The organism is Pedobacter nutrimenti (assembly GCF_003208655.1).
GTDB classification, from domain to species: Bacteria; Bacteroidota; Bacteroidia; order Sphingobacteriales; family Sphingobacteriaceae; genus Pedobacter; species Pedobacter nutrimenti.
This window is the reverse complement of sequence record NZ_QKLU01000001.1, coordinates 346,030-461,372: the sequence shown is the minus strand read 5'-3', so window position 1 is coordinate 461,372 and position 115,343 is coordinate 346,030. Positions and strand designations below refer to the sequence as shown.

Annotated in this window: 93 protein-coding genes and 1 riboswitch (2 of these 94 only partly in view); of the genes, 32 read left to right on the top strand and 61 right to left on the bottom strand. The window is 40.2% G+C overall.

Features of this window, described 5'->3' with window-relative positions; translation table 11 throughout:
• A protein-coding gene (locus B0O44_RS01865; RefSeq protein WP_110826997.1) for a nucleoside permease crosses the window boundary here: on the top strand, positions 1-999 show its 3' portion. It extends 378 nt beyond the left edge of the window; only the last 999 of its 1,377 coding nucleotides appear in the window; its start codon lies off the left edge, out of view; the stop codon is at positions 997-999.
• Positions 1,000-1,095: 96 nt separating this feature from the next.
• Positions 1,096-2,229, top strand: a complete 1,134-nt coding sequence (locus tag B0O44_RS01860; protein ID WP_110826996.1) for a DUF3667 domain-containing protein — start codon at positions 1,096-1,098, stop codon at positions 2,227-2,229.
• 70 nt (positions 2,230-2,299) lie between these two features.
• Here B0O44_RS01860 and B0O44_RS01855 read toward each other — a convergent pair whose 3' ends face one another.
• From B0O44_RS01855 to B0O44_RS01800, 12 genes are all read right to left on the bottom strand, one after another.
• Positions 2,300-3,586 (bottom strand): citrate synthase, encoded by a 1,287-nt coding sequence (locus B0O44_RS01855; protein ID WP_110826995.1) that lies wholly within the window; start codon positions 3,584-3,586, stop codon positions 2,300-2,302.
• Between the two features lie 116 nt (positions 3,587-3,702).
• Positions 3,703-4,230 carry a DUF3347 domain-containing protein gene (locus tag B0O44_RS01850; RefSeq protein WP_110827513.1) on the bottom strand — a complete coding sequence of 176 codons (528 nt, stop codon included), beginning with the start codon at positions 4,228-4,230 and terminating at the stop codon, positions 3,703-3,705.
• Between the two features lie 199 nt (positions 4,231-4,429).
• Positions 4,430-4,960, bottom strand: coding sequence for a hypothetical protein (locus tag B0O44_RS01845; RefSeq protein WP_110826994.1), 531 nt, complete (start codon positions 4,958-4,960; stop codon positions 4,430-4,432).
• Positions 4,961-5,301: 341 nt separating this feature from the next.
• On the bottom strand, positions 5,302-6,240 hold the full coding sequence (miaA, locus tag B0O44_RS01840; protein WP_110826993.1) for a tRNA (adenosine(37)-N6)-dimethylallyltransferase MiaA: 939 nt from the start codon (positions 6,238-6,240) through the stop codon (positions 5,302-5,304).
• Positions 6,240-6,923 (bottom strand): hypothetical protein, encoded by a 684-nt coding sequence (locus B0O44_RS01835; protein ID WP_146229754.1) that lies wholly within the window; start codon positions 6,921-6,923, stop codon positions 6,240-6,242. The genes miaA and B0O44_RS01835 overlap by 1 nt, the downstream gene beginning before the upstream one ends.
• Before the next feature lie 113 nt (positions 6,924-7,036).
• The gene (locus B0O44_RS01830; RefSeq protein ID WP_110826991.1) at positions 7,037-7,357 is read right to left on the bottom strand and encodes a hypothetical protein; all 321 of its coding nucleotides are present in this window, start codon (positions 7,355-7,357) and stop codon (positions 7,037-7,039) included.
• 165 nt (positions 7,358-7,522) lie between these two features.
• Entirely contained in the window at positions 7,523-7,888 is a 366-nt protein-coding gene (locus B0O44_RS01825) for a response regulator (RefSeq protein ID WP_110826990.1), read from the bottom strand.
• Between the two features lie 148 nt (positions 7,889-8,036).
• Entirely contained in the window at positions 8,037-9,893 is a 1,857-nt protein-coding gene (locus B0O44_RS01820; protein ID WP_110826989.1) for a DNA topoisomerase 3, read from the bottom strand.
• Between the two features lie 91 nt (positions 9,894-9,984).
• Complete coding sequence (locus B0O44_RS01815) at positions 9,985-10,887, bottom strand: histone deacetylase family protein (RefSeq protein WP_110826988.1); 903 nt, start codon at positions 10,885-10,887, stop codon at positions 9,985-9,987.
• Positions 10,888-11,748 carry a bestrophin family protein gene (locus tag B0O44_RS01810; protein ID WP_110826987.1) on the bottom strand — a complete coding sequence of 287 codons (861 nt, stop codon included), beginning with the start codon at positions 11,746-11,748 and terminating at the stop codon, positions 10,888-10,890.
• Between the two features lie 30 nt (positions 11,749-11,778).
• Complete coding sequence (locus tag B0O44_RS01805) at positions 11,779-12,384, bottom strand: DNA-3-methyladenine glycosylase (protein WP_110826986.1); 606 nt, start codon at positions 12,382-12,384, stop codon at positions 11,779-11,781.
• Positions 12,377-12,853 carry a GAF domain-containing protein gene (locus tag B0O44_RS01800; protein ID WP_110826985.1) on the bottom strand — a complete coding sequence of 159 codons (477 nt, stop codon included), beginning with the start codon at positions 12,851-12,853 and terminating at the stop codon, positions 12,377-12,379. The genes B0O44_RS01805 and B0O44_RS01800 overlap by 8 nt, the downstream gene beginning before the upstream one ends.
• A gap of 119 nt (positions 12,854-12,972) precedes the next feature.
• On the opposite strand from B0O44_RS01800, the gene B0O44_RS01795 reads away from it, so the two are divergent.
• From B0O44_RS01795 to B0O44_RS01765, 7 genes are all read left to right on the top strand, one after another.
• Positions 12,973-15,141 carry a S46 family peptidase gene (locus B0O44_RS01795; protein WP_110826984.1) on the top strand — a complete coding sequence of 723 codons (2,169 nt, stop codon included), beginning with the start codon at positions 12,973-12,975 and terminating at the stop codon, positions 15,139-15,141.
• Positions 15,142-15,198: 57 nt separating this feature from the next.
• Complete coding sequence (locus B0O44_RS01790) at positions 15,199-15,447, top strand: hypothetical protein (RefSeq protein WP_110826983.1); 249 nt, start codon at positions 15,199-15,201, stop codon at positions 15,445-15,447.
• A 356-nt stretch (positions 15,448-15,803) separates the two neighbouring features.
• On the top strand, positions 15,804-16,370 hold the full coding sequence (locus B0O44_RS01785) for a hypothetical protein (RefSeq protein ID WP_110826982.1): 567 nt from the start codon (positions 15,804-15,806) through the stop codon (positions 16,368-16,370).
• A 252-nt stretch (positions 16,371-16,622) separates the two neighbouring features.
• Positions 16,623-16,808 (top strand): hypothetical protein, encoded by a 186-nt coding sequence (locus tag B0O44_RS01780; RefSeq protein WP_110826981.1) that lies wholly within the window; start codon positions 16,623-16,625, stop codon positions 16,806-16,808.
• A gap of 374 nt (positions 16,809-17,182) precedes the next feature.
• Positions 17,183-23,722, top strand: a complete 6,540-nt coding sequence (locus B0O44_RS01775) for a polyketide synthase (RefSeq protein WP_110826980.1) — start codon at positions 17,183-17,185, stop codon at positions 23,720-23,722.
• A gap of 11 nt (positions 23,723-23,733) precedes the next feature.
• Positions 23,734-28,962, top strand: coding sequence for a non-ribosomal peptide synthetase (locus B0O44_RS01770; protein ID WP_110826979.1), 5,229 nt, complete (start codon positions 23,734-23,736; stop codon positions 28,960-28,962).
• Between the two features lie 2 nt (positions 28,963-28,964).
• A complete protein-coding gene (locus B0O44_RS01765; RefSeq protein WP_110826978.1) occupies positions 28,965-29,666 on the top strand; it encodes a 4'-phosphopantetheinyl transferase family protein in 702 nt (233 codons plus the stop codon).
• Between the two features lies 1 nt (position 29,667).
• On the opposite strand, the gene B0O44_RS01760 is transcribed toward B0O44_RS01765, so the two are convergent.
• The 3 genes from B0O44_RS01760 to B0O44_RS01750 are packed head-to-tail and all read right to left on the bottom strand — an operon-like array spanning position 29,668 to position 33,409.
• Positions 29,668-30,840: a glycosyltransferase family 2 protein gene (locus B0O44_RS01760; protein ID WP_110826977.1), complete on the bottom strand. Its 1,173-nt coding sequence runs from the start codon at positions 30,838-30,840 to the stop codon at positions 29,668-29,670.
• Positions 30,837-31,757: a glycosyltransferase family 2 protein gene (locus B0O44_RS01755; protein WP_110826976.1), complete on the bottom strand. Its 921-nt coding sequence runs from the start codon at positions 31,755-31,757 to the stop codon at positions 30,837-30,839. The genes B0O44_RS01760 and B0O44_RS01755 overlap by 4 nt, the downstream gene beginning before the upstream one ends.
• Before the next feature lie 59 nt (positions 31,758-31,816).
• Positions 31,817-33,409 carry a hypothetical protein gene (locus B0O44_RS01750; RefSeq protein ID WP_110826975.1) on the bottom strand — a complete coding sequence of 531 codons (1,593 nt, stop codon included), beginning with the start codon at positions 33,407-33,409 and terminating at the stop codon, positions 31,817-31,819.
• 459 nt (positions 33,410-33,868) lie between these two features.
• Between B0O44_RS01750 and B0O44_RS01745 the strand changes: the two genes are divergently transcribed.
• Entirely contained in the window at positions 33,869-35,251 is a 1,383-nt protein-coding gene (locus B0O44_RS01745) for a hypothetical protein (protein WP_110826974.1), read from the top strand.
• Positions 35,252-35,398: 147 nt separating this feature from the next.
• Complete coding sequence (locus B0O44_RS01740) at positions 35,399-36,739, top strand: lipopolysaccharide biosynthesis protein (RefSeq protein ID WP_110826973.1); 1,341 nt, start codon at positions 35,399-35,401, stop codon at positions 36,737-36,739.
• Between the two features lie 11 nt (positions 36,740-36,750).
• Here the strand turns inward: B0O44_RS01740 and B0O44_RS01735 are convergent, their stop codons facing one another.
• From B0O44_RS01735 to B0O44_RS01680, 12 genes are all read right to left on the bottom strand, one after another.
• Positions 36,751-38,445 carry a GMC oxidoreductase gene (locus tag B0O44_RS01735; protein ID WP_110826972.1) on the bottom strand — a complete coding sequence of 565 codons (1,695 nt, stop codon included), beginning with the start codon at positions 38,443-38,445 and terminating at the stop codon, positions 36,751-36,753.
• 6 nt (positions 38,446-38,451) lie between these two features.
• Positions 38,452-39,018 carry a gluconate 2-dehydrogenase subunit 3 family protein gene (locus tag B0O44_RS01730; RefSeq protein WP_110826971.1) on the bottom strand — a complete coding sequence of 189 codons (567 nt, stop codon included), beginning with the start codon at positions 39,016-39,018 and terminating at the stop codon, positions 38,452-38,454.
• Between the two features lie 10 nt (positions 39,019-39,028).
• On the bottom strand, positions 39,029-40,045 hold the full coding sequence (locus B0O44_RS01725; RefSeq protein ID WP_110826970.1) for an acyltransferase family protein: 1,017 nt from the start codon (positions 40,043-40,045) through the stop codon (positions 39,029-39,031).
• A 9-nt stretch (positions 40,046-40,054) separates the two neighbouring features.
• Positions 40,055-41,161, bottom strand: coding sequence for a glycosyltransferase (locus B0O44_RS01720; RefSeq protein WP_110826969.1), 1,107 nt, complete (start codon positions 41,159-41,161; stop codon positions 40,055-40,057).
• Between the two features lie 77 nt (positions 41,162-41,238).
• Positions 41,239-42,405: a glycosyltransferase gene (locus tag B0O44_RS01715; RefSeq protein ID WP_110826968.1), complete on the bottom strand. Its 1,167-nt coding sequence runs from the start codon at positions 42,403-42,405 to the stop codon at positions 41,239-41,241.
• Positions 42,406-42,427: 22 nt separating this feature from the next.
• Complete coding sequence (locus tag B0O44_RS01710) at positions 42,428-43,621, bottom strand: glycosyltransferase (RefSeq protein ID WP_110827512.1); 1,194 nt, start codon at positions 43,619-43,621, stop codon at positions 42,428-42,430.
• A gap of 163 nt (positions 43,622-43,784) precedes the next feature.
• Complete coding sequence (locus tag B0O44_RS01705; protein ID WP_110826967.1) at positions 43,785-45,227, bottom strand: O-antigen ligase family protein; 1,443 nt, start codon at positions 45,225-45,227, stop codon at positions 43,785-43,787.
• A gap of 141 nt (positions 45,228-45,368) precedes the next feature.
• Positions 45,369-47,405 carry an exopolysaccharide transport family protein gene (locus B0O44_RS01700; RefSeq protein ID WP_245943520.1) on the bottom strand — a complete coding sequence of 679 codons (2,037 nt, stop codon included), beginning with the start codon at positions 47,403-47,405 and terminating at the stop codon, positions 45,369-45,371.
• Between the two features lie 153 nt (positions 47,406-47,558).
• Entirely contained in the window at positions 47,559-48,239 is a 681-nt protein-coding gene (locus B0O44_RS01695; protein ID WP_110826965.1) for a TolC family protein, read from the bottom strand.
• A 25-nt stretch (positions 48,240-48,264) separates the two neighbouring features.
• Complete coding sequence (locus B0O44_RS01690; RefSeq protein ID WP_110826964.1) at positions 48,265-49,341, bottom strand: sugar transferase; 1,077 nt, start codon at positions 49,339-49,341, stop codon at positions 48,265-48,267.
• A complete protein-coding gene (locus B0O44_RS01685) occupies positions 49,341-49,841 on the bottom strand; it encodes a response regulator (protein WP_245943518.1) in 501 nt (166 codons plus the stop codon). The genes B0O44_RS01690 and B0O44_RS01685 overlap by 1 nt, the downstream gene beginning before the upstream one ends.
• Positions 49,842-49,910: 69 nt before the next feature.
• Positions 49,911-50,294 (bottom strand): hypothetical protein, encoded by a 384-nt coding sequence (locus B0O44_RS01680; RefSeq protein ID WP_245943516.1) that lies wholly within the window; start codon positions 50,292-50,294, stop codon positions 49,911-49,913.
• Between the two features lie 321 nt (positions 50,295-50,615).
• Here B0O44_RS01680 and B0O44_RS01675 point away from each other — a divergent pair, with 321 nt between their 5' ends.
• Positions 50,616-51,035 (top strand): GNAT family N-acetyltransferase, encoded by a 420-nt coding sequence (locus tag B0O44_RS01675; RefSeq protein WP_110827509.1) that lies wholly within the window; start codon positions 50,616-50,618, stop codon positions 51,033-51,035.
• Positions 51,036-51,100: 65 nt separating this feature from the next.
• On the opposite strand, the gene B0O44_RS01670 is transcribed toward B0O44_RS01675, so the two are convergent.
• Positions 51,101-51,568, bottom strand: a complete 468-nt coding sequence (locus tag B0O44_RS01670) for a YMGG-like glycine zipper-containing protein (protein WP_110826963.1) — start codon at positions 51,566-51,568, stop codon at positions 51,101-51,103.
• Positions 51,569-52,038: 470 nt separating this feature from the next.
• On the opposite strand from B0O44_RS01670, the gene B0O44_RS01665 reads away from it, so the two are divergent.
• The 4 genes from B0O44_RS01665 (at position 52,039) to B0O44_RS01650 (ending at position 56,168) form a co-directional block, all read left to right on the top strand.
• Positions 52,039-52,245 carry a cold-shock protein gene (locus B0O44_RS01665; protein ID WP_110826962.1) on the top strand — a complete coding sequence of 69 codons (207 nt, stop codon included), beginning with the start codon at positions 52,039-52,041 and terminating at the stop codon, positions 52,243-52,245.
• An 83-nt stretch (positions 52,246-52,328) separates the two neighbouring features.
• Positions 52,329-53,216 (top strand): Rossmann-fold NAD(P)-binding domain-containing protein, encoded by an 888-nt coding sequence (locus B0O44_RS01660; protein ID WP_110826961.1) that lies wholly within the window; start codon positions 52,329-52,331, stop codon positions 53,214-53,216.
• A complete protein-coding gene (locus tag B0O44_RS01655; RefSeq protein ID WP_110826960.1) occupies positions 53,213-54,604 on the top strand; it encodes an MBL fold metallo-hydrolase in 1,392 nt (463 codons plus the stop codon). Before B0O44_RS01660 ends, B0O44_RS01655 begins: the two co-directional genes overlap by 4 nt.
• A 223-nt stretch (positions 54,605-54,827) precedes the next feature.
• Positions 54,828-56,168 carry an OmpA family protein gene (locus B0O44_RS01650; protein ID WP_110826959.1) on the top strand — a complete coding sequence of 447 codons (1,341 nt, stop codon included), beginning with the start codon at positions 54,828-54,830 and terminating at the stop codon, positions 56,166-56,168.
• A gap of 148 nt (positions 56,169-56,316) precedes the next feature.
• On the opposite strand, the gene B0O44_RS01645 is transcribed toward B0O44_RS01650, so the two are convergent.
• The 9 genes from B0O44_RS01645 to B0O44_RS01605 all read right to left on the bottom strand — a co-directional run bounded on the left by B0O44_RS01645 (position 56,317) and on the right by B0O44_RS01605 (position 66,253).
• Positions 56,317-56,763 (bottom strand): response regulator, encoded by a 447-nt coding sequence (locus tag B0O44_RS01645; RefSeq protein ID WP_110826958.1) that lies wholly within the window; start codon positions 56,761-56,763, stop codon positions 56,317-56,319.
• Between the two features lie 83 nt (positions 56,764-56,846).
• A complete protein-coding gene (locus tag B0O44_RS01640; RefSeq protein ID WP_110827508.1) occupies positions 56,847-57,902 on the bottom strand; it encodes a sensor histidine kinase in 1,056 nt (351 codons plus the stop codon).
• Positions 57,903-58,080: 178 nt separating this feature from the next.
• A complete protein-coding gene (locus tag B0O44_RS01635) occupies positions 58,081-59,031 on the bottom strand; it encodes an L-histidine N(alpha)-methyltransferase (protein WP_110826957.1) in 951 nt (316 codons plus the stop codon).
• Positions 59,031-60,188 (bottom strand): ergothioneine biosynthesis protein EgtB, encoded by a 1,158-nt coding sequence (gene egtB, locus B0O44_RS01630; protein WP_110826956.1) that lies wholly within the window; start codon positions 60,186-60,188, stop codon positions 59,031-59,033. The genes B0O44_RS01635 and egtB overlap by 1 nt, the downstream gene beginning before the upstream one ends.
• A gap of 2 nt (positions 60,189-60,190) precedes the next feature.
• Positions 60,191-61,759, bottom strand: coding sequence for an ABC transporter permease/substrate-binding protein (locus tag B0O44_RS01625; protein WP_110826955.1), 1,569 nt, complete (start codon positions 61,757-61,759; stop codon positions 60,191-60,193).
• Between the two features lies 1 nt (position 61,760).
• Positions 61,761-62,588 (bottom strand): ABC transporter ATP-binding protein, encoded by an 828-nt coding sequence (locus tag B0O44_RS01620; RefSeq protein ID WP_110826954.1) that lies wholly within the window; start codon positions 62,586-62,588, stop codon positions 61,761-61,763.
• Positions 62,581-63,966 (bottom strand): mercuric reductase, encoded by a 1,386-nt coding sequence (locus tag B0O44_RS01615; protein WP_110826953.1) that lies wholly within the window; start codon positions 63,964-63,966, stop codon positions 62,581-62,583. Before B0O44_RS01615 ends, B0O44_RS01620 begins: the two co-directional genes overlap by 8 nt.
• A gap of 46 nt (positions 63,967-64,012) precedes the next feature.
• Positions 64,013-64,669, bottom strand: coding sequence for an HAD family hydrolase (locus B0O44_RS01610; RefSeq protein ID WP_110826952.1), 657 nt, complete (start codon positions 64,667-64,669; stop codon positions 64,013-64,015).
• A 30-nt stretch (positions 64,670-64,699) separates the two neighbouring features.
• On the bottom strand, positions 64,700-66,253 hold the full coding sequence (locus B0O44_RS01605) for a sensor histidine kinase (protein ID WP_110826951.1): 1,554 nt from the start codon (positions 66,251-66,253) through the stop codon (positions 64,700-64,702).
• Positions 66,254-66,431: 178 nt separating this feature from the next.
• Between B0O44_RS01605 and B0O44_RS01600 the strand changes: the two genes are divergently transcribed.
• Positions 66,432-67,709, top strand: a complete 1,278-nt coding sequence (locus B0O44_RS01600; RefSeq protein ID WP_110826950.1) for an acetyl-CoA hydrolase/transferase family protein — start codon at positions 66,432-66,434, stop codon at positions 67,707-67,709.
• On the opposite strand, the gene B0O44_RS01595 is transcribed toward B0O44_RS01600, so the two are convergent.
• The 5 genes from B0O44_RS01595 to B0O44_RS01575 form a co-directional block, all read right to left on the bottom strand.
• Complete coding sequence (locus tag B0O44_RS01595) at positions 67,702-68,268, bottom strand: AraC family transcriptional regulator (RefSeq protein ID WP_110826949.1); 567 nt, start codon at positions 68,266-68,268, stop codon at positions 67,702-67,704. The two genes, B0O44_RS01600 and B0O44_RS01595, sit on opposite strands and share 8 nt — an antisense overlap.
• Before the next feature lies 1 nt (position 68,269).
• A complete protein-coding gene (locus tag B0O44_RS01590) occupies positions 68,270-68,476 on the bottom strand; it encodes a heavy-metal-associated domain-containing protein (protein WP_110826948.1) in 207 nt (68 codons plus the stop codon).
• 30 nt (positions 68,477-68,506) lie between these two features.
• Entirely contained in the window at positions 68,507-70,729 is a 2,223-nt protein-coding gene (locus B0O44_RS01585; RefSeq protein WP_110826947.1) for a heavy metal translocating P-type ATPase, read from the bottom strand.
• 322 nt (positions 70,730-71,051) lie between these two features.
• Entirely contained in the window at positions 71,052-71,993 is a 942-nt protein-coding gene (locus B0O44_RS01580) for a YeiH family protein (RefSeq protein WP_110826946.1), read from the bottom strand.
• A gap of 70 nt (positions 71,994-72,063) precedes the next feature.
• Positions 72,064-72,960, bottom strand: a complete 897-nt coding sequence (locus tag B0O44_RS01575; protein ID WP_110826945.1) for a LysR family transcriptional regulator — start codon at positions 72,958-72,960, stop codon at positions 72,064-72,066.
• A gap of 103 nt (positions 72,961-73,063) precedes the next feature.
• Here B0O44_RS01575 and B0O44_RS01570 point away from each other — a divergent pair, with 103 nt between their 5' ends.
• The 6 genes from B0O44_RS01570 to B0O44_RS01545 all read left to right on the top strand — a co-directional run bounded on the left by B0O44_RS01570 (position 73,064) and on the right by B0O44_RS01545 (position 79,393).
• The gene (locus B0O44_RS01570) at positions 73,064-74,188 is read left to right on the top strand and encodes a hypothetical protein (protein WP_110826944.1); all 1,125 of its coding nucleotides are present in this window, start codon (positions 73,064-73,066) and stop codon (positions 74,186-74,188) included.
• 25 nt (positions 74,189-74,213) lie between these two features.
• Entirely contained in the window at positions 74,214-74,459 is a 246-nt protein-coding gene (locus B0O44_RS01565) for a hypothetical protein (RefSeq protein WP_110826943.1), read from the top strand.
• A gap of 11 nt (positions 74,460-74,470) precedes the next feature.
• Positions 74,471-75,961 (top strand): DUF4833 domain-containing protein, encoded by a 1,491-nt coding sequence (locus tag B0O44_RS25055; protein WP_110826942.1) that lies wholly within the window; start codon positions 74,471-74,473, stop codon positions 75,959-75,961.
• Between the two features lie 114 nt (positions 75,962-76,075).
• Positions 76,076-76,660 (top strand): RNA polymerase sigma-70 factor, encoded by a 585-nt coding sequence (locus B0O44_RS01555; RefSeq protein ID WP_110826941.1) that lies wholly within the window; start codon positions 76,076-76,078, stop codon positions 76,658-76,660.
• A 1-nt stretch (position 76,661) separates the two neighbouring features.
• Positions 76,662-77,636 (top strand): FecR family protein, encoded by a 975-nt coding sequence (locus B0O44_RS01550; RefSeq protein ID WP_110826940.1) that lies wholly within the window; start codon positions 76,662-76,664, stop codon positions 77,634-77,636.
• Complete coding sequence (locus tag B0O44_RS01545; RefSeq protein WP_110826939.1) at positions 77,633-79,393, top strand: carboxypeptidase-like regulatory domain-containing protein; 1,761 nt, start codon at positions 77,633-77,635, stop codon at positions 79,391-79,393. Before B0O44_RS01550 ends, B0O44_RS01545 begins: the two co-directional genes overlap by 4 nt.
• Here B0O44_RS01545 and B0O44_RS01540 read toward each other — a convergent pair.
• The 8 genes from B0O44_RS01540 to B0O44_RS01505 form a co-directional block, all read right to left on the bottom strand.
• The gene (locus B0O44_RS01540; protein WP_110826938.1) at positions 79,383-80,327 is read right to left on the bottom strand and encodes an ABC transporter substrate-binding protein; all 945 of its coding nucleotides are present in this window, start codon (positions 80,325-80,327) and stop codon (positions 79,383-79,385) included. The genes B0O44_RS01545 and B0O44_RS01540 overlap by 11 nt on opposite strands.
• 87 nt (positions 80,328-80,414) lie before the next feature.
• A complete protein-coding gene (locus B0O44_RS01535; RefSeq protein ID WP_245943511.1) occupies positions 80,415-80,996 on the bottom strand; it encodes a DUF6580 family putative transport protein in 582 nt (193 codons plus the stop codon).
• Positions 80,997-81,043: 47 nt separating this feature from the next.
• Positions 81,044-82,915, bottom strand: coding sequence for a TonB-dependent receptor plug domain-containing protein (locus tag B0O44_RS01530; protein WP_110826936.1), 1,872 nt, complete (start codon positions 82,913-82,915; stop codon positions 81,044-81,046).
• A 75-nt stretch (positions 82,916-82,990) separates the two neighbouring features.
• Positions 82,991-84,088: a DUF5074 domain-containing protein gene (locus B0O44_RS01525; RefSeq protein ID WP_110826935.1), complete on the bottom strand. Its 1,098-nt coding sequence runs from the start codon at positions 84,086-84,088 to the stop codon at positions 82,991-82,993.
• Between the two features lie 18 nt (positions 84,089-84,106).
• Positions 84,107-85,060 (bottom strand): PKD domain-containing protein, encoded by a 954-nt coding sequence (locus B0O44_RS01520; RefSeq protein WP_110826934.1) that lies wholly within the window; start codon positions 85,058-85,060, stop codon positions 84,107-84,109.
• A 16-nt stretch (positions 85,061-85,076) separates the two neighbouring features.
• Positions 85,077-86,222: a YncE family protein gene (locus tag B0O44_RS01515; RefSeq protein WP_146229753.1), complete on the bottom strand. Its 1,146-nt coding sequence runs from the start codon at positions 86,220-86,222 to the stop codon at positions 85,077-85,079.
• Positions 86,223-86,255: 33 nt separating this feature from the next.
• Positions 86,256-87,404 (bottom strand): YncE family protein, encoded by a 1,149-nt coding sequence (locus B0O44_RS01510; RefSeq protein WP_110826932.1) that lies wholly within the window; start codon positions 87,402-87,404, stop codon positions 86,256-86,258.
• A gap of 1 nt (position 87,405) precedes the next feature.
• The gene (locus tag B0O44_RS01505; protein WP_110826931.1) at positions 87,406-89,442 is read right to left on the bottom strand and encodes a TonB-dependent receptor domain-containing protein; all 2,037 of its coding nucleotides are present in this window, start codon (positions 89,440-89,442) and stop codon (positions 87,406-87,408) included.
• Positions 89,443-89,537: 95 nt separating this feature from the next.
• Positions 89,538-89,737: riboswitch (cobalamin riboswitch) on the bottom strand.
• Between the two features lie 187 nt (positions 89,738-89,924).
• On the opposite strand from B0O44_RS01505, the gene B0O44_RS01500 reads away from it, so the two are divergent.
• Positions 89,925-91,040: a serine hydrolase gene (locus B0O44_RS01500; protein WP_245943510.1), complete on the top strand. Its 1,116-nt coding sequence runs from the start codon at positions 89,925-89,927 to the stop codon at positions 91,038-91,040.
• Positions 91,041-91,045: 5 nt separating this feature from the next.
• Here the strand turns inward: B0O44_RS01500 and B0O44_RS01495 are convergent, their stop codons facing one another.
• A complete protein-coding gene (locus B0O44_RS01495; protein WP_110826929.1) occupies positions 91,046-91,927 on the bottom strand; it encodes a polyphosphate kinase 2 family protein in 882 nt (293 codons plus the stop codon).
• 244 nt (positions 91,928-92,171) lie between these two features.
• On the opposite strand from B0O44_RS01495, the gene B0O44_RS01490 reads away from it, so the two are divergent.
• From B0O44_RS01490 to B0O44_RS01460, 6 genes are all read left to right on the top strand, one after another.
• A complete protein-coding gene (locus tag B0O44_RS01490) occupies positions 92,172-92,735 on the top strand; it encodes a Crp/Fnr family transcriptional regulator (protein WP_110826928.1) in 564 nt (187 codons plus the stop codon).
• Between the two features lie 73 nt (positions 92,736-92,808).
• A complete protein-coding gene (locus B0O44_RS01485; RefSeq protein WP_110826927.1) occupies positions 92,809-94,197 on the top strand; it encodes a TolC family protein in 1,389 nt (462 codons plus the stop codon).
• A 38-nt stretch (positions 94,198-94,235) separates the two neighbouring features.
• Positions 94,236-95,195, top strand: a complete 960-nt coding sequence (locus tag B0O44_RS01480; protein WP_110826926.1) for an HlyD family secretion protein — start codon at positions 94,236-94,238, stop codon at positions 95,193-95,195.
• A 255-nt stretch (positions 95,196-95,450) separates the two neighbouring features.
• Entirely contained in the window at positions 95,451-96,632 is a 1,182-nt protein-coding gene (locus B0O44_RS01475; RefSeq protein ID WP_110827507.1) for an ABC transporter permease, read from the top strand.
• Between the two features lie 360 nt (positions 96,633-96,992).
• The gene (locus tag B0O44_RS01465) at positions 96,993-99,449 is read left to right on the top strand and encodes a transglycosylase domain-containing protein (protein ID WP_110826924.1); all 2,457 of its coding nucleotides are present in this window, start codon (positions 96,993-96,995) and stop codon (positions 99,447-99,449) included.
• A 23-nt stretch (positions 99,450-99,472) separates the two neighbouring features.
• On the top strand, positions 99,473-102,616 hold the full coding sequence (locus B0O44_RS01460) for a basic secretory protein-like protein (protein WP_110826923.1): 3,144 nt from the start codon (positions 99,473-99,475) through the stop codon (positions 102,614-102,616).
• Positions 102,617-102,685: 69 nt separating this feature from the next.
• Here the strand turns inward: B0O44_RS01460 and B0O44_RS01455 are convergent, their stop codons facing one another.
• A complete protein-coding gene (locus tag B0O44_RS01455; protein ID WP_110826922.1) occupies positions 102,686-103,036 on the bottom strand; it encodes a GIY-YIG nuclease family protein in 351 nt (116 codons plus the stop codon).
• A 134-nt stretch (positions 103,037-103,170) separates the two neighbouring features.
• Here B0O44_RS01455 and B0O44_RS01450 point away from each other — a divergent pair, with 134 nt between their 5' ends.
• Positions 103,171-103,947 (top strand): XRE family transcriptional regulator, encoded by a 777-nt coding sequence (locus B0O44_RS01450; protein ID WP_110826921.1) that lies wholly within the window; start codon positions 103,171-103,173, stop codon positions 103,945-103,947.
• 77 nt (positions 103,948-104,024) lie between these two features.
• Here the strand turns inward: B0O44_RS01450 and rplT are convergent, their stop codons facing one another.
• From rplT to B0O44_RS01405, 9 genes are all read right to left on the bottom strand, one after another.
• Positions 104,025-104,369 (bottom strand): 50S ribosomal protein L20, encoded by a 345-nt coding sequence (rplT, locus tag B0O44_RS01445; RefSeq protein WP_110826920.1) that lies wholly within the window; start codon positions 104,367-104,369, stop codon positions 104,025-104,027.
• Between the two features lie 74 nt (positions 104,370-104,443).
• Positions 104,444-104,644 carry a 50S ribosomal protein L35 gene (rpmI, locus tag B0O44_RS01440; RefSeq protein ID WP_110826919.1) on the bottom strand — a complete coding sequence of 67 codons (201 nt, stop codon included), beginning with the start codon at positions 104,642-104,644 and terminating at the stop codon, positions 104,444-104,446.
• Between the two features lie 26 nt (positions 104,645-104,670).
• A complete protein-coding gene (gene infC / locus B0O44_RS01435; protein WP_110826918.1) occupies positions 104,671-105,240 on the bottom strand; it encodes a translation initiation factor IF-3 in 570 nt (189 codons plus the stop codon).
• 13 nt (positions 105,241-105,253) lie between these two features.
• Positions 105,254-107,179 (bottom strand): threonine--tRNA ligase, encoded by a 1,926-nt coding sequence (thrS, locus tag B0O44_RS01430; RefSeq protein WP_110826917.1) that lies wholly within the window; start codon positions 107,177-107,179, stop codon positions 105,254-105,256.
• A 90-nt stretch (positions 107,180-107,269) separates the two neighbouring features.
• Positions 107,270-108,106: a hypothetical protein gene (locus tag B0O44_RS01425; protein ID WP_110826916.1), complete on the bottom strand. Its 837-nt coding sequence runs from the start codon at positions 108,104-108,106 to the stop codon at positions 107,270-107,272.
• Positions 108,107-108,228: 122 nt separating this feature from the next.
• Positions 108,229-108,966, bottom strand: a complete 738-nt coding sequence (locus B0O44_RS01420; RefSeq protein WP_110826915.1) for a (Fe-S)-binding protein — start codon at positions 108,964-108,966, stop codon at positions 108,229-108,231.
• Between the two features lie 13 nt (positions 108,967-108,979).
• Positions 108,980-110,302 (bottom strand): MFS transporter, encoded by a 1,323-nt coding sequence (locus B0O44_RS01415; protein ID WP_110826914.1) that lies wholly within the window; start codon positions 110,300-110,302, stop codon positions 108,980-108,982.
• A 35-nt stretch (positions 110,303-110,337) separates the two neighbouring features.
• Positions 110,338-111,048: a head GIN domain-containing protein gene (locus B0O44_RS01410; RefSeq protein WP_110826913.1), complete on the bottom strand. Its 711-nt coding sequence runs from the start codon at positions 111,046-111,048 to the stop codon at positions 110,338-110,340.
• A 28-nt stretch (positions 111,049-111,076) separates the two neighbouring features.
• Entirely contained in the window at positions 111,077-112,969 is a 1,893-nt protein-coding gene (locus tag B0O44_RS01405; RefSeq protein WP_110826912.1) for a RecQ family ATP-dependent DNA helicase, read from the bottom strand.
• A gap of 176 nt (positions 112,970-113,145) precedes the next feature.
• Here B0O44_RS01405 and B0O44_RS01400 point away from each other — a divergent pair, with 176 nt between their 5' ends.
• Positions 113,146-115,343 carry the 5' portion of an amidohydrolase family protein gene (locus B0O44_RS01400; protein ID WP_110826911.1) on the top strand. It continues 1,069 nt past the right edge of the window, so only the first 2,198 of its 3,267 coding nucleotides appear in the window; its start codon is at positions 113,146-113,148; the stop codon falls past the right edge of the window.

Genomic DNA, 115,343 nt, shown 5'->3' with positions numbered 1-115,343 from the left:
AATGTCGTAAAGGATTTCCCTCCCATACGGGTATGGGGAACAGTTGGCTTCATTGTGGCCATGTGGGCTACCAATTTAAGTGGCAATAAAGCGACAGCTTATCAGTTTTATATTGCAGGAGCGGCATCCATAGGATTGGGTATTTATGCCCTTACCCTGCCTGCCTGTAAACCGCAAAAGCTCATTTCTGAAAAAACGTCCTTTGCCCAGACCTTTGGCCTCGAAGCTTTTAAGCTTTTCACCAATTACAAAATGGCCTTGTTTTTTATTTTTTCAATGTTTCTGGGAGGTGCCCTTCAACTTACCAATGCCTACGGAGATGTTTACATTGATGAATTCAAACACTTTCCAAAATACGCAGATTCATTTGTAACGAAGTATTCGACCATCATCATGTCCATTTCCCAGATATCAGAAACCTTGTTCATTCTGGCTATTCCTTTTTTTCTAAACCGGTTTGGTATAAAAAAAGTAATGATCATTGCCATGCTGGCCTGGGTATTTCGTTTTGGGCTGTTTGCTTACGGAAATCCGACCGACAACCTATGGATGATCATTCTCTCCTGTGTGGTGTATGGAATGGCTTTTGATTTTTTCAATATATCCGGTTCCCTTTTTGTGGAAACCTCCACCACGGCAAAAACCAGATCTTCTGCTCAAGGCCTTTTTATGATGATGACCAATGGGATCGGTGCCGTATTTGGCAGTTTGACCTCCGGCTGGATGATTGATAAGTATTTTACAAAGTCCTTTACAGACATCAAATCGACTTCAACTTTTCTGGACACAGAAAGCACCAACAGTCATTTGGGGAAATTTATCCAGGAACAAGGTGTAAAAGTATTGGAAAACGGAACTTTTGATAAAAGCATACACATCAAAGACTGGCACCTGATTTGGTTGTCTTTTACCATTTATGCATTGATTATAACCGTTATGTTTGCCGTGCTTTTTAAACACAAACACGACAGAAATTTAATTAAAGACGTTCATCATTAAACTCCCCCTGCTATCTAAACATTAAGCAGAAAAAACACAAATAAGAATTCAAGCGCATTACGTTCACCACTAGAAATCCCCCATTTTCTAAACAATATGTCAGCAGGAAAATACAGACAAGAACACAATTGCCTCAACTGTGGGCAACATGTAGAAAAACATTATTGCAGTAATTGCGGACAGCCAAATCTGGAACTCAAAGAAAATTTCTGGCAATTTATTAGTCATAGTATCGCCCATTATTTTCATTTTGACAATAAATTTTTCCAGACCTTAAAGCCATTGCTCATCGAACCAGGACAAGTGACCCTGGATTATCTGGCAGGCAAACGTGCCCGTTACATCAATCCGGTCAGCATGTACATTTTTGTTTCCATTGTATATTTTATCGTGGTTCCCATTAAACTTACCCACAATAAAGAAGAAAAACATAAAAATACAGGGCAAAGTAAGGCCAGACTAGAAATCACTAAATTAACCGATGTTCTTCAAGAGGAAGACCTGAACATCGACCCGAACTCTGTACTGGGAAAAACAACTGCGCTGATGAGTAAAAAAATCACCATTAAAGAATTCAAGGCGCTTGGTTACAATGACCAGCTGAAAGAAATCAAAACCCTGGAGCATCGTAAGGATAGTTTAAAAACAGATGAGTTCGACGACCTGCTCGATGCCTTCCGCGGTTACAATATCATTAAACAGGACAGCACTTATGAATCCTATCTGGCCAGGCAACAAAAGCTCAAAGACAATGAGAAGGATGACTGGTTTGAACGCATACTCAAAAAAAGAGAAATTGCTGTGAATCAGAAATCTTCTTCAGGAGACTGGTCTGTAAAAGAGGAACTGGAGCACTACAGACCAAAACAGTACTTTTTACTCATGCCCCTGCTGGCCCTGATGATTATGTGGAATTTTAGGAAAAATCATATTTTTTATCTCGACCACCTGATCTTTACCATTCATGGTACCACTGCCTTTTTCATTCTGCAAATTTTCACTACCCCATTAATCCGGATGTTTGGTAAAGGTTCCCTGATGGGCAACCTCATTCAGATGGCTGTCGTTGTAGGCATTGCATGGTATATGTTCAAAGCTTTAACCGTATTTTATCAGCGCCCCAGAAAGGTAACCATCCGAAAAATGATCACGTTGATTATTCTATACTTTATTGCTTTTGCCTTTTCAGAATGGATCATAGAACGTTCTATTTATTATTTTCTTGCCTGATCAATTTATTGGGAAATAAAAAAAACCTTTGCCAAGTATGGCAAAGGTTTTTTTTATGAGACAAATTTCATTATCGTTTGTCTATGCTCACAAATTCCCTGTTGGTATGGCCAACATAAATTTGACGCGGACGGCCAATTGGCTCTTTGTTTTCGTGCATTTCTTTCCATTGGGCAATCCATCCAGGTAAACGGCCCAGGGCAAATAAGACCGTAAACATATCAGTTGGGAAACCCAGCGCCCTGTAAATGATGCCCGAATAGAAGTCAACATTAGGATACAACTTACGTTCTACGAAATAAGCATCGCTCAATGCAGCTTCTTCCAGTTTTTTAGCAATTTCCAGTACCGGATCATTGATCCCTAATTTTTCAAGGATCTCATCACAAGCTTTCTTAATAATCTTCGCTCTGGGATCAAAGTTTTTATATACCCTGTGTCCAAAGCCCATCATACGGAAAGGATCATTTTTATCTTTCGCTTTGTTGATCCATTTTTCTGTATCACCACCATCTTCTTTAATGCGTTCCAGCATTTCAATCACGGCTTGATTGGCACCACCATGTAATGGTCCCCATAAGGCTGCAATACCTGCAGATACCGAAGCATAAAGATTACAGTCTGAAGATCCAACCATTCTAACGGTTGAAGCAGAACAATTTTGTTCATGATCTGCATGCAGGATCAGCAACGTGTTCATTGCTTTAACTACTACCGGATCAATTTCTATTTCTTCAGTACGCTGACCAAAAATCATATTGATGAAATTGGTTACGTAATCATATTTATTTTTTGGATAAATCAGTGGATGACCCAGTGATTTTTTATAAATGAAAGAAACAATGGTCGGGAATTTCGCCAGAAGTTTAATCATGGTCAGATCCATTGTTTCCGGAGAAGAATTTGCGTTTAAAGATTCCGGATAAAATGTAGAAAGTGAGCAAACCAATGAAGCCAGCTGCGCCATTGGATGGGATTTGGACGGATAACCATCCAAAAACTTCTTCATGTCTTCGTGGATCAGCGTATGACGGCTAATCTGCAGTTGAAAATGCTCCAGTTCTTCTTTTTTAGGCAGGTCTCCGTAAATTAACAAATAAGCAACTTCCAGAAAAGTAGATTTCTCTGCAAGCACTTCAATCGGATAACCACGGTATTTCAAAATGCCTTTTTCACCATCTAAAAAAGTAATTGCGCTTTTGGTTGAACCTGTATTCTTATATCCAAAATCAAGAGTGATATAACCCGTTTGGTCCCTTAATTTTGAAATATCTATTGACTTCTCCCCTTCAGTTCCTGTAATAACAGGAAATTCATATACTTTACCATCAATCTTAATTTCTGCAATCTCTGACATATCTTATAATTTATAATAACAAAAGTAACTAATCTATATTTATTTAGGATTTAACAAGCGGTCAAAAGCTGTTAAATTATTGTTAAATGCTTGGTCATCAACCTCAATCAAAGCACTTATTTGCTTTTAAATTCTTCCATAACCGCACCACATTCCATCATTTGTTTTCCATAATATGGATTTTGGATTTTCGTTTCAGATGACACCCAGTCCCCTCCGTCGCCATGGTTGGCCATTGGGCAATGTTGCACATAAATCGTCCCACTCTTCAGGTCTGCGTGCCTGAACAGGGCAATCACATCCGAGCTTAAAAAAGTAAATTCTTTTCTCTGTTCTTCAATGTTTTTAGCAGCATTGATTTTGTTCGCAATCAAAGCTGTATTTTCACACCCCTGAAAGGCTGCCAGTTTACCTGAGAGTTCTTTCGCCGCCTGTTTTGCCTCCTCATATTTCGTATCCACCAATGCATTTTTCAGCAAAATGTAATCTGAATATATGGCTTGTACAACAGGGTCTTTCAAACTGACATCACTTGTTTTTTTCACAGACGTCTCCGTGCTGTCTGTGCCCTTTGCAGTATGATGATCTGTATTTCTGCATGAAAACAATGCAAATAACAGTACTGCGCCTACATACTTATTCATTAATTCGGTTTTTTGCTCAAAATAGCATTTTAAATTTGAATAAGTAAAAAAGCTGGTGTTTTTTTGCCCTTTCAAAGCGATTTGTGAGTTAACAATTACAAATAATCCACTAGCGCACCTGCTCCTGTTTTAGGCACAATAAAAAGCCCGGCAATTGTAATCTGCCAGGCTTTGGTTCTATGCTTTAAAAATCAGCTGTTTACAATTTAAAGCCATAAGCTAAACGTAAGGCAACCTGTCCAATGTTATTCGGGCCATAATTGGTTCCTTTAGAAATCCCTTCATATTTCACACCAAGGTCCAAACCACTGCTCCAGGAATATCCGATTGCCGGTGAATATAAGAATCCTGTTTTAGATCCATTGGTTACTCCAAAAGCCGCTCCTACTTCTCCCATACCATAGAATCCGGAACCGGATTCATCAAAAAACACTTTTACACCAGCTTTAGCAGGAATAAACCCATAATTAGGCATATCCAGTCCAGGACCAAAGTAATCTTTCTTTCCAAAGAAATTGGTATAGCCCGCAGTTACCGGAATGGATACCTGTTTAGAAACATCAAACTGGAAACGTACGTCACCACCAAGCGCAAATTTAAAAGCATCTGTTGTTGGTACACCTACATTGAGTCCGATCCCCAGCTTATTTGATTGAGCGTTTGCATTTGTCGTAAAGAATAAAGCTACTGCAGCTACTGCAGAGGCTAAAATTTTAGTAGTTCTGTTCATCTGTTTTCGTTTTTAAAAGAGCGCTTCAATCTATACAGGGATAAAAACAAAATGCATGCCATGCCTTAATTTCCATCAAAACAGCCCATCAGAGAATTGTCAGAAAAACAAAACATTCCACCAGCCGGCAGGACCCGGATCATGTCATCTGATTAGAGATGAGTCCGGTATGAGTCCGGTATGAATGCAGTATGAGTCCCTTTTTTTTATTAGAGAAACGGATTTCTATCGCAGTCAAATCGCAAAGATAAGGGATCCATTTTCAGGGTAGCTCAGAGCCAGGTTCTGTATTTTCTTTTTGGGGCTTATCCTAATTAAAGGCGGGAAAAACATAAGGTCATTTACAATTCCAGACCTGGAAAAGTAATATTAAAACAGCTTAATGCTGAAGCATAAAGATCATCACAGACATCTATGTCAAACCAGTGAATCTTTACCCCATCCTTTTCCATTTTTCTGAAAAAAGTCATCTGCCGCTTGGCAAACTGACAAATAGCAATCATCAAACGTTCTCTAAGCTGCTCAAAATTCAGTTCATGCTGTAAATAGGCCACAACAAACTTGTACTCCAAGCCGTAAAAAATCAAAGTATCTGCTGATACTCCTATTTCCATAAGGTCCTGAACTTCCTCAATGAGCCCAGATTGAAGTCTTTGGTCCAGTCTTTGGGCTATTCGTTCTCTTCTGGAGGCAATATCCGATGTCAAACCGATCACCAAAGGTTCAAAAACAGGTCTTATTTTTTTTTCTAAAGTATTTTTACTGAGGTAATCTGCAATTTCTATTGCCCTGATCAAACGCTTGGAAGTACTTTGATCTGCATGATTCCAAAAAGAGCGGGGGTACTCCAGCAAGATTTTCTTCAATTCGGCAAGACCCAGGTCCTTTATTTCTGACCTCAGTTTTTCAGATACAGGAACTGCTGTATATTCATGTTCCTGTAGAATGCTGTGAATATACATACCTGTACCTCCGCACACGATCGGCAGTCTCCTTCTCAAGTGAAGCGCATTAAAGATTTCATAAAAATCTTCTTTAAACGCGTTGACCTGGTAGCGCTCTCCTGCTGTCTTATGATTTATAAGGTGATATGGGATCAGGCTCCCATCAATCCGGTATTCATGAAGGTCTTTTCCGGTCCCAATATCCATACCTTTAAAAACCTGCCGACTGTCGGCACTAATCACCTCTCCACGAAGTTCACTGGCTAATTTTACAGCAAGCCTTGTTTTACCAGAGGCTGTAGGACCCAAAACGACAAGCAAAGGTTGTACAGACATTATGGATAATAAATATATTTTAAACTTCCTGTGTTAAAGATGGTTTGGTACTGAACGTTTCCAGTATCCAGGTGTCCCGGAACACCACTACGCGGAACAAAACGCTCAAAACTATGGGTATCCAGATAAATGGTCAATGCAGGGGTTTGCGATACATATTCAAATCCCGAAGATACATAGCCTTTTCCTGCGGACCAATCCCGGTCGGCATAACTCATAATATCATCAGGCTTCTGTTCTTTAACATAGTGCTGCAACAATTTGGTCAATCCACCAATAACCGTTATACCATCTTTACTTGCAAAGCGGATCAACTCCGCAGAAGTATAACCGGCACCCTTATCTTTCATTCTTCTTTTATGGCTAAAGATTGCCACTGCCAGTATTTCTCCCTTATTACAAAGTGCGTAATTATAGCGGCCCTTCGCTTTGCCCTGGATATGATAAAGATCCATAAACAAGGCCGCCTGGGTTCCGGTAATTTTTTCCAGATGCGTTTTTCGTCCATGCACCCTCTCATTGAGTCCAAGTATAGATTTAATACGCCCCATTACCTGCCCACTTTTTGTTAACCAGACATCTTCCCATAGCTGCAAAAGCAAAATGTCTTTCAACTGGTATTCCTGTTGTAAAGTACAAAGGTATTCTGGCCCGGGATGGTCAGAAATTGAGATCAGGTTCATTATTAGATTTTGTCCCGGAATAAAAAGCAATTGACAATTATGCTTTTCCATTTCCTGAGGTTCAATTCCCATTTGCTTTAATGAAGTGATGATTTCCCGATGCCAAAGTCTGTTCAGACCCATTCTTTTTCCTTAAATATCTTATACCCGGCGGCAAAGGTATCTTCAATCTGGCTCATTAACAAATCATCCAGTTGTTTTATCTCTAAAGAAGCCTCTCCACTTTTTAAATGATGTTCAAAACCAGTTTTATACCACACACTTTCCTTTGAGATACTTACCGACACAAAAAAGAAGGTTTGATCGGCTTGTTCCTTTTCACTCCAGAGATCATATTCCAGGTCGCTGTTCACGCGGTTCACAAATCCCATAGCAGCATATGGCTGTAAGGCGGCCCTGATGGTTTGAAATATTTCTACGAGATCTGTTTTCATTTGTTTCGCTTTTATAATTAGCCAAATAACACCTGAAAAACGATATTGTTTAATTGAATTTGCACCTCACCATCTCCTGGCTTTTTTTCCGCTCAAAAAAATGGTTAACAGTAACTATAACGGAAAAAATAGAGTCTAATAACTGAAACTAAAAAGAAAGAAAAATTACTTGCTCAAAAAATATTCTATTTTCGTCAGCAATTCTTCCATATCAAAAGGTTTTTCCAAAAAATCATCAGCTCCAGCCTCTTTCGCAGATTTTTCAAGTTCAGTACTTGCAGAAATCATAATAATCGGCATGTTCCTGGTATTTTCCTGCTCTTTAAGCTTTTTACAAACATCTCTCCCATCTGTTCCGGACATCCAGATGTCCAACAGCAGAAGATCAGGAAAATGATCCTGCATCTCCAGCACAGTTGCCCCATTTGAAGTCGAACTTACCTCATAACCTCCAAATTCCAGCATGGCTTCCACTGCATCTAATATTCCGGGATCATCATCCGCAATCATGACTCTTTTTTGTGTACTCATCTAATTAATTCTGATCTGCTGATATGCGTTCAAACATGTATTTCTATCTACTGGACAAAAATGTGATTAATGGCAAAATGACTTTTAAGCAAAAACAGTACCACAAACCTTTAAAAGCCATTTTTAATACTGTTTTGCCTGTTTCAGCTTATCCCGCCTTTACGGATTCTGTTTTAGGAGACATTTTATCTAAAAGTGTAGCCCCTGCTGCGAGAAGTTCATTTGTAATGGTACGGGTATAATCTGTAATTTCAGATTTAAAATCAGTAACAGACGCACCTGTCCTGATTTCCTCCAGCCGCTTTTCCCATTGTCCGGTCAATTCAGCCTGGGCAATTTTCTGGTCTTTTACCACATCGTAAACTGCAAGTCCTTTAGAGGTAGGAACCAGGTTTCTTTTTTCCCGGATAATGTATTCCCTGGTGATTAAGGTTTCAATAATAGATGCTCTGGTTGCCGGCGTTCCCAATCCCGTATCTTTCATGGCATAACGAAGCTCTTCATCTTCTATTTCTTTACCTGAAGTTTCCAGGGCCTTAAGCAGTGAGGCCTCATTATACATTGCTTTTGGTTTGGTTTGTTTTTCCAGTAGCTGCTTTTCTATGATGGGAAGAAGTTCTCCCTTTTTTACTTTGGGCAAAGATGGATTGTCTTCATCTTTCTTTTCTTCTTCATTATCATTCCAAACCGATCTCCAACCTGCCGACCGGATCACGGTACCGTTTGCTGTAAACAGCGATCCGGATTCAACTGTAATTTTGGTGACCTCTTTTACGCACTCCTGGTGAAAAGCTTCCAGCATACGTCCCACGACCATATCATAAATTGCTTGTTTATCGGCACTTAAGCCATAAGCATTTTCACCAGTTGGTAAAATGGCATGGTGATCGGTTACTTTTTTCGCATTTACACTTCTTTTGTTCAGGCTTACTGTTTGCAGGAAATCCGCCTGTTTTCCAAAGTCCGGGTGGTCGCTTACCTTACGGATGAGGTCCGGAATACCCGCAAAAATATCGTCACCTATATATCGGCTACCTGTTCTGGGGTAAGAAACCAGTTTGCTTTCATATAAATTCTGAAGCAAACTTAAGGTCTGGTCCGCAGTAAAGCCCTTTTTCTTATTGGCTTCCTGCTGTAAACTACTCAGGTCATGAAGCAAGGGAGGTGGTTCCTTACGGGGTTTGGCCTCCACATCCAGAATGTGCCCCCCATTTGGAAAACCAGATTTAAGGTCTTCAATTTTTTCAAACAACGCTTCTGCCTCTTCCTTTTTGTCAAAGCTATTTACAGATATTGCTTTAAATATTTGTCCTTGCTGATCTAACTGGATACTTAACTGATAATAGGTCTGTGGAACAAAGTTTTTAATTTCCAGATATCTGGAACAAATCATGGCCAGTGTAGGCGTTTGCACCCGACCAAGTGACAATACAGACCTTGCCCCTGCAGAAATACTTAATGCCTGGGTGGCATTCATTCCGACCAGCCAGTCCGATTCAGAGCGGCAATGAGCGGAATTAAAAAGTGTGTCATAGTCTGTTCCCGGTTTAAGGTTTCTAAAGCCTTCCTTTATGGCTTCATCTGTTTGAGAAGAGATCCAAAGCCTTTTAAAAGGCTTTTTGCATTTTAAATAGTAATAGATATAGCGGAAAATAAGTTCACCTTCCCTCCCCGCATCCGTAGCCACAATGATCTCTGTCGCCTCATCAAATAACTGCCGGATAATGTCCAGTTGTTTTTTTACTGCCGGATCATCAACAAAGCCTTCTTTGGTTTTAATTTTTCGGATGGCTAATTTGAATTTTTTTGGCAGCATAGGTAAATGCTGTCTTCTCCAGCCAATAAAACCGTATTCCTGCGGAGGCGCCAATTGCAAAAGATGCCCAAATGCCCAGGTAAACGAATAGCCTTTCCCCTCAATGTATCCATTTTTTTTGGTTGTAGCCCCAAATACTTTTGCCAGTTCACGTGCAACAGATGGTTTCTCTGCAATTACTATCTTCATCAATTCTAGTTAAGTCCGAACCTTCAAATTTCACTAAAAAATCCGTAAAATGATTAAAAAATCACAACTCACTACAATAAAAGGAATTAGCCTAACCAAACAGATCAGCAGCCAACCTGAAGGTGTTACAATGCGCATCTACAATATCTTTGATATCCGCAGAGTACCCTCCCCCCATACTGATCTGCAGAGGAACCCCCAGATCTTTGCAATACTGTAATACAATTCTGTCCCGCTCTTTACAACCTGCTTTTGACAGCGCCAGTTTTCCAAGTTTATCAGTGGCCAGCACATCCACCCCGGAAAGGTAAAATACAAAATCAGGCTGCTGGATCAGAAAAGCTTTTTTAAGATGTTGTTCCAACAATTGTAAATAAGCCTCATCTCCCATGCCGTTTTCCAGGGGAACATCCAGGTCCGATTGCTCTTTTCTAAAGGGGAAATTCTTATCGCCATGCATGGAGAAAGTAAATACCTGGGGAACTTTTCCAAATATTTCCGCAGTACCATTTCCTTGATGAACATCTAAATCAATAATTAATATTCTATCGCATAAACATTTATTTAACAGATAATTAGCTGCAATCGCCTGATCATTCAACAAACAAAACCCCTCTCCCCAAAACCGGCCGGCGTGGTGTGTTCCGCCAGCGACATTAAAAGCAATTTTATGTCGCAACGCAGAAATTGCAGCCTCAATTGTTCCGCTGGCTATACGGACTTCCCTTTCTACCAGTTCCGGAGAAAGCGGAAAGCCTATCCTTCTTTGCTCCCGATCTGAAAGTGTGAGGTCTCTTAGCTTTTCCCAATAAGCCTTCTCGTGCGTCATCACAATAATTTCTTCTTCCAAAAGCCCGGGCTCAAACAACTGCTCCTGCTCAATACTACCTTCATACAGCAATTGTTCCGGAATCAACTCATACTTCAGCATGGGAAAGCGGTGCCCCTCAGGTAAAGGATGCGCGAACATTTTATGATGGGCGATCCTGATCATTTAAAGAAGAATTTCAGCTGTATGTTTCTCTATATTTTTGCAGATGTCATCTACCGGAAGATCATTTGCATCCAGACCAAAAGGGTTTTCAATCTGTTCGGCAATGAGTTCCAGGCTGGTCAGTACATATAAAATAAAAGGAACAATAAGAACCATATAATAACCCAGGCTAAATACCAGCCCCAATGGCAGGCTTATGACATAGAAAAACACAAATTTTTTGATAAAAGCGCTATAGGAATAAGGAATCGGTGTATTCCTGATCCTTTCGCAAGCCCCGCAGATGTTGGTAAACTGATTGAGGTCTTCGGTAAGTATAATCAGATCCTGGGCAGACAATTGCCCTTGTTTTTGAAGGTTATATATTTTTGACACCATACCAGAGGCAATCTGGTTTGGTACATGAGCGCCTTCCTTAATCTCTATCAGGACACTGTCTTTTCCATAAAATCTCTTTTCACGCAAATGATCTTTCAGCGCAAAGGCAAAATTAGGTATCGCATAACTAAAAAACTGAACATCTTCCGGTTTCAACTCTAAAGCTTTAATCTTCATAGAAAGGTTACGGGATACATTCACAAGGGCGCCCAGCATTTTTCTGCCCTCCCACCAGCGGTCATAAGAAGTATTGGTTCTAAACACCAGCAACATGGAAATTACAAAGCCCAAAAGACTATGCATCATTCCAATGTTCTTCGCAAAAGGCGTTTGGGATACTTCTAGGTAATTCAAGCCCAGATAAGCAACAATACCTGAGAAAACCGCTATACCCAGCATCAGGGGCCATAGTTTTCTAAACGTATCGGCTTTATGGATATGGAATATAAAGGCTATCCATTCTTTGGGATTATAATTGATCATTGAAATTTATTTTTAATAATGAAAAAGAGGTTATAAATGAGGTTTACTCACGAAGGAATTGCCTTTCACATAATATCTCCAGGGCAGCAAAGCATCTTCACCGGCGTAGTCTACTCCGATCCTCGGACCCGCAACAATTTCATTTGCAGCATAACCAATACCCACATCCTCTATCCAGATTTCATCTCCGCCAAGATCTTTTGCATTCAATTGCCTGTCAATACCCAATGCTTTTGAAAGTGCACCTGGTCCGGCGGTCAAATTTGGCTTCAAAAAAGACATATTTCTTCTTTTGAGCATCAGATCCAGTCCGTCCAGAGGTTCCAGTCCACGAACCAAAACAGCATGGGGCATACCGGCCGGTGCAGTTACGACATTAAATAGAGAGTGAATTCCATAGCAGAGATAAACGTACGATAATCCGCCAGGCTCGTACATTACCCTGGTCCTTTCTGTAAAACGCCCTCCAAAGGCATGGGACGCTTTGTCCTCTGGCCCCCGGTAAGCTTCTGTTTCTACAACAATTCCACTGGTCAGTTTCCCGTCTATAAGGGTACATAATTTTTTACCCAGCAAGCACTCAGCCAGTTGCGTTACCTCCAGCTGCTGATAAAAGGCATAAGGTAGTTTAGCCATGAATCAACTTCACTATCTTATTCAAATATAAAGCATCAACATCATCAAAATGAGATAGATATTCACTATCCACATCTAAAACACCGATGACTTCATCTCCCTTTAAAACAGGTAATACAATTTCCGATTTAGAAGCTGAGCTACAGGCAATATGGCCTTCGAAGGCATCAACATCAGGAACAATCAACACTTCTGCCCTGGCCCAGGATGTACCACAAACACCTTTACCTTTTTTTATGCGTGTACAGGCCACAGGCCCCTGAAAGGGCCCCAACACCAACTCCTGATCCTTAACCAGATAAAAACCAACCCAAAACCAGTTAAACTGCTCTTTCAAGGCCGCTGCAATGTTTGCAAGATTCGCAATCAGGTCCCGTTCTCCGTGAATCAGCGCCTCTATTTGCGGCAACAAAGATTCATACTGTTCTTGTTTACCTTTATCTTTTATGATGATTAAATCTTCAGCCATATTCTATTAAAATTACTATACAAATCTAATCATATCCTTTTTCAAAGCTGCCATCCAAACGTAAAAGCATTGGAATTTATTAGATTTGGGCTTTCAAACTTATTTCAATACCCACACAAATGAATAAAAAAACTTTACTATTTACTTCTTTACTCTGTTTTGGCATTCTTCAGTCTGGCTATACTCCACCAGATGAAGGAATGTTTCCACTGAGTGAAATCCATAAGCTCGACCTAAAAAAAGCCGGATTAAAAATTGACCAGAATGAAATCTATAACCCCAACGGAACAAGTCTAGTTGATGCCCTGGTCAATGTCGGGGGTTGTACTGGCTCCTTTATTTCTAATCAGGGCCTGATCATCACCAACCACCATTGTGCTTTTAGTGCAGTACAACTGGCCAGCAGCCCACAGCATGATTACCTGAACAATGGTTTTGTAGCAAGAAATCATGAAGAAGAAATTGAAGCAAAAGGCTTAACATGCCGTATAACTGACAGTTATGAAGATGTTTCAGATCAAGTTCTTAGTGCTGTTGCTCAGGTTACAGACCCCGCTTCACGGCTGCAACTGATTAACAAAACCATAAAAAACATTGTATCCCAGGCCGAGCAAAAAGACCCCAGCATCAAAGCTGAAGTATCTGAAATGTTTATCGGAAAGACTTACGTCTTGTTTCGTTATAAAACCATTTTGGATGTTAGATTGGTTTATGTTCCCAACAGACAAATCGGTGAATTTGGAGGAGAGACAGACAATTGGGTATGGCCAAGACATACCGGAGATTTTTCCTTTATGCGGGCTTATGTTTCCAAAGATGGAAAGCCTGCCAAATACAGCAAAGACAACGTTCCCTACAGCCCTAAGAAATTCCTGAAGGTAAATGCCCAGGGAACCAAAGAAGAAGATTTTGTATTCATTCTGGGTTATCCCGGAAAAACTTTCCGACACCGCCCTGCAGCCTTCATTGAATATCAGCAAAAGTTTGTGCTACCCTATACCTCTGAGCTTTATAGCTTCCAGAACAACGCCATGGAAAATGCAGGAAAAAAAGATAAAGGGACCGCCATTAGATTGGCCACCAGAATTAAAAGAAATGCCAACACCCTAAAAAACTACCAAGGCAAACTTCAAGGCCTTAAGGGTATCGACCTGATTTCTCAAAAGAAACAGGAAGACAATGCGTTAGCTTCCTTTATTAATGAAAATCTTGAACAAAAAGCTAAATATGGAAACCTGATGACCGACATCGATCAATTGTACAAATTAATCAATGGAGATGCTGGACGTGACCTCTGGCTCAGTCAGATCTACACCTCCACCAGCCTGCTTTCTGTATCAAAAAACATCAACAACTTTAAAGATTCCCTGGATGCCACACCCCAGGCCGAAAAACAAATCTATTTCGACAAAAATATCGAGAAAGTAAAGAAAGCCTTATCCGACATTTATAATGTCTACGACCTGGGGTCAGATAAACAAATATTCACAAAAATGTTATCAGATGCAGCTGACCTTTCCCAAAACCAGAGGGTTGTAGCAGTAGATAAAATTACAAGCAAAGCCTCTTCAGCAAGCTCAGCCATCGAACAATACATCAAAGAGACTTTTAATTTAAGCAAATTAAAAGAGGAAAATTATGTTCTAAACACGCTTTTAAAATCACCCAAAACTTTATCAGCCTATAACGATGGCCTCCTTCTTTTCGAAAGAGACCTGAACCAGCAAATTGTAGCCTTAAAACCAGAAAAGGACCGTAGAGATGGCTTATTGAACAAACTCATGGGTGACTATGTGAACGTTAAAGAGAAATTTTTAAAGAAAGATTTCATTCCGGATGCCAACAGCACCTTAAGACTCACCTATGGTTATGTAAGAGGCTACTGGCCGGAAGATGCGACCTATATGCGACCTTACACGACTATTAAAGGCATATTAGAAAAGGGAGCAACAGGAAATTCCGACTTTGGTTATCCACCCGCAATTAAAATGTTATGGAATGCTAAAGATTTCGGTGCTTTCGAGAAAAAAGACCTCAATGATGTTCCTGTTGCTTTCTTGTATAACATGGACACTACCGGTGGGAATTCAGGCTCCCCGGTAATGAACGACAAAGGAGAGCTCATTGGAGTAAACTTCGATAGAGCCTATGGTGCCACCATTAACGATTATGCATGGAATGAGGCTTACAGCCGCTCTATTGGCGTAGACATTCGTTACGTACTTTGGGTCGCTTCAAAAATCGACAAGGCTGATTTCCTAATTAAAGAAATTGGCGTCAAATTATAAAAACAACCGACCCTTTCTCTTCAGCGGAGAAAGGGTTTAAAACAATTTTAAAATATCATGAGAATTTTAGCAGAACTACCACACCCTGAGTGCAAAATCACTTTGTTCAATATGAACCAGAAATACATCGTCAAATTCGAACAAGGCACGCTCGAGCAAAGTTATAAATTATCAGAGCTAGACCTGAGCGGAGGGGGAGCCAACGAAATCTTTCAGATCCTTGATGAGCAGTTTATACAAACTGTTGTCGAGCGGTTTAAAACAATGAGATCGGATTTTTCTGCTGCTTACAAAAGACAGCAATAAAACTCAACAAAAAACACATAAAATACTGAAAAACAACACATTAAAATTAAAACAAAATATAATTCTGTATTTATAGCTAAAAAAATCAATTTAGTCATCTTTAACATAGACAAAAAAATCACATAAATTACAATAAAATAACTGAATTACAGACGATTAAATAATTAAACAAAATATAATTACGTCCTTTAAAAAACCAAAATTATATTCTGAAACCAAGAAAAAAACGAATTAACCATCATTCCCTAAGCCCTGCAAATCCGTACGTCCGACTTAAAAACTACTTCATATTTGTGGGGCTTATTCTTTAGGAATAACTATCTTGCCCCCGTTTTTTAATCTATTGTCTTACTATTATGAAAACGAAATTCTTTCTGCTTTTTTTAGCAACTGCAAGCCTATACTTTTCTTCATGTGGCACAAAAGAAAGCATACAAAGAGATCTCAGCATTCAACTATCTCCTGTTGCATTTACTATTGCCGTTTCAGACACCACCCAAAAAGAAAAGAAATTTGCAGAACTAAGCAGCCCGGTTAATCTGGCAGACAGCATCTCAAAAAATACATCAGGACAATTTGCACTCGCCAACATCAACTCCGCTATCCTTAGCTCCTTTAAAATAGACCTGGTCAATGCGGACACCACTAAAAACAACACCAACAACTTTAGTGCTTATGACTTCATCAGAATACAATTAAAAGTACCCGGTACAAATCCAATCAGCCTTGCAATGATCAACAACAACTCTACAGCGGCTGCCAGCTCCCTCAACATTCCCGTTGTCACAGGAGCTACCGACTTTCAGCAATATTTAAAATCGGGTACTTTAACCTATATTATTTCTGGCACTGTTAGGAACGCAACCACAAAAATCATCACTGCAAAAGCGACCGCTACTTACAAGATCAGCAGCAGCAGATAGGAAGCCCAGTTTTTATTATTGCCTTAAAAATCGTATATTTGGACCAACGGAGTATCAATTGCTATTCTCTATATAAAATACCTTCAATTCTTTCTTCAGAATTGCGTTTTACTTTCTCCAGGTTTAATCCGTTGCCTTTTGGGAATTTTATTCTACATTCTTTAAATCCGGTAGCAGCAATGCTTCTTTTGAGATTACAAAGACAGGTATAAAAAGAGAAAAGCTATTTTCTTATTATAAAAAATACACGATATGGCTAAATCTCAGGCTACTTTTATGAAAAAACAACTTGAAAAAAATAGACAAAAGAAAAAAGAGGACAAATTACAGCGCAAACTGGAACGTCAGCAAAATGGAACCGACGGCTCTTTAGAGAGCATGCTGGCCTATGTAAATGAATTTGGGGAAATTGTTTCCACACCCCCAGAAAAAAACTAAGTCACCGCCTGGTACTTGTTAAAAAAAACACTAGCCGGACCATACAGTTTAAAAAGCACTGCAGCCCCCCTGACACCAATATAATGTCTTGTTTTCGATTTAAAATCAACGAAAAACGGGTTCTGGTCTCATACTTGCTACATTACAATTGATCTTATGTATTTTTTCTAACTTAGATGCACAATCTTCAGAAAAACAGAACATGATGATCAATTGTTAATTGCTTTCGACCACATCTTTTTTAATATGAAAAAGTATTTACTGCATTTTCATATTAAAAAATCTAATGAGCATATAACAACAACAAAGGGATCCTGCATTTTTGAAGAAGGATAAACTTGTAGAAGTAATAAAGAATAAAGCTGACCTTTTATATGCCTGATAAAAACACCATACTGGAACTATTCTCTGCTCAAGCCCAGCATCATCCATCAAATATTGCGTTAGAATTTAGGGATGACCATTATACTTATCAAGAGCTAGAAAAGGTATCGAATCAACTGGCCCATTATTTAATTTCAAAAGGGGTAAAAAGAGAAACGATGGTCCCTATCTGTATGAACAGGTCATCTGAAATGATTGTCGCTATGCTTGGAATTCTTAAGGCTGGTGGCTGCTATGTGCCTATTGATCCAAATTATCCTCAGGAGCGCATCGCCTACCTTTTAGGTGACCTTAAAAGTCAGCTGGTCATCACACATAAAAACGCCAGCCGCCAGCTTACCGGTGAGCTTGTTTTCATGGATCAGGATAAACATCTTTTTGCCGAGCAGCCTTCAACCCCACCAGCAATAGACATCCACGCTTCTGACTTAATGTATATTATATATACTTCAGGTTCTACAGGAAGCCCTAAAGGGGTGATGATTGAGCACGGCTCTTTAAAAAGCTGTATTTCCGATCAGTCCATTTATTTTGACATTCAAAAAGAAGACCGGATACTTCAGTTTTCAAATTATTGCTTTGATGCTTCCATTGAACAAATTTTTCTGGCCCTGTCTAATGGGGCCTGCCTTGTTCTAATGGAAGAGGGACAGCTTGAGGACGCAGGTAAACTTTCAGATTTTATCGGGCAAAAGAAAATCAGTCATCTGCACGCTACCCCTGGTTTTCTGGAATATATAGAACCACGTGATTTTCCTTTTTTAAAAAGAGTGATATCTGGCGGAGATCTTTGTAAAAAGGAATTGTCCCGAAAATGGCAGGGTAAGGTTGATTTTTATAATGAATATGGTCCTACTGAAACAACCATTACTGCCCTTGAATATAAATGCCCACCAAATGGTCCAGGAGATTTAAAGATACTTCCCATAGGAAAAGCACTACCAAATGTCTCAGTATATATTCTGGATCAGGATTTAAAACCTGTCAGCAATACAGAGACAGGCGAATTATATATCGGTGGCCCTCAGGTGGCCAGAGGATACCTGAACCTGCCCGATCTTTCTGAAAAGCATTTTTTGGCAAGCCCCTTCAAAAACGGGGAACGTTTATATAAAACTGGTGACCTGGGCAAATGGCTGCCCGATGGAAATGTTGAATTTTCAGGCAGAATAGACGACCAGGTTAAAATACGCGGCTACAGGATAGAGCTGGCAGAAATTGAAAATGTACTTAGGGAGGCCCCAGGGGTAAACCAATGTGCTGTAATAGCCAGGACCTATGATGAGCAGGATAAACAATTGTATGCTTATGTGGTTACAGACAACACCTATACAAAAAATGGGGCCTTAAATTACCTGCATACAAAACTTCCGGATTATATGGTCCCCCCTTTTTTATACGAACTGGACCATATACCCTTAACGGGAAATGGCAAAACCGATAAAGATGCTTTACCCAGGATGGATGCTTCGGAATTGCTCAGTAGCCTTTATAATCCACCAAAAACAGCATTGGAGAAAGAGCTTACTACGATATGGAAAGACCTCTTGCAAGTCAAAAGAACCGGTATTGACGATAACTTTTTCGAATTAGGCGGAAACTCCCTCCTGGCCCAGAAACTGGTATTGTTGCTAAAAAATACTGATCATTACTTGCCTGTTGCTAAGTTATATCAATATCCTACCATCGCGGGTATTGCTGCATTTCTGGATGGCGGAACAAAGCACCAATTCGTTAAGAGGAATAAGAGCAATCATTTACAAGATAATGACATCGCCATTATTGGTATGGCAGGGAAATTTCCAGGCGCAAATACCATCAATCAATTTTGGGAAAATCTTAAGAACGGAAAGGATGATGTTCATTTTTTCTCAGATCAGGAACTTGATCCATCTGTACCAGATTTGGTAAAAATAGATCCTAATTATGTAAAAGCAAGAGGGGTTATTGATCAGCCAGCTGCTTTTGACCCCGCTTTTTTCAATATAAATCCAAAACTTGCCGAACTCATGGATCCGCAACACAGGATCTTTTTGGAAATCGCCTGGGAGGCCCTGGAAAGTTGTGGTCATCTTCCTAAAAAATACAAAGGCACCATTGGCGTATTTGCAGGCTGCAGGTTTAACACCTATTATGTCAATAATGTCCTCAGTCATCAGGAATTGATAGACAATACCGGCTATTTCCAGGTTGATGCTGTTAGTGATAAAGACTACATCGCCTCCAGGACAGCTTATTCACTGGATTTAAAAGGACCTGCTGTTAATGTTCAGTCGGCCTGCTCTACCTCTTTGCTCGCTGTGGCCCAGGCTGTACAAAGCATCAGAAGCGGGCAGTGCGATGTGGCCCTTGCAGGTGGTGCCGCTCTGAATGTACCAGTAAATAGCGGACATATCTATGAAGAAGGTGCAATATTAAGTAATGATGGGTATTGCAGACCTTTTGATGCAGATGCAAAAGGCACTGTCTTTAGTGATGGCGCGGGGGTTGTGGTTTTAAAGAATAAAAAGCAAGCTGAACTGGACGGTGATTTAATTTATGCAGTCATTAAGGGCATAGGACTAAATAATGATGGCGGAACAAAGGCCAGTTTTACTGCACCAAGTGCATATGGACAAGCTGATGCCATCCAGATGGCCATAAACGACGCAAAAGTTAACCCCGAAGACATTTCTTACATCGAGGCTCACGGAACAGCCACCCCCCTTGGAGACCCTATTGAAATAGAAGGATTGTGCATGGCCTTTGGAGACCACCAAAAGAAACAATATTGCGCAATAGGCTCTGTTAAAAGCAATTTTGGTCATTTAACCGCAGCAGCAGGCATTGCCGGTTTAATTAAAACCGTACTTTCTTTACATCACAAGCAACTCCCTCCTTCGATCCATTACCACAAACCCAATCCCCATATTGATTTCCAGAACAGTCCTTTCTTTGTAAACAACACCTTAAAAAACTGGGAGACAAGTAATAAACGTATTGCAGGTGTCAGTTCATTTGGGGTTGGCGGAACCAATGTCCACGTGGTTTTGGAGGAAAACCTGGCCCATCTTAATGCAAGCTCAGGGCACAAAAATCCTGTGCATCTAATGTGCTGGTCAGCCAAAACAGAAAAAAGCTTAGATCTTTATACCGAAAAACTAGATAAACATCTGCAAGATCACCCTAACGATATAGCTGATATCGCCTATACGCTCCAAATGTCCAGGGAGGATTTTAACTACAGAAAATTCGCCCTTGCAACAGATTCAGAAAAAGTCCTAAAGGTGGTTCAAACCAAAAAACTATCCGAAAGGAAACAGGATCTGGTTTTTATGTTCCCCGGACAAGGTGCCCAATATTTAGATATGGGGAAAGATCTCTACGATTCTAACCCGGTATTTAAACAGGCAATGGATGAATGTGCCGAGCTGCTCCGTGTAGAGCTTGGCCAGAATATACTCGAGGTTATCTACCCAGTTCACTGTGATCAGGCTGCACAGCAGAAACTCATGAATACCCGGTATAGTCAGCCTGCTTTGTTCTCCATTGGTTACGCCCTTGGCAAAACCTGGATGAGTTGGGGTATTTATCCAACCGCGCTAATTGGCCACAGTATTGGTGAGTTTGTTGCAGCATACTTTTCCGGTATTTTCTCTTTAAAGGATGCCTTAAAACTTATTGCAGCAAGGGGGCGTATGATGAGTGAGCTTCCTGAAGGAAGCATGCTTTCGGTAAGAGCGGATGCAACGCTAATCAAAACTTACTTATCTGCAGAAATATCACTTGCTGCAATAAACAGCCCTCAGCTGTGTGTCCTTGCCGGCAGTAAAGAAGCCATTGTTGCACTTAGCAGAGCGTTAAATGAAAAGGAAATCATCAATCGTTTGCTGGATACCAGTCATGCTTTTCATTCCTATATGATGGATCCGGTTGTTGACCCTTTTCAAGATCTGCTTAAAGAAATTCATTTTAACGAACCGCTGCTCCCTATTGTTTCAACAGTTACCGGAGAGTGGTTAAAACAGGAGGAAGCCACAAGTGTAGCGTATTGGGCGGGCCATTTAAGAGAAACCGTTGTCTTTGGCCCTGCTGTTCAGAAACTGATCGATGCTTCTTACGACATTTTTCTGGAACTCGGACCCGGTATTTCAGCTACAACCTTAACCCGTCAGCAATCCCAGGGCAAAGCCATAACTGCAATTGCCAGTCTTGAAAAATCGGAAACGCCATACCCTTGCTTGTCTTCTATGCTAAAAGCACTTGGAAACTTATGGCTAAATGGACTGGAACCTGACTGGACTAGCTTTTACAAGGACCAACAAAGAGTTAAACTTCAGGATCTTCCAACCTATGCTTTTGATAAAAAAGACTACTGGCTTAACCCTATCAATTCTAAAGAAAAACTCTACGTAAAACAAGATACCAACACTTATATTGAGCAAGATACAAAAGCACTACCGCTTATGAGAAAACAAGTACTACTTCAGCAGGTAAAAGAGATACTGGAAAATGCTTCTGGTATTGAAATGACAGGGGCAGATCCAAACATGACCTTTATTGAGATGGGTCTTGATTCCTTATTGCTCACGCAAATCGCTATGGTTTTAAAAAAACAGTTTTCCCTTCCCATTACCTTCAGGCAATTGAACGAAGAATATGGGACTTTGGGCCAATTGACGGACTATCTTGACAGCGCTCTGCCTGCCGAGCCTAAACTTCAAGAGTCCATTCAAGCTACACAAGCTAACCCGTTGTATTTCAATAATAATAACAATAATCAAATCCAAGGAACAAACGGAACTGCCATAGACCTGATCAGCCAGCAATTACAATTACTGGCCCAACAGCTCTCCTTACTACAAAACGGACAAAATCAGCCTCCCGCCTTAACTCAAAATACATCAACTGCCAACAATCACATTCAGACTAAACCCTTGCTGGTGGGCTCCAATGCTGCTTCAGGTTTAAGTGCCGAAGAAGAAGCAGAACTCAAAAAGCCTTTTGGTGCTGCCGCCCGTATTGAAAAAAAATCTGTTTCACTAAACCCGGTACAGCAAGAATTTTTGGCCGGGCTCATTGAAAAATACAACAAAAAAACTGGTAAAAGCAAATCTTATACACAGGTACACCGAGCCCAGATGGCCGATCCAAGGGTTGTTTCTGGCTTTAAGCCAGCAACAAAAGAACTTGTTTATTCTCTTGTAGTGAATAAATCCAAAGGCAGCCGCATTTGGGATATTGATGGCAATGAATATATAGATGTACTCAGTGGCTTTGGTTCAAACCTTTTAGGTTACCAGCCAGAGGTCATCAAGAAGGCGTTGTTAGAACAAATTGAAAAAGGTTACGAAATCGGTCCCCAACATGAACTGGCTGGTGAGGTCAGTAAACTGATCTGTGAATTCACAGATTTTGACCGGGCCGCCTTATGTAATACAGGATCTGAAGCAGTGCTGGGTGCCATGCGTATTGCCCGGACCGTAACGGGACGATCTTTGATTGTTGCTTTTACAGGTTCTTATCATGGAATCGCAGATGAAGTAATTGTCAGGGGAAGTAAATCGTTGAAAACTTTTCCCGCAGCCCCTGGAATTTTACCGGAAGCGGTGCAAAATATGTTGATCCTGGAGTATGGAACTGATGAATCGCTTCGGATTATTAAGGAACGTGCAGAGGATATTGCAGCAGTATTGGTTGAACCTGTACAAAGCCGAAGAGCTGATTTTCAACCTGTCTCCTTTTTGAAAGAATTACGAAAGATTACAGAGGCGTCTCAAACTGTTCTGATTTTTGATGAAGTGATTTCAGGCTTTCGTTTTCATCCTGGCGGGGTTCAGGCCATGTTTGGGATCAAGGCAGATATCGGCACCTATGGAAAAGTTGCCGGAGCCGGTATGTCAATTGGCATCATCGCGGGGAAAAAGAAATATATGGATGCGCTGGATGGGGGTTTCTGGGCATTTGGGGACGATTCTATACCTGAAGCCGGGGTGACCTATTTTGCCGGTACTTTTGTAAGACATCCTCTTGCCCTTGCAACAACTAAAGCCTCTTTGTTGTACTTAAAAGAAATGGGGCCCGGGTTACAGGAAAAACTGAATGCTTATGGTTCATATATTGCTGATACCTTAAATGGGTTGTGTCAAAAATTAAGGGTCCCGTTTTTCATTGCACAGTTTGGTTCTCTATGGAAAGTACGTTTTCTTGAAGAATATCCCTATGCCGACCTCTTTTTTACGCTAATGCGTTATAAAGGCATTCATATACAAGACGGTTTTGCCTGCTTTCTAACAACAGCACATACAGAAGAAGATATTGACCAGATTGTTAAATCCTTTGAAGAAAGTCTACTGGAACTAAAAGAAGTAGGTCTTATCCCTGATTATGATCATCAGGTCAATACAGAAAATAATCCTTCTGCACCTGACAAATTTAGTGCGGCTCCCCTTCCCAATGCAAAACTTGGCAAGGACAAAGAAGGTAATCCTGCCTGGTTTATTGAAGATAAGGAAAAACCGGGAAATTATATGCAAATCGTACCTGCCTAAAGGAAATCATAATGACAAATAAATACAATCTTATAGCGGTCGATTTTAATCCATTTCAAGAGGGTGAACTTGAAATGACCGTTAACACTACAGAGTCACAGAAAGAAATATGGCTGGCATGCATCCTTGGAGGTAATGAATCAAACTGTTCGTACAATGAATCCCTATCCCTTGAACTCCACGGAAAATTTGATTTTCAAGCAATGCAGAGTGCTTTTCAGGACCTTATACAAAGGCATGAATCCTTACGTTCGAACATCAGTGCCGATGGGGATTATCTATGTATTTACAAATATGCTGCTCAGCTCCTGAGTTTTGAAGATATTTCTTCTATCACCGACCAACAACAATACTTGAAGGAGTTTAATGCCTTGGAAGCAAATAAAGCCTTTGACCTTCAAAAGGACCTGCTGTTTAAAAGCACTTTGTTCAAATTAACAGATACCAGGCATGTTTTAAAACTAACTGCGCACCACATTGTATGCGATGGATGGTCTTTCGGGATTATACTGGAAGATCTTGGAAAACTTTATTCGGCTTATGTAAAAGGTGAAATTCCCCAGCTTGAACCAGCTACAGGTTTTAGTGTTTATGCAAAAGAATTACAAAAACTAACAGAAAGCCCAGCATACAATCAAACGGTAGATTATTGGGTCCAACAATATAAGGGAAATATTCCTGAACTGGATTTGCCTGTTGACGCACCACGACCAGCTACCAGAACCTACAAAAGTAATAGAACGGATGTAACTCTCGATCCTGTTTTGCTCAAAGCTGTTAAAAAAACCGGAGCACAAGCAGGCTGCAGCCTGGTCAATACATTAATGGCTGCTTTTGAAATATACCTATCCAAGCTCACCGGGCAAACGGATATTGTACTGGGCTTGCCTTCTTCCGGACAGTCCTTTACAGGCCATTACTCTGTTGTAGGTCATTGTGTTAATCTTCTCCCACTCCGTTCCCGCTTGGAAACTTTCAGGAGCTTTACCGACTACCTTAAAATTTGCAGGGTAAAAATGATTGACCATTATGAACACCAGCAGTTCACTTTTGGTAGTCTCTTGAAAAAATTAAATATTCCAAGAAACAGCTCCAGAATCCCACTGGTTCCCGTAATATTTAACATTGATATGGGAATGGATGGATCTGTTTTTTTTGAGGGTCTTCAGCATGAACTGCATTCCAATCCTAAGGCATACGAGAACTTTGAACTTTTTTTGAATGCGACTGGAACCCAGGATTCACTGGTGATGGAGTGGTCTTACAATAGTCAGTTGTTTATGCCTGACACCATACAAAGAATGATTAATGGCTTTACAGCTTTGCTTCATGATTTAACAGAACATTCTGATGTTCCTGTCAATGACCTGGAAGTATTTCAACAAAAGAAACCTGCAGCAGAATCTCAATTGGAAACAGAAGAATTCACCCAGAGTCTGCTGCCAAATCTATTTGCAGATATCGCAGAAACTTATCCCGACCATACCGCTATTCATTTTAAAAACAACACGGTCAGTTATCGGAAACTCCGCGAAGCTTCTGACCTGGTTGCGTATTATTTAATCGGCCAGGGTATTGAAAAGGGGGATGTGGTAGCTATTTTACTTGACCGCTCAGAAAGACTGGTCATTTGCCTGATGGGGATCTTGAAAGCAGGTGCAGCATATCTTCCGCTGGACCCGGAATACCCCCAACATAGAATTGAATTTATGCTGGAGGATTCCGGAGCAAAACTTTTACTCACCTCGGCCAATCACAAAACAAAATTCAATAGTAAAGTCCATGAACATGACATTGAACAAGTCTTAACTACTTCAGCTGCCAAAGGAAATGTTGGGATCCCTGCTGTCACGGGATCAGATCTTGCCTATATTCTTTATACTTCGGGTTCCACCGGAAAACCTAAAGGTGTGAAAATCACACATCACAACCTTTCTAACTTCCTGCTCAGTATGCAAGCAGCACCCGGGATTACCGATCAAGACCGGTTACTCGCCATTACAACCATATCTTTCGATATTGCCGGGCTAGAACTCTACCTTCCTCTGATCAGCGGTGCGCAAATTGTCTTAGCAGATACCACAACGGCTCGTGACGGCCGCCTTTTGTTAAAATTGATAGAAGACAAAAACATTACTTTACTTCAGGCAACCCCATCTACCTTACAAATGATCCTTGATTCCGGATGGGAAAAAAAATATCCGGTCAAAATACTTTCAGGAGGAGAAGCCCTGGGCAGAGAACTTGCGAACCAATTGCTTCAACGTTCGGATTCCCTATGGAATATGTATGGACCAACGGAAACAACAATTTGGTCCACAGTAAAACACCTTACTGTAAAAGACAAAAAAATAACCATCGGAGGTCCTATCCGAAATACACAAATTTATATTCTCGATGAACAAGGGCATCAGCTTGAACCTGGTCTTCCCGGAGAAATCCATATTGGAGGTGATGGTGTTGCAGCAGGTTACCTAAACAGACCAGATCTGAATGCTGAAAAATTTATATCGGATCCTTATTCGAAGGTTCCAGGTGCCAAATTGTACAGAACCGGCGACTTGGGCAAGCTTTTGGAAAATGGTGAATTTGAATGCCTGGGAAGAATTGATCAGCAAGTAAAAATCAGGGGACACCGGATAGAATTGGGTGAAATAGAAACAGCCCTATCTGCACAGAAAGAGGTTAAACAATCTGTTGTACTTGCCCGGGAAGACACCCCTGGTCATAAACGGCTTATTGCTTATGTGATTCTGGATACATCTGATAACAAAGAGGAAAAGTTAGCCTGGAAAGAAAGATGGGACAGTCTGTACACTATAGGCTCGGCATTAAAAAAGGAATCGGGGCTTTCTACCAAGAATCTGGATGATACACTTCTTGAGCATTATCAGAACAGTTCGGAATTGGCGCTACAGGCAAAAGAATGGCTTCAGGTATCCGCAGAAAGAATCAAGAACATCGGATCAAAGAAGATTTATGAAATTGGAAGCGGTGGTGGACAATTGTTATTTGAACTGGCTAATAGTGCTGAGTTATACGTCGCTACAGATTATGCACAGACAGCCATTGATAAATTAAACGAAAAACTGCAACTAAACCGCGAAGAATGGGCTCATGTCCATGCAGAAGCCGTGTTGGCCGATGATTTTACTTATGTAGCCGATCAGAGTTTTGACCTGGTCTTGATTCATAGCGTAGCGCAATATTTCCCTGATGTAAATTACCTAATTGAGGTCATCAAAAAATCTGCTGCAAGTATTAAAAACGGGGGCTGTATATTTATAGGGGACATGCAGGGTAAAAACTCTCTTGAAATGTACCATGCCATGGATTACCTCTCCAACACTCCTGATTCCAGTACTCTGGCTACCTTTAGTGAGGTCGTGGCCAATAGGGTAAGAATTGAAGATGAACTTGTTGCAGATCCTGAATTCTTTTATGGTTTGTCAGATCTTATTCCCGGTATCACCAATGTGAATATCCAGCTAAGAGAAGGAACACTTCTTAACGAGACGACCAAATATCATTATGATGTATGGTTATATATAGACAAGCCACACCATCAGACGGGTGCCGAACTTAAACTCGATTACAGAATCGAGAAAACCTCAATAGATGAAATCGGAAATATTCTTGCCACCCACCCCTCTTCTGTTATAGAGATTAAAAATGTTGATAATGCCAGAACCATAAAAGACCACCGGCTACTTGAACTGATCAAACATTCCAGTGGAGATACGCTAATGAAGAGTATAAAAACCGCTGTGGCACAAGCAAGCGGTGGGCTTACCCCTGATGTGTTCTGGGGTCTGGGTAAAAAATATCACTTCAATACGCATGTCAGATGGCAAACTGATGGAACCGACGGGTTATTTAATGTTGTATTTATTCCGATAACCCTTCAGGACACACTTCCAGAACCTGCTCACAAAAATAAGTCTACAGGAAAAGAATTAAAAGACTATATCAGAAATCCATTTTCCAAACAAGAAGTCGCTATTCCTAAAGAACTTATCCAGACTTGGAAAAGGAAGCTTTCCGGTATTCTTCCGGCCTATATGGTACCAGAAGACTTCATAGCCCTTAAGAAATTTCCGCTCACTCCAAATGCAAAAATTGACAGGAATGCCCTCCCTAAACCCCAGTCAAAAAAAGATGAAGCCATAAAAACAGGCCGTATAACCAGAACGAAAAATGAACAGCTTATCAGCAACATCTGGTCAGAAGTACTGGGGTTGGATGATATTAAATTAACTGATGATTTTTTTGAAGTTGGTGGACATTCCCTTTTAGCTGTAAAAGTTATGGTCGCCATTGAAAAGCAAACCGGCATCAGACTTCCACTGGCCATTTTATTTGAGAATTCGACGATCGAAAAATTGGCGTTGAAACTTTCTGATGATGAAACTGAAGAAATCTGGGAGGCTGTAGTTCCAATAAAAACACAGGGAAAAAAGACACCTCTGTTTTTAATACACGGAGGCGGAATGAATATACTGCTCTTTAAATCTTTGATTGAACATTTTGATCATGACCAGCCTATCTATGCCATACAAGCACTCGGGCTTAACAAAGAAACTACCGTACCTGAGACATTGGAAAAAATAGCCGGCATATACATTAAAGAAATGTTAAAAATAAACCCAACAGGTCCTTACGCATTAGCAGGTTATTCTCTTGGTGGTTTCATTGCCTATGAAATCGCAAAACAATTAAAAGAGATGGGCAAAGAAATCAAATTGCTTGGTATGATTGATACTTACGCAGGTAACCACTCCCTGGATCTGAGTACATCACAAAGGCTTTATGTAAAGACAAAGCGCCAGTTTAATAAAATTCCTTTTCTGATTAAATCTATTCTGAATTATCCGAAAGAGGCTTTGATGTACCAATATCACTTTTTTAAAAGAAAACTAAATCCACTATTACCAGCGATAGACAATTCAGAAGTATCAGTTCTAACAGATTACGAAAAAGGCATCTATGAGGCCTATGATAAAGCGCTGGACAATTATAAGTTAAGCCCATGTGATGCAATGGTTACTTTATTTAGGGTAAACAAAAGGCTCTATTACCTGGATGACCGTATCTATCTGGGATGGAACAAATATGCAATGGGTGGCGTTGATGTTTATGAAATACCCGGGGACCATAAAACTTTTCTATATCCACCAAATGACAAAAAATTTGTAGAAATTATTCAGGGGGTAATGAATAAGAACGAACAACATGTGTAAGAATGTCTATATCCATAATTAAATCAGTAGACTGGGCCCCGTTCTCATTTGAACAGACCCCTGGTACTGATTCCATATCGATTTTCAGAATATCTGCCAGGGATTATTATTCAAAAATTAGTGAAAATGTCACAAATGTTTTGTCTGCTGAGGAACTTTTCCGGTCCAGTCGTTTCTTTAATAAAACAGATCAGGAAAGATTCATATCGGCCAGGTATGCACTCCGGAATTTGCTGTCGGTTTTTCTTCTGCAAAAAGCCTCCGATATTCAATTCAAATTGTTAGAAAACAATAAACCGGAAGTAGAGGGTATAGAATTTAATATTTCTCACAGCCAGAACGAAATACTAATTGCTATCGGTACTGTCTCATTGGGTATAGATGTCGAGTACATAGATCCACAATTCGATATGAATATGATGCTGGATTCTATCCTAACCCAACAGGAGGCAGATTTTGTTCGTTCTTATGAAGAAAAACACCTCGGCTTTTACACCATGTGGACCAGAAAAGAAGCATTACTCAAAGCTACAGGCGAAGGACTCATTGATGATCTCTCCTGTTTATCCGTTCTACAGAATGTAGTCAGCAGAAAAGGAACACACTACAACCTGGTGAGTTTTCTTGCTGGTCATCAATATTCTGGCGCCATTTCTTACCCAAATCAAGATCCTAAAACCATAAAATATTTCAATTACCCTTAAATTATTTTCTTTTGGATTTTTCCCAGGCAGCGCTTTGTTGTCCCTTAAAATACCTTACAATACCTGCGATAACGGCATAATTCATCAGACAAAAATAATAAGGGACAAAAAATGCCTTAACTTTTATATTTTTCTTTTCAAAATACCATCCAAACAGACTCAATACATAAAACAACAATTGCAATCCAAAGATCAATTGATAAATGAATATAGTTCCTCTGTAAACCAGTAGGGCATTCACCAAAAAAACCAAAATCAAAAGGAAGGGCACAATGGTCCACCTTAAAACCCTGTGGCTAATGTACTGAAAGGTCAGCCAGGGATAATTAAAAGGATTTGCTGCTTTTTTAAGTCTGAAAATGGATTGGATACCTCCTGCTGCAATTCTGATTTTTCTTTTTAACTCTTCTTTTGTATTGGCAGAAGCTGTCTCAGAGGCATATGCATCCGGCTCATAAGCAATAATAAATCCCCGTTCGGCTATTCTCATTGCAATCATATGATCGTCTATGATCGTATCTGCTTCTATAGGGGCATATAACTTTGTCCTGACGCTGAACAATTCTCCTGCTGCACCCACATTAGAATACAGTTGATAATCCCATTTTTTTAATAAAGATTCATACTTCCAGTAAAACCCTTCACCCGCGGAGCTTGCATCGGCCTTTTCATCCACAAAAATCCTTTTCTCTCCTGCAACAGCACCAACTTTATCATTTTTATAATGTTTGACGAGTTCTTTGATAGCCCCTTTATTTAAAAATGTATTTGCATCGGTGAAAATAATAATTTCCCCGCTGACAAAAGGTATGGCCCTTTCAATTGCAGCCATTTTACCCGCTCTGATGTCTGCATGTAACAACACAACATCTTCATATTTAGCCACTTTTTCGGCCGTAAGGTCTGTAGAACCATCTGTTACAAAAATAACCTGAACTTGCTTTTTTGGATAGTCTAATGCAAAGGTGTTTTTTATTTTATCTTCAATAATCTCCTCTTCATTATATGCAGCGACTATAATACTAACCGATGGCCAGGAAGTTTCTTCTTCAGCTGTAAAAGTATTTTTTCCCTTAAAGACTCTTTTTAACCGAACCAGAATAAACAATACCAACCCGTAACCTATAAATGTATAAATGATCAGAAACAGACTGATCCAGAATAATATGATCATGAATTTTTAATTTTGAATCCTAGGTCCCTACTATCTGCTTTATGTGTAAAATTCCATTTCAGTCCCTTAACTACCCACTTAACTAAGTCTGAACGACCCTTGATGAAGTAGATTATAATTTGTTTTGTGCAGGCAAATCCAATATAATAAAGGCTAAACAACAAGGTATTTAAGACATTGGTATTCTTCCTGATGAACAACATCCGGTTCCTGGTCATAAAATAAGTCTTAATACTGCTTTCACGGCCAACACTCATAGATTCTTTATGATAGATCTTTGTTCTGCCGGTAAACCAGATTTTCTTTCCAGCTTTTCTGAATTTTTCACACCAGTCAAGTTCTTCATAATAAAGAAAAAATTCTTCTGCCATCAGCCCTGTTTCCTCTAGGTCCGCCTTTCTGCACATCATTGCTGCCCCATGGCAATAGGCGGTTTCCCTACTGTCATTTTCATACTGACCCTGGTTAATATCCATACTACCGATTCCCCTATTTCTACAGGTCAGGTAGTTCATTTCAGTAAATCCAGCATACTGAATAATCTCCGGGTTTTGGAAATAAAGGATCAAGGGGGATATTAAACCAATATCAGATCTGGATTCCAGTTCTTTAATCAGTTCAGGAATCAGGTTTAAAGTAACTTCGGTATCATTATTTAAAAACAGCAGATATTTTCCCTTTGAAGCCTTCACACCTAAGTTGTTCCCAGCCGCAAAACCCAGGTTTATTTCCGAACGAATATAAGACAGGTCTGGATAAATTTCCAGAAAACGATCTTTATGATCTTCATCACTGCCATTATCTACAAGAATCAGTTCGACCGCCATGCCAGAGCAATGCGTTTTAACCGATCTAAGAAAATCTAAAGTAACTGCAGGTTGATTAAAATTAACTGTAATTATTGTTGTAAGGTCCATTCGCGCCTAAAAATAACCATTTGAATTGCAAAAACCCATGCAGCTATTATTATTTTTTTTTACAAAACAGGTTGAACAAATACGGGGGTTTCTGTGACTTCTACTTCAATCTTTCCTCCGTTAACTGGAACTTTTTTCTCTTCTGCCTGATCTGCACCTGCTTTTAAGGTATAAATAACTGCTGATTTTGCCCCCTTCAAATTCAGTTCATAGTGGGCTGTACGCCCAACTTCGTCAGGAACAACCAATACAAACATGACTTTGCTACCGAGTTTATATACGTCTACAATTGGATCTGTACTGATCGTTTGATTGAAAAAATAATTGCCCATCAGTTTATTCACCTGAACCAGATAATCGGCTGCCGGTCTCCGGCCTTTTTCCGTAACCAGGCCAGAATTTCCAAATGGGGTACCAGAATTTGTTCCTGGTGCATCCTGATCAAACAACTGATAGAAAAACACCCGATCGATATCATGTCTGGCATAAAGCAGGGCAGATCTGACGATCCAGTCAGCCTGTGTAAGCAAAGCGGATTTTGATCCTATAGGTATGGCTCTCTGTACACTTTGATCCCTAAGGTCATAACCCAGTTCAGTAGACCAAACCTGAATATTCGGTCCAAGGCTCCTCGCGTAATCAACAAATGAATCCGCTACCTTTCCCATTTTATTGAGCTCGGGTGCTACTCCTCTTTTTTTACTGGTAAAATTACCAAACCAACTGGTGTTGTCATTGGAATACATATGATAGTTCATTATGTCAAAACACAAATCTACACTACCATCTGCTTTATAGCCCCTGTTTTTTTTACACCACTCTACAATATCCTTAACAAAATTCACATCCGGTTTTGCAATTCCCCCCATAACAACCTTTATAGAGGGATCTGCATTTTTAACACCCACGCCTTTACCCATTTTACCTTTGTTTCCATCATAAAATGCAGAAAGACAAGCAGCAAATTCCTGTGGGGTATACTGCGCACGCTTACCTTTCCACCATTTATCCGGTTCGTTATTGCATTCAATATACTTAATGAGTCCCATTCCAATTTTCACCTGGTTTACCCCGTCTCCTACCCAGCGTTCTTTAGGATTTACTTTTACCAGGCTCGAATCGACCTTTTTATTAGCCCCATAACGTGCGGCAAATTGAAAACCTAGTTTTGCCATGTCTATATAGGATGCCGGCTTAGTGCGATCCGCACCATTAAATAATGGGATATTATCTTCATCCCTCTGGTTAGATGGATAAGTATTGTACATCCAGTCGGGTGTGTTTTTTATACAGGGAAGCACATCTATTCCTTCTGCTTTGCATCTTTCATAAATAACATCGTAATTCCAGCCACCCTTATGAGTTGGGTTAAAAGTGTAATTTCCCTGGGTTGTTTCAAGTTTATCCCAATCAATATAATGACGTACGGAAGTAAAAGACTTGATCAGATCCATTTTCGGTTCATAAATCTTTCCGTCATTGGCTCCTGAAGGTTGTTGTGAAAAATCCCATTCATGAGCATTTATACCAAACATTGCATTCAATTGCACGCCCTTATGGGCAATTTCGCTCCTGTGTTCAGGACTGCAAGCCGCAAAAAAAAGAGCTAAAAAAAAGAAAACAAATTTAAATCGTTGAAGTACAGGAGCCATAAAGCATAAATTAAATGATAAAAGATACTACTATCATGCTAAGATAAACGATCTGTGCGCCTAAAAGACAAAAAGTCTGGATACATTTATCAGCAATGAATTAAAAACAAACAAGTACAACAAATTGTTAACCAGTCAAATAATAAACAAAAGTCAAAAGCAAATTTATCTAAATAAAGCTACTTTTAAAACACCTTACCCTATATAAGTATACCAGATCCTCAAAGCTTTTGATAAACAACTATGGAATTTTGGGGAAAATACGCCCTAGTAAATCACTTTTTTTTCACATAAAACAATAGTTATTCACAATTTTTATTTATAATTGGCATGATTTTTACAAAAATATTCTTGAATTTAAAGTTTAATATTTTTTTGAAACCATTCAATCTACCTAATTAAAATATTTTTACAAGACTTAAAATATAGATATTCTTTCAAACTGGTTAGATTTTCAAAATGAAATTACAGCGCACATTAATTTTAGCAATTTCGTCACTGTGCTTTTTTTTATGCACTTCCTGCAAAAAAAACACGACAGAACCAAAAATTGAAGATCCGAAGGTTCCTTCCCTTCCCGACACGGTAACCAAACCACCAGTGGTGACGGGAAGAACCCTTTTCTTTGGAACAGGCACCGGTGTCCTCAAAATTGATGGGGCAACATTTGCAACTAAATGCAACGATTTAATAAAAATAAAAGGAGGATCTTATTCTCAAATCGAGATCAAAAATATCAGTGCGGATGACGGTTGTGCCATTAATATTGTAAATGACGGTCTCGTTGAACTTTCAGGAGACGGAAAACAAATGCTCCTTTCCAATTTGAATAACGTTGTCATTTCCGGGAACGGAACAGCAGGAATAGATAAAGGTTTTTCTTTCAAAAACAGCAGCAACAGGTCTGTACAACTCAATGGCACAATTGATAAGTTTACCTTTCAATATGCCACCTTTCAAAATGTTCAGGATTATCTCATTGCCTATAATTCGACAAGAGTCTACAATGGTTCGGAAAACTCTTATTCCAAACAACTTAAATTTTTGAATATAGATTGTGACAATACAGCTTCGATGATCTACTTTCCCGCTACAGTGGCTTCAGGTTCTATAACAGGTCTCATTAAAGATATTGAAATAGCCTACGTTAAATTTAGCAACTCCCCTGGCGTGATGTCAGTTGTTAATCTTGGTGCAGCCGAGGATTACAATATTCACCACAACATTGTTAAAAATATTAATTCGGCAAGCAACAATCATAATGGTATATTCCAGCTGGACGGGAACGGGAAGTTTTATAACAACCTGATCAGGGATCACCAAGGGAATGCAGTAAGGTCTTGGCTTTTTTCAGTAGCTTCTGCGGTCAAAGAGGTTCAGATTTACAACAATATCGTATTTAATTCCAGAAAATATTCTGCTTTTGAGGTTCAGGGATTTAGTAATCTAGTTATACCAGGGACAACGAATTATGCCAATGCTAAAATTTTCAATAATACCTGTGGTAGTTTAGATTTAAGCAAGGATTGGGTAGGTGTCGTTGCCGACGTGTATGACCTGCTTGGGGGCAAGTGTGAAGTGTTCAACAACCTTGCTTTCAATTTTCCATCCCCAAGCAATAACAACTATATCTGGAGCCAGCAATCTGCCATTCCGGCTGTTGCTACAAACAATTTATACTTCAACAATTCGGCTGCAGCCGGAATTAAAGATGAAAGCACTTTTACACTTTCTGATAATTCAGCAGCGAAAAATGCCTCCATTACAAATAAAGTCGTGCTGACTACCGATTATTATGGCAAAAGAAGAAATTCAACCTACTCCATCGGAGCCGTTGAATAATCGATTTGTTTAAAGAATATTTACAACTGTATTTTATCTGAGTAACATAAAAATCACTTCAGAGTGATTTTTATGTTTTATCTTTAGCGGGTAATGTGATGCCATAATCAGCACAGTATTTGCTTAGGTCAGGTTTAATACTCATAAATGAAACTTAAAAGATTTTTCAGCGCTCTTAACAACAAATACATTTTATCTCTTTTAGGAAATGGCGTTATGTCGGTAGTTGGCATGCTCATTTCCATTATACTTCGAAGAGTTTTCTCGCTGGATGATATGGGGGTCTGGCTTCTATTCTTTAGTATAACCTTACTGATCGATACATTTAGAACTGGTTTTTTAACAACCGCCTTTATAAAATTTTACGCCGGCGCTGAAGAAGCCAAAGGCAAAGAAATTGTTGGTTCCACCTGGCATTTGGCTATTTTAATTACGCTGGCCCTTATTCTTATTAATATACCCGCTTATTTCATCTCTTTTCATGTAGAGAACAAAGGTGTTTCTCTTTTCTTAAAATGGTTTGGTACCGCTTATATTTTGTCTTTACCTTTTTTTGTCACTTCCTGTATTCTTCAAGCAAAACAAAGATTTGACCAGCTACTGATTATCCGTCTGTTCAATCAGGGTTCCTTTGTTGTTTTTATAATCCTATTCATAGTCCTGAAAAAGATCAGTTTAAATACGGTAGTGTATGCATATTTACTCTCCAATGCAGTATCCAGTCTTATTTCAATCCTAAAAGGCTGGTCATTGATTGGCTATCTTAAACTCAAAACAAAAGAAAGCATTCTGGAAATTTACCACTTCGGGAAATATAGCGTTGGGACTAATATTAGTTCAACACTTCTGGGTACAGCAGATTCACTGATAATCAACTTTCTTCTCGGCCCGGCGGCACTTGCAATTTATGATGCAGGGATTAAATTTATTCAGTTTATTGAAATCCCATTACGAAGCTTTACAGCAACCGCTATGCCTGCTCTTTCTTCAGCATTCAATCAAGATAAAAGGCAGGAGGTTATTGACATTACCAGAAAATATGTTGGAATGGTCACCATTGCCATTGTTCCAATCACTTTGCTCACTTTAATTTTTGCCGATTACGCCATTCTGATTCTTGGAGGTGAAAAGTATGTACATACCATTGCCCCCAACATTCTGAGAATTATTATGGTCATTGCCTTATTGTACCCTGCTGACCGTTTTATGGCCCTTACTTTAGATGTCATACACAAACCTAAAATAAACTTTTATAAAGTCGTTTTAATGGTCATTGTGACTGCTGTTACAGATTTTGCGGGCGTATATCTAACCAACAGCCTGTACGGTGTAGTAACGGCCAGCATTTTCCCAACTATGACCGCAGTATTAATAGGTTACTATGCCTTGCAGAAGAATTATGAGCGATTTGAATTCTGGGGCATCTTTACCTTGGGGTACCGGGAAGTAAAATACTTTATCGGTCAGCAATTCAAACGCTATTTTTAACTTTTATCCGATTACAAATTTCCTTTTTTTAATTCATTATATGCAAAATCACAGGCCCTGGCCGTAAGAGCCATATAAGTAAGTGAAGGATTTTGGCAAGCTGAAGAGGTCATACAACTGCCGTCTGTGATGAAAACATTTTTAACTTCGTGCATTTGATTATTTGCATTTAACACAGAATCCTTTGCACTTCTTCCCATTCTTGCTGTTCCCATTTCATGTACGGTGGTGCCACCTGGTTTCTGGTAATTAAATACATCAATGTCTTTAAAACCCGATTTTTTCAACATCTCTGCCGAAGTTTCCTGGATGTCCTGCATCATGGTATGCTCATTTTCCCGGAAGGAAAAATCAATTTTTACAAGAGGGACACCATACTCATCTTTTTTGTTCTCATCCAGACTTACTTTATTGTCGTAATAAGGCAGACATTCTCCCCAGCCTGCCATCCAAACCGTCCAAGGTCCGGGGTGGCTTAATTTTTTCTTAAAATCCGCCCCAAAGCCTTCGGTCAAAGAAAGCGTATCCATCCACTCCCTTCTTTCACCATGTCCCTGCAAATTATAGCCACGCAGAAAATTCATTTTCTCCTGGCCTTTTAAATTTCTGTATCTGGGGATCAGAAAACCACAAGGTCGTCTCCCCTTATAATACTTATCCTGAAAACCCTCGTGAACCCCGCTTGCTCCTGCAGAAGAATGGTGATCCATTAAATTATGTCCGATTTGCTCACTACCGTTACCAAAACCATTGGGAAACCTGTTTGACTTTGAGTTTAATAAAATGGAGGCCGTTGCAACAGTAGAGGCATTCACAAAAATTATCTTCGAGAAAAAATCATAGACTTCTTTTGTCTGTGCATCTATCACCCGGACCCCTTTTGCCTTCTTTCTTTGCTCATCATACAATATTTCAGATACAATGGAATAAGGTCTCAGACTCAGGTTTCCAGTCAACATAGCCGCAGGAATAGTTGAACTGTTGCTGCTAAAATACCCTCCAAAAGGACATCCTCTGGTACATAGGTTTCTATTCTGGCATGGCCCCCTGCCGTCCCATCCACGGGTCAAATTTGCAACTCTGGCTATAGTTAATATCCTGCTTTCAGGATCCTTTTTAACAGACTCCGCCAAATGACGCTCTATACAATTTAACTCCATTGCCGGTAAAAATTTTCCGTCCGGCAAATGGGCTAGCCTCTCATAACTTCCACTTACGCCAATATAAGACTCGACATAATCATACCATGCCTGAATATCCCTGTAGCGAATTGGCCAGTCTACTCCATTTCCGTCTTGGGCATTGGCCCCGAAATCAAGATCGCTTAGTCTGTAACACTGTCTGCCCCAGGTTAGCGATCTGCCCCCCACCTGATATCCTCTGATCCAGTTAAAAGGTTTTTCCTGTATATAGGGATGTTCCTTGTCTTTTACGTAAAACAATTTATCCCCTTCATTAAACAGCTGGCTTTGAACAGGGCTATCCAGAATATCTTTTTGCGTATTTTGAAGTCTGAATTCAAAATCCCAGGGATTAAGATTAGCTGTAGGATAATCCTGAATATGCTTTACGTCCCTTCCTCTTTCCAATAATAAAGTTTTAAGCCCTTTCTTACACAATTCCATGGCTGCCCAGCCACCACTGATACCAGACCCAATTACGATTGCATCATAACTGTTGTTCTCCTTACTTGCCTTTAAATTCATATCCGATTATTTTGTTGCCCAGGATTTTTGATCTTTTAAAATGTTCGTACAAGATTCATAGGTGGAAGGAATGTAATCATATGCTAACCCCTGGTTCGCTCCTTTTATTGAGGTACAGTAACCTATTACAATATATTTCTTCAGTAAATAAAAAAAAGGATCACCCAGTATTTTACGTTTTGCTTTTTTAAAAAACAGATTAAATGACCTGCTTTGCTGGTCAAAATAACTCAGGATTTCTTTTTTGTCTTTTGGGCTGCAATGAATGAAGCTTTTTTTAAAATGATTGATGGCGTAATCTTCAAGATCCTGTAAGCCATCGATAAAATTTCTTTGGTTTCTTAAATTTTCGCAATTGTATACCGCTTTAACCACAAAATCCTGTAAGCCTGCTGTTTTAGCCCCTGGGGTATCAGTTTCCGGAATAATACATTCAGCAAGTTCTTCTATCAGTTTCTTTTGATGTTCCAGATCGGACAAATCAATCCGCTTACCTGGCCGGCCCCATTTGAATATGGAAAAACCGAGACCAAATACGGTAACACCTCCTAAAATTGCCTGACGTCTGTTCATAATCCAAGCGTTATTTCTTTTTATCGTTAATGCGGTAAATCAGATTGATCAGATCCGTATACCAGTAAGCAGTTATATAACACAGGATGAAAGCTATAGAGAGTGAAAGTGACAATGGTGATGAAATGTTAAAATAATGCACGACGTACAACACAATTGTGATGACCAATACATGAAGTAAATATAAAGCATAGGACACTTTTCCCGTAAACAGGAAAAACCTGTTGACGATTACAATTCCCAAATTATAAATCAGCACTGCAAGCCCTGTATATCCAATCAATGCAGGTATGTCATTAAACAGCTGACCAACATCTCCCCCCTTCAAGGCCAGAAAAGCATAAAGGCCAAGACCACCGATAGAAAAGAACATCAGATGTAAATTGTTGTACTTTTTTGTTAAAAAACTTTTGTTCTTTACTCTAGCCAAAGCCATCCCAAGCATAAATTCAAACATAAATTGAAACAAGCAACTGTTCCAGATTCTTAAATCAGACTTTCCCAGTAAAAATACAATTACAGCCCAGGATAGGCTGATTAGTACTCCCATTGCGATAAAAGTTGTGTTAGAAGTTCTATGGAGAAGTTTTAATAAAAAAGGATAAACCAGGTAAAGCTGAATAATTGTTGAAATAAACCACAATTGATGGCCATAGCTAATCATGATCTCATTGTCAAACATTTTATAAAAGAAAACGTGTCCGAAAAACGCATACCAAGACGGATGATCAAATAGCGGAACAAACAGACACAGGCCTGCAGATAGAACAACTACTAAAATATAAGGCATATAGATCTTATCAAATCTGCGTTTCAAAAAATCAAGATACTTTACCTCTTTACCTCCTGAGGACAAGGCCAGGCCAAAACCGGAGACCAGAAAAAAAGTATGTATTCCAGTACCGCCAAATGATATGGCTTTGTTAAAAGGAAAAGGAAGTACAAAGTATTGTAAAGTATGATAAACTACAATCGTAAAGATTGAATAGCCCTTTAAAAAGTCGATTAGCTCAAATCTTTGTTTCATAGTCTTTTCTTATTTTAATTTCAAGTCCCTGTAAATCTCTTCAATTCTTCTGGTCATTTTCGAGATGCTGTATTCGGCCTTCACCGACTGTTCGGCATTCCTGCCAATTTCGGATCTCAATACCTCATCTTTAATTAAAATATCTAATGCCGCCGAAAGACCATTTACATCACCCGCTTCTATCAGTAAACCATTTTTCCCGGGTTTAATCACTTCCTTTGTCCCGTTCACAGAAGTAGAAACCGTTGCTTTTCTCATTGCCATCGCTTCCAGAAGTCCAATAGGTAAACCTTCCCATAAAGAAGGAAGACAGTAGATGTCCAGCGCCTTTAAAATATCCGGAATATCCTGTCTGAAGCCAGCAAATATGATTTTATCACTTACCTTAAGTTTTTCAGCCAGATCTACTGCACTTTGTTTTAATTCACCATCACCCACCATCAGATATTTGGCATAGGGGGCACCAGGCCGGTCCGCTATGGCTTTAATAAAGGTAAATGGATCCTTTTGAATGGTCATTCTGGCAATAAAACCAATCAGAACAACACTTCTATCAATTCCTAGTTCCGACCTTAGATCTTTATATTCTTTATCTGCGTCAAATTTTCGAAAATTAATACCGTTTTTAATTACGACTGCCCTATCCATATTAAAAAGTTTTTTCCCCTCCGACAGGTTATGATCAGAAACACAAATCGTTACGTTCGCCTTTTTGACAAGAAATTTTTCAGACCATACACGGATCATTTTTATCAACCGGTTCTGTCTAGGATGAAAGGACCAACCATGGACTGTATAAATAATTGGGATATGGAGTTTATGTGCGGCCCAAAAGCTATTAGATTGGGCCCTTGTACCGTGGGCGTGCAGCAAATCTATCTTTTCCTGTAGCAAAAGATCTTTTACTTTTTCCCAGCAACTTCTATCAAATGGTTTCTCCGTATAAATTACATAGGTTTTGATGCCCAACTTTTTTAACTCAGTTATTAGCGGACCATCGGTAAATGCCAATACTACAGATTCAAATTCCTGAGGGTTCAATTCCTGTACCAGGTCAAGTACATGTGTTTCCCCGCCACCGATCTTTCCTTGTCTTATTGTATGCAGTATTTTCATTAGAATATAAGTTGTTTTTATCGTTAATGCAGCGTGGAAAGCTTATTTTTCAAGGTGTCTGTTTTAATTTAATGATTTTAGGCATTTTCCTGTAGTTCATCTTCCCCATGTTTAGTTGCGACAGACAATTTATTGGCTTTACCTGCTTTGGTAAAAGCGATAAGCTGATAAAAAATAAACTTTGGAATACCTTTCAAAGATTTATAGATCTTGTCCTCAGCTTTAAAATAGGCTAACGCCCTAAAAAAGACAAACAGAAAAACAAAACCAGAGAGTAGCCAAAATAATAGCATTGCCGGAACAACGAATAAATCTATAACAAAACAAAGGCCCGAAAGCAGGATAAGTATAAATAAAGGAGGCCTTAATAAAAGCAAACTAAACAGCAATCCGTTTAAATTAATCTTCAGCAAAGCATTCATAAATAGCTTTAGGCCAAGGAAAAGAAAACGAAACCAAGTATTGATCCATCTTGCCCGTTGTTTTACCAGTTGTCCGCTTTTTGCTGTTTTTTCATCAAAAACAATTGCTTTTTCTGCAAACGCAATTCTAAAGCCCCTGTTTACAATCTCATACTGCAGAATTTTATCGAAACCCGCACCCATAAGGAGTTGATCTCGGAGGCAATCGATATAAAGTTGATAATCAAAGGCCATTCCCGATCCTGCAAGCGAAGCCGATGAACCCGCATCAAACATTAGCTTTCGGTCAGTATATCTGTAATAAATATCCCCCGCCTCATCCAGGGCTGCATAATCCGTGTTTATTTTTTTTGCCTTACGAACACCCTGAACGGCCCTAAAGCCCTGTGCAAAAACTTTATTGAGCTCCTTAAGGTAATCTGTAGGGACCAGGTTATCGCTGTCTATAATTGTGATCCGGTCGTGTGGTCTTTTGAAGTTTTCAATGGCATAAAAATGCGATTTTACATTACTCGATAAAACTGCCGGTGGTCTTAACAAAACGATGCGCTGATCATTAAAATGGAGGTTCGATACATCACAATTATCTGCCACAACATAGATCAAGTATTTTTCATAATCCAGTTGCAACAGAGAAGAAGTAACCGAAGCTAGCAAAGTGGTTTCCTCATAAGCTGTAACAATGATTGCATAATCAGGCTCCCCATTCTGTTCAGGCTTTTCAGGGCCTTTCCTGGATTTTGCCGACGACAGCAGAAACAGAAAAAAAGGATAAAAGAAATTAAAACCCAAAAAAAGCTGTACAACTATCCAAAAAACCATATTACTTTAAATTATAACTTTATTATTGAGCACGCTCTTTTAATGATCTTGCAATCTGTTCATAAATACTCTTTACACTATTTTCCCAGGTGTGACTTTCCGCAAATGCCTTTCTTTCCCGGGAAAGCTCCTCGGTATCCTGGATCAATGCAAGCTTAATCAATTCCAAATAATCTTCCTTCCTTTCTGCCAGATAGGTATAATCTTTAAAAAGATCCATCGCCCTGGTTTTCGTTGCAACAACCGGTTTCCCAGCAGCCAGATATTCATCAATTTTCCTTGGATAATTTCCAATAGTCAGTTCGTTAACCAATTGCGGGTTAATACATACATCAAAGGAGTTGATATATTTAAATAAGTCTTTTTGAGGTTTTAAACCTGTGAACAGCACATTTTTCAGTTGATGCAGCTTACTGGCCTGAAATTTCTCGTCCTGGGGTCCGACCAAAACAATAGTCCATTCGGGGCGTGACTCCGCGATATATTCAATTAATGCAACATCAAGTCTTATACTTTGCAGGGCTCCAACATATCCTATTACAGGGCCATTTACATTGTGGTATTCCAAAGGTCTTTCAGGGCGTGTTTCGGTCTGAAAAGCCTTAAGATCGCAACCTTGCCCTACAAAGAAGGCATTGGAATTATACTGCCTGCAATAGTCCGTCAAATACTCGGAGTTGGCAAGACAAAGATCATATTTAGCAATCATAAGTGGCTCCAGCCGGACACCATGTTTTTTCCAGTAAGGTGTTGCCAGAATGTAATCTCTGGAATAATAAACCGACAACTCAGGCTGCAATAATTCATTTATAAAAAAACACTTAATGATTTCGTTGTCGTTAAACAATACATAATCTTTGAAACCAAGCCTTGAAACGGCTTTTAATATGGAATGGTAAAATTTCTTATTGTTAATTTTATTAATGACATCAAAAACAAAATCTACACGGAGCCAGTTGATAGACTCGACAATACAATCAGGATAATAGTTCCATAAATTATCCTGTATTTGAATTAATCCATCCCTTTCCCCTTTAACAACTTCCAGTCTAACCTTTGTACTTTGATCCTTTCTGTGCTGTACCAGTGTAGCCCTGTCCAGCGGCGAATTTACATATAAGACCTGATGGTGCTTACTAAGTTCCAATGCAATATCTTTACAATTACTACCAATTTCTGTATCCCAGGGTTGCTGGCCGATAATTATAAAATTCATTTTTTTCATTTTGTCCATTCGGGTAAGGAGTCTATTCTTGAAACTAAACTTAGGATTTTCGCTTATAATATTTTATCCCCTTGTAAAAGCCAAAGATCAGACAAATGATTCCGGGGAGTAAAAATATTTCGAAAGGCATTTAATATAGCTTTACGTGTAAATACTAAGATTGGTTTTCTACAGTCGATGCAGTTTCTTTTTTATCAAATAAAGGCCCAAGATATATAAAAGTCCAGGACATGTACAGAATCAGGGCAGTTGGCATGGTATTCATCACTTCATTACCGTAACTGCAAAAGAATACCCCCACTGTCCCTGAGGTCAATGCAATTAATTTCACCTTCAATTTTACATCCCTGATCTTCCAGACAATACCACAACATTTTCCAATAATGTACATAATCATTCCAAACCATATCACAAAGCCAACAATTCCATACATAACCCATACTTTAACCCAATAGCTATCGGGTTCTATAGTAGAAAGAAACTTATCTTTATTGTATTCTTTACCCCATGTACCTATCACGCCAAGCCCCCCACCAAAAGGCCTGGTACTCAGGTAATCTCTTAATATAAGCTGATTGGTAAACCGGACATTTAAAGAAGGATCCTGGGGATCCAGAGCTGTTCTGAGTCGGTAGATCTGGTAATTTCCATTACCTATTGTGGTATATTTTAACACACCCAGACACATTACGGCCACCAAACCGCCAAAGAATAAAACCTTAAAATTTTTGCTTAAAAAAAGTGCAAAAAAGCCTCCAACAATCAATGCAAATAATGCCCCTCTGGTTCCTGATATCAACATACCGTACAGAAGAATTAGTGCTGCAATAGCCAGTAACATCCGTTTCCACCATAAAAAAGGCCCCAAAGCTAAAACAGCAGCTATTAAACAGATATGTGCCTGAGACGCCCCAAATTGTCCAGCATCACTGTAAAAAGAAAATACCCTCAACTTTCCCCAAAGTAAATGTGTTTTGGCGGCACCATCATCAAGAAACTGCTGCTCTCCATGCGTCAAGCCAAAAAACAATTGACGCATCCCATAAAAAGAACCGATGACGGAAAGAATAATGATTAAAATCAGAAAGTGATTAAGGTCTTTCTTTTTATTAAGGACCAAAAACCCAAGTGGTGTGATGAAAATAAAATAAAGTGCAGAGCTCCTGATCTCCTGAAGCCATCCCCTTGCACTTGCCCCTGCAGGGTTTACAAGTTCAATAACACTCAGGAAAAACCAGAACAAAGCGAGATAAACCAGGTCATTGTTCAATAATTTCCAGCGAATGCGGTTTGGGTTGAACAATACAGAGATCCATGCAATAAGTATAAACACCTCTACACCGGTACCAAAAGGAACACTAGAACTAATTTCCCGGTATAAAAAAATGACCATGAAACAGTAAAAAAACATACCATAATAGGCAAACTTCAATTCTCTTACCGTAATCATCAGGTAGATCACACCTAAAAAAGACACTGTAAATAATATTGGGACAATGACTCCAAAATGAAAAGCAAAAAAAGCAACAAGAGCGGAAAAGGCAATCCCTGCAAAAGCTAAAGCATAATTCCGGTTTTCCTGCGACCAAACTTTCATCTGAATAATAGTAATTGTAGTGTATCTTGTTTTATGCAATTTAAAGAGAACATAAGACCATCGGCAAATACCTGACTGTTATGTCCTTACAGGTAAAAGTCACAGGCTTCATGATCATCCCTAAAATTGTTTATTATTTTCTTAAGCCTGGTCTCTCTGACTGAGTTCCTTCACTTTAACCTTATTCAACACCCAGCCTATAAAGCCATCCTGCTTACGTATATAAGTCAAAAACTCTTTATCACTATCATTGATAGATTGACCTGCTTCAAATACCGCCAGCGAGTGATCTGTAAATGATAACCATTCTTTTGCCTTGTTGACCGAACGAAGACTATCAACGTCAATTAATATCAGGTCAAATTTATCTTTCAAGTAATCAAATCCTGCTTTAAGTGCTGTAGAATTCTGAATTTCCAATAAAGATTTACTTGAAGAATTTTTATTCAGGAAGGTAATCAAATCTTCTGTTTTGATTTCCTTTTTTTGCAAGAAATTCTCAAAATACTGACTGGTTACCAAGGCCTTACTGTCTGATGCTTCTCTGTTTGTATAATCGTCTCCGATCAGCAGGACCTTCTTTCCGGTCATTGCAAAAGCATAAGCAAGTGTGGAGGTTAGGAAAGTTTTTCCCTCCCCGGGCTTAATACTGGTAATACCAAGAATTTTACTTCCTGCGTCCAGCTGAAGCATTTTTGAAATTTCGAATCTCAAGGAGCGCATTAAATCTTTAAAAAGAACGTAATCTGTGATTTCATCACTATTTGACCAGATTACTCTAGGATCTTTATCCTTTTCGTTAATTAGATTTATATTGCCTATAACTTGTCCAATTTTAAGTGCAGCAAGTTGTTTTGAGTTGTTGATCGTATGATCAAGTAAAAAGACAGATACCACAACAAGCAAACAGAAAGATAAACTCGCTATACCTGAAAGAGCCATATAAATAATTTTTTTTGATGGCTCAGGTGGTCCCGGAAGTCCTATTTGTGCAATCTGCAATTTCAGTCCAATACTTTTTTCTACGTTGGTCTGGTTAAACCTGTTTAAAGCATCCATATACTCCTTAGTGGCCACATCTGCATCACGCTCATAATTTTGAACGCCTGCATCAAAAGGCACCATCGTATTGTATTTAGCCTTAAGCTGATTTAATTCCCCATCAATAGACTTTAAACTGCTTTGTGCCATCGAGACGGCTATTTCCATTGTATTCTTTTGCTGAATAAGGCTCTGTTTTGATGCTCCGGGATCGTTCACATAATTATCAGAAACTTTATTCATCTGAACGGCAAGGAGTGCCTGTAAAGAGTCAATTTTCTTTTTATCGGAAGGTTTAAATCCATTATCAACGTAGTGATTCGAAGCCGTTTTAAGTTGGTTGTTTAAACTAACAATAGCCGTATTTTCTGCAACCGGTGCCGATCCAAGATAACTTTTATCCTTCCCGTTTAATTTTCTGTTCAGATCAGCAATGGCTCCCATATTTGACTGAATTTCTCTCAAAGCCTGTGACTTCCGTTCTTCGTAATCAGTAATCTGTTTATAAATGATTTCGGATTGCTTATCCAGGTTTAGTACACCATTATTGATTTTATAATTTTTGAGCTCAGAATTTTTAGCATTCATCGCTGCTTCCTTTTTCTTAACCAAAGAGTCCAGTACAGAAATTGATTTATTCTGGTTGGAAGAAACATTGGTGCTATAGCTATTGATAAATTCTTCTGATAAGGTATTCACAACAAAAGCCGACAGTAAAGGATTTGCAGATAAATATTCCACATTTATAAAATCACTATTGTCTATTCTGTAAACGCTTAGTTTCTTATTCAGGTTGATTTCATCATACCCCATAGATACTACCAGTTCGTACAAACCGTATTTCCCACTGTCCACTGGGGTTAAGACGCTCCTGGTTAATAACTTTTGCTTATAAAGGCCAATCACTTCTGAGCGGTCCTTCTGGCTCAGCTTCTTAACTTCAGGACTTAGTTCTTTAAATGCGTTTCCAGGATTCATCAAATCGTGCAAAATCAGGTTATATGAAAGGACACTCATCGTTTTCTTCATCTTCATCATCTCAATGATGTTGCTGAACTGTTGATTGACCTTAAAATAATCTGTATTCTGATTTTCTGAGGCGACCTGTCTGGACTGATCAACCAGACCTGTTGACATTTGAACCTGGGATTTATATTCTTTAGGCAAGTTTTTTACAAAAAAGTAAGTAATTATTAATGCAAATACCGGTACGATAATCAGGACCCACTTGTATTTAATTAATAACTTAATAAATGCCTTAATATCCATATATGAGATTTTTGTCTAAAATTAATTAATATCCGTAAGTTTTTTCCCAATAATTTCCTCTAAAGCATCTTTAGCTTTAAAAAAAGCCACTTCGGTTGCCAATTTCTCCGAATCTGCTGTTGCGGCATTAATCCTGGCCTGGTTAAAAACATCTATAGTCACTTCGCCTTTCGCAAATTTATACTTCAAATTGTCTGCCACACTTTTGTTGTCCTGGGAAGCCTGGGTCCGGATCTTTAAATTATTTTGCTGCTGCAAATAGATATAGTACCGGCTTTTTACCTCATTAGCGAGAATGATATCGTATTCTTGATTTTCAAGCTGGGCTACTTTGTATTCTGCTTTCGCTTTTTTTACCTGATAAGGCTTTTGAAGAAAAGCACCCAGATTTAAGTTGACCCCAAATTGAAATCCATTAACGGTATACGGATTTAAGGGATTAAGGGCTGCTTTATCGTTTGGTCTGTAAATGTAAGAAGCATTTAAGATATCTAAATAAGATACATTTGCCATAGGAATAGCTGTTTTTGCCTTGTCTACATTGGCTTCAAAAATTTTCTTTCTTGGATAGTTTTCCCTGGCAGCCTGAATATACTTCTCCAAAAGAGAATAATTCATATCACCAATTATGGTTTCCTGAGCAGAGGCCCGGACATAAAAAAGACCTGAAATTAAAATTGTTGTTAAAAAAAACTTTTTCATTGTATTATAGTCTAGTTGTGTTTTATTATACCTTTTCTTTTTGAATCAAGGCAGGAATGGTTTTAAGAATAATTTTTAAATCCAGTAAAATAGAATAATTATCTGCATAATAATTATCTAATTCCTTACGCTCCCGTTCCGACATTTCTTTCTGACCTCTTTTACTAATTTGCCACAGACCGGTTAGACCTGCTGGCCCTAGGAAACGGGTTGACCATTCATTGGTTGTCAATTGTTCCGCTTCATATAAAGGCAATGGCCGGTTTCCAACCAAGGACATGTCCCCTATAAAAACGTTGATCAACTGAGGCAATTCATCGATACTGGTTTTCCTTAAAAATGCACCCAGCTTTGTTATTCTCGGATCATTTTTAAATTTCACAAAAGCTGTCTTACCATTTTTACTGGTATCATCATTTGCGTACTGGTTCAGGTCAGCCATAGATTGCAGCATTTTATCGGCATCGCTTCGCATGGATCTGAACTTGTAAAAATCAAATATTTTATATCCTGCCCCAACCCTCTTACTTTTATAAATTACCTTTCCTTTAGATTCCAGTTTGATCAATATGGCGACAATCACAAAAAGAGGGCTCAATAGCAGCAACGCAGATCCCGATGCCACTAAATCAAAAATTCTTTTACTTAAAGGAATCTGGTAAACCACATCTGTTTGTTGAGCCAGTTCCATTAATTTGGGTTTGATCAACTTAAACTTAACCAAAAAATTAAGGCGCTCACAAAAGTCCTCCAGTGGAAAAGGATAAGTGTAATAATCGTTTACTTTTAATTCAAGGGCTTTTTTTCTCCAGGATTTATCTTCTTTTACGCCCAATAGAACAATAATCAGTCCTTGAAAAAAAGGGTTCTCCTTAATATAGCGAACCTGATCAAAGCAATCCTTATTGTCATCAACCTCTATCAAAATGATATCGGGAATACTTAGCAGGGACTGATTATCAAAATAACTTTTAAAACTCTTGGAGTCATCCAGGTATTCGATATGCGCGTTAAATTCCTCAGCGATTATACTCCGGAGCAATTTCCCAAAGTATACAATTTTGGCATTTATCTGAGGTTTGTCAATTGCAGAAGTTGTCATTAGTGTATCAATTGGGATATTTGGGATTTTAAACTTGCAGGATTAAATGGTTTTTCCATGTATCCTTCTATCTGAAAAGGCATTTCTTTTACTTTTTCTGCAAGATCTTCAGTGCCGGAAAGTAAAATTACCGGTGTATTTCTGTAAAAACCACTGATTTTCAGATTCCGGATTAAAGTGCTCCCGTCAAAATAGGGCATCATTAAGTCGGATATAATCAGATCAGGATCGTTACCTTCTTCCAGCCAATCAATAGCTTCAATTCCACTTTTTTTAATAATCAATTCGTAATCCGCAGATAAAATAAAGCTAAGCAGCTTCAAAATACTTAGTTCATCGTCCACTACGAGTATACTTTTTCTTTTCTCTTTATTACTCTCCATTGTTTCTTTTCTCACATTAAAAGGGCTCCATAATAAAAATCTATCCAACTGGGGAAAATTACCTGGCCCCTGATATTTACCAGAGATACTATTACTGTCTTTTTTATCTGTAAACATAACCAAATTTCCCTTTAGAATTTAATCAATCTATTATTTGTCGTTAAAATTTAATCTGAGCTGTAAAAGTTATCTGGTACTAATCAAATATACTTTTTCACGACTTTCACCTTTTTCAAACGCGCTGAGTTCATTAGAAATAACCCTGCCATAAGAATCAAGAACCATAAGCCTAATATTTTGCTGCTCCGCAGAGACTACTTCTGTTTTTAGATTGAGATCGGATGTATAAAAGAAAGGTATATCACTATTTCCGTTTTTAACAACTGTGTTAAACTGTTTATCGTAGACCTGATAGTTAATCTCACATTGATTACATTCCAATCTTATCACACCCTGTTTATTAAACAGCACCTTCGATAAACCATCTGATGTATCTTCCTTTTTGCATGAAAAAAGCCCCCCCACTAACAGTAGCAACAGACAATACCGGGATTTTATAATAGTTGTCATACAATTAATTGAAAGGAAAAAATCAGGCCAAGATGTTTTGCTGATGGCTTTTAAAGAAAAGCACGACAATTAATAATGTAAAATATTAAAAACCAATACATTAATAACAAAAATGCAATAAAAGTAACATTACAAATACTCGTCTAAGGCGAGCAAATTCCCCATAAAAAAAAGGGAATGAGGTAGTTTTTCTACACTTTTAAAGCAATGCCAATACATTACTGTGACAAAGAATTTCGGATCTCTGCCGATCGACCTTCCTTTATGAAGGGCCAGTTTATTTTTCTAAATTTAGGTCTTAAAAACAAAAGCAGCATTACAATGACAAATTACAATGCCCTCTATAAAAAAATACCAGTAGAAACTTATTTGAGGCTAAGAAAAGAATCTGGTCTTAGCCCTAAAACAGAAAAAGCTGCAAACATAGGTTTGAAAAATTCCGTGTGTGAAGTCCTGGTTTTAAATCAGGAACAGCAAGCAGTTGGAATGGGAAGGATGATTGGAGATGGCGGATGTCATTGCCAGATTACAGACGTTTGTGTCCTGCCTGAATTTCAGGGCCACGGGATAGGAAGAATAATTATGGAAAAACTAAAGCACTTTATTGATCATGAATTACCTGATTCCTGTTACATCAGCCTGATCGCTGATGGGGATGCTGTTCATTTATATGAGAAGTTTGGATTTCAAACTACCCTACCCAAATCTACAGGCATGGCTTATCAAAAGAAAGCAGAATAAAACAAAAGCCCTGAACAGATTCGTACTTATAAAATAGCCAAACCTGTTCAGGGATTAAAAATACACTAATTCTTTTGAACACGGCCAGACTTGCGGTCCTTTCCTCTTCCGATCAGGTATCCGGTTCCGGCCCCAACAGCACCTCCAATAATTGCACCCCGGCCTTTATTTTTATCTATAATTGCACCACCAACTGCGCCAGCAACACCTCCGATCAGTGTTCCTTTAGCGGCATCGCTCCAACCTTTTTTACGTGCAGGGGCCGCCTGCTGAGCTGTGGCCGGTGCATTTTCAGCTGTGGCCTCTCTTTGACGGGAAAGGAGTAACATTTTTTTCTCTTTCTTATCTGCTTCGGCTTTTGCCAGCCTTTCCTGTTCTTGTTTTTTAACCACTTCGGCCTTTTTGAAGCTGTCTAACCTTAAACTGTCCTTCACAGCTTTAATAGCCACCTGACGCAAGGCCTCGTCTTTTGCCTTATTACTGCAAGAGGCCATAACCAGTGCCAGGATCAATATCGAAAATAACTTTTTCATAGCTTTAAAATTAATTCTTAACAATTGTATTTCAGACCCTTTCCAAAACTTCACCTCACAAATTTCTTTACACGATTAGGTCAATGTCATTCAGGAAAATTCAGATTGTTCGATGTATTTAATGTAAAAATAATGCCAGAACAAAATTTCAACTTACAAAACTGCAACTAAAACACCCTCCACAAGCAGTTAAAAACCTACATAACTCATTAGTTTTCAAAACAAAACATCATTTTATAGAATATTTACTTTAAAAAATACAATTTTCAACACTGAGGTAATATGGACCCTTCAGCTATTCAAATTCTCTTCGTTCTGTAGTTTTCTCAATAAAAAAATCCAAATAAAGAGACATTTTTTATGATCTTACACTTTTCTTTCATCAGACAAGCAAACTATTTCTCTAGTACTAACATTTTGGATATTACTATTCAATTGATTACTTTCACAACGAATTATATATAATTAATATGCGTAAAACAGGAAAAGTAAAATGGTTTAATTCTTCAAAAGGTTTTGGTTTCATCACACCTGAAGAAGGAGGTAAAGATATATTTGTTCATTTTTCTGCCATTGCAGGAGACTCTTTCAAAGAATTAAATGAAGGAGACAGTGTTGAGTTTGAATTAAACGACGGTAAAAAAGGACCTGAAGCTTCAAACGTAACCGTTCTATAAAGATCATCTTTAAAAATTTAAGGGGGCTTGCTTTATCGCGAACCCCTTTTTTATTGTCAAATGATACCCCAGATTAAAGATCAATGACGAAACGAAAGTCCGCCAGCTTAGTCGACGAGCTTCCCTCCATTAGCATTGCGGGTTGTGGATGGTATGGTATGGAGCTCGCTAAAAGCCTCTTAAAGCTTGGACACCAAGTAAAAGGCTCCACCACAAGTCTTCCTAAAATAAAACAACTGAAAGTGCTTGGTGTAGACCCTTTTTTGATACAGCTTGAACACGATAATGCAGAAACAGACCTAACTTTTTTTCGTTCAGAAATTCTGATTATATGCATTCCTCCGGGAAGAAATAAGGAAAACCTGAAAAGCTATACTGAAAAAATTGGTCAACTTGGAAACCTGGCTGCAGCAACGGGTATTCAACAGGTCCTTATGGTTAGTTCAACCGCGGTTTACAAAGACAGCAAACAAGTTCTTACAGAAGCAGATCTGCCAAATTCCGGTACCGAGGCTGCAAAAGAACTTGTTGCAGCAGAAAATATACTGAAGGAAAATAAAGCTTTCAATACCACCATCATCAGATTTAGTGGCCTGGTTGGTCCCAAAAGACATCCTGGTCGTTTTTTCGCAGGAAAAAAGGATATTCCAAATGGCAAATCCCCAGTTAACCTGGTTCATTTGGAAGATGCAATTGGAGTCATGTTAAATATTATTGAGCACAAATCTTTCGGAAAGACTTTTCTTGTGTCCACTCCCGATCACCCGGAAAAGCAATTGTTCTATACCAGGGCAGCGCAAGCGGCCAAACTGGAAATACCGGAATTTAGAGATGAACTGCTGGATTGGAAAATTATTTCAAGTAAAGCATTAACTTCTGATCTTAATTATACCTTTAAAATAAACAACTGGACAAACTGGTTAGAAGAAACGAAAGAAGATCCTAATCAAAATAATAGTATAAATAGATGAAATTAACCATTTGGGGCGCTGCTCAGCAGGTAACTGGAAGTATGCATCTTCTGCAGACCAATAACTATACCCTGCTTATTGACTGCGGACTGGATTATGAAAAAGATACTTTCCAAGAAGAAAATGAATATTTCCCATTTGACCCCGCAGAAATAGATGTTGTCATTCTGACCCATGCACATATAGACCACTCTGGAAACCTGCCTACCCTGATCAGGGCAGGATTTAAAGGGCAAATATTATGTACCCCTCCCACTGCAGACCTCACAGAAATCCTTTTACTCGATTCTGTGAATATTTTTCTCAGTAAACAACATAAGACTAAAAGAGGAAAAGGGAGAAAACAACACCTGGGACCCCGGCCTTTATACCTGGAAAAACATGTAATGGATACTGTTGATCGTTTTGTAACGATTGGGTTTCATAAAACATTTGTCCTTACAGACCAAATTAGCCTTACATTTATTCCGGTAGGTCATTTATTGGGTGCTGCGGCCCCAGTACTGGAAATAAAAGAAGCCGGACAGACCAAAAAAATTGCTTTTACGGGCGATGTGGGAAGAAAAAACTATCCGGTCCTTAAAGATCCGGAAACCTTGCCCCAGGTAGATTATCTGATCAGTGAATCCACTTACGGAGGCAAGTTCCACAGTACCCAGGGAACATTGCAGGATAAACTGATAGAAATCATCCATGAATCCTGTATTAAATTTCCGGGGAGGCTAATTATCCCGGCTTTTAGTATAGGAAGAACGCAGGCACTGGTTTACGCCCTCAACAAAATATTCAGTCAGGCCCTGCTCCCACCTGTAAAAGTCTTTGTAGACAGCCCACTGGCAGCTCAGGCGACTAAAATCTACAGAAAACACCACGATTTGCTCAACGAAGATTCCAGGGCATTTTATAAAGCCAGCGGAGATGAATTTAGCTTTAAAGAGCTCTCCTACGTAGAAGAAAAAAAGGAAAGTATTTCTATTTCGAATTATCATGAACCCTGTATCATCATTTCTTCGGCTGGCATGCTTGAAGGTGGACGTATACAGGACCACTTGTATCATAACATTCAAAATTACTACTGTACCATACTATTTATTGGTTACTGTGCAAAAGGCACACTGGGCAACAGGTTGCTGCGGGGCGATCCCATTGTCCGTCTGCGTAACCGTGACCTGATGGTTTACGCCAGTATTAAGCAGACTGATTTATTGAGCGGGCACGGAGATCATCTGGACTTGTTAAAAATGGTAAAAAGTCAGGATACCGCCTTGTTAAAAAAGGTATTTCTGGTACATGGTGAGGAAAAAAGCCTCAATAGCCTTGCTGAGGCCCTAACAGAAGAAGGTTACCAGGTTGAAATTCCATTTAAAGGCCAATCTTTTGAATTGTAGTTTGGAAGAAAAAGGGCTAAAATGTATCAAATACTATACAGTTTTTGAGATAAAAGCAGGTTTTACCTTAAAATCGGCAAACGCGAAAACTCATCAGCAACAAACTGATAATTAAGTGGTTTAGGATAAAAAAACACCAGATTTACTTTTGGCAGGGTTATTTCTATGAGGTAATCATCCAGTTTATAAAGGACTGGAGCATTAATATCTAATTATAGAAAACATGAACTCAAAGATTACAAAATCGGCTATGATACTATCCTTGGTAGGATTATCAACCAGTCTGTTCGCTCAGGAATCACCGGCTGATTCTACACAGCGTTTTGCAAAGAAAGATTTCCGTACCTGGTCAATTGGTTTAAACGGAGGTATGTTGACACATTGGACCCCTTTCAACAACAGGTCAAATGGTGATTTTTATACACCTCAGGAAAGCTGGGGCTACGGAGCTTACATTAAAAAACAAATTACTCCTGGATTTGGTTTACAAGCCGATTTCCTTGCAGGTAAGGTAAAGGGCATGAGGGCCAATGGCATTCCTGCCGGACCAGCACGTGACGCCTCCAACTATGAAACGACCATCAACTGGTCTGCAGCTTTAAGCGGTAACTTTACCATTGCCAACATGAGTTTAAACCGGAAAAGAAATGTATTCTCTCCTTACTTAACTGCCGGAGCGGGTTATATGTCTTCCAGTGCGAACACGAATGTTCCTGCAACTGTCGGAGCAAGCACTAATACGGGTGAACACTGGTTCATTCCTGTGGGAGCAGGTTTTAAACTCGGGGTAGCCAGAGGCGTAAACATTGATTTAGGTTACACGGTTAACTTTATGAAAACCAATAACTTTGATGGTGTACCTAGCGCAACCAATGACAAATTCTCTTATGCGCATGCGGGTATTGAAATTGCCCTTGGTAAAAAGAAATCTCCTCAATTGCAAAACTACAGTGCTGTAGCTGCTTTACGTGAAGCAAGCGCTGCTGAAAGTGCGGAATTAAGAAGAGCATTGTCTACTCAGGAAGAAAATGCCAGAAGAGACAGGGAAGCATTAGTGGCTAAATACAATCAGGAAATGGGTGATGATGACGGAGATGGTGTAGCTAACAAATTTGACAAATGCCCTAACACCCCTGCTGGTACTGTAGTAGATGGTGCAGGATGCCCTTTAAAAACCCCAGCTCAAATCATCAAGGAAAAAGTAATCGTAACTGAAGCTGACCGTAAAGTTGTTGACGAAGCGATTAAAAACCTGGAGTTTGACCTTGGCAAATCTACTATCAGAGCTAAATCTTATCCAACTTTGAACAGAGTTGCTGCGCTATTGGTAGAGAAAAACTTTAGCCTGAAATTAGCTGGTCATACTGATAACACCGGATCAATGGCATTGAACCTGCGTTTATCTAAAGACAGAGCTGAAGCCATCAGAAGCTATTTAGTTGCTCAAGGCGCTAACGCATCCAGAATTGAAGCAACAGGCTATGGTCCAAACCAGCCAATTGCATCAAATAAAACGGCTGCCGGACGTCAGAAAAACAGAAGGGTTGAATTTACCTTATTCTAGATTTTAAAAACCCGATAACAAAAAAGGCCTGCAAATTTGCAGGCCTTTTTTGTTATCGGGTATAAATGCTTTATAAAGGAGAAAATTATCCTTTGGGCAGACAACCGATGAGCTATATTGGAATGATGTAAACAGAATGTCCGGAAACTTACTGGTTTTCTTCTGAAGATAACTCTTCAAAGTAAGTACTTACTATTCCGTTAAAAGCATCCCTGCTTAAAGGTTTATGCATAAATGTGACAATTTCACTGTCTCTGGAAGCAAGCTCCTGATCATCCGGATTAAGTGATGTGGTCAGCATGATCACCACAATTTTGGCTTTTTGATCGGGATTGAGTTTTTTGTATTCCTCCATAAAATCCCAACCGTTCATTCCAGGCATATTAATGTCCAGAAAAATTATCCCAGGCTTAACTTCTTCCCCATTTCCATCCTGAACAGAACTTTTTAAATACTCCAGCGCCTCACTGGCAGAAGAAATGATCTTGACATCAACAGCAACATTTGATGTTTGTACGATCTTACGATGCAGGAAATTTGTTGAAGCCTCATCATCTACCAGTAAAACACAATCAAGACCTTTATATTTTTTCATTTCATTAAACCTATTAAAGGACCTAAAGATGTCTCCCCTTAAGTCCCCAGCGCTGTTAAACCCTTAAAAATTTATAAATATATTTATGAATCTGTATTCAAATTAAAATAAAAAGTACTGCCCACACCCGGTAAAGACTCCAGACTAATCTCACCTCCATGCAATTCTACAATCTTTTTACAGTGGGCCAATCCTATTCCATTGCCCTCATAATCCATTCTGCTGTGCAAACGTTGAAAAATGCTAAAAATCTTATCCCTGAAACGCTCTTCAATTCCGATTCCATTGTCCTTCACAGAAAACTTCCAGCCTCCTTTAATCTTAAATGCAGAAATTACCACCACAGGGTCGGTCCCTTCATTCCTGAATTTAAGCGCATTACTGATTAAATTCTGAAATAGCTGTCTCAATTCTATCGCATAGCCCTTTACAACAGGCAAATTTTCATAAATAATGGTGGCATGCCCCAATTTGATGTTAATGAATAAATCTTCTTTGATTTCCTTCATCAAAACATTACAATCCACTTCAGCTATTTCCAGTTTCCTACCCAACCTTGAATAATCCAGCAAGCCTTTGATCATGCTCCGCATTCGTTCTGAAGACTGCTTAATGAAATTCAGGTACATTTCAGCATTCTCATCCAAACGCTCTGCATACTCCTCTTTCAACAATTCTATAAAACTGGTCACGGTCAGCAAGGGTTCCTGAAGATCGTGTGACGCGACATATGCAAAATGCTCCAGCTCTTTGTTTCTGAGCTCTAATTCCCTTGCATACTTACTCACAGCATTTTCAATATTGAATTTATCAGTCAGATCCCTGGTAATTTTTGAAAAACCAATGAGTTCTCCTTCATCGTAAATGGCCTTGATACTAATGCTGCCCCAAAACCTGATGCCGTCTTTACCCACTCTCCAACCTTCGTCCGAGGCTTTACCCAATTTCATTGCAGTATCCATTAATTTTTCAGGTTTACGGCCAAGCAGGTCTTCCGGAGTATAAAATATGCTGAAATTTTGTCCTATAACCTCATCTGCACGATATCCTTTAATTTCCTGTGCGCCTTTATTCCAGCTTTCGATGGTACCATCCCTATCCAGAAATAAGATGGCATAGTCATCTATTTCTTCAATCATTCGGATAAGTCGCGTTGGATCGGCCGCAGTATGCATCTTCAGTTTACATTGAGTCAGTTACACATCAGATTCAAATTCTAAGCCAACAAGTAATTTACACGTTTTCACACGTTGTAACACTTAATTTACCCTTATCCGGGAAGAAAAAAAATCCCCAATTTTACACACTATGGGAAATTCATAAATGCGCATCAGAAGCCAGCCAAATGGTATCAAGAAACCATTTCCTTCTGTCCTGAAAGTGCATAAAAGGTTTAAAACCAACTGCTGAAGCCATCTTTTCAGTTTCTTCAAGACTGTACTTCTGTGAAATTTCCATGTAGATATATTCGTTTTCTTTAAACAAGATTTTCTTACCGGAAACATGGACTTCCTGATCTTTTAAACTGATCAGATAACTTTTGCAGGAACCACTGTCCGGGTCATAACTTGGATAGTGATCAAATTGCCCGGGAATAAAATTTCCATCCAGTTCCCGATTGATCCTGTTCAAAAGATTTAAATTAAAAGCCCTGGTTAGCCCTTGTTGGTCATTGTAAGCTGCCCGGATTACGGCCGGATGTTTTTTAAGATCAAAACCAGCTAGTACCAAATCACCGGGCTGCAGGTAAGAACGGAGTTTTCTGCAAAAATCATAGGCATCTGCTTTTTCGAAATTTCCGATATTTCCGCCAAGAAACATGATGACCTTCCTTTTGGAAGAAAGACGATAGGCATGGGCCAGCATATCGAAATATTCCCCGTTCAAACCTAAAACTTTCAAACCGCTAATCCGCTCAGGCAGCACTTTTTCCAGGTGCCGGATCATGCCTGAAGAAATGTCTATAGGCATATAGGTAAAAGTGGCTTTCTGTTGAACCAGCTCCTGCAACAGATAGCTGGACTTGGTTGCGTCCCCGGCCCCCATTTCAATCAGGTCAAAATCATCCAGGCCATTACGCAGCACTGCGGCCAGTTCCGGGGCATGCCCTTTAAAAATTTCCAGCTCACAGTCGGTCGGATAATATTCCTCACAATTCATGATCTGTTGAAAAAGCTTATCGCCATATTCATCATAAAAATATTTTGAACTTAAACGCTTTGGGACACTTCCCAGATCTTTGAGTACATCCTGTAAAAATTGTCCCATTAATATGATTTGGCTAATCTGATACCGCTGTACATCCAGCGAAGATCAGGGTGAAAAAAATTACGATAAGTTATCCGGCTATGGTGTTCGGGTGTGGCCACAGAGCCTCCTCTTAACACCATTTGGTTGACCATAAATTTGCCATTATACTCTCCAAGTGCACCGGGTGCTTTGGAAAAACCCGGATAAGGCAGATAGGCACTTTCTGTCCATTCCCAAAGTGCCCCCCATTTTAGTTTCGGGGCAATAGCTTCCCATTCAAACTCGGTAGGCAGCCTCATTCCTTTCCATTGTGCAAAGGCTGTTGCCTCATAATAAGAGATGTGCTGTACAGGCATTTTTAAATTCAGTTTCTGCAAACCGGAAAGTCCATAGCAAAGCCATTCGCCATCCACCAAATGCCAGTATAAAGGTGCTCTAATTTCATTTTCTTTCACCCAATCCCAGCCCTGGGCATGCCAGAAATTAAAATTACGATAGCCACCATCCTCCAAAAATTCCAGGTATTCCTCATTGCTGACCAGTCCTGCTGCAACAGCACTTCGCTGAAGATACACTTTATGCCTCCCAAGTTCATTATCAAAGCCAAAACCCTTACCGGAATGCCCGATTTCATAAACACCTTCAGACAGTTCTAGCCATCCTTTTTCCTGATGAGCAAGGCCCTGTTCAATATGTTGCTTCCCATAAGCCGGAAAAAGTGGATTATGTCCCAAAATATATTTAACATCATACCAAAGCAATTCCTGGTGCTGCTGTTCGTGGTTTAAGCCGAGCACCAGTAATTCTTCCAGCCTTGCATCCGGTGGGTGTGTTTTAAGCAAATGCGACATGGCCTGGTCTACGTAAGCGCGGTAGCGGTATACCTCATCCACGGTCGGGCGACTTAAATTTCCACGGTCGGTACGAATAACCCTGGCACCTATTGTTTCGTAATAACTGTTAAAAACGTAGTTAAAATCGGGATTATAAGCTTTGTATCCCATAAAAAAGGCGTCCAGTATAAAGGTTTCAAAAAACCAGGTCGTATGTCCCAGATGCCACTTGGGCGGGCTGACATCGACGATGGGCTGGACCACATAATCCTCTTTTTCCAAAGCAGCGCATATACTTTCAGTATGCGCCCTGATGTTTGAATACTGTTCCCAGAGTGACATAATTAATTTTGTTTTAGGTGATTGGTTAGATCAGAGATACTTTTAATGCTCAATTTTTGTGCCTGTCCCCTGCGCATCATTAAAGCATAACTATTATTGAAGCCAATAGGTTTTAGCCATTTCAAATTATACTTTTCACTAAATTCCTTCTGCACATAAGTGTACACAGCATTTTTATCTTTTGTCAGCCTGAATATCAACAACTTAGAAGGCTTAAGAAGCACTAAAAATCCTGTACCTGTATATTCCGGATAGAAATCTATTTGTTTATTGTTCAGGGCATCAAAACAAATTTTTGTACCGCCCAGACCTGTTTTAGTCTCCACGGTGAGGTTTGAACCGGACTCTATGAGCATTTTATACATTTGTGCCAGAATATACTGTTCTCCGAATACTTTAGAGCCAATCCGGATCACCCCGGATGGTCCGGACTTGTCAGACTGCAATAATTTTTTTGAAGTTAGAAAATCATGGGCCACTTTTTCAGGACTTTCATGCAATTTATCTACCCTGTAATTTAAACTGGTCATTTCCTGATCTGAAATCAGACCGGAAAGGCGGTTTAATATTCCTTCCAGCAAGGGGTATCTTTGCAAAATATCCTGACGGACCACCGGTGCAGCATAATAAGGTGGAAAAATAAATTTATCATCTATCAAAGTAACCAGGTCAAAAGCCTTTAACCGGCCATCTGTACTATAACCGTCAATCACATCGAGTTTACCTTCAAAAGCAGCCTTATATTTCATTGCATCACTGATTACTACCGTTTCCATATTAAGGCCGTATACTTTTTTTAAACCCAGATAGCCATCTTCCCTTCCCATAAATTCTGGCGTAAAGCCAGCCAGCATTCTTCCGCCAATTCTGGAAGGCAGCAAGTAAAAAGAACAAAGCAGCAGTATACAAAAAGGTAAAAATACGTAGACCAAACGGACCCTCTTTAAACTAAACTTTTGGGCCACAGAAAGCAAAACGTCTAAAAGAATTGCCAGTAATGCGGCCGGAATTGCCCCGGCAAGGATCATATTGGAATTGTTCAGGGCTATACCACCAAAAATAAACTCCCCTAATCCACCTGCTGCAATATAGGCTGCCAATGTGGCCACGCCAACGTTAATCACCGTAGCTGTCCGGATACCGGCCATCAATACCGGAAAGGCTAAGGGAAATTCTACCTTGGTTAAAATCTGCCACTTGCTCATGCCCATTCCTTTTGCGGCATCTTTAACCGCAGCATCAACCTCTGTAATACCTGTATAAGTATTACGCACAATGGGCAATAATGCATAAAGAAATAAAGCAATAATGGCCGGTTTAGGCCCTATGCCCAGAAAAGGGATCATGACCCCAAGTAAAGCAATGCTGGGAATGGTTTGCAGAATGCCTGCAAAACCCAGTACTAGTCCCGCAAATCGTTTTCTCCTTGAAATAAAAACCCCAAGGGGAACAGCAATCAGAATCGCCAGGATCAGCGAGATCAGGGTAAGTCCCAAATGAGTCCAGGTTTGCCTGATCAACTGACCCGACTGCTGCGCCATAAATTGCCAGACACTTACACCTTCCTGCATATCAGCTTTTATAATCGTTTAATAAATTCCTTAATGCTTCACTTCCCAGTTCATCCATCATGTTCCAGGCCGAACGGCCCCGAACCTTTAAAACTTTTAACTCCAGATGCAAATGCTGTTGTTTTAAAAATTCTTTTACAAAATCATTGGCGGGCTCAAACAGCAATTGCTCCGGGCTTCCCAGTTGCATGATCCGCCCCTTGTCCATCAGACAAATCCGGTCTCCCATTTCAAAAGCTTCCTGTATATCATGGGTCACCATAATAATGGTCTTTTTCTGCAACTCATCGAGCTCAAGGAATTCCTTACGGATCCCAATACGGGTAATGCTGTCCAGGGCGCCAAAAGGTTCATCCATTAGTAAAACCGGAGGATCGGCCATCAATGCCCTTGCAAGGCCAACCCGTTGCTGTTGTCCGCCGCTGAGTGCAGCGGGATGCTTTTTCAACAGGGAAAGATCCAACCCAAGCTTGCCAAAGAGTTCTTCCGTCCTGGCCTGTACCTGTTTGGTGTTCCATTTCAATAGTCTTGGAACAATTTCTACATTTTCTGCTACCGTATAATGCGGAAATAAACCATGGTTTTGAAGCACATAGCCTATTTTCCTTCTCAATGTTTCCGGCTCACCCTCACGAATGTCTTTACCATCCAGATAAACTGTCCCCTGATCGGGCTCAATCAGACGGTTAATCATTCTTAATGTGGTTGTTTTTCCACAGCCACTGGTACCCAACAGGATAAGGTTTTCTCCCCTGGCCACCTCAAAGCTTAACTGATGCACTGCAGGAATGCCATTATAGCTTTTACTTAATTTTTCTGCCTTAATCATCCAGGGTCATAAAAAGGTTGTTCAGGGATTCTGCATACAGGGGATGGGCAAAAATCATGTACCTGATTTCTTCATAGGTGATCTTTCCGGCCATCGCCATCTGCAACAGGCTCATGATTTCTCCGCCAATTTCACCGATCACCGTTGCCCCGAGAATTAATTTTGATTTTTTATCGACAATGGCTTTCATAAAACCTTTTGTTTCTCCGGTTTCAATGGCCCTGGCGACCTGCCGCATTGGAATTTTCGCCACCAGGTAATCCCGTCCCGCCGCTTTTGCTTCCATTTCATTCAGGCCCACTCTTCCCATTTGAGGATCCGTAAACATACAATAAGGAAGTACCCTTCCACTAATTTTTTCTTTTGCGTGGTGCAGCAGGTTATTCACCAGCACCACATGGTCATTATAGGAAATGTGTGTAAAAGCAGGCCCTCCCTTTACATCCCCAAGGGCATACACCTCTTTCACTGAAGTTTCCAGCCGGTCATTTACCTGTATAAACCCCCTCTGGTCACAAACAACATCTGTATTGGCCAGCCCCAGTTCGCTGGTTTGTGGTTTTCTTCCAGATGCAATCAATACATGGCTACAGGTATAATTCTCTGTTTTATCTTCAACCGAAGCGCTCACCCGGATCCGGTTTGTTCCATAATTTTCAAAACGGACAACCTTGGCCTTCACCTTCAGAATAATGCCCTCTTCCTGGAAAACCTTTGCCATCACCTCACAGGCATCCTCATCCTCCCTTGGCAGCAACCGCTCTCCTTGTTCCAGTATGGTTACTCTCGAACCAAACCTGCTGAACATCTGTCCAAATTCTAGTCCTATATAACCTCCTCCAACAATTAACAAATGTTCAGGTACTTCCTTCAACTCCAGGATACTGGTAGAAGTCAAAAAACGGATCTCTCCAATCCCTTTGATCTCCGGAATAAAGGGTTCCGCACCGGTATTGATAAAAATACGTTCTGCCGTCAGTTTTTCAAATAATCCATTGTCGGTCCTTACCCTAAGCTCATGATTGGCGGTAAATGTTGCTGCCCCATATATCAGTTTCAGATTTGGCACCTGCTCTATTCCTTTAACCGTTGCACTTCTGAACTGGGAAACGATGGCATCTTTACGCCGCATTACCTGGGTAAAATTGAGTTTAACTCCCCCAGTTTCTACACCAAGCTCCTTACGTCCGGCTGCCAGATGGGCCATTCGGGCTGAAGCCACCAATGCTTTTGTAGGGGTACAACCGTCATTAATACAGGTACCACCAACCAGGCGTTTTTCAATCAGGGCTGTTTTCCAACCTGCGGCAGCCAGTTTTTTTGCTAGAGGTACACCAGCCTGGCCGGCACCGATCACAACAGCGTCAAATGATTTCATAAGCCTATAACAAATTTAACATCCAAAAGGTGCTGCTTTTTTTTAGTTAATTTTCCCAGGCAAACTTTCCGGCCGCTTTTAAATCCCGAAAAATTGCATCTGCATGCAGGAGTTTATCGTGTTGATCCTGGTCTGACTGCACCACATAACAAGTCAACCCCGCAGCTTTTGCGGCATTCAAGCCATTTAACGTGTCTTCAAAAACGATACAATCCACTTTATCCACTCCAAGTTTTTCCACACAAAGGTTATAACCTTCGGGATCTGGTTTGGGCCGTTCTACGTCTGTACGGGTAATGATCACATCAAAGTAAGCGGCCATGCCGTTTTTCTTAAAGATCAGGTCTACCTCAAACCGGGGGCTTGCCGTGACCAGCCCCATTTTTAATCCCTCCTGTTTAAAAAAACGAAGCATTTCCATGGCAAAAGGCATCAGGTTTATGGTTTTATTTTCCAGACCGTTTACACTTGCCTGTTCTCTTTTATGGACCAGATCGGCTAATGAAATGTCCAGACCATAACGCTCCTTTATGTTCTTGCTGTTGGAGGGCAAAGGGAAACCAGCATAATTTTTCAGCCACTCAGGATAAGTCATAGAATGGGAAGATTCTTTTAAAATATCGTTCCAGCACTCAAAATGAAAATACTCAGAATCAATCAGTGTTCCGTCGAGGTCAAATAATACAGCTTTCAGTTTTTGCATCTTAAAAAATATGTATGTTCAAATAAATAATCATCGTTTTAAGGGTAAGGTAAAACAAAAAGTCGAACCTTCACCCTCCCGGCTGTTTACCCACAGACGTCCGCCCTCTCTTTTAATAATCTCAGCCGAAATGTATAGACCTAAGCCCAGCCCTGGAAAAGTATGTTGCATTTGTCCGCTTACCCGGTAAAACTGTTCAAAAACCTTTTGCAGTTTATCCTGAGGAATGCCAATTCCTTTATCTTCCACACAAACCAGAACTTCCTCCTCCCTGATTTCACTGGATACTTTAATTTCACTGTGGTTTGGAGAATATTTAATGGCATTGGAAATCAGATTGGTCATCACCTGCCCAATGCGCTCCCGATCAGCAGTAACAAAACCAACTTCACCGAGGTGTTCGATGATCCTGTGCTTTTCTGAAGTCCTTTGCAACTCTTCGATCACTGAGCGAAGCATCTCATCGAAATCAAAATGGGCAGAATTAAACTCAATCCTTCCTGAATTCATTTTAGTCACATCCAACAGGTCACCAATCAGGTTGGTGAGCCTGTTCAGCTGTGCATCCATCTTCCTCATCATCTCTGCTTCCTTCAGGTCGCCCTTTTTTTGCAGGATTTTCTGAAGCACCTGGGTATACGCTTTCAGACTGGTTACCGGTGTTTTTAATTCATGACTGGCAATTCCCAGAAAATCGTCCTTCTGACGCTGCAGGTCTTTTTGTTCCTCCAGGGCACTCTCTAGTTTTTTATTGATCTCGCGCAGTTCCTCTTCTGTATTTTTTTTATCGGTAATGTCCAGTAATGTTCCTATAATCCGTACAGGTTTCTTGACCTCGTTATAATAAACTTTACCCTCTGCCCTGACCCAATGTATAGATTCATCCGGCCAGATGACCCTCAGTTCGTAAAACAACTGACCGGTCTCTACCGCTTTTCTATGAGCCTCCACACGGATTTGCTGGTCCTGTGGATGGATAGCCGATACAAACTTTGCCCGGCCCACGTTGCGGTCAAAGCCAAAAATATAATTAAAACGGTCAGAGCTGGTCATTTGTCCGCTAAGCAGGTTCATGTCATAAGTACCCAGGTTCACCGCTTCTGCGGCCAGACGAACGCGTTCTTCCGCATCCTCCAGGGAAGACCTGGCCCTGGTCTCTTCGGTGATGTCCTGTAAAATACCATTAAATCGCGTGGCAATATTATCTTCATCAAAAAGGGCCTTTCCCCTGGCCAGCACGATTCTTTCTTTGCCTGTTAAAGGATGTATGATGCTGTAAATAACATTATAATTTCCACCTGAAGAAAACTGCAGGGCTTGTTGTATGGCCTCATTTATTCTTTGCCTGTCCCTGGCTGCAATGACATTTGTTGCAATGGCCAAATCAATTTCATCCTCATGACTAAGACCAAACCACTCTTTTAGCCGGCGGTTACCACTAAACTTAAAAGTTTTGGGATTAAGGTCCCAGGTGGCCAGTTCAGCTGCATTAATGGCAAATTCAAGTTCCAGTTTACTGTCATTTAAAGCCTTTAAAACTTTTTGATGATCAAAATCTGAAGGTGTAGTCGTGGCTTTGGTCATTAATAATTGTTTGTTTAATAATAATTAAAAATAAAATTTATTTGGCAACAATTCCTTTATCAGCAGGAGTTAATTTATAAGATGCCTTCAGTTCAACAAAGAACAGAATCTGATGTTTGTCATATTATAAAATGACAAACATCAATCTCCGAATCACTTTATTTTCTCATTTTTACGTATGCATTTACCTCAATATACCAGTGCTGAAGAAGCTGTCAAAAAAATAAGTTCAGGAAACCGCGTTTTTATACATGGAAGCGCCGCTACACCCTTACACCTGATCAAAGCCCTGCAGCAGAGACATCAGGAATTAAGAGGCGTTGAACTGATCAGCATCACCACACTTGGAGAAGTTGACTTTGGCCATCCGGACTATAAAAACAGTTTTTTCTTTAATTCCCTCTTTGTATCTGCCAATACCCGGAGCATTGTCAACAGTGCCGATGGCGATTATGTACCCGTTTTCCTGAGCCAGATCCCAAAATTGTTTAAAGAAGGTTTTCTCCCGATTGATGTGGCTATGATACAGGTTTCTGAACCGGATCTTCATGGATATGTGTCTTTGGGAACATCTGTGGATATTGCAAGGGCTGCTGTCGATACTGCCAAATATGTTATTGCTCAGGTGAATCCGAAAATGCCACGTACCCACGGAGATGGTTTTATCCACATCAATAAAATCAATGCAATGGTCTGGAAGGAAACAGAGCTACCGGAAGTGGATTATTCTGCTAAAATAACCCCGGCAATGGTCACTATTGGACAACACATCGCTGCACTGGTGGAAGATGGGGCAACTTTACAATTGGGAATCGGCGGCATCCCCGATCAGGTGCTTAAAAATCTAAGCAACCATAAAAACCTTGGCATACATACCGAAATGATGTCAGATGGTGTCATTCCTCTTATACAGAGCGGAGTGATCAACAACAGCCATAAAAAACTAAACCCGGGAAGGTCTATTACCGGTTTTATGATCGGTACCCGTAAACTCTATGACTTTGTGAATGACAACCCCAGTATTAGGGTAATGGATATTTCCTATGCCAACGACACCAGCATCATCCGTCAGAACCCAAAAGTAACCGCCATCAATTCAGCGATAGAACTAGACCTGACCGGTCAGGTTTGTGCCGATTCCATGGGAACCTATCAATATTCGGGTATCGGAGGGCAAATGGACTTTATCCATGGAGCCTCGTTGTCAGCCGGAGGAAAGCCCATCATTGCCTTGCCTTCAGTAACCTCTAAGGGGATTTCAAGGATTGTGCCTTTTTTAAAAGAAGGTGCCGGCGTGGTCACCACCCGAGGGCACGTGCACTGGGTGGTCACCGAATACGGAAAAGTGAACCTTTTTGGCTTAAACTTTAAACAAAGGGCGGCTGCCCTGATTGGCCTGGCACATCCCGGTCACCGGGAAGCCCTGGAAAAAGCTTACCGGGAACGTTTTATTTAACCTGGTCGAGCGGTCTTCTGTTCTGGCCGTCAGAGGCTTTGTACTGGCTTGGGGATTGTCCGGTAATAGATTTAAATTGTGTAGATAAATGTGCACTGCTGCTATAGCCCATTTTATAGGCAATTTCATTCAGGTTCAGTTCTCCGTAACCAATCAGTTCTTTTACCTTTTCAATCTTTTGCTGGATGATATACTTTTCAATGGTTAATCCCTCTGCATCCGAAAATAAACGGCTTAGATAGGTATATTCCTTATGTAAAGCATCAGCAATCAGGGTCAGTAAACTTTGGTTAATTTCGTTCAGGTCTGAATAATGGACCAGTTCAATCACTTTGGTTTTAATTTGCTCAACAAGCTGGTCTTTTTGTTTATCGATCAGCTCAAAACCAAGCACCTCCAAAGCAGAAGCAATGTCCTGCAGTTGCGCTTCGGTAGGCTCCGGTGAAAGTTCCACCTTACCAAGGGAAATTTCGGACACCTTAAAATGGAGGTTCTCCAGCTGTTGACGCACAATCAGGATGCACCTGTCACAAACCATATTTTTTACGTGTAATTGCATATCAGAGTGCTTCTGCTTTAAAACCTGCTTTATCCAGTGTACTGATCACCTGAGCAGGATCTGTTTCCCCGTTCACTGTCAATACTTTTTCCGGATTGTTTACATCTACTTCCCAGGCTTGGATACTTTCCATTTGGTTTAAAAAGGGGGTTACAGTGGCAATACAGCCTCCGCATTTGATATTTGTTTTAAATTTTAACGTTTTCATTTCTGGATATTTAAAGTTAATGTTATTTAATCAGAGTTTTGCAAATTTAAGTCTCAAACTGTTGCTCACCACAGATACAGAGCTCAATGCCATCGCAGCACCGGCAATCATCGGATTGAGCAAAAAACCATTAAAAGGATATAGGATTCCTGCAGCCAGAGGTATTCCGATCAGGTTGTAAATAAAAGCCCAAAACAAATTCTGTCTAATGGTCCTGACCGTGAAGCGGGACAATTTCAAAGCTTTTGGCAACAAGCGCAAATCTGAAGAGATCAGTGTAATTTTTGCTACATCAATGGCAATATCAGAACCTTTGCCCATGGCCACAGATACATCAGCTTGTGCAAGGGCATGGCTATCATTGATCCCGTCGCCCACCATTGCTACGATTTTACCCTGTTGCTGCAGATTTTTCACAAAGGCAGCTTTGTCCGAAGGAAGTACTTCTGCCTGATAGCCTGTAATACCCACCTGAGCAGCTACTGCAGCTGCGGTCTGTTCATTATCTCCGGTAAGCATATATACCTGTATTCCTTGTGACTGGAGCCCGGCAACCGCAGCCTTAGCCCCCTGTTTAATCTGATCTGCAATTGCCGCTACTGCATAAACCTCTTGAGCTCCGGCAAAATAGATAACCGTTTGTGCTTTTTCCTGTAACCCTTTTACGTACAAAGCCAAAGCTTCCGGTAAATCAAGATTCAGTTCAGAAAGGAGGCGGTGGCTGCCGGCATAATAAGTCTTTCCGTTAAAAACACCCTTTACCCCTTTTCCGGTCAAACTTTCAAAGGAGCTCAAGGTTAAGGCTCTTGCAGAGCCCGCTTTAAAATAAGACACAAGCGCCTCTGCCAAAGGGTGTTCCGACTGTTGTTCTAAACTAAACAATATTCCTTCCAGATCCGGATCTTTTGCCCCGGACCATTGCATGCCAGTTACTTGAGGTTTTCCTTCGGTCAGGGTACCGGTCTTGTCCAGAATCATCGCATTCACTCTGTGTCCGGTCTCCAATGCCTGGGCGTCTTTTATTAAAATTCCATTTTCCGCACCTTTACCAATGCCAACCATAATGGCAGTCGGTGTGGCCAGTCCCAATGCACATGGACAGGCGATAACCAGAACCGTTACCATGGCCATTAAACCATGTGTAAAACCAGACTGACCTCCAAAAATCAACCAGGCCCCCATGGTCAGTACAGCAATAAACATCACAATGGGCACGAAAATACCGGCAATTCTATCGACCAGTTTTTGTACGGGTGCTTTAGAACCCTGAGCTTCCTGTACGAGCTTAATGATCTGGGCCAGCATGGTTTGCTCGCCCACCTTTTCTGCTTTAAACCTGAAACTTCCTTTTTGATTAATGGTCCCGGCAAACACCTTTTTACCGGCTTCCTTCCAAACTGCTACAGGTTCACCGGTAATCATTGATTCGTCGACATAAGAACTTCCACCATCGACCAGCCCATCTACAGGTATCTTTTCTCCCGGGCGTACCATTAAGCGATCTGAAACCTTGACCTGCGAAACCGGAATTACAATTTCACCCTCATCGGTGACCAAATGAACGGTTTTAGGCTGCAGTCCGATCAGTTTTTTTATCGCAGCAGAGGTATTGGACTTTGCATTCTCTTCCAGCAATTTACCGAGCATAATAAACACAATCACTACTGCCGCAGCTTCAAAGTAAACGTGCGGGTGTAAACCTCTGGAATGCCAGAATTCAGGATAAAATGTATTAAAGACACTAAATATATAGGCAATACCGGTACTCAGAGCCACCAGCGTATCCATATTGGCCATCCCATGTTTGGCCTGTTTCCAGGCATTGGCAAAAAAGTTTCTTCCAAACAGGAAAAGTACCGGGGTGCTGCACACCAGCATGATGTAATTGGCATAAGGGATATCCATTAAAAACATCCCGATCACCACAACCGGCAGGGTCAGCAAAGCGGCAAAAATAGTCCTTCTTTTTAAGGACCTGTAATTTTCAGTTTGCACCTGTTCCTGTTTTTCTTTACCGCCCTCGGTATCTATAATCAGGTCATAGCCTACCGACTGTAAGGCTTTTTGAAAAGCTTCAGGAGCAGTCAGCGCAGGATCAAAATCGACTTTCACACTTTGGGTTGCATAATTCACTTCTGCTTGATGTACGCCTGACTGAGCAGCGATCATAGACTGAACACTAATGGCACATCCTGCACAGGTCATTCCCAATACGGGAAGCGAAATGGTTTGTATCGGCTCTTTTTCAGTCATTGTTTTAAATTTATACGCAAAGATACCCCCTTTTGTGCCCCTCAGATTTACATCATTCTGTGATATTCTTTCATAATTTTTTTGGACCAGGTTTAGCCCGTTCGTTTTGAACTAAATCTGCGATAAAGTCTGCGGAAAATGAATCTGATATTTATACAGTTTTTATCCGTGATGGCTCCGGTTTTAATATAAAAAATCTGGAGCCATCACGGATTCATACCGGATTCATACCGGACTCATCTGCTTGTTCGTCCAACAAAGCAATCCCTTCTCTTTTCTGTTTTTGATAAAAAAAGACCTGTTTTTGGAAGAATTTTTCAGATCAGAAAAATTTTAAGATGACCAGTAAAGCTCCTGCTGAAATGAACAGCCACAAGGCCAAACCTTGTATGAGTGGTCTTGGTCCAACCGACTTAAGTACAGAAAAAGATAGGCCACTACCAATAAGAAATAAGGTTAACATTAATCCCTTTTTGGAAACTTCCAGCACATAGGGCGCCCAGGCATGAAATGCCTGGATATACGTATTGGCCAGCATAGCCAGTATAAAAAAGCCTATAAAATAAGGGATCTGGATTTTTGCTTTGGGACTTTTAAAAATCAGGGCTGTACCAAAAGCGACTGGAATGATCCATAATGCCCGGGCCAGCTTTACTGTCGTGGCAATCTGAAGTGCCTGTTCTCCGTACTTACTGGCCGCCCCAACAACAGAACTGGTGTCATGAATGGCAATGGCGCACCACATTCCAAATTGTCCCTGAGACAAATGGAAATACTGTCCGATCAATGGAAAAATAAACAACGCTGCGGAATTGAGGATAAACACAGTACCAAGGGCCACTGATATCTGCTTTTCATTTGCCTTCATTACCGGAGAAAGCGCGGCAATAGCACTCCCGCCACATATGGCAGTACCTGCAGAGATCAGAAACGAAGTCTTTGAATTGATCTTTAAAACCTTCCGGATCAGGTAGCCCAGGCTCAAAACCGTCATAATAGAAACTATGGTAAAAACAAGCCCGTCCATTCCGGCCTTTGCCGCGCTGAAGATATTCATTCCAAAGCCAAGACCGACAACAGAAACTTTTAGTAAAATTTGAGTGGCTTTTTGGTTCCAGGCCGGAAATGGATGAACAAAAAGCTGCGCCATTAAAATGCCCAGTAATAAGGCAACAGGAGGCGACATCCAAGACATCAGGGAAAAAATTGCGCCTGCAACAAAAAGGATTTTAGCGGTTAGGGGACTTATAGAATACTTCATCATGTGTTTTATTTGATGAAGCAAAATTAGCCTCTCCTACCGGACAGGGTATATTCCTATTGTTGATGCACCATTACTTTAAGTTATGGAATTGTCGAACGTAACGCATAAAAACCTCTGCCAGTCCATCTGCTTTCCCTTTCAGGTGCACCAGATAAAAATTTCTTTCTATTGACAAACCTTTTACATCTATAATTCTCAAAACGCCAGTCTGCAACTCTTTTAACAGAGAATGAACAGAGACAAAAGCAAGGGTACCCGAATGCACCAGATAAGATTTAATGCCTTCTGTACCACCAAGTTCTATCTCAACCTGCAAATCTGACAATTTAAGATCAATGGCCTTTAAAGCGTGCGCAATAACTTCAAGTGTTCCTGAACCAGACTCCCTTTGCACGAATTTATAGTCCTTCAACTGCGCGGCTTCCAGTTCCCCGCTTTTGGCCAGAGGATGGTTTTTCGCACAGACCAGGACAATTTCATCTTTCATAAACTCGGTATACTGAATTTCGGGATTGCGGCTCCTGCCCTCTACAATCCCAAGTTCAATTTCTTTATCCAGCAGGTATTTTTCAATCTGCCCGGTATTCCCGCTAAGTAACTTGAGCCTGATGCCGCTGAACTTTTTCCGGAAACCGGCCAGCATAGGCGGAATGATGTACTGGGCAAGAGTGGTACTTGCACCCAGACGTAAATCGCCTTCTTTTTTGTGAATCAAGGCATTCATTTCAAAATCAATATCCCTGTATATGGAAAAAAGAGTTTCTGTATGTTCCAATAAAAGCTGTCCCGGGACAGTCAGCTGTATTTTATTGCCTTTTCTTTCAAACAGTTTATTCCCATAACGTTCTTCCAACTCTTTAATGTGTTTTGTAACTGCCGGCTGTGTAATAAATAAAGCTTCAGCCGCCTTAGTAAAGCTCAGGCGTCTGGCAACGGTATAAAATACTTCTAATCTGAAATCCGACATAAGTCAATGGGTTTATCTGACCATAAAAGTACGCTTTTAAAAAAAAGAACAACTGGCATAGGGGTAAAACTTTATTTGGTTGTCACACTTCAAAATTACAGAAATGAAAGCTTTACTTTACAAAAACAACCATTTATCAAACCTGCTGAAGTCTTTTTCCATCTTCAGTGTATTGTTTTTTTTGTTGAACCCAGGTCACCTCTACGCACAAAGCCACAAGCGCAGCAGAATACATATAGGACTGGTTTACCCGCTAAGCAGTAATGGCAGCAATGCGGCCCGGGACACCAATGATCTTTCCCTGAACCTGATTGCCGGTGTCTCTGCAGCTGAGCGCGGACCGGCCATCGCAGGTGTGAGCAATATAATTCACCACGATGCCACTAGCGTCACTATAGCCGGTTTTTCCAATCATTTGGGAGGCAATGCCTCTGGTGCATTAATTTCTGGTGTACTCAACACCTATAAAGGTGGCTCAGGTGCAGCCGTTGCCGGATTGGGAAATATTGCGGGCGGTTCTGTTTCAGGGATTCAGGTTGGAGGCATTGTCAATACCGCAAAAAATGTCAATGGCGTACAAATTGCCGGTGGCCTGAATAAAGCAGATAGTGTATCTTCTTTGCAGGTTGCTGGATTTATGAACCTGGCAGGCAATACCAAAGGCTCACAGATTGCCGGTTTTTTAAACATTGCCAAAAAAGTCAAAGGTGTACAGATTGCCGGTTTCCTGAATGTGGCCGATAGTTCAGATTATCCCATCGGCATTATTAACCTGGTTAAAAATGGGGAAAAAAGCCTTGGGGTAACGCTGGACGAAAACATGACCACTTTACTGACCTTCAGATCAGGCGGAAAGGTTTTGTATGGTATTATCGGTGCAGGATACAATTTCAGGAACACAGATGCAGTATATGCAATTGAGGCCGGACTGGGTGCCCATACTTTTCAGTCCGGAAACTTCCGCTTAAATCTGGAGCTGGCAGGGACAACCCTCACCAAATTCAAACGTGGCGATTTTTGGAAAACTTCCCTACGGGTCCTTCCAGCATATAAAATTGGTTCCAGACTGGAAATATTCGGTGGCCCATCCATCAATTACTCCACGACCAACACGGCTGAAGGCCGGGACCTGGTGAAGCATTATATTTCCAAATGGGACGGCAAAAATAGTGGCAACCAGATGGGTTTTTATGTCGGCTATATGGCTGGGGTACAGGTCCATTTTTAATTTAAAACCACTTAAAAACACCATAATGAGAACCACGCTGACTTTTATTTTCATTGGAAACTTTTTTCTTTCCTGTTCCAAAGGCAGGCTCCCTTCTGGCCTTCACCAGTCGCATTTCAGGAGTATGGAAACAGAGACATTTCATCCCGTTTTTATCAATTATGGTGTTCCTTTAATGGTTTACTTTAAGGGAACAGAACCCACTTTTAACAACCAGTTATCGGCCATACAATTACCTCAAAGTCATTCAAGTCCGTTAATCAAATTTTAATACTGTATACGATGTTATTTGGAGCAGAAAAAATCCCCTTCACAGATCTGGCACTTCTGGAAAAAAGCAGTCCCAATCTGATCATCTACACCCTACCTGCTGTTGTTTTGTTTACCCTGCTGGAGTGCATTTACTCCTATTTTGGGGAACAAGAGCATTATGAAAAAAAAGAAACCCTTGCCGCCGTATTGATTGGCATTGGTAACCTGCTGGTTGGCTTGTTTATGAAAGCACTGCTGCTTTATTCAGTATTATGGCTATATAATATTGCGCCCTGGAGAATGGCCTTAAACTGGTGGACGCTGTTCCCTTGCTTTATCGTTTATGATTTTTGCAGCTACTGGTCACACCGGATTTCACATTTCAACCGCCTTTTCTGGGCCTCTCATGTGGTACACCATTCTGCAGAACATTATAACCTCACTGTTTCTTTCAGACAGAGCTGGCTTCAACACATCAAAAGTATTTTTTTTATCCCTGCAGCATTAATGGGTTTCCATCCTGTTATATTCTTTGTGGCCTACCAGCTGAGTACCTTATACCAGTTCTGGGTACACAGCGGAACGATTGGAAAACTGCATCCCTTTATCGAAAAACATTTTGGTACACCTTCTAACCATAGGGTACACCATGGCAGTCAGGAGAAATACCTGGATAAAAATTTTGGGGCAGCTTTTATGGCCTGGGATCACTTATTTGGGACTTTCCAATATGAGGAAGAACAACCTGTATACGGGTTGACTACCCCAATAACTGAAAAGATCAATCCCTTTGTACTTAATTTTCATGAATTTGCAAACATTTTAAAGGACATCCGAAAAAGCAGTTCATTCAAAGAAGCCTGGTTTTACACCTTTGCCAGCCCCGACAAAGTATACAAAAGAAAACAGACGGTTTTAAATCAAATAAAACCAGCGGGCCTTGGAACAGAACAGCACACAACAGCGGCAGAGCAGTTGATCAGAATAGCAGGTGCCATACTAATGATCCTCTTCTTTTTTCATTATGCTGCCCAGGCCCAGAACGTAGATGAAACGATATTGCCTACCCCCCAAAAAACAGAAAATATGTTGTTTTACCTACAAAGGGACCCGGATATCAATACCATTATCTATGAACTCAACTTTAATCCCGATGGTTCCATTTGCAGTAGAGAGCCCGTAAAAGCCACCTGGATCAGGTATACAGAAAACGGAAAGCACCAGCCGCTGACCAATATTGAAAAAAGATATGCTTATGGTATCCGCAGTAAGGACCTGGGCAATGATGAATATGAAATCCGGCTTGCTGCTTACAAAAAACTGCCTTTGTATTTAAAAAAGGCAGAGCCAGAAAACAAGTACAGGATTTTCATCAAGGATGAGGGAAAATACTATCGTTTGAAAAGGGTTTTTGTGCGGGTAAACGGTGGTTCCTTCTGGTTTCCAAAAATCCGTTACATTGACTTGATTGCCATCAATATGGGCACAGGAAAAGAAGTCCTGCAAAGGATCAATATATAGATAAAATATAAAACCAACTCATACCGAGATAAGTTGAGGGTAGTTTTGGTAAAATAAATTAACACATTGTGAGGCAAGCAGAATTCTGATATATTTGAAGAACATTTAGACCCTGTGGAACAATCCCGAAGCGCAAATCAGAACACGCCTTACCTTTATGATGATCATGCTTTTGAACAACTGTTCAAATTGCATTATAAAGCCCTGCACATTTATGTAAATACGATGCTCAGGGACGATGAAATGGCAGAAGAAATAGTACAGAACATGTTTATGAGATTTTGGGAAAAAAGGGAGCTGCTCAATATAGACAGTTCGGTTAAAGCTTACCTGTATAAATGTGTACATAACGACACGCTAAATTACCTTAAACATCAAAAGGTAAAGGCCCGTTATCAGGACCATGCAGCCTATACCATGCAGCACAGCGAGGCCGCTTCACATAAAGTAGAATTAAATGAATTAGAACATAAGCTGCATGAGGCCATGAAAGATTTACCCGAACAATGCCGCGCTATTTTCCAGATGAGCAGGTTTGAAGAGCTAAAATACAGGGAAATTGCAGAACATCTGGGCCTTTCTATCAAAACAGTAGAAAACCAGATGGGAAAGGCACTTCGGATTTTACGTTTGAAACTGGTTGATTTTTTGGCCCTTATTTTATTAGGTATCATGTTTTACAAGGATTTTTTGAAATAGGATGAGCAGGACAGATGAACTTTTAATTAAGTTTCTATTAAAGGAAACAAGTACGGAAGAAGAAACGGAAGTACAGCGGTGGATAGCAGAAAGTCCGGCCAATGAAGCCTATTATAACGATTTTAAAAAAATATGGGACAGCAGTAAAAAACTCGAACCACAGGTGCAGCTTGATGAGCAGGCTGCCTGGCAAAGGTTCAGGGCACGTACATCTGCTGTTGAAAAAAAGGAGGCCCTTGTTGTGCCCCTGAAAAAGCAAAACTACAGCTGGCTTAAAATTGCAGCGGTATTGCTGCTGGCAGCAGGTGCCTGGGCTGCTTATACCTTGTTTAACCAATCTTCTTATATCGACATTAAAGCAGGTGAACAGGTGCTGGTTAAAACCCTACCCGATGGCTCTGTACTCACGCTGAATAAAAATACAGACATGAGTTTTGCAAGCAATTTTACCCAGCACCGCAGCATTCATCTTAAAAAAGGGGATGTTTTCTTTAAGGTCACTCCAAACAAAGAAAAGCCTTTTGTGATCAATATAGATCAGGTGAGTGTCCGTGTAGTTGGAACTTCCTTTAACATCAAACACCTCAACAAACAAACAGAGGTTATTGTAGAAACGGGTATTGTAAAAGTTAGCCGGGGCATTGAATCGGTAGAACTGCACAGGGGTGAAAAAGTGTTGATCCAGGATGGAACGGGTACGCTGACCATAGAAAAAAACAATGATCAGCTGTACCAATACTACCGTAGTAAGGTTTTTGTATTGAATGGAACCCCGGTATCCAGAATTGTAGAAGTACTCAATGAGGCTTATGCTTCCAATATTGTGGTCAGCAATCCGCAGATTGGCCACCTTACCCTGACCACCACTTTTAAAGAAGATTCTCTGGACCACATCCTGCAAGTTATTTGTCTGAGCCTGGGTTTAAAAACCAGCAAAGACGAGGGAAAAATTATACTGTCTAACCAGAAAAAATGAACCGGAAATTAATCGTCATCCTGTTACTATCTTTATACAGCTCTATATCCTACGGACAGCAGTCTTCTTCAGTACCTCACTTATCCAAAAGGGTATCGGTGAGGGCCAAGCAGGAAAAAATAAGTGATGTCCTTGGCCAGATCAGTACAGCAGGGAACTTCTATTTTTCCTACCAGGGCACTTTATTCAAACCTGACAGCCTGATTAACCTTTACGCACAAGATGTTAGCGTAAGGGATGTTTTGGACCGTTTGTTTAAAGGTAAAATAGATTACCGGGAAAACGGACAATATGTGATCCTGAGGTCTTCTTCCCTACACCTGACCATAGAACCCGATAACATCACCACGGCCGAACATCTCTACCTCATTAGTGGCTACGTTCTGGACACCAGAACAGGCTCTAAAGTGAAGCAGGCCAGTGTGTATGAGAAAAAATTACTCCAATCGGCCCTGACTGATGAAGACGGTTATTTTAAACTCCGGTTTAAAGGCGATTATAATGAGGTGGTGCTGACTGCCAGTAAAGAGGGTTACCGGGATACTTCCCTTGTTTTTCTATCTAACATTACCATTAAGCCCGAAGGTTATACAGATCCAGAGGGGGATGCCGGGGGCCGTAAAGGAAAAGGCGGTGGGGCCGGAAATTTAATTGAGAGCCTGGGCATTGGCAGGTTCCTGGTCTCTTCCAAACAACGGATCCAGAGTATGAATATTCCGGATTTCTTTGCAAACAGCCCTTTTCAGGCTTCCATAACCCCGGGGTTAAGTTCTCATGGAATGATGAGCTCACAGGTGATCAATAAAGGCTCCCTGAACCTGTTAGGTGGCTATACGGCTGGGCTGGATGGTTTTGAAGCCGCAGGTTTATTCAATATGAGCAAAGGTAATGTACGTTATTTTCAGATGGCGGGGCTTTTTAACCTCGTCGGGGGTTCTACGGAGGGCTTTCAGGCTGCTGGTCTGATGAATTCAGTATATGTCAACAGTAAGGGGGTACAGCTGGCGGGCCTGTTCAATGATGTACGGGGAGAAAGCAATGCCTTTCAGGCAGGAGGCTTGTTTAACCATGTACGTAAAAATGCAAGAGGGGTTCAGATGAGTGCTTTAATGAATATTGTCCATAAAGACATGAATGGTTTTCAGGCTGCTGGCTTGTTAAATACCGTTTCCCGGGAAATGAGGGGTGTTCAATTGTCGGCCCTGATCAATTATGCCAAAAAATTAAGTGGTGTACAGATCGGCCTGATTAATATTGCAGACCATTCAGATGGTTACAGTATTGGTCTGATCAACCTGGTTAAAGATGGTTACCATAAGATCAGCCTCTCTTCTAATGAGGTGATGAATTCCAATGTAGCGATTAAACTGGGTAATGCTAAATTGTATTCAATTCTAATGGGCGGAAAAAACTTTTCAGATACCGCAAAAGTAGAGGCTTACGGATTTGGACTTGGACATGATTTTCTTTTTGGAAAACGCTTCTCCATGTCTACAGAAGTTTCCGCACAGTCTGTTCTTTTGAAAAACGGAGATTATGACAACTTGCTTGGAAAGTTTCAGGTCAATCTGCAGTTTCAGATTTTTAAAGGCCTGACCATTTTTGGCGGGCCAGCCTATTCCGTGTATTATTCCAATGCCCCAGCCGGATCAAGCGGGACAGGATACAAGCAACAGGTTGCCCCCTCCTGGTCCCATTCCATCAGCGACAGGACAAGAGGCTGGCTGGGCTGGAATGCCGGTATCACTATTTTTTAATTTTTTGCAGGGATAAATCCTGAAAATAAGGTTTGAAATGTTTGGAAAGACTTGCATCTGCCAAAAACAGCTCCGGATGGAACAGACAGGCCAGTACCTGGATACCTTTCACCAGTGTTCCTATACTTGGCTGGGTAAAAAGATCAAAATCTGCCAGATATACCGCTTTATTTTTGACGGCTTCGAGTTCCTCCCATCCAGGTTTAGAAGTCAGCAAATGCATTTCTTCCATGCTCCTTCCTGTGTCAAAACCGCAGGGTGCAATCACCAGAACTTCCGGGTTATATTTTTGGATTTTTTCCCATTTGTTTACAATGGAATCGCCACCCGGATTGGAAAGCATGTCTACTCCCCCCGCTGCAGCAATCTGATAAGGAATCCAGTGCCCGCAATTGTAAATCGGTTCTATCCATTCCATCAGCATGACCCTTTTTAAAGGAGCTCCCGCTGCCCGGAGCCGGTCCAGAATCTCATCCATTGTATTTCTTAAACGGGCAAGGTAATTGAAAGCGATTTCTTCTTTGCCCAGGGCCCTTGCAATGGTGATGGCACAATCAAAAACATCCTGCAGGTTGTCCGGACTCAACTGAATGAGTTCCGGTTGTTTGCTCAGGTGCTGTACTGAAGCTAAAGTACAGGCTGTATCAATCAGGCAGACCTCGCAGGTATCCTGGGTAAAGATGATATCGGGCCCAATTTCTTCCAGCAGGTCCTGGTCCACCCAGTACAGACTTTTCCCTTGCGCTTTGGAAGCCGAGAATATCCGGTCAATTTCTATACTGGAATAGTTTTTCCCTTCCAGTACACAACGTACAATTTTTGGAAGCTCCGCAGCTTCTGCAGGACATTCAAAGGTTACCCCATATAAATGCTCCTGTAAGCCCATATCATAGATCATTTTAGTTGCAGCAGGAAGGAAGGAGACAATTTTCATGACTTTATATTTAGTAAAAATTTCAAGCTAAAATAAACAGCCCCTTTTACAATTTTGCAAAAGGGGCTGTTTCTCTTATTTAAAACGTTATGAATGTTGCAATGTTGTTTTACTGAAATTCAAGGCCGGGAATTTGGTTTTCGCATATTCAAAACCACCAAACATCAGCAAACCGTAAACCAGGTTACTCACCAGCAGGTTTCTTTCAAAAGGAACCGCAGCAACCAGGGCCTGCAGATAACCTGCAAAAGTTTTAGGATATAAAGAACCTGTCATCAGCACTGCTCCTATATCTGATACCAGCCAGTGGATCAAGACAGTCACCACAGAAGCTGCCAATACGCTGATCAGGCTTACTTTTTTAATATAAGTGCCCACAAAGACCATCAGTATAAAGCTCAGGTATACCCAAAAAGCACCATCATAAAAAAGCACCAGTTTATGAAAATAGCTGTAATTTACAACCACATCACTTACTAAAAGTGTAATTAAAGGCACAGCATAAGCCTTCAGTTTATCTGAAAAATAGGCACCACCAAACATGGCCATGGCCCCTATCGGGGTAAAATTAGACCAGGAACTGAAACTGCCCAGGTTTAAGAACCGGGTAGCAGCTGCTGCAATAATAATCAGTGCCAGTATTGAATTTCTGATGTTAATTTTTTCCATTGACATACCAGGGGTTTTATATTTTGATCGGTAAAATTAATCAATTCTTAATGAATATTAAAACTTAAACCTGCATTCATGTTAAAACCCATACTGTTGTAGCCATAAAACTCCGTATATTTTTCGTTTAGGATGTTTTTCAGGTCAGCAAAAATTTTCAGTCTGTTGTTCAGTAATGAATACTCCGCATAGGCATCCAGTAGTTTATAAGATTTCAGATCTACAATTTTGTAAGCATCAAAATCGCCATCCTCACGTTTGCCATTGTATTTATAATTAACGCTTAAAAATAGTGCTTTGGTTGCCTGTACACCAGCATTGACAGAAAAAATGTTTTTAGGCCTGCGCAGCAGATAATCAGAAACCTGGTTGGTAATGAAGTTAAATTCGGTTCCTTCTACATAAGCATAATACCCTCTGAAGGTAAATATTCCTGCTTTTACAGCCGGTTCTATTTCAAAACCCTTTGCTTTTTGGTTGGCCTGGTTGATGTACCCCACTGTTCCGTAAACAATGGCATTGGTTAAATCTCTTTTAAAACCAGCAGCCCTGAGGGAATATTTATTGTCGGCAAAACTCAGGTTAAAACCTGCTTCATAGTTTTTAGATTTTTCAGGCGTGAGGTTTAAATTTGCACCATATTGCCCAAACAAGTTTTCCAAGGTTGGAGCTTTAAAGGCTGTAGAATAAGTTCCGAACAATTTCAGTTCTTTAATCACATTAATGGAAGGCGTAATGTTATAGGTGTAATTTTCGCCATACTGTCTGTGTTTGTTGTAGCGGCCGCCAACTTCAAGATTAAATACACTTAAATCGTGCATAAAAAGTGAGGCATAGGTACTGAAAAGATTGGTGGAAGGCTGAGTACTTGCATTCACATTAAATTTGGTTGCCCTGTTGTCTAAGCCCACCAAAAGATCCAGTTTAGAACCCAGTTTTTGATTGTAAAATAAATCTACAAACTGCATAATTCCTTGGGAGTAACTTTTGCCATAAGTTCCTTTTGAATCAATCTGGGAATTTTCATAGCTGTAATTGAAATTGATTTTTCCGCTGCCAAATTCATATTTGGTGTTGAACCCACCGTTAAAATGCTTCAGCCTGAAATTATTGTCCGGGCTGTCCTGAAATGCACCTGCATCAAAATCATAATGTCCGTAGAAATAACGGAGAAAAGGGCTAATGCTAAAGTTTTTACTCGCCTGCAGAGAAAAATTTGCATTAACGGCCCCATTTTTATTGCCATCCTTATCAAAAACAGCTGAACTGCCCACTGGTGTAGCGGCTTCAGAGATTCCATCTGTTTTAATTTGGGTATAGGCTATGTTGTAAGAGAAATTATCTACGTGACTGCTGATTCCAATGGTCCCTTTATAGGTTTTGTAGCTGCCATAACTGGCCACACCATACACACTGTTTCCTGCTTTAATTCCTTTTTTGGTAATGATGTTGATCACACCGGCAACTGCGTCTGATCCATAAATGGTCGACTGTCCGCCTTTTAAAATTTCAATATGATCGATCTGGTCGATAGAAAACATACGAAGGTCAAAAGAAGAGCCACTGCCTGCAGGGTTGCTCACCAAAATACCATCAATCAGCACCACTGCATAAGCACTGGCCGCCCCTCTTACAAAAAGGCTTTTGTTTAAGCCTGCATTTCCTGTTGCTCCGCCCACCACAATACCGGCCTGCTCATTCAGCAGTTCTGTAAGGTTCTTGCCATGACTGCGCTCCAGCACATCACTTCCGATAATGGTAACCACTTTACCGGTCTGATATTGTTTCTGATCATTTTTAGTCGTGCTGATCACAACAGAGTCCAGTTTTATCGCTTCCTGCGCTGCTGCACGACCGGCTGAGGCGAGTTGCAGGATTGTAAATCCCGATGTAAATAATAAGTAGTTTTTAAGTCTCATACGCTATTTTGTTTACTTGTTTAAAAAAGAGCTTTGCCTTTTTCAGGAGGCAAAGCTGTACATAATTTATTAGATTTAGTTTGAAAAAACCAGTAATGCCGGAAAGTGAAAACCGTCATAGTCTACCGTTTTCTTTAATTCACCGGAAATGGCATCATAAAAGTATAAATGGTTGATGGCAAAATTTTGTCCAAATCCGTCCTGTACAGAAGTGATCACTACCTGACCAAGTTTAGCATCAAAACCTATTCCCTTTCCGTAAAAGATTTGTCTGGCAGGAAGGCTCGCAAATGGTTTGTCCAAAGAGCCCGGGTTTCCGGCAATATATTTATAGACATCGGTTCCACCGGCAAAAGAACCCGTTTTAAGGACATAAACTGCATTTTCTTTTGTAGAAGCCACCAAAGAGCTGGAATGCCACGCCCCCCAGATCGAATTAGATGTAAAACCTAAGGCCACGCTGTCTGTACTCAGGTCAACCGGATTTGTACTGTACAGAAATTTATCATTGGTATACCATATTCTTCCATTTGGTGTCTGTGCAAAACCCATTCTTACATTTTTAATTTTTTTAACCAGGGAAAAATCATCTGCGTTATAAATGACTGCACCGTCCGTAGCCGAATGCGTATAAATGTATTGTCCGGCTCTGAACATATCTCCAACCTGACCTGCCGAGGCTGCCAGTTTGATGTTTGCTGTCATTGTTTTTAAGTCTAAAACATACACGCCATTGTTGCTGCTCAACAAAGCGGTACGGGCATCGAGGCCTAAAAATGCACGCCAGTCATTTCCGGCTTTTGCTGCCATTCGGCCAGTTTCTTTAAAAGTTTTTGCATCCAGGACAACTACCGGTCCACCCACCTTGCTGACCAGATAAATTTTACCATTAAACAGCGCTGCATATTGCAAGGTAGAGGTTGCCGGATTCAGGTTACCAGCAGGGTTCTCCTTCTTATAAATGCTGTCCGCAAGTTTTCCGCTGTTATAATCATAGAATTTCACTTCACCGGTACCATGTCCGTACCAACCCTCGTTTACAATAAAAAAACCATTTTCATATTTTCCGGCCTGCTTTACATCTTCTATTGGACTGGAATCTTTTTTACAGGAAGCAAAACTTAAGGCCAGTAGGGCAATCAGAAAATAGTTTTTAAAGTTGAATTGTTTCATTTATTTGTCTGTGTTTATTTATTTTTTCTTTGTGTACAATCTGATGTCAACTGCGCCTGCAATTTCTGTCGAAACTTCACCCAGGTAACGTGAACGAGGGTTATTTGTATCCGGATCATAAGGATTTCCATTACAATTCTGACCTGTATAAACCTTTACAAAATCTATTTGATCAAGTTTAACCGTCTTCCCATTTTGATCAACCGCCCAGTCCAGATCAAAGGTATTATAGCCCCTGCCCAACTGGTCCTGTAACCTTACATATTCTGCTGAGCCGTTGTCCGAATATCCAAAACTGAAGGGTTTATTGGTAATAATACCTCCTTCTACAAGCGTGTTTTTTAATAATGTCCCTTCAAAGGAAATAGTACTGGAAGTAATCCATGATGGATAATAGGTCTGTGCATGGAATTGATTTCTCAATACATAACCTGTCTTTCCCTGATTGTCTGACCATTTAATATCATCTGTTGGACCCGCTGGTTTGAAATAGGTAATCTTATATTTTTTTATAGTTTCCACGCTACTGTATTCACTTCCTGCCAGCTCATACCATTCTCCATCATCTGGCAAACCATTCCCATTTTTGTCCTGCATCACGCAAACAATTCCTGGCTCTGACCATTCCATTCCAACACCGATCAATGGATTACCAAAAATCCCCAGGTCATGACCACCTTCATTTTTTATCGGGTGATCAAAACCAAAAATAATGTAGCCTCCGTATGCCCCCAAGGAAAGCAGATTATCCCCTGCATTTCCGATTAAACTATTAGCAGTTTCTCTGGTCCCAAAACCACCATTGGTAAACTGTCCCGGCGCTGGAAAATATTCAAAGACTTTACTGATATAAGGGCTACTTTTCCCTGGATCTACAGGTGGATCTACAATAGGATCATTATTGCTTTTGCTACATGCGGCCATTGCTGCAATAAGCACCAGTCCGGAGAGTTTTTTCCAATAGGTTTTCATGGTCTGTTTTTTTTGATTATTTGTAGTTATATAGAAATACCGCGTGTTGTGGAAGGCCTGCTGTTTCGAAATCATAAATTCTTTTCCCTAGCATGCTGAATACATAGGCATGTCCTGTTGAGCTATTATAATTTTGGGCATCTGCCACCACAACCGATTTATTGAAAGGATTTACGGTAAGCCCGTATAAAGTCGAAATCTGGGTCTTGTCTGTAATGAGGCTGGCTCCTGTTTTTCCGGTATTTACATCCACAGACTTTACTGCTGCATTCGTATATACATCCTGTGTTACCCAAACCTGATCTTTACTGGCTGTAATGGTACCCAAATCGTATTTTTGAGTTTGCAGAACCAGATCTGTATTGCTGCTTATAGTCACCAGTGAAGGGTCGTTAAATGCAATATAATCGTTCCAGGTGATTACAAAAAGGTTCCCATTCTCCGCAGCTGCGATTCTTACCGGATTATTACCAACCTCTATGTCTTTCGTCTTTTTAAAGGTATTCAGGTCAATAACAGTAACTTTTGTTTTTAGCCCTTTTTGATAGAAAGGATGTGAAGAATTGGTAACGTATAGTTTTCCGTTTGCAACAGCAAGCTGCTCCAATCCTTCTGCTTTATCTGTTCCATTCATCAATTGCAGTTCCGCATCTACATTCATGGATGCAGTGTCAATTCTGCTGACTACTCCATCATAACGGGATACATAAGCTTTTCCTTTATGAAATGCCACATAACGTGGCATTTGTCCATCAGTGGCCGAGTTAAAAGGAATGGTTTTTAAAGATTTACCAGTTGCAATGTCTATGACTTCTACGAACGACTGTTTAGTACCCTGTATCCCTGAAATCACACAATACATTTTACTGCCATAGGCTTCCAGGTCATTGGCAGTCTCTCCCAGGGGACGTCTATTAACTTTCTCAAAATATGTTTTTTCAACAAGTCCGGTTTCTATGTCATAATAGGTAATCTCACTGTTTTTACTTCCCATTAAACCTTCACAAAGCATGTAAATACCTTTGGTACCGGTAATCACCGGTTTGGGTTTTTCAGGTTCAGGGATATCGGCATAATCCTTCCGGCAGGATGTCATGGATACAATACCCAATAACATGGCCATTAAGCTTAATCTGTTAAAGTTTTGGTAGCGTTTTGTCATTTTGATTGGTTTTTTATGAGTTTATGAAGTTGGTTATCTATATACAAAGGCAAAATGTGCCGGAATGTCTCCGGTTCTAACGGACCATCGTTTTTTACCGCTCCGGTCAAAACAATACAACATGCCCGGGGACACATAATCATGGGCATCGGTTACATAAACCTCTTTTGTAAAGCGGTTTACAGCAATCCCATAAGGAATTGCAATATTTTTTTCTGTCCCGTCGGTAATGAACCTCTGGTTGAGGATCACTTCATTTCTGACATCCAGCATGCCATAAGTAATGGTATTCGTTCCGGTATTAAAACTCCACTCGGTACTATAGAAATAAGCGGTATCCTCATCAATACAAAGGTTACTTACCCCCACATTAAAGGTTTTCTTTACTTTATCGGTTTGGGTATCAATGACGAAAAGTTTGGAGGGGATATCATAATAATTTCCCCTGGAGGTCACATAGAGGTCACCATATTTGTCTGCCTTGAGCCTGTGCAAGTTAATGGCCACATCAATGTTTTTAACTACCAAAAAAGAATTCAGGTCAATAACAGAAACCGTTCTTTCATAATTTTTCGGGCTGTAACCGCCCGAGTTGGCTACATATAATTTTTCCCCGACAATAGCCATTTCTTCCGGCTGACGCCCTACTTCCACCCTTCTTTCTTCCGCTAAAGAAATCGTATCAATTTGTGCCACAATACCGTTTGGTGCAGTGGGGTCACCAACCCTGCCCAGATAGGCACTCACATAAGCCTTACCTTTGTGAAAAGTAACATACCTGCAGTTGATGATGTTAATTTGTTTGATTCTTTTACCAGTTTTAACATCCAGGACTTCTACTTTATTGGAAATGTTCACCACAACATACATTTTGCTTCCGTAAATAGCAATATCATTTCCTACATCACCCAGACCTTTCACCACTTCCGGATTGGCCCGGTTATAGATATTCCGGTGGTAATAGCCGGTCTCAAAATTCATATAATCCAAAGAAGCCTTGTTCATGTTCATGTTCCCCTCGTTGACCAGGTAAAAACCTTTGATCAGCCCATCAGGATCAGGCGGCAGGACTTTCACAATCTCTTCGGGAATGGGCTGCGGATCTTTACGGCAGGAAAACAGGCCCACGGAAACCGCCAGGATCACCAGGCTTTTAAAACAGATTTTTTTGAACAGGTCCATACTAAAAATCATAAGTTAAACTGAAACGGTAATTCCGGCCAGGCATTGGAAAATTGGTCACCACCTCATAAGCCTGGTTCATCAGGTTATTGACTTCGGCAGTAAAACGGATTTTCTTTTTGTTCAACAAAGTATTGTAATGCAGTGCCAAGTCGTGTGTATACCAGGGTTCTACATAATTAAAAATATTATTTGCACTCTGGTTATACCTTTGTCCGGTATAGATGTAACTGTAGTTCAGCGAAAATTTCTGATAACTCAGTCCCCCCAAAAAGGTGCCGCTATGTTTTGGAATGTAAGGGATCTGATCTCCATAAGTATAGGAGGTTTTTTCTTTATCCAGGGCCTGCTGATAGGTATAGGTTAAACCAGCCGTTAAGCCCAGCTGGTCATTAATTTGCCACTCCGATTGCAGGTTAATATCCAAACCCTTAATTTCCACCAGACCCAGGTTTTTCATACTCCAGCGAGCGGGTGTACTGTTGGGCACAGCAACAATTTTATCTTTTACCCGGTTAAAATAAACATCACTCTGCACCGAAAACTGCCGCAAAACCTGCTGCTGATAAGCCCGGATATAAGTAAAGCCCAAATCGTATTGTTTGGTATACTCTGGTTTTAAAATCGTAAATCCATAATAGGTATAATACAGGTCATTGAAAGTCGGCATTCTGAAAATGCTTTTATAAAAGGAGCGAATCCTAAACTCTTTTTCTTCAAAAGGCTGCCAGGAAACCATAACTGTTGGGGTCAGTTCATTTTTTCGACCTGCCGCTGGCCCTCTTTTAACCTGATCGGCAACAATTGTATTCAAAAGATTGGCCTGAATGTCCAGTTTATCAAAATGAAAAGCAGCAGCGATGGCGGTTAATAATGTATTTCTGGTTGGATAAGCAAAATAATCGAGGTTGGCATCCAGATAATTGCGCTGGTAATCTGCCGAAAAGACCAAGTCCCAATACCTGTTCATTTTAAATTTATTGGCTACAGAAGTATAAAATTCCTGCTGGTAAAATTTATTTTGTTGCAGCCCTTCAGTCGTCACAATATCCGGATTGAGATAGCGCATGTAATCATTCGAATATTTTACAGCTGCCATCAGACTATAGCGGCCAATATTTTTCTCATAAGAGGATTGCGCAAACAGGTTCCTGTTCCACATGCGCTGCGAAAAGCCCCAGACATTGCCCACTATTGCTCCGGGAATCCCCTGGTTGTCGTTATAACCGTACAGCTTAACGGTCCATTTACTACTGTCGGCAAGCATGCCATAAAAACCAGCTTCCAGGCGCAGGGCATGAAGGTCGCCATCTGTTCTGACCGCTGTGGTATCATAAACTCCATTGGTACTCCTAAATTTATACCGGCCATTGGCGTACTTCCATTCCGCACTTAGCGAACTGTATACATTTTTACTGATCCTGTGCTGCCACAACAACGAAGGATTGATCAGGCCAAATGATCCGCCTTTCAGAGCCACCCTGTAGCGATCGGACTCACCGTTCTTAAAATCGGGTTGCCTGGATTTCAGGTACAGGGAACTTGCAGCGGCAAAGCCTTTTGCGGACTGAAAAATGGTGCTTTTTTGTCCGTTGTACAACTCTATTTCTTCGATATTGTCCAAAGAAAGCTTACCTAGATCCACCTGGCCATTCTGCGCATTGCTGATTTGTACTCCATCATAAAATACGGCCGTATGATTGGTTCCCATGCTTCGTACATTAATGGTTTTCAGGCCTCCGACACCACCATAATCTTTTAGCTGCACACCGGAAAAGAAACGTACCGCGTCGGCCACAGATAAGCTATTGAGTTTCTGCAGCTCCTGACCAGATAAAATCTGAAGGGGTGTTGAAGAGGTCTGCCTGCGGCTCAACCTGATGGCCCTGATGTTTACCTCTTTCAGCTCATTGGCTTTCTGCACTGAATCTGTTTGCGCAGCAAGGCTTACCGGCAAGACTATTGTCAGTAAAAGTACCGCTAATGCGGTACGCAAAGAAGATTCATCACCCCTAAGGGCAAATTTGTTTCTTTTCATTTTTGTTGTGAGTATCCCCACAGCAAACAGTTAGATTAAGGAAATGAAATACATTCATAACAGCACTCACTCCTAGCTTCAATCCCCGAAAGCTATGAAATATTAAAGCGATGGCAGGTCTTCTGACTTACTTCCGGAGATCCTGCCTTCCCGTTCAAATGTTCGAACAGTGGCGCCGATTTGGATACCGTTATGAAGCTTACAGCTGCGGGACAGTTACGGATTCTCACCGTATTCCCTTTTAATCCAGATCATTAACATTTAAATGTCCGGAACCAAAAGCAGTGCAAATGTATCAAATTTGCGATTGTTAACAAATTATTATCCTTTTAAGACCATATGATTTTCTAAAACTGTGCTTATTCCTATCTTTAAGCCTGAATAATCTTTTTTGTATGCTTAAAACTGCTTCTTTTTTGCTGTGTATGATTGGAATAAATGTTTTTGCCCAAAAAACCGACACTGTTTTCCTTGAAAAACTAATGAAATCAAAGCCCGAATTGTTTTCGGTGGTTTTGAATCACCCGGAAAAGCACCAGGTACAGGTTTTGTATACACAAATAAAAAGGGATAAGAACAATAAACCCATTTTTACTTCCTACAGTTATAATTTAAACGACCATCATTATTTTTATCCGGCAAGTACAGTAAAACTTGCAGCAGTGATTTTTGCACTGGAAAAAATAAATGATCTGAAGGTAAAGGGGCTTGACCGTAAAAGTACCATGATTACCGATAGCAGTTATAAAGGACAAACAAAAGTTCTTAAAGACCCCACTTCACAAAACGGCCTCCCCTCTGTAGAGCATTACATCAAGAAAATTCTGCTCACCAGCGACAATGATGCCTTTAACCGGTTGTTTGAATTTATCGGAAGAGCTGAAATCAATACTAAACTAAAAAAATACGATTTACTCAACAGCCGCATTCTGAACAGGCTGGCCATTGGGGATTCAGGCGAACCGGCCAAACACACCAATCCGATTAAGTTCTATAATGGAACAGTGTTAGTTTACAGTCAGAAAGAACAATACGACCCCAAAGAATATCCGTTGACACTCGGCAATACCACAATGGGCAAAGCTTATCTGGACAGCAATGAACATCTGGTCAATAAACCTTTCAGCCTGGCAGGAAAAAATGCCTTTGCTATCTCTGATCAGCAGGCGCTGATGAAAAGACTGATGACCCCGGAGGCTTTTCCGGTTAAAGAACGTTTTCATCTGACACCATCTGATTACCAGCTGATTTACACTTACATGAGTAAATTACCTACAGAAAGTGATTACCCTAAATATGATCCTAAAGAATTCTGGCCTGCTTATGCAAAAATGTTGTATTATGGACGGGAAAAAGATGCACAGTTTAACCCCGATCTGAAAATTTTCAATAAGTATGGGGATTCTTATGGTTTTATTATTGATAATTCCTATTTCAAAGACGAAAAACACCAGATTGAGTTTTTCCTGACCGCTGTCGTGCAATCCAACGAAGACGGCATCTTTAATGACGGCAAATATGAATACGAGAGCATCTGTTATCCTTTTATGAAGAACCTGGGTAGAATGCTCTATGAAGAAGCGATGAAAGCCCCTTAAGGGTTTTACTTTTCATCAACTAATTGTTGTCTGATGCTCAATAGTTTATCAGCATCCTCTTTAGGGAGTACAGGAAATTTAAGCTTAAGGCCTTCAAAGGTATCTGCAAGGATTTTACTAATCACCAAACGGGCATACCATTTTTTATCGGCCGGAATGATAAACCAGGGTGCCTTTTCGGTTGAAGTTTCTTCTATAGCCATTTCATAGGCTTTCATGTATTCTTCCCAATAACCGCGTTCGGTGATGTCACTTGCAGAGAATTTCCAGTTTTTCTTAGGATCATCAATCCGGTCCAGAAAACGTTGTTTCTGCTCTTCCTTGGAAACATAAAGAAAGAATTTAAGGATCACCGTTCCATTATTGCTCACGTGACGTTCAAAATTCCGGATGCTTTCATACCTTTCTTTCCAGAAGGTTTTGTCTATTTTTTTTACGTCGTTATAACCAGGGATTTTTTCAGAAAGAACATATTCAGGATGAACCTTGCAGACCAAAACATTTTCATAATGTGAGCGGTTGTGGATCCCGATCCTCCCTCTTTGGGGCAAAGCCTTATAATGCCTCCATAAAAAATCGTGGCTGTATTCTTCGGCACTAGGCGTTTTAAAACTATAAACCTGGCAGCCCTGAGGGTTCAGGCCCGACATCACATGTTCAATTGCGCTGTCTTTTCCTGCTGCATCCATGGCCTGAAAAATAATCAGTACAGAATTAGAATCCGCTGCGTACAGGGTTTCCTGAAAATCGTCCAACTGCTGTTTTACGGCTTCAAGTTCCAGTTTCCCAGCCTCCTTATCAAGAGCGCCATGATAATTGGTATCAAAATTTTTAAGGGAAATCTTTGTCCCTGGGGCAGCTAAATATTTTTCTATATCTTTTTTCATAAGGATGCTTTCTTTTTTAAAATGACATACTCATTTTAAGAATGGTCATATTCAATTATACTAAAATTTTAACATAATCAGAATGGTCTGTACAATTGGTATTTAAGTATTCAACCTAAAAAAGGCCCTGAATATGTCCGGACCAAAGGTTTCGAGTTTCTCCTCAAAATTATTAAAATCCAGCATAGATCTATTGAAAAACGGATAAATTTAGTATTTTAACCTAAATCTATTTATTTAAAACATGCTCTTGTTAACAGAAATTGAAAAGGTAATCCCTGTTCCCAAAGAAATGGAAGAGGCCATACGTAAAAAATTCACAGAGCTACACTGCTTAAAGACTGAACGTTTACAGCAAGCTGGAAAAATTGCCAGAAATCTTTTCTTTATAGAAAAAGGATTGGCCCGCATTTTTTACCACAACCACACAGGTAAAGACGTTACCTATGGTTTTTATACAGAAAGTGACTTTGTAACTGTTCCAGAGAGTTTTTACACGCAATCGGCATCCAAATACAGTATGGAAATGCTGGAGGACGGTCTGGTTTATTCCATTTCCTATAAAGATTTAAAACAACTGCTCAGCAATTTCCCTCAAATGCAGCACTTAGAGAACAAAACCCTGCAAAGCTTTTTATTAAAAGCAAGTGAACGGATTGTGGCTTTACAGTTTCAGACCGCCAGCCAGAGGTACAACAGCCTGATGAAAAAGCAACCGAGCATTATTATGCGGGCGCCCCTGGGTGCTATTGCTTCCTATCTGGGCATTACCCAGGAAACACTCAGCAGGATCAGAAACCGGAAATGATCACTTTTTGATCCATATCAAAAGAAAACTGCGCAATTAACCGGAACTTTGCAATTTGAAAAAACCTTGTGTCATGAAAGTATTTTTGAAACACATCTTTATAATTTCTATCGGATTATTTCCTCTGGCATTGCAGGCACAGCACAGCACAGCCCCGGGATTAACCGAATTGATTGACAGCGCATTGGTTAAAGACCATATGCTTGCAAACAGGTTACTGGATATAGAATCTTCAAAAATTGACCGGAAAAAATTATCAGAAGTTTTTCTGCCCAGTGCAGATTTATCAGGTAAATATGCTTTTCTCGCCAATGGTCTCAATGTGGGTCTGGCAGAAACTTCTTTGTTTAACCTGATTAATATTCCCGAAATCAATTCTGGGGTCACCTCCAGCGCAAACCTTATCAAAACTGATTTCAGTGTACATAGTATATTATACTCCGGCGGCAAAGTAAGTGCATTGAAAAATGCCTTAAATGCAAAGACCAAAGCACAGACCGCACTTCTTGAAAAAGAACGCCAGCAAATCATTACTGAAATCACCAAAGCTTATGATCAGCTTGCCCTGCTTAAACAAGTAAAATCTGTTCTTGACAAAAGCCGGGAACGTTATAACATTAATAAAAAAACTGCTGACAAAGCTTTAACTTACGGATTGATCACAAAGTACGAACACCAGAAAGTTGAAGTTGCCCAGGTTACTCTGGAATCGAAAATACAGGAATATGAAGGCAAACGGAACCTTCTTTTGCACCAGCTGGAGACCCTCACCGGCATTGAGCTGGAAAGACTGGACAAAATCCAAAATGAACTTCTACCCATCCAAAATCCGAATACCCAAAATACAGTAGAAAACAGACCTGAACTGCTGGCTTTAAGCGCTGCAATAGAAGCACAGAATTTCCAGGTAAAAGCAGCCCAAACCTGGTGGAAACCTAAAGTTCAGGCCGCAGCCTCTTTGGGCTATTTAAATTTGTTTGATGTTGATATGAAAGGTAAACATGACTTGCCCCTTATTGGAAGGTTCAGCAGTCATACCAATAAAATTGAAGTTGTCCCTAATTTTACCGTTGGTATTGGTTTCAAATGGGACTTGTTTGATGGAAATAAGGGTAAACGGGAAATTCAACAAGCCAGAATAGAGGTGAAAAAAGCAGAAAATGAAAAAGCAGAAGCTGAAGAAAAAGTTAAACTGAACCTCATCAAAACTCAAACAGACTACAACAACTCCAATGCCGAGCTTTTGGTCAGACAAAAACAAATGAAGATGGCAGAAAATGCACTGACACAGGCCGGAAAAGAGTTTAAAACAGGCCTCATTAAAGCTGCCGACCTGATTGGTGCGGAAAATGATTACCAAAGTGCGGCCCTTGACTATCTTCAATCGGTTTTTAATCAGCGCCGCAATGCTGTAGAGTTATTAAAAGCAACAGGAAGCCTGAACCGTTCCAGTCTTCAATAAAATTATCGTCCATTATTGCAGTTAAAAATCATAGACAAATGAAAAATATGATCAACACTTCACTCAAAAACATCTTATTTATACTTTTTCTGGCCCTATCTGCCTGCACAAAGCCTGAAAAAAGCACTGAAGGTAAAATTAAAAGGGAAACCCTTGCCTTTGCCCCAAAGGTCACCGGGCGTATTTTAAAAATTTTTGTAAAAGAGGGTGATTTTGTAAAATCCGGTGATACGCTGGCCATACTGGATGTACCGGAGGTCAATGCCAAACTTTCACAGGCAAAAGGTGCTGTTAAAGCGGCCGGTGCACAGCGGGATATGGCAAAACACGGTGCTACAGAAAACCAGCTTAAACAGCTCAGGGCGAAGAAAGCTGGTATAACTGAACAATTTAAATTTGCAGAAAAGTCCTTTAGCCGGGCCAGGGCTATGTTTGCCGACAGCATGATGACGCCACAGGCATTTGATGAGGCCACTGCAAAATTTAATGGCGCCAAGGCACAACTGACTGCTGTAAATGCCGAATATAATGAAGCTGAGAAGGGAACACGCCCGGAAACCCGAATGGCAACTCAGGGACAGGCAGAACAGGCATTAGGTGTATTGCAAGAGGTAAATGTTGCTTTATCCGAGCGTTATATTATTGCAACAAACGACATGCAGATAGAAACCATTAGTTTGCGGGTCGGAGAACTGGCCACAGCAGGTTTTCCTTTATTTAATGGCTATTTACCCAATACCACCTATTTCAGGTTTACCGTGCCGGAAAGTAAAATCGGGAATTATAAAAAGGGTGAAGCCATTGAAATCACGGTCCTTTACAATAAGGAAAAACTAAAAGGAAAAATACAGATCATCAAACAGCTTACGCGTTACGCGGATATCACCGCGGCTTATCCGAATTACGATATACAGGAAGCTGTTTACGAAGTGAAAATTATACCGGAAGACATTCCCGCTGCAGAAAAGCTATTGGTAAATTCGACCATTATCCTTTAGTAAGGAGAAATAATAACCTGATGAAACAAGCAAAACTCATGATCGCTTCATCACCTTTAAAAAACAAATGTATAACCTGATGAAACCATCAGGAGTTTGCCTTCTAAAATGAAACAAGCAAAACTCGTGATCGCTTCATCACCTTTAAAAAACAAATGTATAACCTGATGAAACCATCAGGAGTTTGCCTTCTAAAATGAAACAAGCAAAACTCGTGATCGCTTCATCACCTTTAAAAAACAAATGTATAACCTGATGAAAAACTTCTTTACACTGATTAAAAGGGAATTTGGTTTGTTTTTTGCAGACAGCACCTTGCTTTCTGTTTTTATGCTGGCACCTATTATTTATGCCCTGCTTTTTGGTTTTGTTTATCAAAAAGGAAAAGTAGAACACTTACCTGTTTTAGTGGTAGACCTGGACAATACACCTTTAAGCAACCAGTTAATTGATATGCTTGGAGAAAATGAAAAACTCGAGGTAATACGCGTAAAAAACAGCAATACAGAAACAAGTGAAACCATGCGTAAATTAAACGCGGTTGCCGCAGTAGTTATTCCTGATCGTTTTGAAGCGGCTGTTCTTCAAAAACGTTATCCTGAAATCAATACCTATATCAACACCACCAACCTGCTTACGGCAAACATGGCCTCACAAGGTGTGCAAACTACGCTGGGAACTTTCAGTGCCGGGGTCAATATGCAGGGGCTCAAGAAAAAAGGGATGAACTCAGAACAGGCCGCAACGCAGTATGAACCATTTAAAGTAAATTACATCCGCCTGTATAATGAAAGTGGTAATTATTTTACCTACATGTGGCCCGGCGTCCTGGCGGTAGTACTTCAACAGGTCCTGCTCCTGGGTCTTGCGGTCAGTTTTGCCAGGGAATTTGAAAATAAAACATTGGAAACGGCATTTCTGGCCCGCTCTGGATCTGCATTTTCTGCCATTTTAATTAAGGTGATCCCATTTTGGATACTAAGTATTTTTATTCTGGGCATTTACTATGTCTTTCATTATATTTTTAAAGCACCTATCCCCAGCCCTTTAATTAATTACGCTTTTACAACAGGGCTTTTTATTATGGCAACAAGTTTTCTTGGTGTACTGGTGAGTGCCTTACTGCCTACAGCACTTAAAGCCACCCAGGTACTCATGTTACTGGCTACCCCGGCATTTATAATCGGGGGCTATTCCTGGCCCTTACAGGCAATGCCTGTGGGTGTACAATGGCTATCCTCTATCCTACCGCTTACCCCATTCCTAAATGCCCATAAAGTCATGTTGTTTGAACAGGGTTCTTTATCTGATGTATCTTCTTCTGTTTATCATTTATCCATCCTTGTTTTGGTGTATGGACTACTGGCTTTGAGTACTGTTTGGATCAAGATGTACAATATGAAAAAACGTACCGCTCAAAACAGCGAACAGGTCTAATCTGAAAGACACTTTTAGTGCCATATACATTTTCCGTTTATTTACGGAGTATATGGATTCTTGTGCCTTAAACCTTCCGGGGATTTAGTAGGAAAAATAAATATCAATTTTATTATCTTTGTTGATGATTTTTGGCCTTTTTACACCAAAAATCATCCTAATTCTAATTTCCTGAAAGCGGATTTTTGTTTTTGTTTTACTGACCTGACCTAACCTAAAATGAATATATCTATCTGCAATTACCCCTAAAAAACATATGTACCGCTTGACAAAGCCCTCCCGGTTAAGCACCTGAATTGGCTTTGTGAATTTTAACACAATTTAACACAAACTGTTCAACGATTTTTTTCATATTTATCCATGTTTAAAGAAATTCGCAATAAATATATCCGCTACGTAACAATATTTATTTTCACTGTCCTTATTTTCTTTTGTGCCCTTCAGCTTAATTTCTTATGGCTATTCGGATATTCCCCTTCATATCAAGACATTAAAACGCCAACCTTAAGGGTAGGTTCTGAATTATATACTTCAGACGGTAAACTTATAGGCCGCTACTTTAAGGAAAACAGAACTCCTGTCGATTTTAAAGACATTTCCCCAAGTGTAGTAAATGCCCTGGTCGCTACCGAAGATGCACGTTTCTATAAACACATGGGAATTGACTTCAGGTCCCTGCTATCCAGCGGAATATCTACTGCAACCGGTGATAAGCGCGGGGGTAGTACTATTACCCAGCAGCTGGCCAAAAACCTGTATAGGACCAGGTACAATAAATCCCAGGGAATTATTAAACACATTCCTGTACTGCGCACCATTGTTTCCAAATTAAAAGAATGGATGACCGCAGTTAAACTGGAGTCTAATTATTCTAAAAACGATATCATTACCATGTATTTGAATACCGTGTCCTTTGGTAACAATGCTTATGGGATTAAAACAGCTTCCAGAATTTATTTTGATAAAGATGCTTTAAGCCTTGATGTACCTGAATCTGCACTGCTGGTCGGTATGTTAAAAGGGACTTCTTTGTATAACCCAGTTAAAAGCCCTCAAAGGGCCCTGGAACGCAGAAATGTCGCACTTGCTCAGATGAACAAGTATAAGTACATTACAGATGCTGAACTGAACACATATAAAAACAGTCCTTTAAAATTAAAAGAGGGACGCATCGATGATGGAAGCGATGGTGACTCTTATTTAAGGGCCGCAGTGGCGAAATACCTTGAAAAATGGTGTTCTGATAACGGATATGACCTCTATGAGGATGGTCTTAAAATTTATACGACTATTGATTCCAAATTGCAGAAGTATGCTGAAGAAGCCGTTAAAGAACAAATGAAGACTTTGCAAAAACGCTTTTACAGTGTTTGGGGAAAAGAAGACCCCTGGTATGACTCGGAAAAGCAAAAAGTAGATTATCCAAACCGGGCCAAGCAAAACCTGCCTGTTTATGCAATGCTTCAGAAAAGATTTAAAAATAATCCAGATTCTATTGAGGCTTATTTTAACAGGAAAAAGAAAATGAAGGTCTTTTCCTGGAGTGGCGACAGGGATACTTTATTTTCCACCATGGATTCAATCCGTTATTATGGTAAAATATTAAACACCGGAATGATGTCTCTGGATCCTTTTTCCGGAAAAATAAAAGTCTGGGTCGGCGGTATAGATCATAAATTTTTCAAATATGATCATGTGAACCAGGCTAAAAGACAGTCTGGCTCTACATTTAAACCTTTCGCCTATCTTGCGGCACTGGAAAGTGGAATGAGCCCCTGCGATACTTTTATTGATAAACCGGTGAGCATTGCTTATCAGGAGCATGGCAAAACAGAATACTGGGAACCAAAAAATGCCAGTTATACAAATTCCTACAGAGAAATGTCCCTACGCTGGGCAATGGCAAAATCAGTGAATACCATTACCGCACAGGTAACAGAAAAAGTTGGATGGGACAATGTAGTAAAATGGGCCCACGAATGTGGTATCGACAGTCACCTGGAATCTGTTCCTTCTGTAAGTTTGGGGCCAAATGATGTTTCGGTCTATGAAATGGTTAAAGCTTATGGCACCTTTCTTAATAATGGGGTAAAAACAGATCCAATCCTGGTTGAAAAAATCACCGATCTGGACGGAAACCTGATCGAAGAATTTAAAGCCAAAACGAAAAAAGTACTTAGTGATGAAATCAGCTGGCTCATGCTGTATATGTTCAGAGGCGGTATGGAAGAACCAGGAGGAACTTCCCAGGCACTTTGGGAATGGGACCTTTGGAAAAAGAACAATCAAATTGGTGGAAAAACAGGTACTTCCTCAGATTACGTGGACGCCTGGTATATGGGAATCACAAAAGATCTTGTGACTGGCATTTGGGTTGGCTGTGATGAACGTTCTGCGCATTTTAAAAATGGCGAGACCGGTGAAGGCTCCAGAACTGCCCTTCCAATTTTTGGAAAATTTATGGAAAAGGTTTATCACGATCCAAGCACAGGTTATACCTATGGTCCTTTTCCTAAACCAAAAGAGAAAATTACCAGAAACATCAATTGTCCCTCCCCTCGTATCGTAGCAGACACGACAAAAAAAGACAGTACTGCAGTTGATTCTTTAAATACTTCCGTACCGGTTATTGAAGAAACACAACCGCAACCACAAAAAGAGGAAGTTCAAAAGCCCGAAGAAAAAAAACCGGCTGAACAACCTGCAGCACCAGCTGCTGTCATACCGTTGACAAGAAAAGAGGAAAGACAATTAAAACGCAAACAAAAGCAGGAAGAAAAGGAAAGAAAAAAGCAGGAATCGCAAAATCAAAGATAATCAGACACCCCTAATGGTATTTTATGAAGATAAAATCTATACTTTTTACAAGATCAGTTATCCTTTTATTATTTGTTCTAACCTCTTCAGTTACCGTCCGGGCACAGTATTTCGGACAAAATAAAGTAAGATATAAAAACGAAAAATTTAAAGTTCTTCAAACCCCGCATTTTGAGATCTATTATTATCTAAAAAATGAGAATCTCGTTAAAAAATTTGCAGAAGATGCCGAGACCTGGTACAAAATGCATCAGGAAGTATTTAGAGATACTTTTTTAAAGAAAAACCCCATAATTCTATACAATAATCAACCCGACTTTCAGCAAACTACCGCCTTACAAGGGGAAATAGGGATCGGAACTGGTGGAGTCACCGAGGCTTTGAAAAACAGGGTCATTATGCCGGTAATGGAATTAAATAGTCAAACCCGTCACGTACTGGGTCATGAGCTTGTTCACGCCTTTCAGTATCACCTGTTACTGGAAAAAGACTCCATCAGCATTCAGAATGTAAGTCAGGTCCCCCTTTGGATGGTAGAGGGCATGGCCGAATACTTATCTATAGGAAAAAAAGATGCATTTACTTCAATGTGGATGCGAGATGCCCTTTTGAACCGGGACATCCCTTCCCTAAAAGACCTGACCAATTCCAATAAATATTTTCCTTACCGCTATGGTCAGGCTTTCTGGACTTTTATAGGATCGGTTTACGGGGATACCACTATAGTTCCCTTATTTAAAGCTACAGCAAAATACGGTTATGAAAACGGCTTGAAGTACACGCTGGGCTATGATGATAAGGCACTTTCTGGTCTCTGGAAAAACGCAATTGAATCACACTACAGACCGTTCCTAAAAACAGACAGTTCACAGGTAAAAATTACAGGGACCAGGATTATAGACAATAAGAATGCGGGCAATATGAATGTTGCCCCTGCCATTAGCCCAGATGGAAAATACCTGGCCTTTTTATCTGAGAAGGATTTGTTTGGCATTGACCTTTTTTTAGCAGAGGCTAAAACGGGTAAAATTATTAAAAAGCTGAGCAGCCAGATTTCCAATTCCCATATTGACGATTTTAATTTCCTGGAATCAGCCGGAGCATGGTCACCTGACAGCAAACAATTTGCTTTTAGTATTTACAGCAAAGGTAGAAATCAATTGATGGTTATTGATGTGGCAAGCGGCAATACGGTCTTGCGGACCGGAATGGGGAGTATTGAACAATTTGGAAACCTGACCTGGTCGCCTAGTGGAGCAGATATAGCTTTTTCAGGGATGATTGAGGGCCAGAGTGATATTTTTTCTTATAATTTCCAAAGCAAACAGGTGACCAAAATCACAGATGATATCTACTCTGATTATGCGCCAAGCTATTCGCCCGATGGGAAAAAATTAATCTTTTCTTCTGACAGGGTCGCCCTGTCTTCCGGTGGTACGAGTGCGGTGTACCCGATTAATCTAAGTATTTATGACCTGGAAAGCAAAAACATAACCAATTTACCTGTATTTCCTGGCGCCAATAATTTAAATGCACAATTTTCGGGTGACAGCCAGCGAATTTTCTTTTTATCCAACAGAGACGGTTTCAGAAACCTGTATGAGTACAACTTATCTAACGGAAACCTGAATCAGCTTACCGACTATTTTACAGGCATCAGTGGTATTACAGAGTTTTCTCCTGCCATATCTGTTTCTAGAAATGATGAGATCATATATAGTTATTACAGGTCCCAGAAATACACTTTATATAATGCTCCAGCGCTAAGCTTTAAAGCCAGAGCAGTGGATCCGCTGGCACTCCATTTCGATGCCGCTATTCTTCCTCCTGTAGAAAGTACGGGCATCAATATTGTCAACTCGAACCTTTCAAATTTTCAGCGCTTTGAAAAAACACCTGCCAGTGCAATGAGGCTGGTACCTTACCGGCCCCAGTTTAAGCTGGATTATCTGGCAAACAGTGGCGGTGTAGGCATTGCAACAAGTCGTTTTGGCACAGGGATACAGGGTGGAATTTCCGGAATGTTCAGTGATATTCTAGGACGCAATCAGATCATTGCAAACCTGTCCATTAATGGTCAAATCTCAGATTTCGGAGGTCTTGCTGGCTATATCAATCAGGAGCACCGGGTCAACTGGGGCTTTGCTTTATCTCATATCCCCTATGTAACAGGCTTCAGGGAGATCGCAAAAACAAAACTGGCACCTCAGGCTGGCGCTTCTGATTCTTTAAAAGTATACGATGACCGGACCAATATCATCCGGACTTTTGAGGAATCTTTTCAGTTTTTCGGTGCCTATCCATTTAATAAAGTACATCGCTTTGAAGCAGGTGCTGCCATTTCAAGGTACAGTTACCGGATTGACAGGTACAGCAATTATTACCAGAATATCGGTGATTCCATTATAGGCAATTTTATTGGTTCAGAACGAAGAAAAATATCCAATGACCAGGCTTCAAGAGAATTAAAAGCCAATTTCAGGCCTTTTAACATCTTTCAGATCAATGCTTCTTTTGTGGGAGATAATTCTATATTTGGTGTCACGGCCCCGTTGGAAGGCTTCCGTTACAGAATTGGAGGAGAACAATATTTTGGAGATTACAAATTTTATGCGGTTAATGTCGACCTGAGAAAATATGTTCGCTTAAAACCCGTTACCTTAGCGGCAAGGGCTTACAGCTATATGCGTATTGGCCGGGATGGTGAAAACCTCTATCCGCTGTACGTGGGTTACCCCTATTTAATCCGCGGTTATGAAAGCGGTTCTATTTACAACAGTAAAGATCCACAATCAGGTACTTTTGACATCAATCAGCTTTCCGGAAGTAAGATTGCCGTATTTAACTTTGAAGTGAGACTTCCTTTTACAGGTCCTAAAAAGCTTGCTCAAATTCCTTCTGCTTTTCTGTTTACCGACCTGAATTTCTTTTTCGATGCCGGTTTAGCCTGGGATGAAGATTCAAAAATAGCCTTTAAAAGCCAGCCTAATGGTGTCCTGCTTTCTAATGGAAAACCAGCAGAAAGAGTTCCAGCTTTAAGTGCGGGTGTTTCCCTTAGGGTAAATATGTTTAATGCATTTGTACTTGAACCTTATTATGCTTTCCCTTTTCAACGTAAAGATGTTAAATCGGGCGTATTTGGGGTGACCTTTGCCCCGGGCTGGTAATAGGAATAGGATCCTATAGACCTGGATAAAAAGAAGGCGCTTCTATAAAAGCGCCTTCTTTTTTTGATATCAGGACATAATACCTAAAGGCATTTGAACTTGCGTATTGATAACCTTGTTGCTCATGATATGCTCAAAATCCAAACCAATGGTCAGGTCTACCCAATCGGGGTTACAGGAACGCACCAGTCTTTCTTTTTGCATACGTGTAAACCTGCTGATCAGTTTAAAACGACTTAAAGCCTGGGCTTCTGTTTTAAATTCTTCAAAGTAGACCAGACGTGTAAGCTGCTGACCGCTATCGAAGAATAAGCTTGGCATCTGTTTATAAAACGCTAATGTTTTGATCAGATCAGCACTCATGCCTGCATGGAGGCTTGTACGGTTTCTATCTGTTACGATGTACACAAATTTCTTCATAGCTTTTCGCTTAAATTATTTACAACTAAATTAATTAGTATATATATTTGTATGACCAAATAATATTACTAACTTTATTGGCACAATAATACTAACAATATTAGTAAAAACAAATTATTTTTAATTTTTATTTTATGTCGAATATTTCATCCAATCTCAAATACCTCAGAAAGAAAAAAGGCCTTACCCAACAGCAATTTGCTGATACTATTGGAATTAAGCGTTCTTTAGTTGGGGCCTATGAGGAAGATCGTGCAGAACCAAAGTACGACTTGCTAAAAAAAATAGCAGAATACTATGATTTTTCCATAGATGAGTTTATCAATGAGCAAATTGACGACAAGTGGAAGCCCAAGCTTAAAGCCCAGGGTTCTAATCTTAGAATACTTAGCATATCGGTAGATAAGGATGACAACGAAAATATAGAACTCGTTCCGGTAAAAGCAAGTGCAGGTTACCTGAATGGGTTTTCAGATCCTGAATACATCAGGGAACTCCCTAAATTTCATTTGCCCCTCCCTTCTCTTAAACAAGGAACTTTCAGGGCTTTTGAAATTACAGGTGATTCTATGCTTCCAATACAACCCGGAAGTATTATTATAGGAGAATACCTGGACAACTGGAATGATGTAAAAACTGGTGAAACTTATGTGGTTATCAGTAAAAATGAAGGCGTCGTTTATAAAAGGGCCGGCAACAGATTCAAAGAAAACAAAGAGCTAAAGCTCATTTCAGATAATAAAGTGTACGATCCATACAGTATAGCGCCTGACGATATTCTTGAAATCTGGAAAGCCAAGGCCTATTTTACTTCCAGTCTGCCTGATCCGACACCTGAGCCAACCATTGAGACCTTAACTTCTATGATGTCCCAGATGCAAAAATCATTATCTCAGCTTAATAAAAATTAGTAAGCTGCTGAAAAAAATAAGCCAATAAAAAAAGGGAACTGATGTAGTTCCCTTTTTTGTTAACCTATATGGTATATTTATTTTACTGCATCAATTACAGCTTTAAAAGCTTCTGGATGGTTCATGGCTAAATCAGCTAAAACTTTACGGTTCAAACCGATGTTTTTGCTCGCCAATTTACCAATTAACTGAGAGTAAGATATACCGTGCTGACGTGCACCAGCATTGATACGCTGAATCCACAATCCGCGGAATTCTCTTTTCTTAACTTTACGGTCACGGTATGCATATTGCAAACCTTTTTCTACCGTATTTTTAGCAATGGTGAAAACCTTGCTTCTTGATCCCCAATAGCCTTTGGCCATATTTAGGACTTTTTTCCTTCTTCTTCTCGAAGCTACTGCGTTTACCGAACGTGGCATGTTGTTGTTGTTTTTTGATAAACGGCGTTGCGTATTTCAGCAAACTTACTACCGGGTACCTGGTTAAAAATTAATTATTTACCGATGCAAAGCATACGTTTAACGTTGCCCATGTCTGCGTCAGACACCATACTGGTGTGGCTTAAATTACGCTTACGTTTTGTGGACATCTTTGTTAAGATGTGGCTTTTGTATGCGTTCTTCCTTGCGATTTTACCTGTTCCAGTAAGCGAAAAACGCTTTTTAGCACTGGAATTGGTTTTCATTTTTGGCATAACCTGTGTTTATTTATGTAATTTATTTATTTTTTTGCAACTTTCGGGGCAAGCGTTAAAAACATACGTTTACCTTCTAATTTTGGTAGCAATTCTACTTTTCCTATTTCTTCCAGCGCCTGGGCAAATTTAAGCAAAAGAATTTCTCCCTGTTCTTTATAAACAATCGCTCTTCCCTTGAAATGCACATAGGCCCTTACCTTTTCTCCGTTCTCAAGGAAACTGATTGCATGTTTCAGTTTAAACTGAAAATCGTGGTCATTGGTATTAGGACCAAAACGAATTTCCTTTATAACCGTTTGTTTAGCGTTTGCTTTGATCTCTTTCTGCTTTTTCTTTTGCTCGTAAACAAACTTACTGTAATCTATAATCCTGCAAACCGGAGGAACTGCATTGGGAGAAATTTCAACAAGGTCAAGTTCCAATTCGTCGGCAAGTGCCAAAGCTTTTGCCAAAGGATAGATCCCCGGTTCAACATTATCTCCAGCTAATCTCACCTCCTGAGCCTTGATAAACTGATTAATATTATGTTCTGCTTCTTTTTTCTTAAAAGGAGGACGTGGTCCCCTATTAAATCCTGGTCTGCCTAATGCCAAATTTGTTTCTTATTTAAACGGTTATTTCTTTAATTAATAATTCACTAAACTCCTGCAGTGTCATTTCTCCTACATCTCCCTCTCCATGTTTTCTTACCGACACCCTGCCTTCAGCCATTTCTTTTTCTCCGATAATCAGCATGTAAGGGATCTTTTTAACCTCTGCATCCCTGATTTTCCTTCCAATCTTTTCATCACGAAAGTCAATCAAACCGCGAATATCGGAATTATTTAATTCATCTGAAACTTTTTTCGCATATTCTTCATATTTTTCTGAGATCGGAAGAATAATAAACTGCTCAGGTGAAAGCCATAAAGGGAAGTTCCCAGCACAATGTTCAATTAACACAGCTATAAAACGCTCCAAAGAACCGAATGGTGCGCGATGGATCATAACGGGCCTGTGTTTCTGATTGTCACTGCCTGTATATTCCAGTTCAAACCGCTCCGGCAAGTTATAATCTACCTGAATAGTCCCCAGCTGCCATTTCCTTCCCAAGGCATCTTTTACCATAAAGTCAAGTTTAGGACCATAAAACGCTGCTTCACCAAATTCCACAACGGTAGGCAGGCCTTTTTCATCGGCAGCCTCAATAATTGCAGCTTCGGCTAAACGCCAGTTTTCATCGGTACCTATATACTTGGACTTATTTTCAGGATCTCTTAAAGAAACCTGTGCGATATAGTCATTAAAACCTAAAGATTTAAATACATATAGTACAAGGTCAATTACTTTTTTAAACTCTTCTTTGACCTGGTCCGGACGGCAAAACAGGTGTGCATCATCCTGTGTAAAGCCACGTACTCTTGTTAAACCATGAAGTTCACCACTTTGTTCATACCGGTATACTGTACCAAATTCTGCAAAACGCAAAGGCAGATCCTTATAAGAACGGGGTTTCACCTTGTAAATTTCACAATGGTGAGGACAGTTCATTGGTTTTAAAAAGAACTCTTCTCCTTCCTGTGGTGTCTTAATCGGCTGAAAAGAATCTTTGCCATATTTCTCATAATGACCGGAAGTGATATACAAATTTTTATGTCCTATATGAGGAGTAACCACTTGTTCATACCCCGCTTTACCTTGCGCCTTTGTCAAAAACTGAACCAGACGTTCGCGCAGGGCTGTTCCTTTAGGTAGCCATAAAGGTAAACCCATTCCAACTTTTTCAGAAAATGCAAAAAGTTCCAATTCCTTACCCAACTTACGATGGTCCCTTTTTTTTGCCTCTTCAATCATATGAAGATATTCTGTCAGTTCGCTTGCCTTAGGAAAAGTTACTCCATAAATACGGGTCAACTGTTTTCTGGTTTCATCACCTCTCCAATAAGCTCCGGCAACATTCATCAGTTTTACAGCCTTTATAAATCCTGTATTTGGAATGTGAGGGCCCCGGCAAAGATCTGTAAACTGACCCTGAGTATAAAAAGTAATCTTTCCGTCTTCCAGGCCATCGATCAGATCCAGTTTGTATTCGTCTCCTTTTTCTGTAAAATATTTTAAAGCATCAGATTTAGAGACCTGTTCCCGGACAAAAACTTCTTTTTGTTTAGCCAGTTCCAAAATCTTGGTTTCTATGGCCTTAAAGTCATCAGACGAAAATTCCCGGTCACCAAAATCTACATCATAATAAAAACCTGTTTCAATAGCTGGTCCGATACCAAACTTGGTTCCTGGGTAAAGAGCTTCCAGGGCCTCCGCCATTAAGTGAGCAGAAGAATGCCAAAAGGTCGATTTTCCTTCTGCATCATTCCAGGTCAACAATTTAACTGTAGCATCAGTTTCAATACCTCTGGAAGAATCCCAGATTTCACCATTGACCTCGGCGGCCAAAACGTTACGGGCAAGGCCCTCAGAAATTGATAAAGCGATTTGATGGGCACTTGTACCCTTTTCATACTGACGTACGGAGCCGTCAGGTAGTGTAATGTGAATCATCTACAACTATGATTTATAAGTAAATAAATATATTTTATTAAAATCACCTACAATGTGATTTTCTTTCAGGTACAAAGGTAGGCTAAAATATTAATTTATCATAATTGATCTGCCGCCCTGACCTTGCCTGTTCCTCATCATTTTCATACGCTGCTCCATCTTTGCCTTATAAGCATCCGGGCTAATCACAGTTCCTTTTTTAGGAAGGTTTACATCTTTGGAACTTACATTTCTGAATTCAATGCTTTTAGCTACGGTACTTGAGCCTTTGCTTTCAATAGCAAGAACTGCTCCTTCGGTCCATTGCACTGGGTTTGGAGAAAAATCGAAACCAAGGTCTTTTGTATACCACAGTGCTGTTTCATCTACAATTTCCCTTTCTACATCCAGGATTTTTCTTTTAGTCGTCGTTTTAATGATGACTTTATTGCAAGTGAAGCCAACAATTTTTTTGGTTTCATCAGATTTTACATATTCTATTACAGGCGGTGTAGCAGGCCCCCGTCCCCCCATTCCCATAAAAGAAACATCGGCCTTTCCCAATTGATTCTCCATGAAATAAGTCGTATCATTCAAATCAAAAACAGCGGTCAGTTTATGATCGGCGAAATTATAATAATAGTCCCTGCTTGCTGCACCTGCTCCAAAACGGAAACCACCACCGCCGCCCCCACCATTGCTGTCTTCAGTATCTTCTACTTTGGTATAACTTGCATTGGTCGCATTGAATAAAAGTTCAAAATCTACTTTTGAACTTTTAGGCAAACGGGCAAGCATTTCTTCATTAAGCTTAATTCCATTTGCTTCAGCCATTACGGCCGGATCAAAACGCGATTCAAATTGTATAGCACCAGATTTTTTTTGCTGTGCATTTACCTGTAAGGACATTGCCAAAAGGCTGGCCACAGCAACAAGGATTGTCTTCATTTTCTTATAATTATTTTGTTTTAGCTAAATCGAATTTCAGATCATTACATCCATATTCTTCCTGAATTTAGGATTTATTTTGATCAAGCTGGTCCGTCTTGATTTAATATTATTGTTACAATTTAATATTCGGTACTTTCCAGCCAGCCACTCACCAGCACATCAGCAAGATGCATGGTTTTCAGTGGAATATTGTTTTTATCTATATAACCCTGAAGATGCATAAGACAAGAAAGATCTGTAGAGATGATAAAGTCAACCTCCTGTTCCAATGCTCTGTTCACCTTCTGTTCGGCCATCGCAGAAGAAATGGCGTCGAACTTGACAGAAAATGTTCCGCCAAAACCGCAGCACATGTCCGTGTCTTTCATTTCAACCATCTCCAGTCCATGAACTTTAGAGAGCAGCAGTCTTGGCTCTTCTTTTATCTTACATTCCCTTAAACCACTACAAGAATCATGATAAACTGCCCGTCCATCCAGTTCAGCACCAAAATAATCCTTCTTGAGGATATTCACCAAAAAATCTGACAATTCAAATATATTGGCTTGTATACTTCTGCATTTGTTGTGAACAATCGTATTGGTAAACAAATCATTAAATCCATTTTTCACCATACCAACACAAGAAGCTGAGGGTGCAACAATATATTTCTGGTCTGAGTAATCCGTCAAAAACTTATTTCCTGTTTCCTTTGCCTCTTCCCAGTAACCTGCATTATAAGCCGGCTGACCGCAACAAGTCTGACCGGCATTGTAACTGATTTCACAACCTGCCTTTTCCAATACCTTTATGGTGTTAAAAGCAGTTTCGGGGTACATTTGATCTACAAAACAGGGAACAAATAATTCTATCTTCATCTATCAACGCTTTTCAAAAACTACTGGTTTTAACACCAGTAATTACTTTAGATTCTGTTCTTTTTAGAGAGAGCAACAGCACCAGACCTATTACAAAAAACAAGGCCAGCGCAATCGCTGAGTTGCGCATATTTCCGGTCAACTCCTCGATATATGCAAAGCTAGCCAATCCCGCTACAATTGCAAGTTTTTCGGTTACATCATAAAAACTAAAGAAAGATGCTGTATCTGCTGTCCCATGGGGTATGTATTTGGAATAAGTTGATCTGGACAGAGACTGTATCCCCCCCATAATCAGGCCGATGATTGCAGCCAGTAAATAGAACTGATTGCCCGTGCTGACATAATAAGCAGAAATGCACATTAAAATCCAGATAAACACCACGGATAAAAGCACATTTATATTTCCGTAAAGCCTTGAAAAACGGGACATTAAATTAGCCCCTGCAATGGCCACAAGCTGAACAATCAGGATAACTGCAATCAAACCCGAAGTCGGCAGGTGCAATATCTTTTCCCCAAAATTTGCGGCAACAAGCATAACAGTCTGAACCCCCATAGAATAAAACATAAAGGCCATTAAAAACCGTTTCATTATACTCATCTGCCTAATCTGATGCCATACTTTTTTTAGCTCCATAAGACCTCCTGATATTTTTTTCTGATCTTCCGGATTAAAATTCGGACTTCCTTTTGGCAATACCCGAAATGGGATTTGGGCAAATCCAATCCACCACAACCCCACCAGCAAAAAGGTTAATCTTGGAGGAAAACTTTCATCTGTAATACCAAAACGGTCCGGCATTAGGAGAAAGACAAAACAGATCAACTGAAGAATCACGCTCCCCACATAGCCATAGCTAAAACCCTTTGCACTCACCGCATCCTGCTGATCGGCAGTAGCAATTTCAGGCAGATAGGAATTGTAGAAAACAAAACCACCCGAATAACCAATTGCAGCCAATGTAAAACATATAATGCCCAACTCCAGTGTATCCAGTTTAAAAAAGTATAATGCACAACAGGATAAAGCGCCCAGCCAGGTAAAAAGCTTCATAAAAATTCTTTTATTGCCTCTATGATCTGCCATTGAGGTTAAAAAGGGAGAAATTAACGCTACAATCAAATAAGCCGAAGCCAGGGCATAATTGGACAAAGCTGTATTGACAAATTTGAATCCAAAAAAAGAAACCTGATCGCCATGCTCTTTTGTAGTGGTAATAATGGTATAGTAAACAGGAAAAACAGTTGAGGTAATGACCAGATTGTATGAAGAGTTTGCCCAGTCAAAAAATGCCCAAGACCGGATTACCCTTTTATTATTTTTCAGCGCCATAAATTATCCAAGGGAACTAAAATATATAAAAATTTTTAATTGACCTTCTCCAGCTTTCCGGCACCGGTTTTTTGTTCATTTACATTTTTAGGATTTCCTTTATAATAAATTTCCGTTGCTCCCGACGTTTTTACTTTCAAGTCATTTAAAACATTAATATTTACCTTGGCCAGGCCTTTAAGATCAACCAGATATATCCCTGAAATAAAGTCAAATGCATTTAATTCCACAGCACCCCTGGTTTTAACTTCGTGGCTTCCAGCCTGTCCCTTTAAATCAATACGAGCAGTTCCATCGACATCAGTTGTCACTTTAGCAGCACTCATATCCAGGTGAATACCGGTATTGCCTTTAAGTATAAATTTAACATCCTGAAGATTAAGTCTCCCCTCACTGAATACCTGACTATTGGCTTGGGTTTTCAAATATTTGAGCGTTTTCAGCCCCGCATGAATGACTATAGAATCTTTTCCGCAATAAGCCGCTGTATCCAATTTCAGTTGGAGTGTACTCCCGCTAACTGAGGCCTCGATTTTATCCAGTATACTTGAATCTGCAGAGATTTTAACATTAAAACTACTGTCCTGCTTTAAAATGAGTTTAATGGGGCCTCCTATTTCTATCTCAGAGAACTCCTTTACCGGGGTTATTTTTTCTTTACGAACACCGGAATCTTCTATACATTTTGAAGTACAGCTGAAAAGAAAAAATGGGATTACAGAAGCAAAGATGATCAGTTTTTTCATAATAGATATTTTTGTGTTTCAACACAATTTAAAGATAATAGTTTTTACCATCGGTTTTTATTTTGCCTGCATCAAGCAACTCCCTAATCTGCTTTAGCTTATCCGACTCCGTACCAGATCTTAAAGTAGCAACCAGATCGGTGAGGCTATAGGCAGATACCTGAAGTAAGGTTGCAATTTCAAACTCAATTTTTTGCACCAGTTCTTCCGCCTCCAGCTCTCTTTTTTCTGCAAGACAAATGTCACAAACACCGCATTTAGGAGCATACTTTTCATCAAAATAACTGAGTAATTGAATACTCCTGCAACTGTTTGAACCGGCATAATTTAATACAGCACTAATTTGGTCCCCCTGGATTTTCCGTCTCAGTTCGATGTACTTAATGTCAATATCCAGGTGAAGCTGATCTGTTCTGGCCTGCAAAAATTGCAGTTGCGGTTGGTCTGTTTGTGGTAAATAAGACATTACTTCCAAATCGTTTAAACGTTGAAGCATTGCCGTCACAGTTTTAAATGACACCCCTACTCTTTTGGCCAGTTCATCTTCTTTAATTTTAACATACTGATCAAAAGAGCCTCCATACGACCTCAATATGGCCTTGATTAAAGGATCAAAGCCGGCATTTTCAATCTGAAATCTATACAAGTCTTCATTACTTATCAAAAACAACACCCTCGACTGCAAAAATATATTTTCTGATAAGGTCAGGTAACCATCGTGTTCCAGGAATTTCAATGCGGCTATCGTTTTAACAACACCCAATCCAAATTTTTTGCAATAGTCTGCCAGATCAAATGGAAAACTCAAACCCTCACCTGCACCATAAGCAAGCTGATAATAACTGCCCAGGTGGTGATATGTTTTTTTAATTTCCTCGATCGAAGGAAAATGATTAGTGTATTTATTCTCAAGGGCCTGTTGGTCCGCAGTATTGGCAAGCAACACTGCAAATGCACGATGTTCATCCCTTCCTGCCCTTCCAGCCTCTTGATAATAAGCCTCCAGGCTTTCAGGAAGGTCCAAATGGACTACAAATCTGACATCCGGTTTATCGATCCCCATGCCAAAAGCATTGGTCGCTACCATTACCCTTGTCCGGTTCATTTTCCAGTCTTCCTGTTTTCGGGACCGGTCTTCCCTGTTCAATCCTGCATGATAAAAATCGGCTGAAATCTGATTTCTTTTTAAAAAAAAAGAGATTTCTGCGGTTTCTCTCCTGTTTCTTACATAGACCAACCCGGAGCCTTTCACTTTCTGGGTAATATCAATCAGTTTTTTGTATTTATCTTGCAGTCCAAAGACGACGTAACTTAAATTCTTTCTTGCAAAACTCTGGACAAAAATCCCGGGACTTTTCAGCTCCAGTTTTTCAATAATATCTTTTCTTACAAATTCAGTTGCCGTAGCTGTGAGTGCAATAACTGCTGTTTTTGGATGAATTTCCCTTAATGCCTTCACCTGCAAGTAAGGTGGCCGGAAATCATAACCCCATTGTGAAATGCAATGCGCCTCATCTATGGCAATAAGGCTCACTTTCATATAAGAGATCCTCACTTTAACGATTTCAGACATCAACCGTTCCGGAGAAAGGTATAAGAACTTGATGTTGCCATAAATACAATTATCCAGAAGAATATCTATTTCACGTTTTCCCATTCCGGCATAAATGGCGACCGCCTCAATACCTTTGGCTTTGAGGTTTTCAACCTGATCTTTCATCAGCGCAATTAAAGGAGATACCACCAAACAAATCCCCTCTTTAAGCATTGCTGGTATCTGAAAACAAAGCGATTTACCACCACCGGTTGGCAACAATGCGAGTGTATCTTTGTTGTCCAGCACAGCATCAATAATATCCTCCTGCAATGGCCTGAACGAATCGAAGCCCCAATATTGTTTTAAGATTTCTGCTTTATTCATAAAAGGTTTGTTCAAAACTATAAAAACGAACTGATATTACTAAATTGCAGCCTCAATCCTAAAATAATACTTGTTTGCAATTATGCTTCCGCCTTCCCGGCCTTATGGTTTAACAAATAAAACGCATGGGGGTTTGGGCATCGAAGATACACGATCCAGAAACACTTCTTTTGACTATGAAAAAATACTTTACCTTTTTATTTTTATCTCTTACCGCTTTTCAGTCATTTTCCCAGGACAAAACTGACCCATCTGCATGGGACATTGAAAAGTATAAAGGCAATACCAAATCCTTTAGCATTACAACAGATGAAGGCACATGGATGAATCTTGACGTAAGCCCGGATGGAAAAGAAATTGTTTTTGATCTGCTGGGAGATATTTATGTGATGCCCATTAACGGTGGAACAGCACAACTACTCAGTGGAGGCATTGCATGGGATGTACAACCCCGTTTCAGTCCTAATGGAAAGTACATTTCTTATACCAGTGATAAAAGTGGAGCAGACAACATCTGGATCATGAACAGGGACGGTTCTGGGAAAAAGCAAGTGACCAAAGAAACTTTTCGCTTGTTAAACAATGCCACCTGGATGCCAAATAGTGAATACATTATTGCAAGAAAGCACTACACAGGAACCCGTTCCCTCGGTGCAGGAGAAATGTGGATGTACAATATTTATGGCGGGGAAGGTATACAGCTGACCAAACGCAAAAATGACCAGCAAGACGCAGGCGAGCCTAATGTTTCTCCTAACGGCAGGTTTCTTTACTTTAGTGAAGATGTAAGCCCCGGACCTGATTTTCAGTACAGCAAAGATCCCAATGGAATGATCTATGCCATCCGGAGACTTGATTTAAGCAACGGTAAACTGAGCGACTTCATTGCCGTACAGGGTGGCGCCGTGCGGCCACAGATTTCGCCTGATGCCAAATTTATGGCTTATGTAAAAAGAGTGCGATTAAAGTCGGTCTTGTATGTACAAAATACCAGGACAGGTGAAGAATGGCCTGTATACGATGATCTTTCTCATGATCAACAGGAAACCTGGGCCATATTTGGTGTTTATCCAAATTTTGCCTGGACACCAGATTCCAAAAACCTTATTTTTTATGCCAAAGGCAAAATCAGAAAACTGGAGCTCTCCAGTCTCCAATCAGCAGAGGTTCCCTTTGAAGTAACCAGCAACCAAACTGTACAGGAGGCTTTACATTTTCCGCAGCAGGTTTTCACGGAAGATTTTACGGTAAAAATGATCCGTCAGCTTTGTACGTCCCCTGATGGAAAAACCGTTGTATTCAGTGCAGCCGGTTATTTGTATAAAAAAGAATTACCGGAAGGAAAACCTGAAAGATTGACTAGTGGAATAGATTTTGAATTTGAACCTTCCTTTAGCCCGGATGGACGTTACCTCGTATACACCACCTGGAGCGATGAGTTTAAAGGTGCTATAAAACGTACTGATCTTAAGTCCGGAAAGACCATTACCCTCAGTGACGAAAAGGGCTTCTATTTCTCACCGGTCTATTCCACAAAAGGAGATAAAATTGTATATAGAAAAGGAAGCGGAAATGGCATGCTGGGTTTTTCTTATGGAAAAAACACGGGCATCTTTACCATATCTTCTAATGGAGGCAATAAACTGCTTGTTTCGGAAAACGGCATCAAACCAAGGTTCAATGCAGATGACAGCCGCATCTATTTTCAAAGCTACAGCAACGGCAAAAAAAGTTATAAAAGTATTGACCTGAATGGCGCAAATGAAAGAACACATTATACGTCCACTTACGCGACTGAATTTGCACCAAGTCCTGATGGAAAATGGATGGCCTTTACCGAATTGTTCAATGTATATATTACCCCTATGGTGACTACAGGCACTGAACTGGACCTTTCCTCGGTTAACAAATCTATTCCTTTAACAAAAATCCCCAGTGATGGAGGAATTTATATCCATTGGGGAAATGATAGTAAAAACCTGTTCTGGACTGTTGGGGAAAGATATTATGGCAAAAACGTCAGTTCTCTTTTTCCCTTTGCAGAAGAAAATAACCAGAGCACAACCAATACAGCCCAGGTAATTCCTGCCGACGGAATTCCAATGGGGCTCAGCCTGAAAACGGATGTCCCTACTGGGCTTCTGGCTTTAAAAGGGGCCAGAATATTAACAATGAATGGAGACAATCAAGTGATAGATGAAGGCACTATACTGCTGGAAAACAACAAAATCATTGGTATCGGTAAGGTGGATCAGGTTACGATCCCCCCTGGTGCAAAAGTGATAGATGTCTATGGAAAAACCATAATGCCAGGTATTGTAGATGTTCACGCACATTTACCGAGCAGCCCAGATGGGCTTATCCCACAGCAAAA

Bases quoted from the DNA above. Each gene is read 5' to 3' on its own strand.
- B0O44_RS01860 (WP_110826996.1), top strand. From the start codon at position 1,096: ATGTCAGCAGGAAAATACAGACAAGAACACAATTGCCTCAACTGTGGG.
- B0O44_RS01855 (WP_110826995.1), bottom strand. From the start codon at position 3,586: ATGTCAGAGATTGCAGAAATTAAGATTGATGGTAAAGTATATGAATTT.
- B0O44_RS01850 (WP_110827513.1), bottom strand. From the start codon at position 4,230: ATGAATAAGTATGTAGGCGCAGTACTGTTATTTGCATTGTTTTCATGC.
- B0O44_RS01845 (WP_110826994.1), bottom strand. From the start codon at position 4,960: ATGAACAGAACTACTAAAATTTTAGCCTCTGCAGTAGCTGCAGTAGCT.
- miaA (WP_110826993.1), bottom strand. From the start codon at position 6,240: ATGTCTGTACAACCTTTGCTTGTCGTTTTGGGTCCTACAGCCTCTGGT.
- B0O44_RS01835 (WP_146229754.1), bottom strand. From the start codon at position 6,923: ATGAACCTGATCTCAATTTCTGACCATCCCGGGCCAGAATACCTTTGT.
- B0O44_RS01830 (WP_110826991.1), bottom strand. From the start codon at position 7,357: ATGAAAACAGATCTCGTAGAAATATTTCAAACCATCAGGGCCGCCTTA.
- B0O44_RS01825 (WP_110826990.1), bottom strand. From the start codon at position 7,888: ATGAGTACACAAAAAAGAGTCATGATTGCGGATGATGATCCCGGAATA.
- B0O44_RS01820 (WP_110826989.1), bottom strand. From the start codon at position 9,893: ATGAAGATAGTAATTGCAGAGAAACCATCTGTTGCACGTGAACTGGCA.
- B0O44_RS01815 (WP_110826988.1), bottom strand. From the start codon at position 10,887: ATGATCAGGATCGCCCATCATAAAATGTTCGCGCATCCTTTACCTGAG.
- B0O44_RS01810 (WP_110826987.1), bottom strand. From the start codon at position 11,748: ATGATCAATTATAATCCCAAAGAATGGATAGCCTTTATATTCCATATC.
- B0O44_RS01805 (WP_110826986.1), bottom strand. From the start codon at position 12,384: ATGGCTAAACTACCTTATGCCTTTTATCAGCAGCTGGAGGTAACGCAA.
- B0O44_RS01800 (WP_110826985.1), bottom strand. From the start codon at position 12,853: ATGGCTGAAGATTTAATCATCATAAAAGATAAAGGTAAACAAGAACAG.
- B0O44_RS01795 (WP_110826984.1), top strand. From the start codon at position 12,973: ATGAATAAAAAAACTTTACTATTTACTTCTTTACTCTGTTTTGGCATT.
- B0O44_RS01790 (WP_110826983.1), top strand. From the start codon at position 15,199: ATGAGAATTTTAGCAGAACTACCACACCCTGAGTGCAAAATCACTTTG.
- B0O44_RS01785 (WP_110826982.1), top strand. From the start codon at position 15,804: ATGAAAACGAAATTCTTTCTGCTTTTTTTAGCAACTGCAAGCCTATAC.
- B0O44_RS01780 (WP_110826981.1), top strand. From the start codon at position 16,623: ATGGCTAAATCTCAGGCTACTTTTATGAAAAAACAACTTGAAAAAAAT.
- B0O44_RS01775 (WP_110826980.1), top strand. From the start codon at position 17,183: ATGCCTGATAAAAACACCATACTGGAACTATTCTCTGCTCAAGCCCAG.
- B0O44_RS01770 (WP_110826979.1), top strand. From the start codon at position 23,734: ATGACAAATAAATACAATCTTATAGCGGTCGATTTTAATCCATTTCAA.
- B0O44_RS01765 (WP_110826978.1), top strand. From the start codon at position 28,965: ATGTCTATATCCATAATTAAATCAGTAGACTGGGCCCCGTTCTCATTT.
- B0O44_RS01760 (WP_110826977.1), bottom strand. From the start codon at position 30,840: ATGATCATATTATTCTGGATCAGTCTGTTTCTGATCATTTATACATTT.
- B0O44_RS01755 (WP_110826976.1), bottom strand. From the start codon at position 31,757: ATGGACCTTACAACAATAATTACAGTTAATTTTAATCAACCTGCAGTT.
- B0O44_RS01750 (WP_110826975.1), bottom strand. From the start codon at position 33,409: ATGGCTCCTGTACTTCAACGATTTAAATTTGTTTTCTTTTTTTTAGCT.
- B0O44_RS01745 (WP_110826974.1), top strand. From the start codon at position 33,869: ATGAAATTACAGCGCACATTAATTTTAGCAATTTCGTCACTGTGCTTT.
- B0O44_RS01740 (WP_110826973.1), top strand. From the start codon at position 35,399: ATGAAACTTAAAAGATTTTTCAGCGCTCTTAACAACAAATACATTTTA.
- B0O44_RS01735 (WP_110826972.1), bottom strand. From the start codon at position 38,445: ATGAATTTAAAGGCAAGTAAGGAGAACAACAGTTATGATGCAATCGTA.
- B0O44_RS01730 (WP_110826971.1), bottom strand. From the start codon at position 39,018: ATGAACAGACGTCAGGCAATTTTAGGAGGTGTTACCGTATTTGGTCTC.
- B0O44_RS01725 (WP_110826970.1), bottom strand. From the start codon at position 40,045: ATGAAACAAAGATTTGAGCTAATCGACTTTTTAAAGGGCTATTCAATC.
- B0O44_RS01720 (WP_110826969.1), bottom strand. From the start codon at position 41,161: ATGAAAATACTGCATACAATAAGACAAGGAAAGATCGGTGGCGGGGAA.
- B0O44_RS01715 (WP_110826968.1), bottom strand. From the start codon at position 42,405: ATGGTTTTTTGGATAGTTGTACAGCTTTTTTTGGGTTTTAATTTCTTT.
- B0O44_RS01710 (WP_110827512.1), bottom strand. From the start codon at position 43,621: ATGAATTTTATAATTATCGGCCAGCAACCCTGGGATACAGAAATTGGT.
- B0O44_RS01705 (WP_110826967.1), bottom strand. From the start codon at position 45,227: ATGAAAGTTTGGTCGCAGGAAAACCGGAATTATGCTTTAGCTTTTGCA.
- B0O44_RS01700 (WP_245943520.1), bottom strand. From the start codon at position 47,405: ATGTCAACAGGTCTGGTTGATCAGTCCAGACAGGTCGCCTCAGAAAAT.
- B0O44_RS01695 (WP_110826965.1), bottom strand. From the start codon at position 48,239: ATGAAAAAGTTTTTTTTAACAACAATTTTAATTTCAGGTCTTTTTTAT.
- B0O44_RS01690 (WP_110826964.1), bottom strand. From the start codon at position 49,341: ATGACAACTTCTGCAATTGACAAACCTCAGATAAATGCCAAAATTGTA.
- B0O44_RS01685 (WP_245943518.1), bottom strand. From the start codon at position 49,841: ATGTTTACAGATAAAAAAGACAGTAATAGTATCTCTGGTAAATATCAG.
- B0O44_RS01680 (WP_245943516.1), bottom strand. From the start codon at position 50,294: ATGACAACTATTATAAAATCCCGGTATTGTCTGTTGCTACTGTTAGTG.
- B0O44_RS01675 (WP_110827509.1), top strand. From the start codon at position 50,616: ATGACAAATTACAATGCCCTCTATAAAAAAATACCAGTAGAAACTTAT.
- B0O44_RS01670 (WP_110826963.1), bottom strand. From the start codon at position 51,568: ATGAAAAAGTTATTTTCGATATTGATCCTGGCACTGGTTATGGCCTCT.
- B0O44_RS01665 (WP_110826962.1), top strand. From the start codon at position 52,039: ATGCGTAAAACAGGAAAAGTAAAATGGTTTAATTCTTCAAAAGGTTTT.
- B0O44_RS01660 (WP_110826961.1), top strand. From the start codon at position 52,329: ATGACGAAACGAAAGTCCGCCAGCTTAGTCGACGAGCTTCCCTCCATT.
- B0O44_RS01655 (WP_110826960.1), top strand. From the start codon at position 53,213: ATGAAATTAACCATTTGGGGCGCTGCTCAGCAGGTAACTGGAAGTATG.
- B0O44_RS01650 (WP_110826959.1), top strand. From the start codon at position 54,828: ATGAACTCAAAGATTACAAAATCGGCTATGATACTATCCTTGGTAGGA.
- B0O44_RS01645 (WP_110826958.1), bottom strand. From the start codon at position 56,763: ATGAAAAAATATAAAGGTCTTGATTGTGTTTTACTGGTAGATGATGAG.
- B0O44_RS01640 (WP_110827508.1), bottom strand. From the start codon at position 57,902: ATGATTGAAGAAATAGATGACTATGCCATCTTATTTCTGGATAGGGAT.
- B0O44_RS01635 (WP_110826957.1), bottom strand. From the start codon at position 59,031: ATGGGACAATTTTTACAGGATGTACTCAAAGATCTGGGAAGTGTCCCA.
- egtB (WP_110826956.1), bottom strand. From the start codon at position 60,188: ATGTCACTCTGGGAACAGTATTCAAACATCAGGGCGCATACTGAAAGT.
- B0O44_RS01625 (WP_110826955.1), bottom strand. From the start codon at position 61,759: ATGCAGGAAGGTGTAAGTGTCTGGCAATTTATGGCGCAGCAGTCGGGT.
- B0O44_RS01620 (WP_110826954.1), bottom strand. From the start codon at position 62,588: ATGATTAAGGCAGAAAAATTAAGTAAAAGCTATAATGGCATTCCTGCA.
- B0O44_RS01615 (WP_110826953.1), bottom strand. From the start codon at position 63,966: ATGAAATCATTTGACGCTGTTGTGATCGGTGCCGGCCAGGCTGGTGTA.
- B0O44_RS01610 (WP_110826952.1), bottom strand. From the start codon at position 64,669: ATGCAAAAACTGAAAGCTGTATTATTTGACCTCGACGGAACACTGATT.
- B0O44_RS01605 (WP_110826951.1), bottom strand. From the start codon at position 66,253: ATGACCAAAGCCACGACTACACCTTCAGATTTTGATCATCAAAAAGTT.
- B0O44_RS01600 (WP_110826950.1), top strand. From the start codon at position 66,432: ATGCATTTACCTCAATATACCAGTGCTGAAGAAGCTGTCAAAAAAATA.
- B0O44_RS01595 (WP_110826949.1), bottom strand. From the start codon at position 68,268: ATGCAATTACACGTAAAAAATATGGTTTGTGACAGGTGCATCCTGATT.
- B0O44_RS01590 (WP_110826948.1), bottom strand. From the start codon at position 68,476: ATGAAAACGTTAAAATTTAAAACAAATATCAAATGCGGAGGCTGTATT.
- B0O44_RS01585 (WP_110826947.1), bottom strand. From the start codon at position 70,729: ATGACTGAAAAAGAGCCGATACAAACCATTTCGCTTCCCGTATTGGGA.
- B0O44_RS01580 (WP_110826946.1), bottom strand. From the start codon at position 71,993: ATGATGAAGTATTCTATAAGTCCCCTAACCGCTAAAATCCTTTTTGTT.
- B0O44_RS01575 (WP_110826945.1), bottom strand. From the start codon at position 72,960: ATGTCGGATTTCAGATTAGAAGTATTTTATACCGTTGCCAGACGCCTG.
- B0O44_RS01570 (WP_110826944.1), top strand. From the start codon at position 73,064: ATGAAAGCTTTACTTTACAAAAACAACCATTTATCAAACCTGCTGAAG.
- B0O44_RS01565 (WP_110826943.1), top strand. From the start codon at position 74,214: ATGAGAACCACGCTGACTTTTATTTTCATTGGAAACTTTTTTCTTTCC.
- B0O44_RS25055 (WP_110826942.1), top strand. From the start codon at position 74,471: ATGTTATTTGGAGCAGAAAAAATCCCCTTCACAGATCTGGCACTTCTG.
- B0O44_RS01550 (WP_110826940.1), top strand. From the start codon at position 76,662: ATGAGCAGGACAGATGAACTTTTAATTAAGTTTCTATTAAAGGAAACA.
- B0O44_RS01545 (WP_110826939.1), top strand. From the start codon at position 77,633: ATGAACCGGAAATTAATCGTCATCCTGTTACTATCTTTATACAGCTCT.
- B0O44_RS01540 (WP_110826938.1), bottom strand. From the start codon at position 80,327: ATGAAAATTGTCTCCTTCCTTCCTGCTGCAACTAAAATGATCTATGAT.
- B0O44_RS01535 (WP_245943511.1), bottom strand. From the start codon at position 80,996: ATGGAAAAAATTAACATCAGAAATTCAATACTGGCACTGATTATTATT.
- B0O44_RS01530 (WP_110826936.1), bottom strand. From the start codon at position 82,915: ATGAGACTTAAAAACTACTTATTATTTACATCGGGATTTACAATCCTG.
- B0O44_RS01525 (WP_110826935.1), bottom strand. From the start codon at position 84,088: ATGAAACAATTCAACTTTAAAAACTATTTTCTGATTGCCCTACTGGCC.
- B0O44_RS01520 (WP_110826934.1), bottom strand. From the start codon at position 85,060: ATGAAAACCTATTGGAAAAAACTCTCCGGACTGGTGCTTATTGCAGCA.
- B0O44_RS01515 (WP_146229753.1), bottom strand. From the start codon at position 86,222: ATGACAAAACGCTACCAAAACTTTAACAGATTAAGCTTAATGGCCATG.
- B0O44_RS01510 (WP_110826932.1), bottom strand. From the start codon at position 87,404: ATGGACCTGTTCAAAAAAATCTGTTTTAAAAGCCTGGTGATCCTGGCG.
- B0O44_RS01505 (WP_110826931.1), bottom strand. From the start codon at position 89,442: ATGAAAAGAAACAAATTTGCCCTTAGGGGTGATGAATCTTCTTTGCGT.
- B0O44_RS01500 (WP_245943510.1), top strand. From the start codon at position 89,925: ATGAAATCAAAGCCCGAATTGTTTTCGGTGGTTTTGAATCACCCGGAA.
- B0O44_RS01495 (WP_110826929.1), bottom strand. From the start codon at position 91,927: ATGAAAAAAGATATAGAAAAATATTTAGCTGCCCCAGGGACAAAGATT.
- B0O44_RS01490 (WP_110826928.1), top strand. From the start codon at position 92,172: ATGCTCTTGTTAACAGAAATTGAAAAGGTAATCCCTGTTCCCAAAGAA.
- B0O44_RS01485 (WP_110826927.1), top strand. From the start codon at position 92,809: ATGAAAGTATTTTTGAAACACATCTTTATAATTTCTATCGGATTATTT.
- B0O44_RS01480 (WP_110826926.1), top strand. From the start codon at position 94,236: ATGAAAAATATGATCAACACTTCACTCAAAAACATCTTATTTATACTT.
- B0O44_RS01475 (WP_110827507.1), top strand. From the start codon at position 95,451: ATGAAAAACTTCTTTACACTGATTAAAAGGGAATTTGGTTTGTTTTTT.
- B0O44_RS01465 (WP_110826924.1), top strand. From the start codon at position 96,993: ATGTTTAAAGAAATTCGCAATAAATATATCCGCTACGTAACAATATTT.
- B0O44_RS01460 (WP_110826923.1), top strand. From the start codon at position 99,473: ATGAAGATAAAATCTATACTTTTTACAAGATCAGTTATCCTTTTATTA.
- B0O44_RS01455 (WP_110826922.1), bottom strand. From the start codon at position 103,036: ATGAAGAAATTTGTGTACATCGTAACAGATAGAAACCGTACAAGCCTC.
- B0O44_RS01450 (WP_110826921.1), top strand. From the start codon at position 103,171: ATGTCGAATATTTCATCCAATCTCAAATACCTCAGAAAGAAAAAAGGC.
- rplT (WP_110826920.1), bottom strand. From the start codon at position 104,369: ATGCCACGTTCGGTAAACGCAGTAGCTTCGAGAAGAAGAAGGAAAAAA.
- rpmI (WP_110826919.1), bottom strand. From the start codon at position 104,644: ATGCCAAAAATGAAAACCAATTCCAGTGCTAAAAAGCGTTTTTCGCTT.
- thrS (WP_110826917.1), bottom strand. From the start codon at position 107,179: ATGATTCACATTACACTACCTGACGGCTCCGTACGTCAGTATGAAAAG.
- B0O44_RS01425 (WP_110826916.1), bottom strand. From the start codon at position 108,106: ATGAAGACAATCCTTGTTGCTGTGGCCAGCCTTTTGGCAATGTCCTTA.
- B0O44_RS01420 (WP_110826915.1), bottom strand. From the start codon at position 108,966: ATGAAGATAGAATTATTTGTTCCCTGTTTTGTAGATCAAATGTACCCC.
- B0O44_RS01415 (WP_110826914.1), bottom strand. From the start codon at position 110,302: ATGGCGCTGAAAAATAATAAAAGGGTAATCCGGTCTTGGGCATTTTTT.
- B0O44_RS01410 (WP_110826913.1), bottom strand. From the start codon at position 111,048: ATGAAAAAACTGATCATCTTTGCTTCTGTAATCCCATTTTTTCTTTTC.
- B0O44_RS01405 (WP_110826912.1), bottom strand. From the start codon at position 112,969: ATGAATAAAGCAGAAATCTTAAAACAATATTGGGGCTTCGATTCGTTC.